Genomic DNA, 90,608 nt, shown 5'->3' on the forward strand with positions numbered 1-90,608 from the left:
GATATAAATAGATTAACATCATTAAATAAATCATAATTATTTTTCCCGATTAATATAACATTTTCATAATCATTCATATTATACATTCTTATAAACTTTATTTTATCAGCAAGCATATAATCTATTTCAAAAATTCTATCAAAAATTTGATTAAAATAAGTTGGACTAACATAATTAGTATAAAAATCAATAAAATAATCTTTATTAACTATTTCATAATTATCTAATAATTCTTTAAGAATATCATCGTATTTTTCGCCAACTTTTTTACTTTTAGCTAAAAACCTTGTTATCTCAATTTTTATATTTATTATATAGTCAGTTTTAACGTCTTTAGAATATTTACTAATAACTTTTTCGAGATAGGAAGAAGCTGTATTATTTTGGCTAAGAGTGCTTAAAAAACTGAGGAAATATGCAGATTTCACTTCTTTTTTAGATTCATTGGCCAAATAGAATTCAAACCATTTTATTAATTTTTCTGTGTTTTCATTGTTCATATATAATTTTATATATAAATTAGCGATTATTAATTTATTTAAAGAATGTTCTCGTAAAATAGTTTCTAAAAATTCTTCAGCTTGAGTATATTTTTTTAATGAAATTAAAACTTGTACTTTCCATTGAAATAAATCCTCTTTATTAAACGAACTTTCACCGGTTTTAATAAGTCTTTCTATAATCTTCAATTGCTCATTTGGATAAATATAATTTTCAATTTCAAATTGCATTGTTAACAAAATAGGAAAATTCTTATCTTTATTATAGAGATTATTAAGTGACTTTATTTCTATTAAAAAATTATTAAGGTCTAAATTAGTACTAGAATTTCTATTTTTCATTGCTAATGTATGCTGAAATTTATAAATAAGGTTTTTAATTTTAAAATCTAGTATATCGCTTTTCTCCAATAATTTTTCATAAATAATATTAATGTCGCTTGTCAATGATTGCTTTTCTTTGTAGAGGCTATATAAATATAACCATTCAAAAACTTCTTCCCAATTTTCAGGTAATATCTTATAAAAATCGACTAATTGACCATTTTGAATATAATAAAATGCAATTAACAGTGTTTTATGATTTTCCTCTGGTATATGTTGATTTAATAAATTGTTAAACTCATCGAAAGAAAGGAGGCTGGCATTTATAATTAAAAATATTTCATAGAATTTAATTAATCTGTATTCTATTTCGATAGAATCAAGTATTTCCCTAGCTTCATCATACTTATACATATTATAATTGTGAACTGCTAAAACCAAATTAATTTTTGTTCTTGTAAGAGGATTTAATTTAGGACTGCTTGCTAAAGCTTTATCATATTGTAAAACTTTTAAAATTTCACGCATATCAATTATGAAAAAGCGTGCTAATATTTTATCTAATTCCTCATTAAGTAAAATATTTAAGGGGCTATCTATATTATTTAAACTCACTTCATTTACTTTATCATTCATACCCTTAATAATTTTATCATCTAAAATATTACTGACTGAGGAAATTGAATTATTTTTATTGATTAATTTGGTCATTCCATAACTATTAATTTTTCTTTCAATGGCAATATTTTCAAAAATTGCATAGAGATCCATATCTTCATTAAGAAAATTTAGTTCAATCTTTCTTGTAGACTTAATATCAACGAGTAACGTTTCGTTCATAGTTTGTTTTTTATTTTCATTTTCTATAATATATTTCTTTATATCTTCCAATTCATTAGTATCTAAATATTTATAATAAATTCTTGCTAGTTTAAGTTTTTCAGGATTAATCTCAACTACAAATAGAACTGCACCATCTTCTATTTGGAAGTTATCAAAAGTATGATAATCAATATTGTAATATGTCATTTTTTCATTACTATATTTTTGTACACTTTGACCTTTAACTTGTACAGGAATCGATGATAGGTATGATTTTTTTGAGTCATCACCATTACTATTTAGTATGAGTTTCCCGTCAAAAGATACACTTCTATCATTATCGGGGATTTCTGGCGTTATTCTATCACAATTGAATAAAAATAAATTTTTCACAATATTGACTGCCAATTCTTCAATTCTCTTTGAACTTATACTGATTTTAAACACCTTCTTCATCTTAGTATAACTACGTAACTAAACAATGTAAGGTATTACTATTTCTTCGATTATATATGTTAAGTGTATAAATAGCTATATAAGGAGATGTACGGTAATCTTATTTTTGATAATTTGAAAGTTTCGAATACATATTCTAAATTATCATTAATTTTATATACGGAACACACTGTAATTCAGCTTAATTACGTTTCTTAAACAACTGACTAAAAACTCCGGTATTATCTTATAATGTACTTTTTGTAACGCTTACACGTGTGCCATTATATAATTAAATCCTATCTCTTTTTTAATGATGAGAGAATTACATTAAAAATGGCTGTACTTAATCAAGTGCAGCCTAGAAACTAGTTTTTAATTTTTTAAGTGTCTGGTTGACAGAGTTATGTCCATTACGTCGAGGCTGTTTTCTTTTCTTCCAAACCCAGCGCTTCCTCATACTCCGCAACAATCTCCTCTAGGACCTCCGATATATGCTTCATGATTTCTCCTTTATGCTATATATCGAAGGGAAGAACTATATTAGGCATGTTATGAATGTACTATATATTTCCATTACGTTATAATGACTTCAACACTCACCACCGAAAGGAGTTTTTCCATGCCGATGATTGCAGGTATTGATTTCATGTCGACGTCGCTGTCACCTTTCGTGCAGGTTGATGCGGCACATAGTATGAGGTTTAGTCTTGGACGGTTGTCTTCGGCCGGGTTCAAAGTGCTGCTTGCAGCGCTTCAGGCAGACCGGCTGGATATGGCGGTTGTCAGGCGAGCGGAACATAGCGGGCGGGTTCGTCGGTTTCAGCTTTTCCGTGTGCTGCGGATCACGAACTGGCGGGAGGTCACTGGTGCTGATGGCTTGAGGTTCATCATTGTGTCACATGTGTCTGCACAGGATATGCTGAATTATTACCGCGTGTATCGCAGGAAGTCGAGTATGCCGATATGCACTTATTTCTACAACGATAAGCTGTTCATCAGAATCAGCCCGTTATATGTCGACGTTGTTGCTGATGACGCTGAATTGATCACGCGGCTGAAGGATGTGTTTGCAGGTGATTACCGGACGGACTTCGATGCGCTGCTGCCGATTAGTGAGGGAGAGTGGGGGTAAGCGCGGTGAACTTCAGAAAGATTGTCTTTATTTAATAAACCCGCCGTGCTGCGCAGTCCGGCGGGTTTCTGTGATATGTGAGTGTCAGCTTTCGTTGATGCCTGCTGCTGCACGGAGGCCGCTGAAAATACAGCCGCCGAGAAATGTACCTTCCAGTGCGCCGTAGCCGTGCACACCGCCGCCGCCGAACCCTGCGACTTCTCCTGCTGCATAGAGGCCGTTGATGAGCCGGCCGTCTTTGTGGAAGACCTGGCTGTTCAGATCCGTCTGTATGCCGCCCAGTGTCTTTCGGCTGATGATGTTCAGTCTGACGGCGATCAGCGGCCGGCCGTCAAGCAGCTTGTGCGGCTTCGCAGTGCGCACAAGCTTGTCGCCTAAAAAGTGCCGCGTGTCATGGATCGCTGTGATCTGCGGATCTTTGCTGAACGGATTGTCGAGCTGGCTGTCCCGCGCTTCAATCTGGCGTCTCAGCTTATCGTAGTTGATGAGCTCACTGCCGGCTAACTTGTTCATCCCCCGCACGAGTGCAGACAGGTTGGCAGCACGGACGAAGTCCTCGCCGTCTGTCTTAAACTTGTTGACCGGCCCTGTGCCGTCACTGAACAGCCGCTCCCGGATGATCTGCCTGATATCTTTGTTCGTGAGGTCAGGGTTCTGCTCCGACCCTGAGAGCGCGAACTCCTTGTTCATGATGTCTTCTGTCAGCACGAACCACGAGTAATCATAGCCGGTCTTCATGATGGATTCGAGTGTATGCAGCGTGTCAAACCCCGGGTAATCCGGCGCATCGAAACGATTGCCTTCAGCATCGAACCACATGGATGACGGCCCCGGGATGATGCGGATGCCGTGATTGTTCCAGATCGGCGTATGGTTTTTCAGCCCTTCTGTGTAATGCCACATTCTGTCCTTGTTGACGAGACGGACGCCGGCATCCTCGCTGATCTGCAGCATCCTGCCGTCCGTTGAATCAGGTACCCCTTGAACCATGTGTTCGGGTGCTCGGCCGAGACGAGCGGGCCAGTTCTGCTTGATCAGCTCATGGTTAGCACCGATGCCGCCGGTCGTGATAATCAGTGTGTCGACGTCAAACGCAAACTGGCCGATGACTTCCCGCGAGGATGGAGCGCCGCGTTCCACGTCGCTCGGCACGAGAATGTTGCCGGAGACCGCGGTGATCTGATGACCGACAATCTTGATGTCTGTCACTTGATGACGTTCCAGCAGCTGGAAACGCTTATGGTTGAGCACAAAATCTGCGAACGGCTGGACAAGTCCTGGGCCGGTCCCCCAAGTGATATGGAATCTCGGCACGGAGTTGCCGTGACCGTCCGCACGAGTGCCGCCGCGTTCAGCCCAGCCGAGCACAGGTGACAGCTTGATGCCCATCGATTTCAAATAGTCTTCTTTGTCGAACGCCGCAAACCGGACGTACGCTTCAGCCCATGCGCTTGCCCAATGGTCCTCGTCGTCCAGCCGGTCGAAGCGTGCAGTGCCCAGCCAGTCGTTCAGCGCAAGTTCGTAGGAATCCTTGACTTTATATTTTCGCTGCACTGTGGAATCGACGAGAAACAGCCCGCCGAATGACCAGAACGCCTGACCGCCGACTGCCTGACGCGGTTCCTGGTCGAGCATGACGACTTCATGCCCCGCCTTTAATAACTCTGCTGCTGCTGTCAGTCCGCTGAGTCCTGCCCCGATAATAAACACTTTTTTCATGTTACCAGCTCCTCTTATTTTGTTGACAGCCTCTACTTCAAAACTATTGTAACCTATTAAGAAGATGAGATAAAATATTCACTGATCCCGGCCTCAACTCTTTATTTCAAGAGTCTGCGATGTGTTATAATATAATCACTGGAGACTATGGCAGAAGGGAGATAACGATGAAATATTTACATTATTTGATAGCCTGTCAGGAACAGGATCTCGAAGCGATGAAAATCATTCTTGCTAGCGACGCGAAGCTGACCATCATTTCAAAAGATGGTTCAGAGTTTAAAGGAGATTATCATCATCTGATACATTCTTTAGGTGATTATTTCAGTACTGAATGTGTATGGGATTTTGATGTGCTCCACCGGGCAGAGCGTCGGCACGAGGAACTCGTGGTAATTAAGGCGACACGGGAAAATGTCACGACGCAGAAGAGCGGGGCGTATCTCTGGCTGCTGACGTTTGACACAAACAAGATAGATCATTATTTGAAGCGTGTGTATGTTGAGGTCATCAATCCTTTAAAAGCTGAATGATAGCGCGTATCTGGTTGCTGCATTGCTGTAGCAGGAGCGGAGCTTTCCAGAAATAGCTGTTATATCAAAAAATCTTGATGAAAGAGCAGAGGTTTAATTATGACATACTTGCATATGCTTATGGCATGCCAGCATCAGAATATTGACGAAATAATGAGTATGATGGATGAAGAGACCCGGGTGCACATCATCCGGCAGGACGGCTCTGAACTGAAATTGTCTTATCATGAGATCAGTAGATGGCTAGAGCCGATATTCGAAGACAATCATACATGGGACTTTGATCTGATCCATAAGACAGAGCGCAGCGATGAAGATATCATTATCGTCCATGCGAGCCGCGAGAAGGAAGCGGGTCAGGAGACGAGTGAGTCATTATGGATAATGACGTTCACTGAAGAGGACGGCCATCATTTGCTGAAGCGCGTCTATGTGGAGAAATTGAAAAGTTTTGATTGATGAACATGCGCCCGAGGCTGTCCAAAGGAATATCACCGGACTATTCGCGGGAAACATGGTGTATACAAAACAACCTCCGATTTCGCTCTGAAATCGGAGGTTGTTATTATTGTATGCTTTCTGCTTGTTTCACTGCATCCGGGATATCCAGTTTTTTCAGTTCGTTGATCTTGTCGAATGTCGTGACGGCGTTGTTAGACACAGTTGTGTTGTCGTTTTTCAGCGTCAGCTTATTCGTGATATCTTCGATCTGCTTGTCTTTATTGAACATCACGATGATGGAGCCTTGAATCCCGGGGTATTTTTTTTCGAGTGCGTTGATGGCTTTTCGGTTCTCTGTCGTGTTGCCAAACAATGCTTTATATTTCTTGTAGTCACTGAATGTCTCAGTTAACGTATAGCCGTTGTTTTTCTCATACTTCGCACCTTTCAGCTGGTCGATCAGCTTGAACTGAGAATTGTAGAGCAGCGGTTCTGTCTGTGAGACCATCTGAGAGCCGACGTAAGTCGAAGCATCGATCCATTGGTTGTTCTGTTTCAGCACTGTCTTCTTGTCATAGACGTAAAAGACGGTGCTTTCTTTGTTATCTTTTATTGTTACTTTCTGGTTATGCTGCTCATCAATCATCAGGCCGAAATCAATGACTGACTGGTTGCTGCCGTCGTTAATGTTGTTTTTATAAGTGGACGCATAAGAATTGACGTTTTTAGCAGCTGCTTTGGCGGCTTTGATCAGTGATGTCGTATTAGTCACTTTGTTCGTATGGTCTGTTTTATTCGTTGTTTCTTTGTCATGGCCGCACGCAGTCATGACAACAGTAGAAGCGAGCAGTGTCGCAAGTAGTTGTTTTTTCATGTGTTCCTCCTAGTGATTGGCTGCGGGTTTCCTTCTGCGTTTCAAAGGATCCAGCAGGCGTTCGATAAAGCCGAGGATGATATCAGCAAGGACGGCCATAAGAGCCGTCGGAATAGCACCTGCCAGTATGATAGCCTGGCCGCTTGTCGCGTTAGTTCCGCGGATGATAATATCACCGAGGCTTGGTGCACCGATGAATGAACCGATAGCAGTGACACCGATTGCGATGACCAGTGCAATGCGGATGCCGGCGATGATAACAGATAAGCTCAGCGGCAGCTCAATCATAGTCAGCTGCTGGCGTTTTGTCATCCCCATTCCGCGGCCCGCATCAATGATATGGGCTTCCACCGAACGGATGCCGGTGTACGTGTTTTTGATGATCGGCAGCAGTGAATACAGAAATACTGCTGTGATCACTGTCGTCCTGCCAAGTCCGAGCGCCAGCATCAGTATCGCGAGCAGCGCAATTGCGGGCACTGTCTGAATGATGTTCGCGATGGCGATGACCGGCCCGACAAGTCTTGAATGCCGGGCAATCCATATACCGACCGGGATACCGACAATCGCGCCGAGTATAACGCCGTAAATACTGATCAGAAAGTGGTCGAGGAACAGCTGGAAGACGTAATGATAGTTGTCACGGAAATAAGCAAAGAACTGCTCGAATGTGTTAAGTTTCTCCATCAGTTTTGTCCTCCATCGAAGTAATGATGCTGCTTCAAATATTCCTCGGCAACGACTGCAGGCTCTTTAAGGTCGTTATCCACTTCATAGTTCAGCTTCTGCATCTGTTCAGTCGTGATTGTGTTCTTCATGCGCTGCAGCAGCTTTTTCACTTCTGGATTCTTCTTCAGCAGCATGTTGTCAGCGACAGGGTTGGCATCATAAGGCGGGAAGAAATGCAGGTCATCCTTTAACACAACGAGGTCATAGCTCTGAATTCTGCCGTCTGTCGTATAGCCGAGCACGATGTCCATCTTGCCGGCCTTGACCGCTTCATAGACGAGACCAATCTGCATCGGCTTCGTATCAGCAAAAGCGAAACCATATTTCTTTGTGAACGCTTCATAGCCGTCGCCTTTACGTTTCATCCATGAAGAATCGACGCCTGCTTTCAATTTCGGCGCATATTTTTTTAAATCACTGACATTTTTCAGATGATATTTCGCAGCTGTTTCTTTTGTCACCATAAAGGCATAAGTGTTTTCAAAACCATAGGAATCAAAATAAGTCTCGTTGAATCGTTGCTTGAACGCTTTCGTCACAACTTTCCGTGCTTTCTTAGGGTCAGTGATGGGGTCCATACCAAGTGGTCCCGTCAGATCGGTCCCTGTATAACGGGCGCTTGAGATGTTGGCATCACCATTCAGCATCGCCTGATGGACGACTGTTCCTGAACCTAGATTGTTGATGATTTCGACAGGATCGTCTGTCTCATGTTCAATCAGCAGGCGGATCATGTGCGCCAGTATTTGACTCTCTGTCGTGTAGACAGAGGCAATCTTGATCGTCTCCTTCTGCTGATTACCGCAGCCGGATAGTAGAACGAGGCAGGCGAGCAGAGTGATTATATATTTCTTCATCTTATCGCTCTCCTTTATTGATAGTCAGGCCGGTCGGCGTCACCCAGCGTTCAACAAGTGCCAGTATACCGTCTATAATGAGTGCCAGTAACGTGACGATCACAGCGCCGGCAATAATCAGTTCGGGCTGATATAAGTTCAGACCGTTGAAAATAAAATCGCCGAGTCCGCCGGCACCGATATAGGAAGCGAGTGTCGCCCAGCTGATGGCATAAACGGCTGACAGTCTGATACCGCTCATAATGACAGGTATCGCGAGCGGGAACTCGACTAGACGTAGCAGCTGGTCTGATGTCATGCCCATGGCACGACCTGCCTGAATCGCTGTCGGGTCAACGGCTTTCACACCGAGATAAGTATTGTTCAGTATCGGCAGCAAGACATATAAAAACAACGCGATGACCGCAGGCAGTGTACCGATGCCGAAGAACGGAATCATCATCGCTAAAATGGCAAGCGAAGGCACGGTCTGCAGCACGCTGGTCAGTGATAATACAATTTTTGCCGTTCTCTTTGTATGGGTCAGCAGTATGCCGAGCGGAACTGCGATAATGACTGCTGCTAGAAGAGAGAGCAGCGAGATGGACAAGTGTTCCATCGTCTTTGTGAGCAGCTCTTCTTTATTGTGCTGGATAAAGTCAATCATCGTTATTCCTCCTCAGTACCCCAGATCGTGTCATAGACGATGTCCACTAAGTTGGCACGTGTAATAACGCCGACGATACGCTTCTTGTTGTCAATGACAGGAATGATGCGGATGTTACGCTTGAGAATCGTCCGCACTGTATCCTGCAGCATGACACCACTTCTAACGGAATATGTATCCGTGCGCATGATCTGTGACAGGCTCTGGAATTTCGTATGGGAGACGAGCAGGTCTTCAATGTCGACATAGCCGAGCAGGACATTCTGGTTGTCTGTGACAAACAATGTATCGACGCGGCGTTCGCGCATCACCTCAATCGCCTCGTTGATGGATTTCTCGGCAGTGATTGTAATCGCGCGGACCATCGCTTCATCAACTGTACGGACGTTAGGACGGTCCTGAATCAGACGGTTCTCACCGATGAAGTCACGGACGAAGTCGCTGGCCGGATGACTCAGTATATTGTTCGGTGTATCCAGCTGGATGACTTCACCGTGACTCATGATGACGATGCGGTCCGCTAGTTTGATCGCTTCGTCCATGTCGTGTGTGACCATGATGAATGTCTTATTGAATTTGACCTGCAGCTCTTTCACTAAGTCCTGCAGCGTGTCACGTGTAATCGGATCAAGTGCACCGAACGGCTCATCCATCAAGATGATTTCCTGGTCGGCAGCAAGCGCACGGATGACACCGATACGCTGCTGCTGGCCGCCTGATAGCTGCGCCGGGTACATATCAAGGTAGGACACTGGCAGGTCAACAAGTTGGATTAATTCCTCAGCTTTTTTGTTCTTATCTTCTTCAGACCATTTAAGTAGTTTAGGGACGAGCGTGATATTGTCTCTGATTGTCATGTGAGGAAGTAATCCAATCTGTTGAATGACGTAGCCGATGCTTCTGCGGAGCGTCACCGGATTCATCTGCTGGATGTTTCTGCCGTTCAGCAGTATTTCACCGTTTGTCGGTTCAATCATGCGGTTGAGCATTCTCATAGCGGTCGTTTTACCTGAGCCGCTTGTCCCGATAAAAGCGATGAATTCCCCTTTATTGATTGTCAGATCTAGATCGGAAACGGCTTTTTTACCACCCCGGTATACTTTGGAAACATGTTTGATTTCTAGCATAAAATCCTCCATTATCGCTTTGAAATTTATTGGTGATTCATAACTATATATCTTATCATAAGAATAGGGTAATAGATACGTACGAGCAACTAAGAAGATATGAAGGAGCGCGCTATGAAAATCGCAGTCATCGGTGGCGGCATTGCAGGCTACCACGTGATCAACTATTTAATGAAAAGCAAGCAGCAAAAGCGGATAACAGTGACATTATTCGACGACAAAACTCATCTTGGCCGCGGCCGCGCATTCCAGGAAGATGACCCGGAGCTGCTGCTCAATTATCCATCCAATTTGATATCACTTAAAAAGAATAAGCCGGATGACTTCTATCAATGGGTCAAAACGCAGTCACTCGAAGACATCCGTGAGGAAGGGGATAATAGAGATGAAGAAGGAAATATCTACTTTTCGCGGCGGCTGTTCGGTGATTACGTCCAGCACAAAATGCAGCAGCTTACCGCTAATAGCAATGTAACTGTCATTACAGAGCGCGTCTCAACTGTTAAAAGAACAGGGCGGCGCTGGACGCTGACGGCAGGAGATAAGGCTGAGCAGTTTGACTATGTCTTTTTAGTGCCTGGTCAGCTGCCGGCGCTGGACCCGTACAGATTGACAGGAACGGCGGGTTATATCGGCTGGCTGTATCCTCTTGACCAGCTCGCAGTACATCCCGATAAAACATATGCTGTCATCGGCAGCGGGCTGTCCGGGCTCGACTGCATCCGCTATTTGACGGACAAAGGCGTGAACACGGTCACAGTGGCTTCACGGAGCGGTCAAGTACAGGCGGTCCGCGGTCAGATGAAGACGTACCGGTTTAAATACTTTACGACAAAGACGTTTGATAAAATCAAGCGGAAACATGACGATCAGCTGCCGCTCGAGGAACTGATTCATGTCTTCAAAAAGGAATGTGACTACCAGGGCGTGGACTATGCGCGCTGGTTTAACGTGAACCGCAGCCGACCTAAAGAGGCATTGAAGCATGATATTAGCAGCCATAAGGAAATCGGCGGGATTCACAGCATCCTTTACCAGATGCAGCACCACGGCTTTGAACTGTGGCCGTACATGACGCGCCGGGATAAAGCGATATTTTTAGCGGAATATGAGCCGCTGCTGAAAGAAAACATGAATCCAATGCCGGAGTCGAGCGGTGAGGAACTGCTCGCACTGCTTGAGGACAACCGGACAGTGATTAAGGGCGGTCTGCATCACGTCGAATACAAGTACCGGAAATACCGGCTGCAGTATGAAGACGGTACAGAAGACCGAGTGCATTACGTCATCAATGCGACCGGACCGGCGAAGCATATTCACGAGACGGACGCCGGTGAGCTCGTTGAAACACTGCTTGATGACAGTCTGATCGCTGAAAATCCATACGGCGGCATCCAGGTCATGCCGCATGATAACCGCGTCATCAGTCCGAAGTACGGAGTCATGGATAATTTGATGGTGCTCGGTCAGATGACAGGCGGCGTTAACTACGGCAATAACGGTGTCTATGAACTGCTGCTTGAGGCGAAGCGGGTCGTTAAATACTTTTACAGTAGGCTGTAATCGTGATAAAAAAGAGTTATGACCGATAAATGTCATTTATGCATCATAACTTGACTAATAGAGGAGGCAATCTTATGCATCGACAACCTATCAAGGCATTATGGACAGGACGGCTGGATAGTGAAAGTGATGAGCGTCACTTCAGATATTTTCAGACGATTGATTTAAGCGGAGAGAATACGGGCGCACAAGTCGCGCTATTAGGCTACGCAGTGGACGAAGGGGTCCGGCTGAACAAAGGACGGCAGGGTGCTGTAGAAGGTCCGGATGCGATTAAAACAGCATTTGCCGGACTGCCGGTCATCGCAGGTGCAATGGTCAGTGATTACGGCAATATCACTCATGACCATGACACCCTCCTTGAAACTCAGCAGGAACTGGCAGCTGAAGCCGCAGAACTGCTGCAACGTCATCAGCTGACTTTCCTGCTCGGCGGCGGCCATGACATCGCTTATGCGCAGTATTTAGCTGTCAGACAGGCGTATCCCGGCAAGACAGTCGGTGTCATCAACATTGATGCCCACTTTGATACGCGCCATGAAGCGCAGTCGACGTCAGGTAACAGTTTCAGTCAGATCATCGAGCAGGATGATGAGGCCGGCTACTTAGTGCTCGGTATTCAGCCGAGCGGCAATACGCAGGCGTTGTTTGATTATGCGGAACGTCACGATATCAGCTATGTGCTCGCAGAACGCTTTAATAGCGGTGTGCCGGATGAGGTCGTGTCACAAATACAGCAGTTCATCGATAGTTATGACGTCATTTTGTTCACTATATGCATGGACGTCATCGACAGTGCCTTCGCACCGGGCGTCAGTGCACCTGCTGTCCTCGGTTTGTCGTCCCACGTCGTAGCAGAGCTCGCCGCTACTATCGCATCATGTGACAAAGTCAGCTCAGTCAGCATCGCTGAGATGAACCCGGTATATGACATTGACAATAGAACGGCGAAACTCATCGCCTATTTGATGAATCACATGATCGGGAAAAAGTTTTCGTGACAGCAGGTTATTCAAACATCCAGTAATGCTGGCATAATTCAATGAGAGAAAGGACGCGTGCTACGTGCTTTCTCTTTTTTAAGTAGTTGAGGTGGATTGTCCGGCTGATCTTCGGTCGTATTCTCAGGGCGTCAAGATGTGCTGTGCTGTAAGACTGGTAGTAAAACCTCGGGATGACCGCAAACCCCATGCCGCGGTGGACGAAGTTCGTCGCCGCTTCGAAGCGGTCCACTTCCATGACGATATTCGGTCTGACGTCAAGCCGCACGAAATAATCATCCAGATGTTTTCTCACTTGATAGTGCTGGTTCGGCAGAATGAGCGGCAAGTCCTTGATGGAAATAGATTTTGTATTGAACTGTCCCATCGGCGCCAGCAGAAAGTATTCTTCTTCGTAAAGCGGGATAGACGTCACATCTTCATGTCTGATTTCTTCGTTTGTAATGGCGATATGAGCATCATAGTTCAGCAGCATGTTCACCGCGTCCTGCAGACCGAGCACTTCATTCACCTTATAGTGCTGCTCGTCATACTGCTGCCGGTGCTGCTGGATGACAGTGGACATCCACTGGCTCGTCGACTCAAGGAGCGAGATGGTAATCTTCGGTGTCTGGCTGAAGCTCAGGTCGTACATTTTTTCGACCGTCTGATGATACTGCTGGACGAGCTCCGTCGCATAATGATAGAAGAGCGTCCCTTTTTCTGTGATTTTCACTGCTTTCGTCGTGCGGGTCAGCAGCTGGTAGCCGAGCTCATCTTCCAGCTTCTTGATGGAGGCAGTCAAGGATGGCTGGCTGATATGCAGCAAGTCGGCCGCTTTCGTGAAACTATTTTGTTTGACGACTGTTATAAAGTACTCCAATTGCAGAATTTTCAATCAACTACGCGCCTTTCATAGTTTTTAGTTATTAATAAATAGATTATTGATATTAGTTATCTATAGATTAGCATAATATAATGAGACGTGTAAGGGTGATGATAAAAGGAGCGGATGTCAATGAGAAACATTAGAGCGAAAAAAGGTCTTGAAATCGAATGTAAGGGCTGGGAGCAGGAAGCGGTGCTTCGTATGCTGTACAATAACTTGGATCCTGAAGTGGCGGAGCATCCTGAGACGCTTGTCGTCTATGGCGGTATCGGCCGTGCGGCGAGGAACTGGGAGAGTTTTGATGCGATTGTTGAGACGCTGAGAAACCTCGAGAAAGACGAAACGCTATTAATTCAGTCCGGAAAACCGGTGGCTGTCTTCAAAACACATGACGAAGCACCGCGTGTATTGTTAGCCAACTCAGTGCTCGTACCGAACTGGGCAAACTGGGAGCATTTCCATGAGCTCGACAAGAAAGGGCTGATGATGTACGGCCAGATGACTGCAGGCAGCTGGATCTACATCGGCTCGCAAGGGATTGTCCAGGGGACATATGAGACATTCGGGGAACTTGCGAACCAGCATTTCGGCGGGCAGCTGAACGGTACAGTGACACTCACAGCAGGACTCGGCGGAATGGGCGGCGCGCAGCCGCTCGCGGTCACAATGAACGGCGGTGTGGTCATCGGTGTTGACGTCGATGAATCACGGATCGACAAACGGATTGAAACGCGTTATACAGACGTCAAGACACATGACCTGGACGAGGCGCTGCGCATGGCGGAAGAAGCACGTCAGGCAGGCACGCCGTTATCCATCGGGTTAGTCGGTAACGCGGTCGATACACACAAAGCTATTTTAGACAAAGGCTTCAAGATTGATATCATCACTGACCAGACAAGTGCCCATGACCCGCTGAACGGCTACATTCCACAAGGCTATTCGCTGGAAGAGGCAAAGGCGCTGCGCGACGCAGATCCTGCGAACTATGTGAAGTTAGCTAAAGCGTCGATGGCGAAACACGTTGAATATATGCTCGAGTTCCAGAAGAACGGTGCAGTTGCCTTTGACTACGGCAACAACATCCGGCAGGTGGCTTTTGACGAAGGCGTGAGTGATGCGTTCAACTTCCCGGGATTTGTACCGGCGTACATCCGACCGCTGTTCTGTGAAGGTAAAGGACCGTTCCGTTTCGTCGCATTAAGTGGTGACCCGAAAGACATTGCACGTGCAGACGAAGAGATGAGAAAGCTGTTCCCGGATAACGAGAAGTTATTGCGCTGGCTCGATCTCGCTGAGGAGAAGATCGCTTTCCAAGGACTGCCTGCTCGTATCGCATGGCTCGGTTACGGCGAACGGGTGAAGATGGGTCTTGCGCTGAACCGCCTCGTGCGTGACGGCGAAATCTCTGCACCGATTGTCATCGGCCGGGATCACCTTGATTCAGGTTCGGTGGCAAGCCCTAACCGCGAGACAGAAGCGATGCAGGACGGGAGTGATGCGGTCGGTGACTGGGCGGTGTTGAATGCGCTCGTCAATACAGCGGCAGGCGGCTCATGGATTTCATTCCATCACGGCGGCGGTGTCGGTATGGGTTATTCACTGCACGCCGGCATGGTTGTTGTAGCAGACGGTACCGAGAATGCAGAACGACGATTGGAGCGCGTGCTGACGACTGACCCGGGCATGGGGGTTGTGCGTCATGCAGATGCAGGTTACGATATTGCTGTTAAGGTCGCCGTGGAACGCGGCGTTCATATTCCGATGATTACAGGGAAAGGTGATCACAATGAATGATTTAATCATCCAGAACATTCAGGAGCTTATTCTGCCGAAATCGACAGACCGACCGCTGAAAGGTCGTGAACTCGATGAGCTGACAATCGTGGAGAACGGCACCGTTGTCGTGAAAGACGGAAAAATCGTTTATTCAGGGCCGCATACAGAAGAATACGAAGCCCATGAGACAATTGATGCGACGGGCAAAGTAGTCTCTCCTGCATTGATTGATGCACATACCCACCTCGTTCACGGCGGCTCCCGCGAACATGAGATGGCGCTGAAACGTCAAGGCGTGTCATACCTTGAAATATTGAAGCAGGGCGGCGGTATTCTCTCGACGGTCAAAGCGACGCGCGAGGCGTCAGCAGAAGAGCTGTTCAAGAAAGCAGAGTACAACTTGCTGACGATGATTCATCACGGTGTGCTCGGCGTGGAAAGTAAGAGCGGCTATGGTCTTGACCGTGAGACGGAGCTGAAGCAGCTGCGTGTATCCCACAGACTTGCTGATAAATATCAGCTTGATATGAAGCATACGTTCCTCGGGCCGCATGCCGTGCCGGCAGGAAGAGGCGGAGAGGAATTCATGCAGGAGATGATTGATTTCCTGCCGGAAGTGAAGGACTATGCAGATTTCGCGGATGTCTTCTGTGAGACAGGAGTCTTCACCATTGAAGAATCCCGCCGATACATGCAGGCAGCCAATGACCTCGGCATGCGGGTGAAAATCCACGCAGACGAAATCGACCCGCTCGGCGGACTTGAGCTGGCCATTGAACAGCATGCCATCTCAGCCGATCATCTTGTAGCAGCGAGCGAAGAAGGCAAGCGGCAGCTGCACGACAGTGATACAGTCGCAGTACTGCTGCCGGGGACGACGTTCTACTTGAACAAGGACAGCTATGCCGATGCGCGCGGCATGATTGATAATAACGGTGCTATCGCTATTGCGACCGACTTCAATCCGGGCAGCTGCGTGACGAACAACCTGCAGATGGTCATGGCGATCGCAGCACTCAAACTGAAACTGTCACCGAACGAAATATGGAACGCAGTGACAGTCAACGCCGCTAAAGCCATCGGGCTGGACGCCGGCACCATCAATACAGGTGACAGAGCGAACATCGTCATCTGGCATGCACCGAACCATCAGTACATCCCGTACCATTACGGCGTGAATCATGCCGAGAAAGTCATTAAGGACGGTCAAGTGATTGTGGATCACGACTTGGCACTTAAATAATCAATAAAGCCATGTCTCCTGAGCTGGAGACATGGCTTTTAAATTTGGGGCGGGTCATCGGTTGCATTCGCGGCATGATTCCGGTACCATTGACTTGTCAGTCTATGATTGACAGACAAGTTAATAACATTCTTTCGGGGCAGGGTGAAATTCCCAACCGGCGGTAAATCTTTGATGAGCCCGCGACCCTTTATCGTTGATAAAGGCTGATTCAGTGCAAAGCTGAAGCCGACAGTTACAGTCTGGATGGGAGAAAGAATAAGACACCATTATCGTATGGTTTATTTGTGCTTGAAAACTATAACTGAATGGTCTTATTTGTGATACCAAAATTTAAGCGCCCGCTGCTGCGGGCGCTTTTGTTGTTAAGGAGGAGCAGATGTATATTAACGAAGCATTCAAACTCGCTCAGATGACGGACGGTCAGACGGGCAGAAATCCCGCGGTCGGCTGCATCATTGTGCGGGACGGCGCCATCATTGGTATCGGCGCGCATCTGAAGGAAGGTTCCAGTCATGCGGAAGTGCAGGCACTCGCTATGGCAGGTGACGCACGCGGTGCCACGCTCTACTGTACGCTTGAGCCGTGCAGTCACTACGGTCAGACGCCGCCGTGCACTGAGGCCGTTGTCGAGGCCGGCATCAGCCGCGTCGTCTTTGCCGCACGGGATACATCGCTTGATAACACCGGGATCGCTTACATGGAAGCGCACGGCATAGAAGTCAGTCATGAACCACATGATGACATCACGGAATTTTACGCGCCGTTCTTTCAGGCGAAAAAGGATTCTGCCTGCTACGTCACGGTGAAGCTTGCGGCGACTCTTGACGGCAAGCTTGCCGATGACAGCGATTCGAGCAAGTGGCTGACGAACGCAGACTCCCGGACTGACGTGCACAAGCTGCGGCATACGATGGACGGTGTGCTGGTCGGCAGGCGGACTTATGAGCTGGACCAGCCGAAACTCGATGCCCGTCACGTCAGCGGGAAAAAGCCTGCGAAGATTATCATCTCGAGGTCAGGTGATGTCAAGCTGCACGCGGCAGACATCGACTCAGAACAGCGCATCATTATCATCACAAGCCGCGAGCTCGAGACGACGGCTGAAGTCATTGTGACTGATGATCTGTCACCTGGTCATATTACGAAGCTGTTGTATAAGCACGGCATACGCCGGCTGCTCGTCGAAGGCGGCAGCAGCGTTATCACAGCATTTATTGAACACGATTGTTTCGATGAAGTCGTCCTCTATTATGCCCCGAAATTGCTGGGCGGCACTGAACGCAATCGTTTTTATCATACAGAAGAAAAAGAGCTGTCAGCGCTCAAGCAGCTGGAACTTAAAAGTGTCGATGTGTTCCAGCATGATGTCAAGCTGACTTACAGAAAGGGGCAGAACGATGTTCACAGGAATTATTGAAGCAACAGGGACCATCAGACGCATCACCGGCGGACGAAGCCTGAAGATGACGATTGAATGTCCCGCTATTCTCGGTGACGTCAAACTCGGCGACTCGATCGCTGTTGACGGCACGTGTCTGACAGTGACGCACTTCACGGCCGAGACCTTTGATGTTGATATCATCACCGGCACTTCAGACCGCACGAAATTCTCCGCGGCGCAGGCCGGGTTCACAGTGAATCTTGAACGCGCATTGATGCCTTCAAGCAGAATGGGCGGTCATTTTGTCACGGGCCACATTGATAAGGTGGCCAAAGTGATGAGGACATTCCGGCAGGACAATGCGACCGTATGTCATATCAGTCTGGCGCCGGATGATCAGCCTTATATTATCGATAAAGGCTCCATCGCTGTCGACGGGACATCGCTCACTGTCTTCAAGCTTGCGCCGAATTATTTTGAAGTGCAGCTGATTCCTGAGACGCAGCGGCAGACGAAACTGATGCAGTTGAAGCCGGGCGATGCTGTGCACCTTGAGTTCGACATGCTCGGTAAATATGTGCTGAAGCAGAAGGAGAGAGTCTGATGTTTGATTCCATTGATGAAGCACTGAGCGCGTTAACAGCAGGCCGGCCGATTATCGTCGTGGATTCTGAAGACCGCGAAAATGAAGGTGATCTGCTCGCTGTCACCGAGTTCATGCAGCCGGATGTGCTGAACTTCATGATCAAAGAAGCACGCGGTCTCGTCTGTGCGCCGGTTTCCCGCGCGATTGCTGAAAAGTTCAGTTTACTGCCGATGACCGTGACGAATGACGACCCTCACGGCACGGCGTTTACAGCGAGCATCGATCACGTGATGAGTACGACCGGCATCAGCGTTGCTGAACGCTATGACACTGTGCGTGCACTGCTCGGCGACGGTGCAGAGAAGACATTTAATTCACCAGGTCATATTTTCCCGCTCATCGCAAAAGATGACGGCGTGCTGGAGCGCCAGGGCCATACTGAGGCATGTGTCGACCTCGCCCGGCTGTGCGGCGCGACACAGACAGGCGTCATCTGCGAGATCATTAAAGAGGACGGCACGATGGCACGGCGCGATGACCTCGTTGACTTCAAGCATAAGCATGATTTGAAGATGATCACGATTGATGCGCTGGTGCATTACCGCAAAGTGACAGAGCCGCTTGTGACAAGAGAAGCGGTCGTCGATATGCCGACCAAGTACGGTCATTTCAAACTGTACGGCTTCCAGGAGCTTTATTCAGACAAAGAGCACGTCGTCTACATGAAGCCTTACACCGGCATACCGGACGTCCGCATTCATTCGGAATGTCTGACGGGTGATGTCTTTCATAGTGAGCGCTGTGACTGCGGCATTCAGCTTGAGCAGGCGCTGCATCACATCGAGACGCACGGCGGCCTCGTCATCTATCTCCGCCAGGAAGGGCGCGGCATCGGTCTGATCAACAAGTTAAAAGCATACGAGAAGATCGAGCAGGGGATGGACACGGTGGAAGCGAATCTCGCACTCGGGTTCGAGAGCGACATGCGTGACTACGCAGTGGCGGCGTCTATACTGCGGGACCTTGACATCTTGTCAGTCAATATCATCACCAACAACCCCCGGAAGATCTCAGGACTGAAGGCATACGGCATTGATGTCAGAGTGCGTGTGCCGCATCAGTTTGTCAGCAACGTGAACAACAGAAACTATTTAACGACGAAGAAAGAAAAATTAGGCCATTTACTGGAGGAGAAATTAATATGAAGTTTGATGCGAAGTTAACAGGTGAAGGACTTAAAATAGCAGTGGTCACGGCAAGATTCAATCATTTCATCACAGACCGGCTGACGGAAGGGGCAACCGATACGTTGATCCGTCATGGTGTCCGTGAAGAGCATATCGATCACGTGCTTGTGCCCGGTGCGTTTGAAATTCCGTTCGCTGCCCAGAAACTCGTCAAGAAGGATTATGATGCAGTTATCACGCTCGGCTGTGTCATCCGCGGCGCTACAACACATTATGATTACGTCTGCAGCGAAGTGGCAAAAGGGGTTGCTAAAGCGAATGAGTCGGGCACACCGGTCATCTTCGGGGTGCTGACGACAGAAACGATAGAGCAGGCGATTGAACGTGCCGGCACGAAAGCAGGCAACAAAGGCGGTGAGGCAGCAGTAGCCGCGATTGAAATGGCGAACTTGAATCAACTGCTGAGCTGATGCGTAAAAACCAATAAAAAAAGCAGCCGAGGCTGCTTTTTATTTGCTGTTTTTAGCTGCGGCGATCAGCGTGATGGCTGCCGCAATTCCTGCGCCTGCTGCGATTCTTTTATTGACAGCCGGCGTGAAGATGGATTTCGTCACCAGCTGCAGGTTCTGCGGTCGTTCTGCCAGGCGGCGCATGAAGTAGCCGTACCAGTCCTGGCCGAACGGCACATAGACACAGAACTGATAGCCTTCATTAGCAATCTGCTCCTGCAGCTCTGTACGGAAACCATAAAGCATCTGGAATTCAATCAGCTCTTTGTTCAAGTTGTGCTGGGCGATGAACCGCTTCGCATGGTCGATGATATCATGGTCATGTGTTGCGATAGATGTCATCGCTTTTGCATTCAGCAGGCGCTGCTCAATCAGCTTGATGTAGTTCTCGTCGATATCTTCCTTGGACTGATAAGCGATCTCTGCCGGTTCTTTGTAAGCACCTTTAACTAAGCGGAGACGCACGTCCTGATATTGATCGATATCTTCAGTCGCGCGGTAAAGATAAGCCTGGATAACTGTGCCGACGTTCTTGAACTCACCTTTCAGACGGTCAAGAATAGCGAACGTCTGCATTGTATGTTTGTAATCTTCAGTGTCCATATTGATATGCATATTGCCGCATGCATGGGCTTTCAGTAGAATTTCACGCACGTTCTCGTAGCAGAACTCTTCATCGACATCGAGGCCGATCTGCGTCAGTTTGATTGACATATGTGCTTTCACGCCTGATTCATGAATCGCTTCAATCATCGCAAGAATTTCATTTTTAGCTTTTGTCGCTTCTTCTTTCGAGAAGACAAATTCGCCGAGATTATCGACTGTCGCCGTAATCCCTTTAGCGTTCAGCACGCGGATTGCCTTGATTGTTGAAGGGATGTCCACACCTGCAACGACTTTGTTTGCACCAAGTGCCAGACCATAGCGTTTGGCTGCGGCATTTAATGCCTGGTTCTCACTCAGCTTAATAAAAAAATCTCTTGTCAAACCCATCAGTAAAGCCTCCTTAAATATCTTGCATATCAATTATAGTACTACAAATTTGAAGAAAGTTAAGCGTTTTCTTATCATATTGCAGAAAGATATTTTACATTTTTTGAATAATCATTCCCGGGGAATAAGGAGGCATACTGAAAAAGACAGAGGCTCATGTAAAATTAATGGTGCTCCGAACGGTAAGATGAAGGAGGTTCATTTATGAAGCAGCGGGCGCGGCGCTATTCATTGATTGTCAACGCGGGTAGTGATACCGAATAGAATCGTTTGTCTTCTGCTCACCGCATGACTCTGCAGTGTTGCATCTACCACAATAAGAACAGCTGAGAAGTGCCTAATCATCAGACTGGGCACTTTTTATAGCGATCGTTTCTTTGTTGATCGGTTCGGCGCTGATTTCTATCAGTTGAGGTAAAGCCATAATAACAGTTAATGTGATGATGATCTTCTTGATCAGCTTCATGACTGCCTCCTTGGTTTATAATCACTTTCATTGTAAAGGCGATATGTGAATCTGCTTTAAAGCATTTGTAAATAATTTATTTACTTTATTGATGTCTGCTATACTGCTATTAATAAAGTAAATCATGACAAGGAGTCAGCTGATGAAAAGCTTAGGAATTTATTTTGGGACATTTGCACCATGCCATGTCGGCCACTTTGAACAGATTGTCCGTGCCAAGCGCGAGAATGATAGAGCGTTTGTCATCGTCTCAGGTTACGACGGTGACCGGGGAGACCTTGCCGGCATGAGCCTGAAAAACCGCGTCAAGGCGATGCGGGAGCTGCTGAAAGATGATCCGACCGTCTCCGTGCTGATGCTCGATGAAACAGCTATCCCGAAATATCCTGCCGGCTGGGCACCGTGGCTGAATATGCTCCGGGAAAGTGTGGAGCAGTCGACAGATATAACGGAACGGGTGACTTTCTATGTCGGTGAAGATGAGTATATGAAGCCGCTTGATGACTACTTCTCCGACTGCTGGGAGGCAGACGTCGTCATTACACGTGTGGACCGCCGCGTGACTGGTATCAGCGGCACTTCCATAAGGGAGAATCCGCTCTTCAACTGGGATTATGTCACCCGGCCGTTCAGGCGTTTCTTCGTCAAAAATGTGCTGATCATCGGTGGCGCCGGAACAGGCAAGACAGCACTGACACGAGATTTAGCGCGGCGCTATTCAACGTCTTATTCACTGGAATATATGCCGGACTTTCTGACGGAGCGGCTGGTCCGGGAAGAAGAGCTCGACATCAAGGATTTTCACGAGATCGGTATCGGTCAGTATGAGCACAACCGCCGTCATATTCATTCACCAGGTACACGGAAAGTGTTCTTTGCAGACACAGATGTGATGATGACAAAGCTGTTCGCAAAATCTCATCTGAGCGAGCAGGACTTCAACCATGTCGCGCCGGTGTTCGATTTCTATATCTCACTGCAGACATGGGCACTCATCATTGTACTGCCGACTGCTGAAAGCGGTGATGAGATGTATGAGCTGATGCTCGCTGAACTTGACAGCCAGCAGCTCCGTGACCGTACGGTTATACTGGAAGGCATGGATTACTACGAAATGTATGAAGAAGCGCACCGGCTTGTCGATGAATTGCTGGCAGACGGGCGGGACAATTGAATATTAAGGAATTGTAAATCGGTGACCAAAATCTTTAAGGAAACTTTACATTATGGATGGGATAGTGGTGTTAAAATAGACGTATATTGATTAATTAAGAGGTGTGCTACTAATGTTCAAAGATATGGCATATTATATATTCGGTCATGAACTGGATCCATTCATGCAGTTGTTTGTATTTGAACCGATTGTTATTACAATCATTGCAGTCATCGTGGTAATACTTACAAAGAGAGCATGGACGATGGGACTTGTCATTATACTGCTTAACATCATCGATAATGCGATAGATGTCAACTTCCTGTTCGGCGGTCAAGGAATCGGTACGATAGTTGCGCAGAATATCTCCTTCTTCTTCTCGAACTTCTTCTCAATGTTCTATGAATTTGTCTTCAGCTTCCTGATCACAAGCACAGCATTTATGCACAAAAAATTCGGTGTCGCTTAAGCGGTACCGAATTTTTTTGTGTGGAATTATTCTGTATGAGCCGCTTTATACTGCTGACCTTTGTCGACATACGAGCGGTAAATGCGTTCCAGCTCACTGTAGTCATGGTCGTTCAGCTCGCGCACGACTTGAGCGGGCCGGCCGAAAGCAAGTGTTCTCGGTGGAATCTTCTTGCCGGGCGGCACGAGAGACCCTGCTCCGATAAAGGCATATTCACCGATTTCAGCGCCATCGAGTATGGTCGAATCCATACCGACAAGGGCGTTTTCTTTAATCGTGCACGAATGCAGCGTCACCCGGTGGCCGATTGTCACACAATCTTCAATGATGAGCGGCTTATCCGGTGACTGATGAAGACAGCACAGATCCTGGACGTTGCTCTGACTGCCGATAATGACAGGGCTGACATCTCCGCGGATGACTGTCCCATACCAGACGGAAGCGTGATCACCGACTGTGACATCACCTGTAATGACTGCGGTTGGCGCGATAAATGCAGTGTCTGAGATATTTGGCCTATGGCCGTTATATTTGAGTTCCATCTTGTGCCCCCTTTTTTGTTATACTTAATCATATCATTGATTGACAGAAGGAGCAGAAATTATGTGGAAGTGGGAAACAGAAAAGGCCGCTAAAGGCGTCGTCGTCATCGTTCATAATATGCTGGAGCACCACGGGCGTTATGCCTGGCTGATTACACAGCTGAGAAGAAGCGGTTATCATGTCGTTATGGGAGACCTGCCCGGCCAGGGACAGACATCCCGTGTCAACAAAGGACATATTGAATCATTTGGTGTATATCGTGAGGCTGTGCTCGAATGGATAGAAGTAGCAGAGGAATATCGTCTGCCGGTATTTCTTTTCGGCATCGGTCTCGGCGGCCTGATTGCTGTGAATTTACTGGAGCGCGTCACCCTCAATCTTGAAGGCCTGATTTTAATATCACCGCTCTTTGGTTTTCAAAATACATTGTCGACACGGAAGAACATTTTCGCCTCCAGTTTCGGCGGGACGTCAAAAGATGCCAAGTTCGATATGAATATTGCGATGAATCAGCTGACGCGCTCAGCAGATGCCGTGAAAGATGCTGAGTCCGATTCACTGATGATCAGTAAAGTGAGTTTCAACTGGTATCGCTCTATTATGGAGGCGATGAAAGACACGATGGAAAATATTCCGGCGCTCAGCAGCGTACCGCTTCTGCTGATGTATGCAGGAGAAGATAAGCTCGCTGATCTCGAGCAGACCCGGTTATTCAGCAAGGAATTTCAAACGGATGAGATGTATGTGAAGTGCTGGAACGGGCTCTATCATGAACTGCACCAGGAGCCGGAGAAAGAAAACATACTGCGCTATATAGAATCTTTTATGAACAATAGAATTTATTATGTTGGGTTAATTTCGGAATAGCAGGGTATAACAACTGTATCAACTTACAGAGGTGGGGATGTTATGTCTCATGATGTCAAAGACATGATGCTGCTCAATGAACTGCAGCATGAAATTGATGGGATATTCCAGAAGATTTCTGATGAATTCGGCTTGTCCAAAAATGAATATGTCGTGATGGTCGCCCTATGGAACAATGGTCCGATGGCCATGAGAGCTCTGGATAAATATATCGATATCAAACCTTATAAACGAACCCGTTTTTTTAACAACCTCGTAAGCAAAGGCTGGATTACTAAAGAGAGACCATCTGATGACGAACGGACTGTTATTATTCACTATAATGAAGATAAAGCACCGGAAAAAGAAAAGATTGTCAAAGCTGCCTGTAAGGCCATCAGTGACAATCTTGAAAATTTACGCAAGCATTTTAACGCTGTGCTGTCGATCTGCGAATCACAAAGGTAAGCTTCAGCTTACCTTTTTTCTATGGCGCAGATAAACGGTGGCTGATTGCGCTGGTTGATAAATTCGTATTTTAAAATATGGGCAGTCTCCTGGTCATAAGTCTGCAGAAAGTCGAGCACTGCTTCTTTCTCAATCTGTCCTTCTGCATGTCCCGGATAGATGACAAGTATAATGACTCCGCCGGATTTAAGACGCGCAAACAGCTTCTGGACGGCTGTGATCGTTGTCTCAGGGAGTGTGACGATAGATTTGTCGCCTTTTGGCAGGTAGCCGAGATTGAATATAGCGCAGCTGATGTCGCGGTCCGGTAAGTACTGGTCAACATGCTGATGGCCGTCGTGAATAAATGTGATATTCGCGTGATCGGCTGTTTGCTGTTTTGTATTCTGTATAGCAGTCTCCTGAATGTCAAACGCATAGACATGGCCATGCGGCACACGTTCTGCCAGATAAAGTGTATCGTTGCCGTTGCCGCATGTCGCATCAACGACAATGTCTGTGTCAGTGACGAACTGGTCAATCAGCAGCTTGGAGAACGGCAGAATTCCTTTAAGCTTCATTCGTGACTTCCTCTTTATAAAGTTTTCCCTGCCAGCTGTCACGGCGGATAAGCTCCTTATCAATCGCATTCAGCACTTCCCATTTATTGACGCTCCACATCGGGCCGATCATCAGTTCAATCGGGCCGTCGCCGGTAATGCGGTGGATGATCATTTCCGGCGGCAGAATTTCGAGCTGGTCTGCGACAAGAGAGACATAATCGTCTTTTGTCATGAATTCGAGCTTCCCTTTTTCGTACTGCTTGACCATCGGGGTCCCTTTAAGTAAATGCAGCAGGTGAATCTTGATGCCCTGGACATCCATAGCTGCGACAGCCTGAGCCGTCTCCATCATCATGTCGTAGTTCTCACCCGGTAGACCGTTGATGATGTGGGAGCAGATGTTGATGTTGTGCTTACGGAGTTTTTCGACGCCTTCATAATAGCACTGCATATCATGCGCGCGATTGATGAGGTCTGACGTCTCCTGGTGGACGGTCTGGAGGCCAAGCTCGACCCAGAGGTACGTGCGTTCGTTCAGTTCAGCGAGGTATTCAACGACATCTTCCGGCAGACAGTCGGGACGCGTCGCGATGGACAGGCCGACGACGCCTTCCTGTGCGAGTGCCGCCTCGTACTTCTCCTTCAGAACGTGCAGCGGTGCATGCGTGTTTGTATAAGCCTGGAAGTAGGCGATATACTGACCGTCCTTCCATTTTTCGTGCGTGCGGTTCTTGATCTTCTCGAACTGGACAGGAATCGGGTCGACCCGGTCACCCGCAAAGTCGCCTGATCCTGCAACAGAGCAGAATGTACAGCCGCCATGTGCCACAGTACCGTCACGGTTCGGGCAGTCGAATCCGCCTTCCAGTGCCACTTTGAAGATTTTCTGGCCGAACTTCTGACGGAGATGGTAGTTCCATGTATGATAGCGTTTATTGTCTAATGCATATTTAAATTGGTCCATTATTCTCACCTTTCTTATTGTAGGATTTTAACATAAAACGTTGTACTGCGGTGAAAAAAAAGATAGGCTGTAAAGAGGAAGTAATGAGGAGCAGTGTTTATGCCACAAATAATATGGTTGTTAATTATAGGAATGGCGGTCAATGTCACAGGAGCAAGCTTCATCTGGCCGCTTAACACAATATACATACATGATGAACTGGGAAAAAGCCTCAGCACGGCAGGATTTGTGCTGATGTTGAATTCCGGTGCATCGGTTGTCGGGAATTTAATCGGTGGCTCACTGTTCGATAGAATCGGCGGTTACTTATCGACGCTTACCGGCATCATCATTGCACTGCTTAGTCTGGTCGGCATTGTTTTTCTTCATGGCTGGCCGTGGTATGCAGTCTGGCTTGTTGTGCTCGGATTCGGTTCCGGTATGATTTTTCCGTCCATCTATGCGATGGCAGGAGCTGCATGGCCGGAAGGCGGTCGGAAAACATTCAATGCAATCTATTTAGCGCAGAATATCGGGGTGGCAGTCGGTGCCTCTGCCGGTGGATTTGTCGCTGATTTAAAGTTCGAGTATATATTTCTCGCGAACCTGGCGCTCTATGTCGTCTTCCTGCTCATAGCGGCGCTGGGCTATAGAGGTGTGCACGGCGGCAGTACAGCCGGCAGCCAGCTGAAAAGTGTCGGTGATGTGCGGGATAAGACGAGGTTCAATGCATTGCTTCTTATATGTGTCATGTATTGTCTCTGCTGGATCGGCTATGTCCAGTGGCAGACAACAATCTCAAGTTACACGCAGGACATCGGCATCAGTCTGAAGCAGTACAGCTTCCTTTGGGCGCTGAACGGCATACTGATCATTGTCGGTCAGCCGTTCATTAATCCGGTTGTCAAACGCATGGCAGGCAGAATCAAGCAGCAGATAGCAGTCGGTATAGTAATATTTATTGTCTCATATATAGTGAGCAGTTTTGCTGAGTCGTTCTCATTGTTTATCATCGGCATGGCGATATTGACACTTGGAGAGATGTTTGTCTGGCCGGCCGTGCCGACGATTGCCAATCAGCTGGCACCGGAAGGCAGGCTCGGTGTCTATCAGGGCATCGTCAATTCAACAGCGACTTTAGGCCGGGCGATCGGACCACTGTTCGGTGGGATTATCGTTGATGCCTTTAATATGCAGACGATGTTCTATGTCATCATTGGTCTGCTGCTGATCGGGTTTTTCTTTCTAGCCGTGTATGATAAAAAACTGACTGACTGATAATGAACCACACCATAACAGAGGTGTGGTTTTTTGTGATGATTGATAAGGACAAATCTAAGGTTAGCAGGGGAGATTTGTCCGTATCCAGGAAAGATAAGGACAAATCCGAAAAAGCGGGAGTACATTTGTCCTTATTCCCATCAATCCTCTTAAATCTATTATTTGCTGTTCGCAGGTTGATATGTTGTTGCGCGTTTATTACCGTGGGGTACGTAATAGTTCATTAAATAGCGTCTAATAGTTCGTTCAGAGACAAGTTTTAAACACCAGTCATGGATGGCCGGCACGGAAATAGGTAACTCAGGGAATAAAGTCCTAAAGTCATATAGAGCGATGTCCAGAAATTCTCTCGTAGTGAATGTTTTGCCGCAGCGGCAGCGGAAGTTCTTGTTGGTGGCTTTTGAAATGAGCTGGCTGCATGGACAGAAGACACCTCTTGCAGCCTGCTTATAGTCAAAAATAACGGTCTGTTCATATCTTGAATGAGTCAGTGCGTGTTTCATTAAAGTGCGGTGCAGAGCAGTATGGTCATAGGACATGGGGACGCGTGAACATTGTTGTAAAAACGGTGTGACGTCATGATACGTCAAGCAGCGATCATCCGGTGTAATGCCGTAAATCTTGCGGTCAGGGTTTGCGAAGACGTGGTAATAGTAAGTAGAATAGTGCAGGTTGTTTCTCTCAAGCAGCAGCCGGAAAAGTTGTTTCGTCCGTACAGCCTGCTGACTGTATGTGATGATCTCTACATTTGAATCGAGGAAATAATAAGTGCAATTGCGGCAGATGATATCATGGTTCGTCCATTTAACCTCAAAAATATAAAGCTCGTCATGCATGATGATGAGACAGTCAATCTGAAATTCTTTGCCCATCAGAGTGAGGACAAGATCGAAATAAATAATGGCTTCATCACAATTTTCAGCGACTGCACGAGCAAACCATGTTTCTCCGCGGCTGCCATCCTGGTGTTTTCTGAGTTCCTTTGTTTCATGTTCAGTCAGTCCATGGCGCAGTAATTTCTGCTGCAGCAGGTAAGCAGTACTATTTTGGGTAAACGGCTTGATGATGTCCAATAATGTCCTCCTTCGTCTTCTCTCTTATATTAAAATGGAACGCGGCAACTAAACAGATGATAAATTTTTTAACTGCCAAAAATAACTTGCACATTTTGCACCGGCATTTTATAGTAGAGAGTAACTGGAGTAGTAACTGAGACGTCATTCTAGAAGAGAGTCAGTGGTGGTGCGAACTGATAATGATGCCAGCGAACTTGCCGGAGTCTACATAACTGAATCACATTGAGCTGCACTGATAATGACAGTGAATTGCGGGTGGTACCGCGGTTGTCTATATGACAGTCGTCCCTCTTCCAGGGATGACTGTCTTTATTTATTTTAAGGAGGAAAACAGATGAACTTTAACCATAATGAAATCGAGAAGAAATGGCAGCAATACTGGGCTGAGAATAAGACATTCAAAACAGAAGATGATTCAACGAAGAAGAAATTCTACGCCCTGGATATGTTTCCATATCCATCAGGCGCGGGTCTGCACGTCGGACATCCGGAAGGTTATACAGCGACGGATATTATTTCCCGCTTCAAACGCATGCAGGGCTACAATGTCCTTCATCCGATGGGCTGGGATGCTTTCGGTCTGCCTGCTGAACAGTACGCGATTGATACAGGGAATGACCCTGCTGAATTCACGCTGAAAAATATTCAGACATTCAAACGTCAGATTCAGGAGCTCGGCTTCAGCTATGACTGGGACCGTGAAGTCAACACGACGGACCCTGCTTATTATAAATGGACGCAGTGGATCTTCATTCAGCTCTACAACAAAGGGCTTGCTTATGTTGATGAAGTCCCGGTCAACTGGTGTCCGGCACTTGGTACTGTGCTGTCCAATGAAGAAGTCATTGACGGTGTCTCAGAGCGGGGCGGCCATCCGGTAGTCCGTAAGCCGATGCGTCAATGGGTGCTGAAAATCACAGAATACGCTGACCGTCTGCTGGAAGACTTAGAGGACCTTGACTGGCCGGAATCACTGAAAGACATGCAGCGTAACTGGATCGGCCGTTCAGAAGGTGCGGAAGTGACGTTCGCCATCCATGGCACTGACCAAACATTTGATGTCTTTACGACTCGTCCTGATACGATCTACGGTGCGACGTACGCAGTCCTTTCACCGGAGCACGCGCTTGTTGAGGCGATCACGACTGATGAACAGCATGACGCTATCAAAGCCTATCAGGAGCAGGCCGCGCGTAAGTCCGACCTTGAACGGACGGACCTTGCTAAAGATAAATCAGGTGTCTTCACAGGTGCTTATGCTATCAATCCGTTTACGCAGCAGGAGATGCCGATCTGGATTTCAGATTACGTTCTTGCTTCTTACGGTACAGGCGCTATTATGGCGGTGCCGGCTCACGACGAACGCGATTATGACTTCGCCAAGCAGTTCGGTCTTGACATCATTCCAGTGCTTGAAGGCGGCGATATCACACAGGAAGCCTTCACAGGTGACAGCCCGCACATCAACTCAGGTGAACTGGACGGGCTGAACAAGGAAGACGGCATCTCTAAAGCAATCGAGATGCTGGAAGCTAAAAACATCGGCACGAAAAAAGTCAGCTATAAACTGCGCGACTGGCTGTTCTCACGTCAGCGTTACTGGGGTGAACCGATTCCAGTCATCACATGGGAAGATGGCACGATGACGACTGTACCGGAAGACGAGCTGCCGCTCATGCTGCCGAAAACAGATAAAATCAAGCCATCAGGTACAGGAGAATCACCGCTTGCGGTCATTGAAGACTTTGTCAATGTCACTGACCCTGTAACAGGCATGACAGGCCGCCGCGAAACGAATACTATGCCGCAATGGGCAGGCAGCTGCTGGTATTACATCCGCTATATCGACCCGCATAATGATGAGATGATCGCAGATCCGAAGAAACTTGAGGAATGGCTGCCGGTCGACTTGTACATCGGCGGGGCGGAGCACGCGGTGCTGCATTTACTGTACGCACGTTTCTGGCATAAAGTACTGTATGACATCGGTGTTGTGACAACGAAAGAACCGTTCCAGAAGCTTGTCAATCAGGGAATGATCCTCGGTGAGGGGAACGAGAAGATGAGCAAGTCAAAAGGCAACGTCGTCAATCCTGATGATATCGTCAACTCACATGGTGCTGATACGCTGCGTCTTTATGAGATGTTCATGGGACCGCTTGAAGCATCCATTGCCTGGAATACGACAGGCGTCGACGGTGCCCGTCGATTCCTTGACCGTGTTTACCGTCTGTTGATCACTGAGCAGGGCACGGTGTCCGCTAAAGTGACGGCAGACGCTGCACCGGCGCTTGATAAAGTCTATAATCAGACTGTTAAAAAAGTGACGGAAGACTACGAGACACTCGGCTTCAATACTGCGATTTCTCAGCTGATGGTGTTCATCAATGAATGCTATAAGCAGGAGCAGCTCAACGTCCGTTATGTCGAAGGATTCGTGAAGATGCTGGCACCGATTGCGCCGCACATCGCAGAAGAGCTGTGGCAGAAGCTGGGTCATACAGAGACGATCACTTATGCAGAGTGGCCGACTTATGATGAAAGCAAGCTCGTGGATGATGAAGTGGAGATTGTCATTCAAGTGAACGGCAAAATGAAACTTAAAAAACTGATCGCCAAAGACACGGCGAAAGAAACGATGGAAGCACTGGCGCTAGAAGAGCAGGAGATTAAAGCAGCGATTGACGGTAAGACAGTGCGCAAAGTCATTGCAGTACCTAATAAATTAGTCAATATCGTGGCGAACTAGGAGGATTTATGACTTACGAAATTACAGCCGGTGAACTCATAAGGAAACTGGAACAAGGCGAGATTCCTAATATCATTGACATTCGTGAAGATTTTGAAGTGCAGATGGGGATGCTGGATGCAGCTGTCCACATTCCAATGAATGAAATTCCGGATAATATGCATACGCTGAAAGTGAATGAACCTTATTATATTTTATGCGCGCATGGTATTAGAAGCGAGAAAGTCACCGAGTATTTAAGAGAGCATGATTTCAACGCTTATAATGTCATCGGCGGCATGGCAGCGATTACGCGATAAAAACAAAGCGATGAGTGGGGACTGTCCTCACTCATCGCTTTGTTTATCATTATAGTTGAGTCGCTGTCCGGCAGTTAAAACCTGCCACGTAGCCGGTGACGAGTGCACTTGTAATATTATAGCCGCCGGTATAGCCATGAATATCGAGCACTTCCCCGCAGAAGTACAAGTTATCATGGAGCTTTGACTGCATCATCGACGGGACAATTTCTTTGACCGACACACCGCCTCCTGTGACGAATGCTTTATCAATCGACAATGTGCCGTTCACGGTAAAGGTGAAGTTTTTGAGCAGTTCAATGAACCGGGCGAGCGCTTCTTTCTTCACATGATGCGCTGTTAAGTCAAGGTTGACGCCGGCCTGCTCCAGTAGAAAGAGCAGCCAGCGTTCCTGCATCAGTCCTTTCAGGCTGTTCTTCAGCGCTTTGTCCGGCATGCTGGTTAAGAGCTGGTCGATACGCTGCGTTAATTCATGCAGTGACACAGCCGGGAAGCTGTCGATGGTCATGTTGATCTCCTGCTTCTTCTGACGCTCTTGTTCTTTGTAGACAAACTGTGAGCAGCGCAGTGCAGCCGGACCGGATATACCGAAATGGGTGAACAGCATATCCATCTGATGTGTCACAGCCGGCCTGCCGTTTTTCTTCAGCACACTTAAGGCGACATTCTGCAGGCTCAGTCCCTGCAGCACCTTAGATTTAATAAAAGGTTCCCGCGAAGTGATCGGTACTTCAGTCGGGAACAAGTCCGTGATCGTATGCCCGGCCTGCTGAGCAAAAATATAGCCGTCACCGGTCGAGCCGGTCTGCGGCACACTTTTACCGCCTGTTGCGATGATGACTTGTGCCGCCTTGATATCTTCTCCAGCTGCTTTAACGCCGATGATCCGGCCGTCGTCAAACAGCAGTGACTCTACTTTGACATCGGTTCTGATGTCGACTTTATTGTCTTTCAAGTGAGTGAGCAGTGTATTCACTACGTCTTTCGCATTGTTCGATACCGGGAACATACGGCCGTGGTCTTCTTCTTTCAGTTTGACACTGCGTGATTCGAAGTACTGGATAATACTTTCGTTGTCAAATGTATTGAAGGCGCTGTAAAGAAAGCGGCCGTTGCCCGGAATATGTTTGATGATCTCTTCATAAGGCAGCCGGTTGGTGACGTTGCAGCGGCCGCCGCCGGAGATCTGGAGTTTGCGGCCGAGCTGATTCTTCTTGTCGATCAGCAGCACCCGGTCGCCGGATTCACTTGCACTGATGGCAGCCATCAGCCCGCTTGGACCGCCGCCGATTACAATTGTCTGATACATAAAGTTCTCCTTTTCATTATGTTATTGATATAAAAGTAGTGTATCGCAACTAAAGATGATAAGATATCTTTAGTTTAAATCTAGAAAGTTAGGGATGAAAATATGTCACAAAGTAGTTCGCTGGTCCGCAGTACATTCATACTGACCGCCAGTATATTCATTACAAAGATCCTCGGGATATTGTACGTTATCCCATTCTACGCCATCATCGGCGGAGAAAGAAATCTTGCCCCGTACAACTATGCCTATAATCCTTATACGGTTATGCTCGTTGTTGCCGGTGCAGGTGTTCCGCTTGCTGTCGCCAAATATGTCTCGAAGTACAATGCGATAGGTGCTTATAAAGTCAGCCAGAAGCTGTACAAATCAAGCCTTATCGTCATGTCGCTGACCGGCCTTCTTGGTTTTATCATTTTATATTTACTGGCGCCGACCATTGCAGAAGCAACACTTGCTAAGCATAGTACAGCGGCCGGCAGCAATTCATGGAATACAGGAGATATCACTGAGATCATCCGCGTCATTTCTGTCGCTGTTATTTTCATACCGTTTCTTGCAACATTCAGAGGGATTTTCCAGGGCTATGATTCAATGGGCCCGACTGCTGTCTCTACAGTCATCGAACAAGTTGCCCGTATCGTCTTTCTTCTCGGCGGTGCGTTAATCGTCATCAAATACATGGGGAAAAATATTCTGCTGGCAAACGAAGTCGCAACATTCGCGGCTGCTATCGGTGCAGTTTTTGCATTGTTGACGCTGTGGTACTACTGGCGTAAAAGAAAGCCGCATATTGAGCGGATGATTGAGAATGATCATACTCATACGACGGTCAGCTACCGCGCAATGTATAAAGAGATACTGCTTTACAGTGTGCCGTTCGTCATTGTCAGTCTTTGTTTCCCGCTTTACTTGATTATCGATCAGTTCACACACAACAAAGGTCTTGATATAGCGGGCGTACCTGCAGAAATGCACGATCCGCTGCTGACCATGCTGAACTTAACGACAAATAAACTCGTCATGATCCCGACATCACTTGCTTCTGGTTTTGCGATCAGCCTTGTACCGGCGATTACCCGCGCTCATGCTTCCGGGCAGATCCGGGCGATGCATCATCAGATCAGAACGTCTCTTGGCCTGCTCATGTTTCTGACGGTACCAGCGTCACTAGGTATCATGGTACTTGCGGCACCGCTTTATACGTCATTCTATAGCTTCGACGCAGCAGCCAACCATATTCTCTACTTCTATGCACCAGTCGGCATTTTAATTGCATTACTATCAGTGACCTCTGCCATGCTGCAAGGTATTGATAAACAGGCGATGACCGTCTGGATTGTTATCGGTTCACTGGTGATTAAGGCGTTGATCAATCTGCCGCTGATTGTGATGTTCCATACAGTGGGCGCTGTGTTCGGCACAGCAATCGCTCTGACCGCTGCAATTATTTGCAATCTTTTAGTCATCAAAAAGTATGCCCGTTTCAAATTCAGCTCGACTTTCACAGAGATGTCTCAAATACTGCTCTACAGTCTGCTGATGGTCTTTGCAGTGGAACTCGTCTACCTTGTCCTGATTCATTTTATGAGCGTCGCGAATAAATTCGAAGCGCTGCTGATTGTCATCATCTGTGCCGTGATCGGCGCACTGGTCTACGGTTATATTTCCTTGAGATCAGGACTGGCAGAAAGATATCTCGGTGCCCGTGTTGCGAAACTCAGCCGCAAAGTAGGACGTGCATGAGATTAGACAAGTTTCTGGCCAATGCCGGCTGCGGCACCCGCACGGAAGTAAAACAGCTCATCAAAAAAGGGCGGGTCACAGTAAACGGTGAGACAGTTAAGAAAGCTGATATGAAGATAGACCATGCTGCCGGCACTGTGGCTGTTAACGGTGAGGTCGTGCTCTATGAGCCTGTTGTCTATTTAATGCTGAATAAACCACAGGGCGTCATCAGCGCGACCGAAGATGCGCGGCATGATACAGTCGTTGACTTGCTGCCCGATTACCGGCACTATGACCTGCACCCGGTCGGCAGGCTGGACAAAGATACGGAAGGGCTGCTTATACTGACAAATGACGGGCAGTTCAGCCACGAAGTGCTCAGTCCGAGGAAACACGTCGACAAAACGTATTACGCGAGAATTGACGGACGTGTCACAGCCGAGACAATCACACAGTTCAATGAAGGTCTTATACTGGATGACGGCTATAAAACGATGCCTGCCCGGTTGAAGATAGTGACGTCCGGTGGTATAAGTGAAGTCGAAGTGACGATTCAGGAAGGTAAGTTTCATCAAGTAAAGCGTATGTTCAGTGCAGTCGGTATGACCGTCAGCTACTTACAACGTATCCAGATGGGCGGCCTGCCGCTTGACCGCTCGCTTCAGCCCGGCCAGTACAAATTGCTGACGGCTGAGGATATAAATCGGGTGAAAAATAAATAAGAGCGTTTAGCAGTTCGATGTAAGGGTATATTTAATTTATAAATCTTACAGACGAGGTGTTTGACTATGGCAAAACAGGCAGGTTTATTAAGAGCGGCATTAGTTATCGGAGGTACTGCAGCGGCAGCTTACTTCTCTAAAAAAGAAAATTTAGACCGTTTACTGAACAAATCAGAGAAAGCAAACGGTGATTCACCCGGCGTTAAACCGACATTGACAGAAAAAGTTAAAGCAGCGGCAGCGAATGCTGTTAAAAGCGATAACAATGTCAACAACGACCGTTTCCCGAAAACTCAGCGCGACACACATGAACAAGTTGCAACTTTCGACGATGAAGGTGGCGGCGGTGTCAACAATGTTCATACAGTGCACGACCGCAGTCGTTTATAATTAATTTCTTTGCTGCCTGTTACAGGCAGCTTTTTTTATTGTGCTTTTCAAATCACTGATCGTTGCTGTAAGATAGAAGTATTGAAGATAGGGGGATTTATATGATGTGGAGAGAGAAAGTAGCAGAATATGAACAGGCAATTATAGAAGACTTAAAAGGGCTTCTTGCCATCAACAGTGTCAGAGATGACAGCCTGATGACAACAGCAGCACCGGTCGGTCCGGGGCCCCGGGAAGCGCTGGAATATATGTACAAGCTTGCTGAACGTGACGGCTTCAAATCAGTCGATGTCGATCATATCGCAGGGCGCATTGAAATGGGGAAAGGCAGCGAACTGTTCGGTATTTTATGCCATGTGGACGTTGTACCGCCGGGAAGCGGCTGGGACACAGATCCATTTGACCCTGTAGAGACAGAAGACCGGATTATTGCACGCGGCACACTCGACGATAAAGGGCCGACCATTGCGGCTTACTATGCGGTGAAGATTCTGACGGACATGAATGCAGACTTCAAGAAGCGGATTCATCTGATCGTCGGTACGGATGAGGAGTCGGGATGGATGTGTACCGACCGTTACTTCCAGACTGAAGAGATGCCTGACCTCGGGATCGCACCGGATGCGGACTTCCCGCTCATTCACGGCGAGAAAGGGATTACAACGTTCGATATCATTCAGAACAGCGCTAAAGAAGATGTGACTGCACCTGAAGTCGAACTGAAGGCGTTGAATGCCGGTGAACGTTACAACATGGTGCCTGACTTCGCTGAAGCAAAACTTCTTGTCAGAGAAAAGATGGATTATGTGCTGCAATCGTTCAATAATTATTTGAATGACCATCAGCTGACAGGGAAGACGACTGTCGACAACGGCAGCCTGCTGGTTCAGATTGAAGGGAAATCAGTGCACGGCATGGATCCGTCTATCGGTGTCAACGCGGGACTGTTCCTTGTGAATTTCCTGAATACGTTAGCGCTTGACGAGAAAGCGAAAGCGTTTGTTGCACTCGGCGACCGCTATTTATTTGATTCTCATTTCGGTGAGAAGATGGGCATGGCATTTGAAGATGCTGAAATGGGTAAAGTGACGACTAATATCGGTGTCATCAGCTATACGGATATTGACGGCGGTCATTACGGCATTAACCTGCGCTATCCGACAGGGTTTGACTTTACATCAGAAATTGCCGGCTTCACTGATAAAATTAAAGGTGACGGCTTTGATATTGTTGTCAACACGCACCAGCAACCTCATTACGTCGATAAAAACGATCCGTTCATCCAGAAACTGCTGACAGCCTACCGCAATCAGACAGGTGATATGACGGAGCCATACACAATCGGCGGCGGAACTTATGCACGTAACCTCGAAAAAGGGGTGGCATTCGGTGCCATGTTCAAAGACTCAGTCGATTTAATGCATCAGAAAAATGAATATATGACGAAAAAACAGCTCTTTGATGCGACCGCTATTTATCTGGAAGCGATTCATGCGGTCTGTGTGGAGGAGTGACAATGACAATCATTTATTACAACGGTGAGTTCCGTGATGATCAAGTGACCCTTGACTATAACGACCGCGGCTATCAGTTCGGCGATGGAATTTATGAAGTGGTCAGAGTGTATGACGGCAGACTGTTCACGGCGCGCGAGCACTTTGAACGGTTAGTCCGCAGTGCCGGTGAGATTTTGATCACTGCACCGAAAACTGTTGATGAATACATTGAAATCTGCGAGCAGCTGATCGAGAAGAATCAGCTGGCTGACGGCAATATCTATATTCAAGTGACGCGCGGTGTCGCTGTACGTAACCATGCATTTCCAGAACATGCTGAACCGGTCACTTTAATGTATACGTACGAAGCAGGACGGCCGCTCAAGGGGATGCAGGACGGTGTCAAAGTCATCACGGCTGAAGATATCCGCTGGCTGCGCTGTGACATTAAAAGCTTGAATCTGCTCGGTAATGTGCTGAACAAGGAGAAAGCTGTCCGGGCCGGGGCAGTGGAAGCTGTGCAGATTAGAGATGGCGTTGTCACTGAAGGTGCTTCAAGCAATGTCTACATCATTAAAGACGGCACGATTTACACGCATCCAGCAAACAACTTGATTTTGAATGGTATCACCCGCCAAGTGATCAAAGAATGTGCAGAGGAACTACTCATCCCGTTCCACGAAGAGACGTTCGGACCGGATGAACTGCTGGCAGCTGATGAAGTGTTCATCTCGAGTACGACACTTGAAGTGACACCGGTAGTCCAGGTGGATGAGAAAGTCATCGGCGGACCGGGTCCCGTTGCCCGGAAACTGCAGCAGGCGTTTGATGAGAAAATTCAGACAGGAAGATAAGACTTCCACTGGACCGGGGCTGGAAGGGTCTTCTCAAAATGTCAATACATTTTGAGTAACTTTTCCGCTTGAATTACAGCCGTGAAGGGTATAAAATTTAAACAAGTTACTAATGAACGTGAAGATTTAAAGTTATGGATAAGGCTCTTGATTATATCTAGAGCCTTTTCTTTTTTCTGAATGGAGGTGAACACGTTGGAGCATTTCTATCAATTAGGCTGGACGCTGGATTCAGCAGGCGGTGCCTCAGGTGAAGCGTATATGGCTGAGCAGGACGGCAGGAAGCTGTTTCTGAAACGAAATTCCAGTCCTTTCCTTGCGGCCCTGTCTGCTGAAGGGATCGTACCGAAGCTTGTATGGACGAAACGGATTGAGACAGGTGAAGTCGTGACAGCACAGCACTGGAAAAACGGCAGGTCTTTAATGCATGATGAAATGAAATCCAATCGTGTCGCCCTGATGCTGAGAAAGATTCATAAATCGACGCAGCTTCTTAATATGCTGAAAAGGCTTGAGATGGAGCCGATGTATCCATCGATGCTGCTCAAGAAAATCAACTCTTCCCTGTCGAGGAATGTGCTGACACATCACGTGATCAGAAAGTCGCTGCTTTATCTGGAAGAGCACATGCCGAACTTGAACTCAGCGTTCTATACAGTCTGTCATGGTGATGTCAATCATAATAACTGGCTGCTGTCAGAGCAGGATGAGCTGTTCCTTGTAGACTGGGAAGGGGCCATGATTGCGGACCCGGCCATCGATATCGGTATGATTCTCTATACGTATATTGAACCCGCAGAGTGGTGTGACTGGCTGAGTAAGTACGGTATCCAGGATACACTTGATTTAAGAAAACGCATGAAGTGGTATACGATTATTCAGGCGATTGCGATGGTAGAATGGTATGAAGAGAAGAATCGCTTTCAGGATATGAATGAATGGCTGCAGTTTTTGAATGATGTACTGATGATGAATCGTTTTATATAAGGAGAACAATGAAATGAGAATGCGCAACAAACCATGGGCGGAAGAGTATTTGCTGGAACACAGCGATATTGTAAGTATCGGTGATGAAAGGAAGACGAAGATCACCGACTGGTTCGGTAACGACCAGCCGATTCATATTGAAGTGGGCAGCGGCATGGGTCGCTTTATTACAGAGATGGCGAAGCAGCACCCTCACATCAACTATATCGGGATCGAACGGGACAAGAACGTGATGATCCGTATCGTTGAAAAAGCGGTGGAACAAAACATTACGAACTTAAGATTGCTGACGCTCGATGCTGAGAATCTGCCTGAGTTTTTCATGGCTGGCGAAGTCGCAAGAGTGTACTTGAACTTCTCAGATCCATGGCCGAAGACGCGGCATGCGAAGCGCCGTCTGACACACGCGAACTTTCTGAAGCTGTACAAGCAGGTGCTGGCAGAAGACGGTGAGATTCATTTTAAGACGGACAATCAGCAGTTATTTGAGTTCTCGCTGGAAAGCATGAGCCAGTTCGGCATGAAGCTGAAAAACATCAATCTGGATTTACATGCAAATGAACCGGAAGATAACATCAAGACAGAATATGAAGAGAAGTTCTCTAACAGAGGCTTCCGTATTAACCGCCTGGAAGCGACGTTTAACTAATGTCCGACCTCCCGAATCATCGGGAGGTTTTTTTGTGTTTTAACAAACTGCGCGTTTCATGTAGAATGAAAGAGAACGGAGGGATTGTATGCTTCATATAGGCAAGTTCAAGTTGACGCCGTTAAACGGTGGTATCACTCATATGGACGGCGGGGCGATGTTCGGTGTCGTACCGAAGCCGTTATGGCAGGATAAATATCCGAATAATGCACAAAACCAAGTGCCTCTTGTGACCCATCCGATTCTTATCCAGTCACAATACGGCAATATGCTGATTGACAGCGGAGTGGGTAATGGGAAGCTCGATGAGAAGCAGAGAAGAAATTACGGGGTGACTTACGACAGTGATGTGACAGCTGCGCTTAATCAGCTCGGGCTGACGCCTTCACATATTGACATCGTCCTGATGAGTCATCTGCACTTTGACCATGCGCTGGGCTTGACGACGGCAGACGGGCAGTCAGTCTTCAATAACGCACGGATTATTACATCGCGTACAGAATGGCATGAGATGCGGCATCCTAACGTCCGCAGCAGGGCGACCTACTGGGAGATGAATTATCGCGGCATCGAGCACCAGGTGGAACCGTTTGACGACAAAATAGAAATCTGCCCGGGCATTACAATGATACATACCGGCGGCCATAGTGAAGGGCACAGTATCATTGAAATTAAGGACGACGGCATGCGGGCGGTCCACATGGCTGACCTGCTGCCGACGACAGCTCATCGCAATCCACTGTGGGTGACCGCTTATGATGATTATCCATTGGACTCTATTTTTCAGAAAGAAGAGTTATTTGAGAAGTTTGACGATGCCTGGTTTATTTTTTATCATGACGTCCGTTATTTTGCAGCGAAGTTTGACGGCAGAGAAATAATCGATGAAGTGAGAAGAAAGCCGGCCCATGTATAATTTCGACGATGAGGGGCGTCCCGCGAAAATAGCGGCGTGGATATTCGTCTGAGAGGTGCCCGGCGCCCGCGCCAAATAAAAACACCCCAAACGTTAGATTTTAGGTCTGACGTTTGGGATGCAGTATATCCGCCTGGTTTTTTTAGTTGTTATGAGTGACTTCAATACAGTCAATCAGCTGTCCAGTATAAGCATCAGCGATAAATTCATACTCTTCTTTGTAATCGTCAAAGTTAGTAGTGATGCCGCCGCGATAAATTTGTGTCTCAACTCCGAATCTTTTGTAGCGTTCCGGGGTATAGACGATAAAAGATGATTCAACGCCATTAAATTTCTGTTTGATATCTTCAAGCAGCTGATGGGGATTCAGCAGGCGATATCTTCTGCTGAATGCATAGCCGATCACCAGTGCAGCAACGACGATTGAGGAACCAATCCACCATTTTTTATTCATGGGAAACCTCCTTTTCCTTATCTTCATTATCTTAGATTACAGAAAAAATTCAAGTTTTCTCTGCCGCCAGAATCTTTTTGTTGACTAAACGATGGATTCCGATACAATTAGTAGTATTCCGAGTGAAACGATAAGAATAGGAGAGGTAAAAAGATGAAAAAGTTTTTATGGGTTTTAGCGGCGATGCTGTTTGTTCTTGCTGCATGTGGGCAGAATAATGATTCAAAGAAGGGATCTTCCGCTGATAAAGAAAAAGTGCTGACAGTTGGTACGGAAGGAACATACGCACCTTTCACTTATCATGATAAGTCTGGTAACCTGACTGGTTATGATGTGGATGTGGTCAAGGCAGTAGCAAAAGAAGCAGGTTATAAAGCTAAATTTGTTGAAACACAATGGGACTCTATGTTCTCAGGTCTGAATGCCGGCCGCTTTACCACTGTAGCGAACCAGGTGGGTATTAACGATGAACGAAAAGCAAAGTACAAATTCTCTGAGCCATACACTTATACAAGTGCAGTACTTGTCACACGTAAAGAAAACAATGATATTAAATCTTTCGATGATGTAAAAGGTAAAAAGTTAGCGCAGACGTTAACATCAAACTACGGTAAGCTGGCAAAAGACCACGGTGCACAAATTACACAGGTCGAAGGATTCAACCAGTCGATGGAACTTATCCAGTCTAACCGTGTAGAAGGTACTTTCAACGAAAAATTATCAGTTCTTGATTACTTGAAACAGAAGAAAAGTGCGGATGTCAAAATTATCGAAGGCGATGCAGAGAAGAGCGAGTCAGCATTTGTATTCACAAAGAAAACTGATCAATCAGTTATCGATGACGTCAACAAAGCTTTAAAAACATTAAAAGATAACGGTGAATTAGCTAAGATCAGTAAGAAATGGTTTGGTGAAGATGTTTCTAAACCTTAATGAAGAACAGCAGCATGCTCTGGATGCCGCGCAGCAGGCTTTTCTGCCGATGCTGGAGGCACTATTTAAATACTCCATACCTTTGGCGATCATAACGTTCATCATTGGGTTTATTATCGCATTGATTACTGCGCTGGCAAGGGTATCACGTATTAAAATCTTCCAAATCATTGCACGGGTTTATGTTTCGATTTTCCGAGGAACGCCGATGATCGTTCAGTTATTTATTATCTTTTATGGAATACCGGAAATTGCGAGGCTAGCAACTGGTAACTCAAACGACTTACTTACGTTGTCATCTATTACTGCAGCAATTATTGGATTAAGTTTGAATGTTGGCGCATATACTTCTGAGATTATTCGTGGAGGTATCCTTACTCTTCCTAAAGGACAAAGAGAAGCAGCATATTCTATCGGCATGAGTGAATGGCAGACGATGCGACGTATTATTCTGCCGCAAGCCATTCGTAACTCAATCCCGACACTTGGTAATACATTTTTAAGTCTTATCAAAGATACATCGTTATTAGGATTTATTCTCGTTGCAGAAATGTTCCGTAAGGCACAGGAAGTAGCAGCCTCTACATTCGAGTTCCTCTCAATTTATCTTTTGGTTGGAGCGATGTACTGGGTCGTCTGCTTTATCATCTCGCTCATACAAGGGATGTACGAGCGGCGCCTTGAAAGGAAGTATACGATATGATTGAGCTGAACAATATTTACAAAAGCTTTGGCGATAAAGATGTGATTAAAGGCGTCAATTTGACGGTTGACGACGGTGAAGTAGTTGTATTGATTGGTCGTAGTGGATCTGGTAAAACAACGCTGCTGCGCATGATCAATGCACTTGAACTCCCGACGTCTGGTCAGGTCATTGTAGACGGGACCAGTTATTCTAATAACAATCGACGCAGCCAGATTGCAGTGCGTAAAAAGTCAGGGATGGTGTTCCAGAACTATCAGCTCTTTCCTCATATGACGGCGCTTGAAAATGTCATTGAAGGACTAGTGACCGTCAAGAACATGCCTAAAGCTGAAGCAGAAAAAATTGGTCTCGACTTGCTGCATAAAGTAGGTCTTGAGCAGGTGAGCAACCAGTATCCCTCAGGGTTATCCGGCGGGATGCAGCAGCGTGTCGGCATCGCCCGCGCGCTCGCGATGAACCCGAAAGTCATGCTGTTTGATGAGCCGACGTCAGCGCTTGATCCCGAGCTTGTCATGGATGTACTGAACGTTATGAAAGACCTCGCTGCTGAAGGGATGACCATGGTCATTGTGACGCATGAGATGAACTTTGCGAAGAACGTCGCGAGCAAAATAGCATTTATTCATGAAGGACGCATTAAAGAGATAGGTACACCCGATCAAATATTCAATCATCCAAAAAGCGATGCATTGAAACGTTTCTTAAATATCATCGATCAGAAGTAGGCCAGGCGGATGCCTGGTTTTTTTCTTACAAAATTCCATATAAGTATCTTAAAAAATTGTAAATTGTTAATGTCGCTCTCACTTTTTTTCGCTATACTGATTATGAGGTGAAGGGGATGAAAGCTTATTTAAAGCGCTGGTTCATTGATGGGATGAGCTTTATGGCGCTCGGTCTGTTCAGTTCTTTGATTATCGGTCTTATTATTGAAACCGCAGGAACAGAACTAAAACCATTCTTTGATACGAGTCTGCTGCTTGAAATCGGTAAGCTCGCGAAGCAATATACCGGCGCTGCAGTAGGTGTCAGTGTCGCTTACGGACTCGGTGCTTCACCGCTTGTGATTTTCTCAAGCGCGGTGACCGGGATGTATGGCTATGAGCAGGGCGGTGCTGCCGGAACATATATTGTGGCACTTGTGACGACGGAGCTCGGACGACTATACAGTGGCAGAACAAAAGTCGATATACTGCTCACACCGCTGCTGACTTTGCTGCTCGGCGGCACTATCGCCAAACTGATCGGTCCGTTTATTGCAGCATTTATGGCACGTATTGGTGAGTTCATTACATTCTCGACGACACAGCAGCCGCTGTTGATGGGAATACTCATTGCACTGGTTTTTGGTCTCACATTATCGAGTCCGATATCCAGCGCCGCGCTTGCATTGATGCTGAATATCGAAGGGACTGCCGCTGCTGCAGCGACAATCGGCTGCTGCTGCCACATGATTGGTTTTGCGGTGACGAGTTACGGGGATAATGGAATACAGGGGCTCATCGCGCACGGCATAGGGACGAGTAAAATCCAGATTCCGAACTATATGAGAAATCCGTTTATTCTCGTGCCGCCTATTATCGCAAGTATGATGACAGCACCGCTCATGACGATGTTCTGGCCGATGAAGAACGTCGCAGCCGGTGCCGGTATGGGGACGAGCGGCTTCGTCGGCCAGATCATGACGGTGAAGACGATGGGAGCATCGGTGACGACCTGGCTGCAGATTGGTCTGTTCCATTTTCTGCTGCCGGGGCTCATCAGTTATTTCGTCTACCGGATGATGAAAAATGCACAGATCATCAAGCCTGGTGACCAGCAAATTATGACAGGAGAGAGAACATGATTAACTTAACAAATGAACAGGACTTTAATGAACTGATCAACAAACCGACAATCGTCATGTTTACAGCAGGATGGTGTCCGGACTGCCATTTCATCCAGCCCGCACTGCCGGAGATTGAAGCAGTGCATGATGACTATCAATTTGTTTCCGTGGACCGTGATGCCTTTATGGATCTTGCGGTGCAGTATGACGTCATGGGGATTCCAAGCTTTGTGGCATTTAATGAGGGCCGCGAAACGGGGCGTTTTGTCTCCAGAGACAGAAAAACAAAAGAAGAGATCAATCAATTCATTGAATCATTGTAATAGCTGACCACGATGGGATACTATCACTCATCGTGGTTTTATTGTACAATAAATAATACAAGAATTGAGGAGTGTTACCTATGAATGTGTTTGAAATAAGAGATGCCATTACCGCTGAATTAGCTGCCGAAGTAATGACATGGAATTTCGACCGCAAGGAAGAAACATTGAGAGTTGAACGCCGGGACAATCATAAAGGACTGACGATTAAGCTTGCGCCGCTCGTGGCGAAATATAAGCAGCAGGAGCGCAAAATCATCGATGAAGTTCTTTACTATATCAATGAGACAATTACAGCGATGGCGGATGAGACAAATAAGAAAATTACTGAAATGAAAATCATGCCGGTCATCCGGTCGACAAGTTTTCCAAAAGAAACAAACGGCGTGCCTTTTGTCATTTCGGAACATACGGCTGAGACTAATATTTATTACGCGCTTGATCTTGGTTCCACTTACCGCCTGATTGATGACAATGTATTAAGTGAGATGGCGATATCAAAGGAACATGTCAAAGAACAGGCGCTGTTTAACGTCAAAAAGCTGGCAGCACAGTACAAAGAGGACCATGTAGCCGGCAGTACCTTTTATTTCTTCAACTCCAACGACGGCTACGATGCCTCCAGAATATTAAATGATACGCTGCTGCAGCAGTTTGATAAGAACAAAAAAGGTGAGCTGCTCGTCGCAACACCACATGCCGATGTATTGATCATCGCGGATATCGAGAATGAGACAGGTTATGACATTATGGCCCAGATGATGATGCAGTTCTTCAGCAACGGCCTTGTACCGATTACGTCATTATCATTCCAGTACGAAAATGGCAAGCTGACGCCGGTCTTTATTCTCGGCAAGAACAATATGAAGCGGAATCAGGAGGCTATTGCCCGCCTGGAGAAAAACCGTAAAAAATTTGAAAATAATAAGGAGCAATGACATGAATATCTTCTACAATGACAAAATTGGTGACGTTCTACTGATCACGTTGAAGCATGCTGACGGCCCATTTGACTATGAGCAGAATGGAGACGTGGTCACTATTAAGAAAGACGGTGCAGTCGTCGGCTATAATGTTTTCAATATAAGCGGCCAGCTGTCGTTTGACGGTAATGGTCAAGTGGAACTGGACGAAGCAAAAGTGGACGCCATCAATCAAGTGCTGACGAGTAAAGGCATGCAGCCGCTGACAGTCGACCTGTCTCCTAAGTTCGTTACAGGCCATGTCGACAGCATGGAAAAACATCCGGATGCTGATAAGCTGAACATCTGCCAGGTGAATGTCGGAGACGAAGTGCTGCAGATTGTCTGCGGCGCTAACAATGTCGCTGCCGGACAAAATGTCGTCGTCGCTAAAGTAGGCGCTGTCATGCCGAGCGGAATGCTGATTAAAGCTGCTGAACTGCGCGGTGTGCCGTCAAACGGTATGATCTGTTCTGAACGTGAACTCGGACTCACTGATTCCGAAGAGAAAAAAGGCATATTAGTACTGGGTGAAGAAGTGGTTCCTGGTACCGACTTCTTTAAACAAGTTTAAAAGGTGTGAGTAGATGAGCTGGTTTGACAAATTATTCGGAGAACAATCAAATGACACACATCAGCAGCGTGAAGATGAAGTAATGATAAAACCTAGGGAAGAAGATAATCACGACGAAATATACAGAAGACCGAAAGGAAGATTTAGATTTCCTATCGATGTTGAGACTGGAACAGAAAAAGAGGCAGAGGCAAAACCGGAATCAGCACATCCTGTTCAAAGTGACTTCGTCAATGATGATTACTTCAACAGTCGGCGGGAACGTCGTAAACGTCACCATCAGCAGCATGATGAGCCGCCTCATCCGTTGACAGAGCGCTATCATCCGGCTTATACACCACCTCCGAGCAAGACAGACATACATAAGCCGAAGTTCGTCGCAAGTGAAGTGCCGTCTGCGATTTACGGCACACGTAAAAATTTGAAGCCGGGTGAAAGCAAGGTGGTCATCACCCCGCTGACTGGCAGAAAGCCGGAAATGGTAAAACCCGTGACGCCGCCTCACCGCAGGCAGGATAACATGGTTAACGTCGAGAATGTCTATGCATCACAAATTGTCGCGGAAATCAGGCGGGAACGTGAAAAGAAAGCACAGGCCAAAAAAGCATTCGAAGAGAAACGTCAGCAGCTGAAACTTCAGAAGGAACTTGAGGAAAAGCTGATGACTGCACCAGAACAAGAAACGCCTGATACAGAGACTGTCTATTCCTCTGCACCGGAACAAGAAACGCCTGACACAGAGACTGTCTATTCTTCTGCACCGGAACAAGAAATGCCTGATACAGAGACTGTCTATTCCTCTGCACCGGAACAAGAAACGCCTGATACAGAGACTGTCTATTCCTCTGCACCGGAACAAGAAACGCCTGACACAGGGACTGTCTATTCTTCTGCACCGGAACAAGAAACGCCTGATACAGAGACTGTCTATTCCTCTGCACCAGAACAAGAAACGCCTGATACAGGGACTGTCTATTCTTCTGAACTGGAAACAGAATCATTGGTGCTTCAGCCGGTTCATGAGCTGATGCCTGAACTTGAAACAGTAGAAGTCATCCTGCCACCTGCTGAAAATTCGGCAGTCGAAGCACTTGTCCGTGAAACATCAGCGGTCTCTCACGTTAACGACTCCATTGATGAAGCAGTCGACGAAATGAAAGAACCGATACTCCGTCCGGTGGTCACTAAGACGAGACCATTTAATGTTGTCATGACACCGTCAGATAAAAAAAGGCTGATGGATAAAAAACAGGCTGTCACTGAGCCGTCAATAGTAGAAAAAATAATCGATAAAATAACACCTGATTCTGCCGATGGATCTTCAGCAGAACCATCACTGCTTGAAAAAGCCATCGACTTCGTCACACCTGGTCACATAGAGCAGGAAGCGCCTGCTGTTATGGAGAAAGTGAAAGAGGTGGTGACTGGAAAAGATAAGAAACGTAAAGGGCCGAATTACCTGCTGCCTCCTGTCAGTCTGCTGGCACATCCTGAAGCGCCTGCAGCGTCTCATGAATGGGTGGAAGAGCAGCGTGCACAGCTGGATGAAGCATTATATCACTTCAACGTTCCCGCTAAAGTGGAGCATGTCGTCGTCGGTCCTTCTGTCACCCGTTATGAACTCTCAGTAGAAAAAGGAGTCAAAGTCAGCAGAATCACCAATCTGCAGGATGACATCAAAATGGCGCTGGCAGCTAAGGATATTCGTATTGAAGCACCAATTCCCGGCACATCCCGTGTGGGCGTGGAAGTTCCGAACCTTGAAACACGGCCGGTCAATTTAAGCGAAGTCATCTTCTCCAAACGGTTTAAATTTGCAGAATCCAAGCTTATGGTCGCACTGGGTGTAAAGATCAATAATGAACCGATGCTGATGGACATCGCTAAAATGCCGCATGCATTAATCGCAGGCGCAACCGGCTCAGGTAAATCAGTGAGCATCAATGCGATTTTACTGTCGCTGCTGTACCGTAACAATCCGAGTGAGCTTAAACTGCTGCTGATTGACCCGAAAATGGTGGAGCTTGCGCCTTATAACGATCTGCCGCATTTACTCGCACCGGTCATCACTGATGTCAAGGCCGCGACTGAAAGCTTGAAGTGGATTGTTGAAGAGATGGAACGGCGCTATAAGACATTTGCCGATGTTCATGTCAGAAATATTACCGCATATAACCAGAAGTCAACTTATGACAAGCGGCTGCCGAAGATTGTCATTATTATCGATGAGCTCGCTGATTTAATGATGATGGCACCGCAGGAAGTGGAGCACTCGATTGCCCGCATTGCACAGAAAGCTCGTGCTGCAGGTATTCATATGATACTTGCGACGCAGCGTCCATCTGTCAATGTCATCACCGGCCTGATTAAAGCGAATGTGCCGACTCGTATCGCCTTCATGGTATCTTCTGCTGTCGATTCACGTACAGTGATGGATAGCGGAGGTGCTGAGAAACTGCTCGGTAACGGTGATATGCTGTACCAAGGTAACGGCATGAACCGGCCGATTCGTATTCAAGGCTGCTATGTATCTGATGAGGAAATCGATGAAGTCGCTGCTTATATCAGGGAACAGGGGCCGCCGAACTACATGTTCAAGCAGGAAGAACTGCTCAGTAAAGTCAACGAACTCCCGCAGGATGAACTGATTGATGATGTGATCGACTACATGCAGGAAGAAGGCCAGATTTCAACTTCACAGCTGCAGCGTAGATTCCAGATCGGCTATAACAGAGCAGCACGCATCGTCGATAGCCTGGAAGACGCAGGTTATATCAGCGGGGCCAATGGTTCAAAACCAAGAACAGTGTTAATCGCAGAAAAACAACAATAGGAGTGTAAACAATGACGTTATATCATTTTATAGGAATTAAAGGGTCAGGTATGAGTGCGCTCGCACATATCCTTTTTGATATGGGACATGAAGTTCAAGGGTCGGATATCGAGAAAGAATTTTTCACGGAAATTGCACTGCGCGATAAAGGCATTACGATTGTGCCGTTCGCTGCTGACAATATTAAAGAAGGGATGACGATCATAGCCGGTAATGCTTTCGGTGATGACCACCCTGAAATTGTGCGGGCGAAGATGATGAATCTTGAGTTCTATCGTTACCATGACTTTTTAGGGTCATTCATGCATCAGTACACTTCTATTGCGGTCACAGGCTCTCACGGCAAGACATCAACGACCGGTCTGTTATCTCATGTGATGAACGGAGATAAGAAGACGTCTTATTTAATCGGTGATGGTACAGGCATGGGACTTCCGGACAGTGAGTACTTTGCATTTGAAGCATGCGAATACCGCCGGCACTTCCTGAGTTATTCACCGGACTACGCCATTATTACGAACGTTGATTTTGACCATCCGGATTATTTCGCCAGCATGAGCGATGTGTTCAATGCGTTCCAGGAGATGAGCCGTAAAGTCAAAAAAGGCATCATTGCTTGCGGCGACGACAAAAATCTGCGCGACCTGCAGGTGACGATTCCGATTTATTACTATGGTACAGAAGAGCATAATGATGTCAGAGCCGAAAATATCATCTCTACAGCGTCCGGAACGACATTCGATGTTATAATTGACGGCAAGTTTATTGGCAGCTTTAAGACACCGATGTTCGGTGACCATCAAGTGTTAAACGCCCTGGCAGTGATTACGGTCTGCCATCTTGAGCAGCTCGATGTTCAGAACATTAAAGACGCGCTTGAAACTTTCGGTGGCGTTAAACGCCGCTTCACCGAGAAGAAGAAAGACAATCAAGTATTGATCGATGACTATGCGCATCATCCAAAAGAAATTAGTGCGACTATTGACTCAGCTCGCAAAAAATATGACGGCAGAACAATTGTTGCAGTGTTCCAGCCGCATACATTCTCGCGTACTGAAACGTTTCTAGAAGATTTCGCTGACAGCCTGAAAGCAGCGGACAAAGTATTCCTCTGTGATATATTCGGTTCGGCACGCGAAACGGCCGGGAACTTGACAATCAATGATCTTGCCGTACTGATTCCAGGAGCAGAGCTGATCAGTGAAGATAATGTTGACGTTTTAAAGCGCTATATTAATGACGTTGTTATCTTTATGGGTGCCGGAGATATTCAAAAAATCCAGAAAGCCTACGAAAATCTGTTGCAATAGTTCAAATATGTTTTAAACTATAATTGCAGGGTAAAATGAGGTAGTAAAATATAGATAGGAAATAGGAGGGGTTATATATGGAATGGATACTTCCAATCGCCGGTATCATCGCGGCACTGGCATTCTTAATTCTATGTATCGGTATCGTAGTCGTATTATTATCAGTTAAGAAAAACCTTGATCATGTCGCTAGAACTTTAGACGGCGTTGAAGGTCAGATTCAAGGGATTACACGCGAGACTACGGACTTATTACATAAGACGAACCGTCTTGCTGAAGATGTCCAGGACAAATCAGCACGCTTAAATACGGTAGTAGATGCAGTCAAAGGAGTCGGTGGTTCTGTACAGAACTTGAACAGCTCTGTAGACCGGGTAACAAACTCTGTGACTCATAACATCGCTAACAACCAGGAAAACATCGCACAAGTTGTTAAATGGTCAAATGTAGTGATGGAAGTGCTGGATAAATGGCAGATGAGAAAACAGCGTCGTAACAGCGTCAACTTTGCTGACCAGCCAGTCTACAAAGAAGCAGCAAGTACGGCATACAATGAAGATACTGCTCATAATGGAAATGTCGACATTGTAAAAGTTAAAGCAGGATTAGATAAAAATTCTGACTTAAAATAATATTTGACGTTTAACCGTCGTATAAGTGGGAATATACTAAACTATAACAAGTTAAGTATATTCCCATTTTAATTAGGAGGTCATTATAATGACAAACACAAATAACAAAGACTTAACAAGTACTAACTTCGGTAAAGACAACGAGAACAAATTCGACACAGCATCAAACGTAAACACTTTTGACAAAAACAACAATTTTGACAAAAACAACACATTAGACACAAACACAAAAACGACGTTTGACAAAGACAACAATTTCAATTCTTACGACAAAGTCAACACTTATGACAACGGTGTCAATGAATATCCGAACAACACTTACAACCGTTCATTAAGTGCCAACACTTTAAAAGAATATGAAGTGAAAAATACGAATTACTCTACACGTGACTTTGCTTTAGGTTTCACTGTAGGTGTTTCTCTTGGAACATTACTCGGTCTGTTATTTGCGCCTAAGAAAGATGACAAACGCGGCTATGACAATGCAGACTACAAAGGTTCTTACTTAAAAGGCAATCAGTACAAAGAAGACAACAAGCCTTCTGCAGTTGATCAGTTAAAAGACAAAGCAGCTGAAATCAAAGACAAAGCAGCGGACAAAGTTGCTGAAGTTAAAGACAAAGCACAGGATACTCAAAACAAAACAAACACAAAAAATGACAACCAGGCGACAGGCTACAATGAAGCGACAAGTCATGTGACAACTAAAGTTGAAACAGATACTGACGCTTTAGCAGCACAGCGCCGCGCAATCAAAGATGAAGTTAACGATAATTCTTTGAAAGAACCCATTGCAGTTGTTGATAAAGATTTAAACACAAACAAAACAACTTCTAAGTCAAACAATTCAACTAAAGTTAATCCAAACACTAAAGTGGATACAACTAAAACAGATTTCAAACCTGGTAACACAAACAACAAAAATAACAAAAAATAAGCGTATCTTTCAAAAGATGCATATACTTGTGATATTATAGTAGGGTGAATTCTCACCCTGCTTTTTTTTATGGGAAGAATAATTTGAAGTTAATGAGGTGTATCGAATGTCTGAATTGAACCAGTTAAGAGAACGCATCGAAGAGATCAATGTGGCTATATTAGAACTGCTGTCTGAACGCGGAGAAATTGCGAAACAGATTGGTCAGGAGAAACGTAAAGCCGGTACGATGATTTATGATCCTATGCGTGAAAAAGAAATGATCAATAAATTACAGGACTTAAATCAAGGGCCTTACGATGATAATGTCATTAAACAGCTATTCAAAGAAATCTTTAAAGCATCGACTGAGCTGCAGAAATCTGAAAATGAGAAGCATCTCTATGTGTCTAGAAAGCTGAAAGCTGAAGATACGGTCGTGAAAACTGCTAATGGCGGTGTCATCGGCGGAGATGAGAAAATCTTCGTCTTCGGACCATGTTCTGTTGAATCTTATGACCAAGTAGAGCAGGTAGCAAAAAGTCTGGTTGAAAAAGGACAGAAATTTATTCGGGGAGGCGCATTTAAGCCTCGTACATCTCCATATGATTTCCAGGGACTCGGTGTTGAAGGTCTTAAAATATTGAAAGAGATCAATCAAAAATATGACCTTGCAGTAATATCGGAAGTCGTCGATCCCCATCACTTTGAACTGGCTGACCAATACATCGATGTATTCCAGATCGGTGCCCGCAATATGCATAATTTTGAGCTGCTGAAAGAGGCAGGCCGCGCCAACAAGCCTGTACTGCTGAAACGTGGTCTGTCAGCGTCGATTGAAGAGCTGATTTATGCAGCGGAATACATTCATGCCAGTGGTAACAGCAATATCATCATCTGTGAGCGCGGCATCCGTACATACGAAAAAGCGACAAGAAATACACTGGACATCTCTGCCGTGCCGATCTTAAAGCAAGGTACCCATTTACCGGTGCTGGTCGATGTGACGCATTCTACAGGGCGGAAAGATATTATGCTGCCGGTCGCTAAAGCTGCACTTGCCGTCGGAGCAGACGGTGTCATGGCAGAAGTGCATCCGGATCCATCGGTTGCGCTGAGCGATGCAGGACAGCAGATGGACTTAAACGAGTTCGATGCATTCTATGATGAAATTGAACGGACAAGAAAACAATATCGCTAGAAATTATTATGAAAACTTCATGAAAACGTGTTAGAATAGTATGGAAAACGATTACAGGAGGAAACTATGACAGTCACCATTTATGACGTTGCAAGAGAAGCTAAAGTTTCAATGGCAACTGTATCACGTGTAGTGAACGGTAATCCTAATGTGAAGCCTGCTACACGCGACCGCGTCAATGAAGTCATCAAACGATTGAACTATCGTCCGAATGCTGTCGCAAGGGGACTTGCCAGCAAAAAAACGACAACAGTCGGTGTGATTATTCCTGATATTTCGAACATCTACTATTCTGAGCTTGCCCGCGGGCTTGAAGATATTGCAACGATGTATAAATATCAGACCATTATTTCAAATTCGGATAACGATCCGTTCAAAGAGCGGGAAATATTCAACAATCTGCTGAGCAAGCAGGTGGATGGTATTATCTTCCTTGGAGGTACGTTATCCAATGAAACAGCTGAACTGATTCAGACTTCTTCAGTTCCAGTTGTTGTATCAGGAACACAGGATAATGACAGTGCACTGCCGGCAGTCAATATCGACTATCATTCAGCAAGCCGTGAAATTACGGAAAAACTGCTGAAAGACGGTGCGCGTCAGTTCGCATTCGTCGGCGGCGGATATTCTGAGAAAGCACGGCATGACGTATTGTCAGGAATGACGGAAGGGCTGAAGGACAACGGGATTACGTTCAATGATGATGCTGTCTATGTCGGCAGCGAACAATATTTAGACGGTGAAAAAGCATTTGCACAGCTGCAAGGATTAAAACCGGATGCTATTCTTTGTATCAGTGATGAACAGGCGATCGGACTTGTCCATGCCGCTCAGGATGCCGGTCTGAATATACCGGATGACCTGCAGATCGTCAGCTTCAACAATACGAGACTGGTGCAGATGGTACGTCCCAAGCTATCAAGCGTTATGCAGCCGTTATATGATATCGGTGCAGTAGGGATGAGACTGCTGACGAAATTCATGAATGATGAAGAAATAGAAGATAAACAGGTCGTTCTGCCGTATCACATCGATTATCGCGGCACGACAAAATAACACCTCAAAAAGCACACTTCAACAAACAAGTGTGCTTTTTTATTATGCGCTGGTTTTATTCATAATGCTGGATGACACGTTCAAGCGTCCGCCTGTTCTTCTCTGTAATCTCCACCCGGCGTGGAATGACTGTATAGTTTTCGCTGTCTGCATCCCACTTTGCCGGCAGAGTGACTTCAGTTTTCTTCTGCCATTTCTCGAGCCAGCTCTTTGGAAGATTACCTGAAGGCGCCGGGATGCCTTTCATGGCGAGCCAGATCTGACTCCAGGCGAGCGGGGCGACTTGAAAGATGTTGTAACCCCCGCCGCCGACTGCAATCCATTTACCGCCGCAGTAGTCATCAGCAAGCTGCTTGACGATTCTCGGGATCGCTTCGAACACGTGATGCGTGCAATGAAGATGAGTCAGGGGGTCAAGATAATGGGCGTCAGCACCATTCTGACTGATAATCACGTCAGGTTTAAAAAAACGGCAGGCGACTTCCACGCTTTCTTTAAAGCATTCAAGGAACGAGTCATCTTCAGTATAAGCATCTATCGGCAGGTTCATGCTGTATAAGTAGCCGTCTCCTTCGCCTTTCTCGTTAATACCGCCTGTACCGGGGAACAAGTATCTACCAGTCTCATGGATGGAATAAGTGAAGGCATCGTCGTCATTATAGAACGCCCACTGCACGCCGTCACCATGATGAGCATCCGTGTCGATATAAAGGACGCGGGCACCGTATTTCTGCTTCATGTATTCAATGGCCACAGCACTGTCGTTATAGATGCAGAAGCCTGACGCTCTGCCGCGGAAGCCGTGATGCAGACCGCCGCCTAGGTTGCAGGCAGTCGTGTCAGCCCCGGTCATGACAATATCACAGGCGGTCAGTGTGCCGCCGACGAGCCATGCACTGCTGTCATGCATACCGCTGAAGTTGGGCGTGTCGTTTGTATTAAGGCCGTAGCTGTCGCATTTCGCCTGGCTGAGCGTACCAAGCCCTGCCTGCTTGACGGCCTCCACGTAGTCGGCAGTATGAACCAGCTTCAGTTCATCGTCTGTTGCCTTTCTTGCCGGGACCATTTCGCTGTCATCAAGAAATTCAAGTGCCTGCAGCAGCTCAGTCGTCAGCACAAGCCGCATCTGATTAAACGGATGACTGTCTGAAAAGCGGTAGTTCAATAATTCCTCTGAATAAATGTATTTGCTCATAGGCCGCTGTTCTGCGGTGTTCTGACCGTGAACCCCGAGTTTTCCAGGTCGTTAATAATTTTTGTCGGATTTATCGACTGCATTCTGATCAGTACAAGCTTATAGCCTGGATTGGCCCGGTCCCGGTATACAAGAATACTTTCGATGCTGACTTTGTTTGTATTGAACACGCGTGTGACTTCGTGCATGATGCCTGCCTGATCCGGCACGGCGACTTCAATGGCAGAGCCGGGTATAGTGACACCGGTCAGTTCAAGGAATGTATTCAGCATGTCCTTCTGTGTGACGATGCCGATGCACTGCTTGTTTCTGATGACCGGGATGCTGCCGAGCTTCAGCTCATAGAAATCGACGGCAATGTCTTCCACGAAGTCAAGCGGGTGACATGTCGTGACATTTTTGTGCATGATGCGCGTGACGGGCATGGCGAGATGGGCGGCCGGATCTTCAGTGCCGAGAATCGACGGAAGTGCCAGGTTGATGTCGCGGTCTGTGACGATACCGAGCAGCTTCATATCATTATCGACGACAGGAAGATGTCTGATGTCTTGTGACGCCATCAGTTCCAGCGCCTGTTCAATAGTTCGCTCTTCATTGATTGTAAGGCATGGGCTTGTCATAATACGTTCTACCAGCATGTTGTTCCTCCTACATAAAGAATCGGTTCGTGAATCTGATCTTATCAAACTGGTCAATCTGTTCGTTCGTGATCCTGCTGCCGATACGCGCCATGAGGCAGTTGGCCGGATGGCTCGTGATTTCCGGGTCGTTTGTGGAGAAGACTTCAAGGCCGCCTGCTGCCATCATCTTCTGCATGATTTTCTTATAATCAAAGACATTGAGCTTCGTATTCTTTAAATCCCAGTGCCAGTAATACTCAGTCGTGATAATAATATAGTCCTCAACCTGGTCATCCCGCATGGACAGCTTCAGCATCTCCTTGCCGAGGCCGAGACTGCGGTAATGGAGTGACACTTCGATAGCACCGAGCTCCAGCAGAAAGGGCAGATTACCTTCACTCCAGCGTTCCAGTGGATCCGGATATAGATAGGTGGTATAGCCGATGATGTTATCCTTATCCCGGCAGATAATGATTCTTCCTTCAGGCAGGTCAGCGATTTCCCTGATGGCTTCAAACTGTTCCGGTGGTCTTCTGAAAGCGACAAGACCATCGTCAAACGTATAGCGGCTGAGTGTGTCGCCGGAGACGGGACCTTCTACAATGATATGCCTGTCGTGCCGATAGTGGTCATGCCGGTAATAAGTTTTAAGATGTTCCATGCATGGCTCCTTTTAAAATTCTAATTTTTTTGAAAAGTTTGTTTAATCTATTATATAATAATATTGTAGCATTGAAAACGTATACAAAGGGGATGTCATAATGAAGACAGAGATATATGAAGTAGAACCAGGGGATTATAATTTACAGGATTATGATGAGCACTATAAAAACTTTGACTGGAAAGAAGTTGAAAAGGCATTCTCCTGGCACGAAACAGGGAAAGTCAATATGGGTTATGAATGTATTGACCGTCATGTAGACAGCGGCAGAGGTGATAAAGTCGCCCTTTACTATAAAGATGCTGAACGTAATGAATCATATACATTTGAAGAGATGAAGAGAAACTCCAACAAAGCAGCGAACGTCCTGAAAAATACGACGGATGTCGCTAAAGGAGACAGACTGTTCATCTTTATGCCGCGGTCACCTGAACTTTACTTTGTACTGCTTGGCGCCTTGAAGATCGGAGCCATTGTCGGGCCGTTATTTGAAGCATTCATGGAGAAAGCAGTCAAAGATAGACTGGAAAACAGTGAAGCGTCTGTCATTGTCACGACAAACAGTTTAGTCGGACGTATTCCGGTCGATGAGCTGCCGAATTTAAAGCATATTGTCATTGTCGATGATGAGGTGGCTGATCAGCATATTGACTTCAACAAAGCGTTTAAAGAGGCAGCGGACACTTTTGACATCGAGTGGCTCGATAAAGAAGACGGCTTGATTCTGCACTATACATCAGGTTCGACAGGGCAGCCCAAAGGCGTGCTGCACGTGCAGTATGCTATGGTGCAGCATTACATATCCGGGCAGTACGTTCTCGACTTGACAGAAGATGATATTTACTGGTGTACAGCTGACCCGGGCTGGGTGACAGGTACGAGCTACGGAATATTTGCACCTTGGCTGAACGGTGCGACGAATGTTATTGCGGGCGGCAGATTCTCGCCTGAAGGCTGGTACAGCACCATCGAAGAATTCAAAGTGACCGTCTGGTACTCGGCGCCGACTGCCTTCCGCATGCTGATGGGTGCCGGGGATGAACTGAGCAAGAACTATGATCTGTCCAGCCTGCGTCACGTCCTGTCAGTCGGTGAACCATTGAATCCGGAAGTCATCAAATGGGGCTACAAAGTATTCGGCAAAAGAATTCATGACACATGGTGGATGACTGAGACAGGTGCCCATATGATCGTCAATTATCCAAGTATGGACATTAAATCCGGCTCCATGGGTAAACCGATTCCCGGTGTCGAAGCGGCCATCGTTGATAACGACGGCAACGTGCTGCCGCCGAACCGTATGGGTAACCTGGCGCTTAAAGAAGGATGGCCGTCTATGATGAGAGACGTCTGGAACAACCGTCCGAAATATGAATCGTACTTCCTGCCGGGCGGCTGGTATATTTCCGGTGACTCTGCCTACATGGATGAAGACGGCTACTTCTGGTTCCAGGGCCGTGTAGATGACGTCATCATGACAGCAGGCGAACGTGTCGGGCCGTTTGAAGTTGAATCCAAGCTTGTAGAGCATCCAGCTGTCGCTGAAGCAGGGGTCATCGGCAAGCCGGACCCGGTGCGCGGAGAAATCATCAAAGCATTTATTGCGCTCCGTGAAGGCTTTGCTGCGACGGATGAACTGAAAGAGGAGATTCGTGTCTTCGTCAAAAATGGTCTGGCAGCACATGCAGCACCGCGAGAAATTGAATTCAAGGATAAGCTGCCGAAGACACGATCAGGTAAAATCATGAGACGTGTGCTGAAGGCATGGGAGCTTGACCTGCCGACAGGTGATTTAAGCACGCTGGAAGATTGACAGCATAGAGCCTCTTGCTAGTCAGGGGGTTCTTGTGTATAAGAAGTGAGCACTGTTATTGTTTTTATGTACAGGTAGACAGTTCCTTCTTATTCAACTAAGATGAACTGGAAGACTTATACAAAGGGGAATGAAAATGACTGACTATTTATCTGATCTTGAAATTGCAAAGCGCTCGAAAATTCGTCCGATCAGCTCTATTGCTGAAGAAGCAGGAATTCCAGTCGGAGCGGTCGAACCTTACGGCTTCTACAAAGCGAAGATTGATACGACAAAAATTAAATCACAGCCGACAGGCAAAGTCGTGCTGGTCACTGCGATGAGCCCGACGCCTGCAGGTGAAGGTAAGTCCACGGTGACAGTAGGCTTAAGTGATGCCTTCAGACAGCTCGGTGATAATGTGATGGTCGCGCTGCGTGAGCCGTCTTTAGGACCTGTCTTCGGTATGAAGGGCGGGGCAACTGGGGGTGGTTACGCGCAGGTACTGCCGATGGAGGAAATCAACCTCCATTTCAATGGTGACCTGCATGCGATTACGACTGCTAACAATGCTTTAGCGGCATTCATCGACAATCATATTTATCAGGGTAATGCGCTGAACATTGATCCGCGCCGTATTTCGTGGAAACGCGTTCTTGATATGAACGACCGGGCGCTGCGGGAAGTAGTGATCGGTCTCGGCGGCCCGTTCAAAGGGGTGCCGCGTGAAGATGGCTTTGACATTACAGTGGCCAGCGAAATTATGGCGGTCTTCTGTCTGTCACGTGATATTCATGACTTAAAAGAAAACATCGCCAAAATGACAATCGGCTATACTTATGACAAGCAGCCGGTCACTGTCAAAGATTTAGGAGTGGAAGGCGCCCTGGCACTTATTTTGAAGGATGCCATCAAACCGAACTTAGTACAGACGATCGAAGGGACACCGGCACTCATTCACGGCGGCCCGTTTGCCAACATTGCCCACGGCTGCAATTCTATTATTGCGACGAACACAGCCCGGCGTCTGGCAGATGTAGTCGTCACTGAGAGCGGCTTCGGTTCTGACCTCGGTGCCGAGAAGTTTATGGACATTAAAGCGCGGCGAGCCGGTCTTGAGCCTGCAGCTATCGTTGTCGTAGCGACTATCCGCGCGCTGAAGATGCACGGCGGTGTCCTGAAGGAGCAGCTGAAAGCAGAAGATGTTGAAGCGGTGAAACGCGGTATCGTCAATCTTGAGAAGCATCTGCAGAACTTACAGCAGTTCGGTGTGGAGCCCGTCGTTGCCCTGAATGCCTTTGTGACAGATACGGCAGAAGAAGTGCAGGCAGTCAAAGACTGGTGTGCTGACCGCAGCATTAAGATTGCGCTGACTGAAGTATGGGAAAAAGGCGGCGCGGGCGGCGTCGAGCTTGCACGGCTCGTCAAAGAAGTGATGGCTGACAAGCAGGATTTCCGGCCGCTCTATGAACTGGAACTGCCGGTGGAAGAGAAAATCCGCACAGTCGTCCAGAAGATTTACGGCGGAGATAACGTAGTGTTCTCTGACAGCGCGAAGAAGCAGCTGAAGACGATTATAGATAACGGCTGGGATCATTATCCCGTCTGTATGGCGAAAACCCAGTATTCATTCACGGATGACCCAAAAAAACTCGGCCGTCCGACCGGCTTTGAAATCACGATCCGCGAGCTGATCCCGAAAACAGGTGCAGGCTTTATTGTTGCATTGACCGGTGATATTATGACGATGCCGGGACTGCCGAAGCAGCCGGCTGCGCTCAATATGGATATCGATGCTGACGGCCATGCAGTAGGGCTGTTCTAAATCCAGCCAAAAAAACGGAAATCCTTTTAAAGGATTTCCGTTTTTTATCGGCTGACATTAGTGATGGTCGCCGGTGTCTCTTGCTTAGTATTGCTGCCTGCTGAGGTGCTGACACCTCTCAGTTCAAAGAATGTATTCGCGACAGCCCTCTTGGCAGAGACTTTGTCACCCGTCTTAGAGTCGAGGTAAATACCGAGCCTTGACAGTACAGCATGTGATTTCAATGTTTTCTTTGATAGATCTGTGTTAGTCCATACTAAAGTTGGTTTAACTGGTTCGCTGCCGTCACATGACCCTTGCAGACTGTTCGTCAGCTGACATATTTTTTTAGTCTGCACAGAGGACGGCTGTTTGAAGTGCTGACCGACACCCATCTGTGTCGGACTAACAGCTGTCACCGCATTGACGATATCGCGCCACAATGTCAGCTGATAATGGTTCTCCTCGTCAAATGATGTCGGTTTGTCGTAGCCCATCCAGATACCCATAGTGACGCTTGGGTTGTAACCGATGAACAGACTATCTGTGGCATTTTGTGCAGTACCTGTTTTACCTGCCCAGTCCTGCTTATAGGCGAATGTGCCTTTCAGCTGATAAGCACTACCGGTATCGAGCACGCCTTTTAATATGTCCGTCATAATATAAGAGGTGGCATCACTGAACACGCGTTCCGGCCGTGCTTTATGCTGGTAGATGACCTTGCCATCTTTTGAACGGATGCTGTCGATCAAATAGCTTTCCTGATAATTACCATTGTTGGCCAATGTGGAGAAGCCGTTGACATCATCTTCAAGTGTGATATCCGTTGCACCGAGCGGTAATGATAAGTTAGGCTTTTCGCTGTCCGGAATATCGATATGCATCTTCTCAAGGAAGTTCCACGGTTGTCTGTTTTGTATGCCGGAATATAAGCGCAGTGTACTTAAGTTGAATGAGTTTTCCAGAGCAATTCTTGCGGTTACTTCGCCGAACTCCTTTTTAGCATAGTTTTCCGGTGAATAGCCGTTAATATCAAACTTTTTATCGAGCAGCACGGTCTCCGGTGTGATGACACCGTATTCGACTGCCGGCGCATAGTCGAGCAGCGGCTTCATAGTCGAGCCTGGCGAACGTTTCGTCTGAGTGGCATGGTTGTTCTGAGATTTCTCATGGTTACGCCCGCCGACGAACGCCAGAATTTTACCTGTCTTATTCTCTTTCAGCATAACGCCGACTTCATGCTGCAGCGTCTCGGTTTTGCCGTTCACGTCGACTTGACGGTCGACTGAATAATAGTTCGGATTATTTTTAATGTCATTCATGACATCGTAAATCTTTTTATTGATTGTCGTATCGACCGTGTAGCCTTCATTTCTTAGTGACTGATCAGCTTTCACTCTGTATTTATCAGCAAGTACTGGCGTGTCATCGATCTCCTGCTTTGAAATACCATCCTGCTCAGCAAGCACGTATTTCATAATATCGACAGCGCGGCGTTCTACTTCTTCGACAAGAAACGGATATTGGTCAGCAGGATTTTCCACCCGGTCTTTGAATGATTGTTTCAGATTGAAATTTTTAGCCTCATCGTATTGCTGCTGCGTGATTTTTTTCTTCTGCAGCATTCTTGCCAGCACGTACTGCTGACGGTGCATACCGTAGCTGAGTTCATCATCGCTCTTCAGACTGCCGTTCGTCAGAAATGGTGTATATGTATAAGGGTTCTGAGGCAGACCGGCAAGAAAAGCACTTTGTGCGATGTTCAAGTCTTTGGCATGTTTACCGAAAATACCGCGGGCTGCCGCTTCAATGCCGGCCACGTTCTGACCATTTGTATTACGGCCGAAGCTGACGACGTTCAAATAAGCAGACATAATTTCCTGTTTGGATAATGATTTTTCGACGCGGAATGATAGCAGCATTTCCTTAGCTTTTCGTTCGAATGAAGTCTCGTTGGACAGCAGCTGGTTTTTTATGAGCTGCTGAGTCAGCGTACTGCCGCCGGAGCTGGTGCTGGACCCGAGAATCTCCTGTGCTGAAGCCCGGATAAATGCTTTCGGCACAATGCCGTTATGCTTATAGAAATATTCATCTTCTGTCGCCACGAGTGCATCGACAACATGCGGATTAATCTGTTGATAATTGACGACTTGCCGCTGGGTATCGGCATTCAAGCTGCCGAGTGACTGTCCAGTGCCGAAATAAACAGTAGTGCTCTCAGCCATCTGGTTCAGTGCTTTCTTGAGTGCGGCATCGCTCTCAACAGGCTGATCTTTGACGAGCGCTGCGAAGTAGCCGGTACCGAATCCTGCCAGCAGAGCAATCAGCAGAATGGACACAATGAGAAAGAAGAACAAGATATTTGAAAAAGTATGATAGATCGTATGAAAAACTACATAAGGCGTCCATTCGATGGAACTCAGCCTTTTCTTAGCGTGAGCATATGTATTCTTGCTATAAGAAGAGAAGCGATTGTTTTTTGCCATTATTAACCTCCCGGAATATTTCCAGTATATCATAACAAGTAACTTGACGTAGCTGAAATGAAACATTAAACTGTTATCATAATTATATAATGTTCAGACTAAAGGACAAGTAATAAATGAAGATTATCCGAAGAGAGTCAGTGGTGCTGTGAACTGATGAAATCTCATTTATGAATACACCTGGCATAAAGTCTGACGGACGATGACCGTCTCATCGAATAAGTGATGAGCAATCATAAGTATGGTGGTACCGTGCAGTCAAGCACCCTTACGTTTCGGCGTAGGGGTGCTTTTTATTTTTATCATAACAAGGAGGATTATATATGAACGCATTATTAGAAGATTTACGCTGGAGAGGGTTAATTTATCAGGAGACACATCCAGAAGCCATGGAAGAACTGTTGAACAAGGAATCTGTTAGTCTATACTGCGGGGCTGACCCGACAGCGGACAGCCTGCATATCGGTCATCTACTGCCCTTTTTAACGTTAAAGAGATTTCAGCAGCACGGACACCGTCCGGTTGTACTGATCGGCGGCGGTACAGGGATGATCGGTGATCCGTCCGGCCGTTCAGACGAACGTGTGCTGCAGACACCTGAAATGGTGCAGCAGAACGTTGACGGCATTAACAGACAGATGGAGCAGCTGTTTGATTTTACTGGAGGGAACAGTGCGGTCCGCGTGAACAATAAAGACTGGCTCGGTCAGATTGACCTGCTGACATTTCTCCGCGACTACGGTAAACATGTCGGTGTCAACTACATGCTTGCTAAAGACAGTATTCAGTCACGTCTTGAAGGGGGTATTTCCTATACTGAATTCACTTATACCATTCTTCAGGCAATCGACTTCGGTCATCTGAACAAAGAGCATAACGTGAAGCTGCAGATCGGCGGCTCTGACCAGTGGGGTAATATTACATCTGGAATTGAACTGATGCGCCGCATGTACGGCGAAGTTGAAGCATACGGGATGACCATTCCGCTCGTCACAAAATCTGACGGCAAAAAGTTCGGGAAATCTGAAAGCGGTGCAGTATGGCTTGATAGAACAAAGACATCTCCTTATGAGTTCTACCAGTTCTGGATCAACACACCGGATGCGGATGTCATTAAATACTTGAAGTACTTCACATTCTTATCTCACGACGAAATTGATGCACTTGAGCAATCAGTCGAACAGGAACCGCATCTACGTCTTGCCCAAAGAAAACTTGCTGAAGAAGTGACGAAGCTTGTCCACGATGAAGCAGCGCTCTCGGACGCTGTGCGTATTACAGAGGCGTTATTCAAAGGAGACTTAGCTGCACTGTCTGCTGCGGAAATCCGTGAAGGGTTCAAAGATGTGCCGCAGTCGACGGTTACAGCAGCGGCAGACTTAGTTGAGCTGCTTGTAGAAGCAGGCATCTCACCGAGTAAACGTCAGGCGCGGGAAGACATTACAAACGGTGCCATTTCAATCAACGGCGAGAAGCAGACAGATGTCAGCTATGAAGTCGGCGACAGTGATAAGATTGATGACGAGTTCATGATTATCCGCCGCGGTAAGAAGAAATATTTCATGGTGACTTTTAATTAGTGAGAAGACTGGTTACTGCCAGTCTTTTTTGGGTAGTGAGTATTAATGTAGAACATTAAATATAAAGGAGTAACAATATGAGAAAACTTTTATTACCTATTATTGCGATTGCTGCAGTCCTGCTTGTGCTCGGCAGTATGCTGATCGGGCCTTATAACAGACTGGTGGATTTAAACCAGGATGTGGATAAGGCAGAATCGGATATCGATGTTAACTTGCAGCGCCGTCTGGATCTGATTCCTAACCTTGTAGAAACAGTGAAAGGTTACGCGAAGCATGAAGAAGATGTCTTCAAATCAGTGGCAGATGCCCGCTCTAAATTAGCAGGAGCTACTCAAAATGGTACGATTAAAGAAAAATCTGAAGCCAATGCTGAGATGACTTCTGCATTAGGCCGTCTGATTGCTATCAGTGAAGCTTATCCTGAACTGAAAGCTGATACACAGTTCACAGGACTGCGTGATGAACTTGCAGGTACTGAGAACCGTATCGCTGTTTCACGTCGTGACTACAATGATAAGGCGACAGAATACAACAAAGTCGTCAAACGTTTCCCGGGAAGTATTGTCGCTGGTCTGACAGGTTTCAGAGAACGAGATCTCTTTAAATCAGACAGTGCTGCACAAAATGCACCGGACGTTAATTTTGATACAAACAGTAAGGATAGCAATTAATGAACAAAATCGCGTTAATCTTCGCGATTATCGTCAGTGCTTTGTTACCGCTGAATGAGGCGAGTGCAGCTGAACCTCTGCCTAAGCTTAAGCAGCCTGTGTACACTCAGGACAATGCCTCATTGTTGTCCGGTACACAAGTTTCAGAAATCAATGAGCTGGGTAATCGGCTGGAACAAGGGACGACTGCAGAAATACTTTTAATGACAATGCCGTCCATCGGTCAGGAAAACCGTGCTGACTACGCACTAAGAGCAGGGCGTGAATACGGTGTCGGACAGAAGGACAAAAACAACGGAATTGTCATTCTGCTGAATCTGGACAATGGCAATGAATTTAGAAACCGTGGTATCGAAGTGCAGGTAGGTTATGGGCTTGAAGGTGTGCTGAATGATGCTAAAGTCGGGGCGCTGATTGACAAGTACGCGATGCCTGATCTGCGCCAGGCGGTGGCACTCGACCCAAAAGGTGAAAGTGCTGAAGCTAAACAGCTGTATGGTCAGGCAATGACTAAGCTGTACAAAGCTGTATGGCAGGAAATTGCTGATTCATACGGCTATGATGGCAGTAAGTTTACGCGGGAACAACCGATGCAGACAACAAGTTCCGGCCATTCATTCAGTGTCTTTCAGATTTTGATTACATTGTTCTTTCTTTACTTGATCTTCTCCATTTTCTTTAGAGGAGGCGGCGGCGGCGGTCGAGGCGGCCGTAGACGAGGCGGTATCGGACCAGTTATTTTCTTCCCGACAGGCGGCGGCTTTGGCGGTGGATTCTCGTCAGGAGGATTCGGCGATGGCGGCTTCGGCGGTGGAGGCTTTGGCGGTGGCGGCTTCGGCGGCGGCGGCGCAGGACGCGGCTTCTAATCACAACACAAAAACGGAAATCCAACATGGATTTCCGTTTTTGTGTTGTGATTAGTTTGTCTGATCTTTTGTGCTGCGGAGCATCAGTTCCACATCTTTAGTATGGCCGCCTCTCACAATCGTGAACTTCACTGTATCTCCTGACTTCTTATTCTGATAAATATAGGATTTAAGTTCACTGTCAGAAGCAACAGCTTGATTATCCACTTTTGTGATTAAATCGCCTTCATTGAATACTTTTCCTGCGTAGTCATCTGTCTGAGCGACGATGACGCCTTTATTGGAGCTGATACCCATCTCCTGCAAGTACTGCGTCGGAATAGAGTCAGCACTCGTTAAGGCAAGACCCATGTATGGTCTGATGACTTTACCGTTTTTGACGATTTGTTTGATGATGGTTTTGACATCGTTCGCTGGAATGGCGAAGCCGATACCTTCTACTTCTGTGGAAGAAATTTTCATTGAATTGATGCCGATTAATTGCCCTTTTGTATTAAGCAGAGCGCCCCCTGAATTACCGGGATTAATGGCTGCGTCTGTCTGAATCGCTTTAACAGATGACGTTCCGGCAGAAGTCGAGACGTCCATTGTCCGTTCCTTAGCGCTGACAATCCCTTCGGTCACACTATTCGCGAAATCAAGACCGAGCGGATTACCGATGGCATACACTGTATCTCCGGTTCTAATACTGGATGAGTCGCCGAACGGAACAGGCGTTATATGAAGATTGCCTTTCACTTTCAGCACGGCAATATCTGTCAGGGCATCTGTACCGATCAGCTCTGCATCATACTGTTTTCCCGTTGACAGCTGGACTTTAATGTCAGAAGCGCCTTCTACAACGTGATTATTTGTCACAATATAGGACACATTGTCAGCGGCCTGATAAATGACACCTGACCCTGTCCCAGTCTCTTCTTCTGTGCTCTGTGAAGGACTGAACGGGTTACTGCTTGCTTTTTGCATATTGATGACCCCGACAATTGCCGGTGAGATCTTATCGATGGTATCAGCGAAACTGCTGTTCGCTGATGTTTTTGATAAATTATAATCTTTACTGTTAGTAGTCGTGACAGTGCCGCCATTATTTGACGTATGATTGATAAAAGGCAGCTGCATCGCACCTATCGTCAGAGCAGAGCCGAGGACGCCGCCGAGCAGTGCCTGTGGAAAGGCGCTTTTACGTTTTACGGGCTGCTGTGCATAGGGCGCTGTATACTGCTGTTCATGCTCTTCAAAGTTTGACATAAAAAAGACCTCCTGCATTACTGTTTTTATAATGAGTGTTATTATTATTTTTATCATTTAATTATGAAAATAAAATGAAAATTATCTAAAAGTATCAGTTGACTTACTTGCTGCTATGGTAAAATAGAGTCGTAGCTATAGATTTCTAAAATAGAGGTGTCAATCATGTATAAACCGATAGCAACGCTCTTATATTTAGTCCTGAAAGTACTGCTTCGCAAAGTGAAAATCATTGACAAGAAAAATCTGCCGGCGGATTCCCGCTATGTAGTGACGTGCACACATACGAGCATGGTGGAAATCGTTATTCTTGCTATAGCCGTTTATCCAAATGAGATCAATTATATGGCGAAGCAGGAGCTGTTCAAGAATAAGTTTCTGAAATGGTTTTTCACGAATACGAATGCCTTTCCTGTGAACCGTGACAACCCGGGGCCGTCAACGTTGAAAATCCCTGTGAAACTGCTGAATCAAGGAAAGACTATCGGGATGTTTCCAGCAGGATCACGACAAGCCGGCGCACCAGTGAAACGCGGCGCCGCTACTATTGCTGTACTCGGCAAAGCACCAATCGTTCCGGCGAGCTATAAAGGTGTGTCCACATTCAAAGAATTATTTAAGCGGGGGACTAAAACATTTATCAAGTTTGGTCAGCCTATCCATCCGCAAGATTATTTAGCGGACTATAAAAAAAGTGAAGCCATTGATATGATCACTGCTGAACTTGAGATGAGAATGAACCAGCTGAGCCTTGATCTTGAAAATAAGAACTAACGAATAACAGCACCGGATTGATCAATCCGGTGCTGTTATTTAATGTGCCTTCATTACGATTGTCTCTGTGTACTCATCCGGATAAATAAATTCTAACTTGATGACGTGTTGTCTATTCGTTTTCTTTGCTACAGCTTTTGACTGGTCTCTGTATAAATTCAAACAACTGCTTTTTTCTTTTTCATCTATCAGCTGGAATCTTGTGTCGTTAACATATGAAGTCGGATGAGATGCTTTTAGTAAGATAGTTGGCATCATGCCCACCCCTTTTGTATTTGGTTTAAGTATCTTTTTTATACTAGTACCTTTTTTTCGGAGAAGTTAAACATCAGAGGGCATAAAGATTTATTTTTTTAGCTTAATGTCAGACAAAAATGACATCATATATATTAAATATTCTGAATATATAGTATAATTCATCAAAAAGGGGAAAATGAATGAGTGATGGCCTGAATCAGCAGAGACATACAGATGTAAACCATTTCATCTCTCAAATGACAGATGTCAAAAGAAAAAAAGATGCCTATCAACTGCTTAAAATATTTGAACAGGCGTCTGGTTTTGAACCGAGAATGTGGGGTCCGTCAATGGTAGGTTTCGGTAAATACCACTATATGATTGAAGAAAAGTTTGAAGGGGATGCTCCTCTTGTAGCCTTCGCATTAAAAAAAACGAAAATCAATCTTTATTTGGCCGCTGTGAACAGTAAAGGTGGAAAACAGCTGAAACAGCTCGGTAAATATAGAAGGGGAAAATCATGCCTTTATATAAAGGAAGTCAATGATATTGATGAAGAAGTGCTGCATGACCTCATTCTCGCGTCCATTCAATATTTAACTACTGCCTACGAGCCGAAAAAATGAGACAAGTGCTTAAGCACTTGTCTCATTTGTTGACTGTTCCTGGTCAGCTTCTGAAGTAAAAAGACTGGTTTCAAGATCGAGCAGTTTATTATAAGCCGCTTGATCGATATTTTCTAAACTCAGCTTTTTTGCTGCCAGATCAGTAATAGTATCTATTTCGATACCTGTGGCTGTCGCGATTTGATATGCAGTAAGTTTGCCACTAAATAAATGTTTGAGGCATCTCAATATTATCACCCTTAATTTTATAATAATGTGAATTATAGAGCAATAACCTACGAAAGCATATTTATGGTTAAATTGATATAATTGATTAATTAAAGTGTATCATGACTGATAGTCAATTACAAGATAGTAAAAATATTTATATGCATTTTCCAATTACATGTATATATGAATAGAAAATATTCTATTATCGGCTGCAACTCTTGACGCATTCCGCTGCCGGTTTCTTCATTCGATATTCACGGTGCTAATACAATACCTCATTAAAGAAAGCGCTTTCTTCATTGAAACTGTCTGTGTCAGTGCGTATAATCTGTGTTGTAGTGACCAATCAGCAAAGGGGAATTTTATGATGGAATTATTATTGACTGGAGAGCATTTAACTATTGATCAGGTGCGTCAGTTTATTGCAGATAAGGGGTCTGTAATTGTTGCTGATGAAGCTGTCGAGCGCGTCAAAGTGAGCCGGAAAATCGTCGAACGGATTATCAATGAACGTGAAACCATTTATGGTATTACAACAGGATTTGGTTTATTTAGTGATGTATTGATCGAGGAGACACAGTATAATCAGCTGCAAGTGAATCTGATCCGGTCGCATGCCTGTGGTGTCGGTAAACCATTCTCGCAGGATGTAGCCCTTGTGATGATGATACTGCGTCTGAACACGATGCTGAAAGGCCATTCCGGTGTGACTGCAGAACTTGTCGAGCAGCTGGTATTCTTTATTAACCAACGCATTATTCCGGTCATTCCGGGCCAGGGCTCACTCGGTGCGTCCGGTGACCTGGCACCATTATCTCACTTGGCACTGGCACTGATCGGTGAAGGACGTGTCTATTATCAAGGTGAAGAAACAGACAGTGCAGCTGTCCTCGTGCAGCTGGAGCGTCCGGCACTGAAGCTGCAGGCGAAAGAAGGGCTCGCCTTGATCAACGGCACGCAGGCGATGACAGCTCAGGGCGTTATCAGTTACATAGAAGCAGAAAGCATCGGTTACCAGGCAGAATGGATTGCGGCACTGACTCATCAGGCACTGAACGGTATTACGGATGCGTATCATGAGAATGTCCACATCGTGCGTAATTCTCAAGAGCAGACAGCAGTAGCGGCAAGAATGCTTGACTGGCTGGAAGGCTCAAAACTTACAACAAGACAAGGTGAAGTACGTGTCCAGGATGCTTATTCACTGCGCTGCATCCCGCAGATTCATGGGGCGAGCTTCCAAGTGTTCCGCCATGTTAAAGAAGTCCTTGAAAAAGAGATGAATGCGGCAAATGATAATCCACTGATTTTTGATCAGAATGATGAGACATTAGTGATCTCAGGCGGCAACTTCCACGGTCAGCCGGTCGCATTTGCGCTTGATTATTTGAAGCTCGGTATCAGCGAACTGGCCAGCGTCTCTGAACGGCGGATTGAACGGTTAGTCAATCCGCAGCTGAACGGTGGTCTGCCGGCATTTTTAAGCCCGGAACCCGGACTTCAGAGCGGTATGATGATTATGCAGTATGCGGCAGCAAGCCTTGTCTCTGAGAACAAGACACTCGCGCATCCGGCAAGCGTTGATTCTATTCCATCTTCAGCCAACCAGGAAGACCACGTATCAATGGGCACTATTGCATCACGTCATGGTTATATGATGCTTGAGAATACGCGTAACGTTCTTGCGATTGAATGTATCATCGCGCTGCAGGCAGCCGAACTGAAAGGTGCAGACCGACTGTCGCTGAAGACGAAGAAGAAGTTTGACGAATATAGAGCATTTATTCCGTCTGTCACAGAAGATAGACAGTTTCATAAAGATATAGCAGAAGCGGCAGCTTACTTAAGACAGGACGCTTACAAGGCATAAGTCATCCGGCAGGAACTAACTTTTAGTTCCTGCTTTTATTGTGTAGGATTCATTCTTAATCACTGATATAATCAATATACACTTAATTAAGGGAGGTTTTTTTATGTTTTCATTTTTACAGCGTATCGGCCGCAGTCTGATGCTGCCGGTAGCGGTGCTGCCAGCTGCTGCCTTGCTGCTCGGAATTGGTTACTGGATCGATCCGACCGGTTGGGGCGCGAATAATCCTGTCGCTGGATTCCTGATTAAAGCAGGTTCAGCGATTCTTGATCATTTAGGCATGCTGTTTGCTATCGGGGTTGCACTCGGGATGAGTAAGTCAAAAGACGGTGCAGCCGCCCTTGCCGCAGTCGTCGGCTTTATGGTTGTGACGACCGTGTTGTCCACTGCATCAGTTGCGAACTTGATGGGAATAGCACCTGAGCAAGTAAACAAGGGGTTTGAGAAAATTGACAATGTCTTTGTCGGTATTCTTGTCGGATTAATTGCAGCATGGACATTTAACAAGTTCCATCAGACAGAGCTGCCCGCTGCTCTTGCATTCTTCAGCGGCAGACGACTTGTCCCTATTTTAGTATCGTTTTTTGCGATGCTGCTATCATTAGTGCTGCTATTTGTATGGCCGTTTGTATTCGGTGCGTTAGTCAGTTTCGGTGAATGGATGTTAGGACTCGGGGCAGTAGGTGCCGGATTATTCGGTTTCTTCAATCGGCTGCTCATTCCAGTCGGTCTTCACCATGCTTTGAACACAGTGTTCTGGTTTGACGTCGCCGGGATTGATGATATTAAGAAATTCCAGAGCAAAGATGCTGTTAAAGGTGTTACCGGCATGTATCAGGCTGGTTTCTTCCCAGTCATGATGTTCGGGGTGCCAGGTGCAGCTCTTGCGATGTATCATTCAGCGAAGTCAGCACGCAAAAAAGCGGTTGCCGGTATTTTTCTTGCAGGTGCAGTATCCGCGTTCCTGACAGGTGTGACTGAGCCGGTTGAGTTCGCCTTTATGTTTGTTGCCCCCGCACTGTACTTCGTTCATGCCGTGCTGACAGGGCTGTCAATGTTCATTGCAGCGTCGTTCCACTGGACAGCGGGCTTCGGATTCAGCGCAGGATTCATTGACTATCTGTTATCTTTAAAAAATCCTAATGCGAACCATCCATTGATGTTACTAGTGCTCGGCGTCATCTACTTTGCGCTGTACTATATTATTTTCCGCTTTGCTATTAAAGTGCTTGATATTAAGACACCTGGCCGCGAAAGTGACGAAGAGATTGCCGCTATGGCGTTAAGTGAAGGTGACGAAGTAGGGCCAGCTGATGAAGTGACCGCTGATAACTTATCTTCCAATAAATACGATGCTTTAGCGCAGCGTGTTATTCAAGGCGTAGGCGGCCCGTCAAACATCGAGCATATGACGAACTGTGCGACGCGTCTTAGGTTTGAACTGAAGAATAATCGACTGGTTGATGAGCAGCTGCTGAAGCAGGCTGGATCAGCCGGTGTCATTAAAACTGGACAGAAGAATGCTCAAGTAATTATTGGCACTCATGTTCAGCAGGTGGCCGATGCTGTCGAGCATCATTTAAAATAAAAAATAAAAAAGCTGGAATCTAATGATTCCAGCCTTTTTATTTTTTAGCGAAGCTTTCGTAATATTTGCGTCCTTTTTCGTAATCCAGACGGTTCTCCCAGCGCGCGATGACTAATGTTGATAATGAGTTACCGACCACGTTGACGACGGTACGCATCATATCAAGTATTCTGTCGATCCCGATGATAAGCGCGAGTCCTTCTGGATGGATATTCATCGCTGTCAGTGTCGTGATCAGGACGACGATGGATGTTCCTGGTACAGCAGCCATCCCTTTAGATGTCAGCATCAATGTGAATAACAGTACTAACTGCTGTGTGATGGACAAGTGGACACCATACATCTGCGCAATGAACAGTGCTGCGATTGACTGGTACAGCGCTGAGCCGTCCAGGTTGAATGTATATCCCGTCGGCACGACGAAAGAAACGATTTCTTTCGGTGCCCCGAATTTCTCCATCTTATCCATAATAACAGGCAGTACCGTCTCTGAACTTGAAGTAGAGAAGGCCAGCAGTAATTCATCCTTCAGAATTCTCAGCAAGTGGAAGATGTTGATCTTACATATCGCTGCCACACCGCCCAGCACGACGATGATGAAGAAGACCATCGAGCCTCCGACGACAAGTGCCAGCTTCATCAATGGAATTAATGCGCCGAGGCCGAAGTTGATGACCGTGACACAGATAAAAGCGAATACACCGATCGGCGCGTATTTCATGATTTGATTGGTCATCCAGAAGATGATGTCAAGAAATCCTTCAAAGAAAGCTTTGACAGGTTCTCCTTTTTTGCCGATCGCTGCTAAGCCGAGACCGAAAAATACTGAAAAGAAAATAACCGGCAGTAACTGTCCTTCAGCCATTGACTGCATGATGTTCGTCGGGATAATGCCGACAATTGTATCAATGATATGGTTACCATAAGTGGAGTGTGCAGCCGCTTCCGCATTCGTCGTATATTTTGATACGTCGCCTTTAGGCAGCTTTGAAGCATCGATGCCGGCACCTGGTTTAAAGATGTTGGCAAAAATAATACCAAGTCCGATGGCAATCGTTGTGATCACTTCAAAGTACAGCAGTGTCTTCCAGCCATAGCGACCGACAGTTTTCATATCGCCCGCACCTGCAATAGAAATTACAAGTGAAGCAAAGACGATAGGTACAACAATCATTTTGATCAGGTGAAGGAAAATATCACCAAACGGCTGTATATAGTTGACTAAATCTGTGCGTCCGTGTAATAGTGCACCCACTACTACCCCAAGTATCAGTGCAATTAAAATTTGAGTAGGGAGGCTGATACCTCTTCTACGTTTTGGTTTTTGAATTTGTGTTACTGAACTCATTTCATCCCTCTTTTCTCCGTATTTTTTCATAATATTGCTTTTATTCTTTAAAGTCAATCAGATTTTAATGCCGACGAATTGACTGCAGAGAATAGCTGACATAAATTTGATATGAGTATGATACAAAACAGCGGACTGCATAGACGCAGTCCGCTGTTCTCATGATTCTTCGATAAAGTTAATTGTAATATCATCTATGATGACATCGACATTGCCGGCCAGTGCCCGGGTGATCATGCAGCTGGCTTCTGACTTGTGAACGAATCTTGTGATTAAGCTCCGCCTGTCTTCTGGCGCAGTCGTATCGATAGTGACGTCATAATGAATCGCTTCATAAGTGAATACACCGTCTGTGACATCGACGACTGCTGTCGACTTGACATTCAGATCAGCAAGCGTTAAGCCATGCCGTTTAAACATGACAGAAAGCGTAATGATGAAGCATGTGGTGGCAGCACCGAGCAGCAGTTCATCAGGATTAGTCCCGACATCAGCACCGCCCATCGCACCTGGAATCGATATTTGAGTGTTTAAGTTATCAGTCGTCAGCCGGCCGGCTGCTTCGTAGCCGCCGGTAAACTGTGCATGACCGTTAAATCTATGTTTCATGTCCGTCTCCTTCAAGTGTTTTTAATCAGCATGAAGCAAATAAGCCAGAATTTCAACTCATTAAATCTTCTATCTTCTAAATAGGAAGAAAACACTTTTAATGTCATCAGTGCAAACAAAAAAACCTCCAGAATATTCTGGAGGTTTAATTTTATTAACGTGAGTAGTACTCGACGATTAACTGTTCGTTGATTTCAGCAGATAATTCAGAACGTTCTGGTGTACGTACGAATGTACCTTCTAAAGTATCAGCGTTGAAAGTTAAGTAGTCAGGTACGTGGTTAGATAACTCGACTGATTCAGCGATAATATCTAATTTTTGTGATTTTTCACGGACTGTGATTACTTGACCAGCTTTTAATGTGTAAGATGGAATATCTACACGTTTGCCGTCTACTAAGATGTGACCGTGGTTAACTAACTGACGGGCTTGACGACGTGTACGCGCTAAACCTAGCTGATAAACAACTGCGTCTAAACGGGAAGCTAACAATGCCATGAAGTTAGCACCGTGAATACCTTTCATTTTGCCGGCACGATCAAAGATTGTGCGGAATTGACGTTCGTTGATACCGTACATGTAACGAAGTTTTTGTTTCTCCTGTAATTGAAGACCGTACTCAGATAATTTTTTACGTTGGTTAGGACCGTGTTGTCCTGGTGCGTAAGGGCGTCTTTCGAGTTCCTTGCCAGTGCCGCTTAATGAGATACCTAAACGACGAGATTTTTTCCAAGTTGAACCTGTAAAACGAGCCATAAGTTGACTCCTCCTTTTGTTTTTTTCGCGAAAAACAAAAATAATGATAAATGCTCGAGGCCGATATAGTGTCTTTCCGTGCCTTCGCCTGTTAGCTTTGGTTACGCAGCACGCCAGCTATGGGGACACCATAGAGCGTCTCAATATTTATCCGCTACTCTCGTTTATTCACATTCGTCTATTATATAGAGGATAGTTATGAATGTCAATAAGTATATAGTGAGTGAGTTATGAGCGATAAAACACAAATATCGGTCGTAACTTCCCGAACCCACTCCTCACGGTACCGGCACTTGTTATGCGGCTGTCTTGAGATGCTGCTCAAGGACACTTACAAATTCAAGCAGCCCTGCCTCATCTTCTGCTGTAAATCTGTCTGCTATCGGTGCATCAATGTCCAGTACACCGAACACTTCGCCGTCCACGTGAACTGGAATGACGATCTCTGATTTTGAGTTGGCATCGCATGCAATGTGTCCAGGGAATGTATGGACATCAGCTACGCGCATCACTTTGTCCTCACTGACGGCAGTACCACAGACACCGCGGCCGAGTGGTATAGTAACGCAGGCAGGAAGTCCCTGGAACGGTCCGAGCTGCAGCTGACCGTTTTTCATCGTATAAAATCCCACCCAGTTAACGTTGTCGAGAAAGTAGTTAAGCAGACTGCTGGCATTAGCTAAGTGGCTGATAATGTCATCTTCACCTGCAAGCAGATGATCAAGCGCTGTATTTAGAGCTTTATAATCTTGAAGCTGACCTGGCTGAAACATATATAAACACCTCTTCTATGTTGGATAGTCCTATTTTAATCATTTGCTATATTTTTCACAAGAAAATGTTTTTTGAGGCCCTTTTTTAAGTTATAATATAATTTAACAGGTTGGAGGGAAGATTATTTATGACATTATATATCATCGTGCTGGTTGTTATACTGCTGCTTATTGCTGTCGGTATTTTATTTTATAAACGTAATCAGAAACGCGCTGCTCTCGAACAAGTGGAAGCGCGTAAAGAGGAAGTAAAGGCGCTGCCTTTTCAGGATCAGCTGGTGAAAGTGAAACAACTGACTGTTAAAGGTGAAGCAGGCATGCGCTTTGAAAAATGGAAACGTGAATGGCAGACCGTTCTGACTGAAGATATTAAAGCTGTAGAATTGACAATCAATGATGCAGATGAAGCACTTGATAAATTTAAATTTTCTCTGAGCGAGGACAAAGTAAACGAAAGTCATCAAATTCTTGATCAGATTGAGAAGAAATATAGCAATGTGACCACTGATATTTCGAGCTATGTAGGCGGCGCGAAAGCAGATCAGATGAAATATGAGGACTGCCGGACGATTTACCGCGAAGCTAAGCGGGATGTCCTTGCTAACCGTCATCAATACGGCGAAGCTGCAAAACCACTGGAAGATAATATCGAATTATTTGCGCCGCGCATTGAAGAGTATGTGCAGTACGCTAATGAAGGAAACTACGACACAGCGCATCTGCAGATTACAGAACTTCACGAGCAGATGACGCGTCTGAAAGAAGATATGGATGAGATTCCGCTGCTGATCCGTGATGTCCAGAAAGAACTGCCGGGCCAGTTCCAGGATGTCCGGTACGGCTGCCGCGACTTAAAAGTTGAAGGTTACAACCTTGATCACGTCAAAGTAGACAGCAGTCTGCAGACATTAAAAGGTAAACTTAATCTCGTAGAACCATTGATTGCAAGACTGCAGCTGGATGAAGCTGAGGAACTGATCGGTGAAATCAATACGGCACTTGATGAAATGCTGGAACTCGTTGAAATAGAAGTGAAAGCGAAAAATAACGTTGAAAAATCGCGGGAAATCATCACTGATGAGTTGTTCTATGCAAAAGATATGAACTATACACTGCGCACTGAAATAGAGTACGTGAAAGAAAACTATCATATTAATGAAGAAGATATCCAGAAAGTCAGACAGTACGATAATGAAATCCAAAGTCTGATCGGCATTTATGACGAAATACTCAGTGAGATGGCGAAGTCTGCCGTCCGCTATTCTGAAGTGGAAGATAATCTTCAGTACATTAAAGATCATGTCGCTGTCATCAACGACAATCAGGAGAAGATTCAGCATCACTTGACGGCGCTGCGCGAATACGAGCGTGAAGCACAGCAGCATACGCTGAAGATCCAGAGCCGGAAAGAAGAAGTGTTCCGTCGCTTGCTGGCATCCAACCTTTCAAGTGTGCCGGAACGGTTCATTATCATGAAGAATGAAATTGATGTGGAGACACGTGAAGTGCACGGCTTGTTCAATAAACGTCCGATGAACGTCGAGTACGTTCGTGACAAAGTGAACAAAGTGCTGGTGGCGATGAATACGTTTGAACAGGAAGCGTTTGATGTACTGGATAATGCAAGATATGCAGAAGCGTTGATACAATACGGCAACCGCTACAGAAAAGACCGTTCTGATGTCAACAAAGACCTCAATGAAGCCGAGCGTCTGTTCAGCAACAACCGCTATAAACGTGCGGTAGAAATCGCAGAAGCCGCCATTGAACGTGTGGAACCCGGTGCTACTGAAAAAATTGAGCAGCGTGTCCATCAACTGAATGACTGACCTATCAAAAGAACTTCGGATGAGTACTTCATCCGGAGTTTTTCCGTTGAAGTCGTAAGAGTTTTCGGAGTATGACTAAATATATCCGGGGTTCTATTTTTATGGTATAGTATTACAATATTGAAGAGGTGACGTATGATATATTTCGATAATTGTGCGACGACAAAGCCCGACGCGGCGGTTTTGTCCGCATTCATAAAGATTAATGAAACATTTTATTTCAATGCGGCAAGTCCGCATGAGAAAGGGCTCGAGACGAATCAGCTGCAGGAGGAAGCGCGCAGCCAGATCAAAAATATTTTGAAGCTCGATCAGCAGAGCATCGTTTTTACGAGCGGTGCGACTGAATCCAATAACATGGCATTGACGGGTATGGCACGGGCGAAGAAAGCATTCGGCCGGACGATCATTACGACGGAAATTGAGCATCCATCTGTACTGGAGACCATTCGGGGACTTGAACAGGAAGGGTTTGCGGTGAAGTATGTGAAGTTCAAAGAAGATGGTGCCTTTGATATGGACCACTTCAGAGGACTGCTGTCGCCGGACGTCATATTGGTATCTGTCATGCATGTCAATAACGTGATGGGAGCTGTATTGCCGGTCGCTGAAATCGCTGAAGTATTGAAGCGTTATCCGAAGGTCCATTTCCATGTGGACTGCGTGCAGTCATTCGGGAAAGTGCCGCTTGTCATCGACGGCGTGCACAGCTTCAGTCTGAGCGGCCATAAGTTTCATGGCCTGAAAGGACAGGGGCTGCTTGTTGTCAATCAGCTGCGTAATCTGGCGCAGACGGTGTACGGCGGCGGCCAGGAGTACGGTTTCCGGTCAGGGACGTCGAATGTGGCTGCTAACGTCACATTGAGCAAAGCGATGCGGCTGGCGATGGAAGAGATGGAGATGCAGCGTGCAAGGCTCTATCAGTTCAAGCAGGAGATTGAAAGCTTCGTCAAGCAGTATCCCGGCATTCAGCTGAACTCTCAGGCAGGCGGCGCACCGCACATTGTCAATTTCTCATTCGTCGGCATTAAAGGTGAAGTGATTGTCAATGCCTTCAGCAGGCGCGGCATTATGATCTCGACGACAAGTGCCTGCTCATCGAAACGGGCGAAGCTGAACGAGACGTTGACAGCGCTTCATGTGGATGAAGCGACGATTACCGGCAGTGTCAGACTGTCACTGTCAAAATATAATACAGTAGAAGAAATTGAGGCGTTCAAAGAGGCGTTCAAAGAAATATACAGTGAAGTAGAGGAGTTATTAAATAAATGAATTATAACAGAGTATTAGTGCGTTACGGTGAACTGACATTGAAAACAGGGAACCGTCATCAGTTCATCAGCCAGCTGAAAGGCAACGTGAAGTATGCGTTAATCCCGCTGACCGGTTACCATGTAATTGCTGAACGCGACCGCATGTTCATCGACCTTGAACCCGGTACAGACATTGAAGAAGTCATGAGCCGGACCGCTCAAGTATTCGGCATTCAGTCGCTCAGCCCGGTTGTGCGCACGACAAAGAATATCACGGATATCATTGAATCAGCGGTCGGCGCAGCGAAAGAGATCGATGAAGCAGGTGCGACATTTAAAGTCGACGTGAAACGTTCAGATAAGCAGTTCCCGTATGATACATTTGAACTGCAGAGCATGCTCGGCGGTGAGATTCTGAAAAACACCGAGCATTTGACAGTGCAGGTGAAAAAACCGGATTACACGGTTCACGTGGAAGTCAGAGCAGAAGGTGTCTACATTTATTCCCGGGTTATTAAAGGGGCAGGCGGACTGCCAGTCGGAACCGGCGGCAAAACACTGCTCATGCTGTCCGGCGGCATTGATTCACCGGTCGCAGGGATTGAAGTGATGAAACGCGGCGTGACGATTGAAGCGATTCATTTCCATTCACCGCCGTTCACCAGTGAAGAAGCGAAGCAGAAAGTCATTGAACTGACCCGTATTATGGCTCAGACGACAGGCGTCATCAAGCTTCACCTTGTACCGTTCACTGACATCCAGAAGACGATCCATAAAGTGATTCCGGAAAACATGACGATGACTTCAACGCGCCGCATGATGCTGAAAATAGCGGAGCAGGTGGCGCATCAGATTGACGCTAAAGCAATAGTCAACGGTGAGAACTTAGGACAGGTCGCGAGCCAGACACTCGGCAGCATGTATGCCATTAACGCCGTCACATCGATGCCGATTCTCCGCCCGCTGCTGACGCTTGATAAAGAGGACATCATCATCAAGGCGCAAGAAATCGGTACATTTGAAACTTCCATCCAGCCGTTTGAAGACTGCTGCACTATCTTTACACCGAAAAATCCGAAGACGAATCCACGGCTCGATAAAATGGAGAAATTCGAAGGGTACTTTGACTTTGAGCCGCTGCTTGCTGAAGCGATTGACAATATTGAAGTCATGACAATCACGAAAGAAAAAGCAGCCGCTGTCTTTAACGACTTGTTATAAGGAGTGAATATAATGCTGACTAACAATGTGGTCATTGCGCATCGCGGTGCATCAGGCTATGCGCCGGAGCACACATTTTCATCGTATGACATGAGTCAGTTCGATATGAAAGCTGATTACATTGAGCTGGACGTTCAAATGACACTGGACGGTGAGATCATCATTATGCATGACGAAACTGTTGAACGGACAAGTGGACTGCCCGGTGTCATCAAAGAAATGACGCTGAAAGAAATCAAGCAGCTGGACGTCGGCAGCTGGTACAACAAGCAGTTCCCTGAGTTGCAGCGCGACTACTTTATAGGCCAGACTATCCCGACGCTTGAAGACGTCATCGGTCGTTACGGTGCAGTCAACTATTATATTGAGACGAAAGCGCCGGAAGTTTATCCGGGCATGGAAGAGCGGCTTGTCGAAGTGCTGGATAAACATGGCCTGCTGTCACTTGAGCGGCTGCAGAACAATCAGACGGTCATCCAGTCGTTCAGCCTGGAGAGTCTGATTAAAGTGCATCATCTTGTACCGGCGATGCCGCTGCTGCTGCTGACTAAAAAAGGGGTGCTGCGTCAGATGACAGACGACGCGCTGCTGAAGATCCATGAGTTCGTCTATGCGGTCGGACCAAGCATTAAAGACCTTGATGCGCCGCTGATCAAACGGATGCACCAGCTGGGATTCCTTGTCTTTCCTTATACATTGAATGAACCGGAAGATATGAAGCAGCTTATTGCTGCCGGTATAGACGGTGCGTTCACTAATTACGCCGACCGGCTGCGGACCGCTTTTAACATGGACAACAGTGAAATATTTGAAGGAAATCAGCCGGAATTATAAAGCGAGCATTTTAATAGAGAGAAATGAGGGACAACTTTGGATTTACACATATTACTCATTGTGATTTTCTTTGGATTTCTAGCCGCGTTTATAGATGCTGTAGTCGGCGGCGGCGGGCTTATCTCGATTCCGGCACTGCTTGCCACGGGAATGAATCCGGCGGTGGCGCTCGGCACGAATAAGCTTGCAAGCTCATTTGGTTCACTGACATCGACTGTCTCTTTCATCCGTTCCGGGAAAGTGGACTTCCATATCGTCGGCAGGCTCTTTCCGGTGTCGTTCATTTTGTCGATCCTTGGTGCATTGACGGCTACTTATCTGCCGCCTGCACTATTGAAACCGATTGTTATCATTATGCTGACTCTCGTCCTGATCTATACGCTGTTCAATAAAGACTGGGGCTCTACGACAACTTATAAGAAGCTCTCACCGGTTAAGTCGGTGCTGTTTATCGTAGTCGTCGCCTTTATCGGCTTTTACGACGGTTTTTTAGGAGGCGGGACAGGGAGTTTTCTGCTGTTCAGTCTGCTGTTGATCGGCTTTGATTTTTTAAGGGCGGCGGGCAATGCCAAATTCCTGAACTTTGCTTCCAACTTAGGTGCAGTTCTGCTTTTCATCTATCTTGGGAAAGTGGATTATGTAGTAGGGCTTGCGATGGGACTGTCGATGGTGGCCGGCAGTTTTGCGGGCAGTCAGTTTGCATTGAACAAAGGCGTCTCCTATGTCAAACTGCTGTTCATCATTGTGACAGTGCTGCTCATCAGTAAAAATGCATGGGACTATATCACCGCTCATTTTTTCCATTAAGCAGAAAACGATTAATCCGGCGGATTAATCGTTTTTTTGTGCTACAGGAAGTTACGCTGTACTTTATGCCAGAACGAATTTTCTTTGATCTTCAATGTTTTAACGACTTTCTCGCTGATCTTAATAGAGATGAAATCTGTATACTGGATAGACAATGCCTCATTATCAAGTCCCATGATCGGGTAGAAGTTGCCTGACTTATCAAGGCTGAGCGTCAGCTCACGGCTGTCACTTAAGACGACCGGGCTGCCGAGTGTCCGGTAGTTATTGTTGTTCAGTGATGCGATTTCAGTCATCTGCATGCTTTTCATCATCGGATCGACGACGGCACCGCCGAGTGACTTGTTGTAGCCCGTCGAACCGGTCGGTGTTGATATCAGCAGACCATCACCACGGAACGTCTCGAAGGGCACGGCATCGATGGAGACATCCATCGTCATTGATTTGATGATGGACGATTTAATGTAGAAGTCGTTCAGACAGTAGTAAGTCATCTCGTTGTTCAAGTTCACTTCAAGCACCGGGTAACGTCTCACTTCAGTGGTCTCGTTTTTCACTGCTGCACGGAGGTTCGATGTATCGTCAATATGGAAGTCAGAATACAAGTATTTCTGGTCGCTTGTCGCGATGCCGACATAGATAGCATCCTGACGGAAATTCGTTTTTCGTACAGCCTGCAGAAACGCACCGTCCCCGCCGATTGATGCGATGATATCAGCGTCATCCGGATGTTCAACCACTTCAAAACCATGTTCAACTGCCAGTTCTGCCACGCTATCTTTCTGTGCGATGACCAGTGGGTCACGTGATGTGAAAAAATAAAACTTATTTCTAGCATTCATGGAAAATTCCCCCTAATGGTTATGATAACGTTTTTCTTTCTGTTATTATTATAGATGTAAATAAAACCATTTGAAAGGAAGATAAGATGAATAAGCGTATCATTGCCCTGCTGATCGCAGCGGCACTCTTTATTTTTGCTGTAGCCTCTTCATTGTTTACGAGCAGCTTTACCTCGAACTTCTCTGATGAACTGAAACAGCTCGGCAGTTCTGATTCACTCGAGGAGACAACGATTTCCGGCACGGATACAGCTCATAAAATTGCACGGGTCGAAGTGAACGGGGTCATCCAGGATACTGGTGAACAGTCATTGTTTTCAGCTGCCTCCTACAATCATCAGCTGATGATGAAAGAACTGGAGAAGATTAAGAACGATTCATCGATTAAAGGGCTGCTGTTAGTGGTCAATTCTCCTGGCGGCGGTGTTTACGAAAGTGCTGAAATACACGATAAGCTGGAACAGATTAAAGCGAAAAATAAGAAAATCTATGTCTCTATGAAAAATGTGGCAGCGTCCGGTGGTTACTATATTTCAACGCCGGCAGACAAAATCTTTGCGTCAAGAGAGACGCTGACAGGCTCGCTTGGCGTCATCATGGAGTCGATGAACTACAAGGAGCTTGCCGATAAATACGGCGTGAAATTCAATGTAATCAAGAGCGGTGCACATAAAGATATCATGAGCCCGACTAAAGAGATGGACGCCTCAGAACGTCAGATTCTGCAGTCGCTTGTCGATGAAAGTTACAGCCAGTTTGTCAAAGTGATCTCAGACGGCAGAAAGATGAGTGCAGCTGACGTTAAGAAACTGGCGGACGGACGGGTTTATTCAGGGCTGCAGGCAGAGAAGAACGGCTTAGTTGATCAGCTCGGTCTGGAAGAAGATGCACTTGCTGCGTTGAAGCAGGAGATGAAGGCAGACAAAGCAGAAGTCATTGAATTTAATCAGCAGGATTCTATTTTCGGGGCTAATCCATTCGCAGCGAAATCATGGCTCTCTAAGTTAACAGGCCAGAGTGAAGTGGATACGATTAAAGAGCTGCTGACAAAACGTCAAGGCGCAGCGCCGATGTATCTTTACGGGGAGTAGGTGATGACGATGAATGAAAAAATGGTTTATGCGTCGCCCCTTGCCGGATTTGAGCAGGACATTATGTACAGCACACATGCCGGCTTCGGCCGAAGATTCATTGCCTATTTAATTGACGGGCTTGTCATCTGGTGCATCAAGCAGATTGTCGTCGACCCGCTCATGACGCTGCTGCATGTGTCCAGTGATTACTGGCTCGTTCCGATATTCAATGCGGGGAACGTTGCTAGTGCTCTCGTCTATTTTTTGTACTTTTTACTGATGACATGGTTTTTCAGAGCGACGATCGGCAAGATGATTCTCGGGCTGAAAGTCATCTCCTACCGTCAGACACCGCTGACGTTCACGCAGGTGGTCGTGCGGGAAGTGTTCGGCAGATACATCAGCAATTTCTTTGTAAATCTGCTCTATCTCGTCGTGCTGTTCAATCCGAGCAGGCAGGGGATCCATGATATGCTGAGCGATACGATTGTCGTCAAAGAAGAGCAGGAGCGGCTGCGCGACCGGCTGACACAGGCACAGCGGGCGGAGAACTGACAGCACTACAGCCGTTATTATTCCGGCGCATCAGTCAAAATAGTTCGCTTTCAACACATTTCATGTTAAATTAAAGACGACTAATATTTCAGGAGGAACTTGTAATGACTCAAATCACATTTAAAGATTCACCGATCACATTGCTTGGAGAACAAGTAACCGAAGGAACAACAGCACCTGACTTTTCAGTGCTCGCAAACGATTTATCGGTGCGCACGTTAGCTGACTTTGAAGGCAAGAAGAAATTAATCAACGTCGTCCCTTCTCTTGATACAGGCGTATGTGACCAGCAGACAAGACGTTTCAACGAAGAAGCGTCCGGCATCGATAATGCAGTGGTCATCACAATTTCTGCAGACTTACCATTTGCACAGAAAAGATGGTGTGCAGCACACGGTCTTGATAATGTCGTGACATTGAGCGATCACAAAGATTTGGCGTTCGGTACTGCTTATGGTGTCGTCATGGAAGAGCTGCGCTTACTTGCGCGTTCAGTATTTGTTCTTGATACAGACAACAAAGTGGTCTATACAGAAGTCGTCTCTGAAGGAACGAACCATCCGGACTACGATAAAGCACTGGACGCTTTGAAATCAATTTAATCATGCTGCCCTTACTGAGGGCAGTTTTTATTTGAAAGGAAATATGACTTTATGATTGAGAAATTGTTTGAAAGACTTGATAAGAAAGCAAAAGAACTACAGCTCGAAAATGGGCACAGCTTTATTGAAAATCTCGGCTTAAGTATGGAAGAGCTCTATATGAATGACCGGGCCCTCCTCGAACAGAGCACAACAGTGGAACGTCGTAAAGCATTCCAGTTCGCTTATTTAAGTATGCTGAAAGAAGAGATGATCCAGCCGAATCATCAGATGACGCCTGACAGCATCGGTTACTTGGTGAGTTATCTCGTCCGCATGTTCATGGGTGATGATGAACAGGCGGAACTTCTGGATATGACCAGTGGAACCGGCCATTTATCAGCGACAGTGCATGAGCAGAATCCGGACAAGAAATTCACGCATTATCTTGTAGAAGTGGACCCGGTGCTCGCGAGGCTCAGCGTCCACTTGTCGAACTTCCTGGAGATTCCGTTCAATGTCTACCCGCAGGACGCCATCATGCCGCTTGCTGTCAGTGACATGGATCTCATTATCGGCGATCTGCCGGTCGGATATTATCCGGTGGACGAGCGCAGCCATCAGATGACACTCGGATTTGAAGAGGGCCACAGCTTCTCCCATCATCTGCTGATAGAGCAGGCAGTCCATGCACTGAAGCCGGGCGGACTGGCATTTCTCGTTGTACCGAGTCAGCTGTTTGAGCATGATAATGTGCAACAGCTTCAAAAATTTATTGCAACAGAGACCATTATGCAGGCATTTCTTAACTTTCCGTCAAGTTTATTCAAAACAGAGTCCACACGTAAATCACTGCTGATACTCGAGCGCAAAAGCGGTAAGAAAACGCCGCCCGTTGAAGTGCTGTTAGCCAATATCCCGGATTTTAAAGATGAATTTCAGATGAGGTCATTTCTTGATGAAATGACAGAATGGTTTAAATCCAATAGAAATAAAAAGTAGCTGTTATAATGATTGATAATCTTCTGTATTAATGATTTAATATTAAAGTAGAACTTTTGAGGAGGATAATCATGAAGAAAATTATGGCGATTAATGCCGGCAGTTCATCACTGAAATTTCAGCTGTTTGAAATGCCTGAAGAAAAAGTAGTGACGAAAGGTCTTGTGGAAAGAATCGGCATGAAAGATTCTATTTTCACGATTACAGTGAACGGTGAAAAAATTAAGCAGGTTCTTGATATTAAAGATCATGAACAGGCGGTCAACATGATGCTTGAAGAGATGAAGAAACACGGCATCATCAACGATATCAACGACCTTGACGGCACAGGCCACCGCGTCGTGCACGGCGGAGAGTTATTCCCGACTTCAGCACTTGTCACGGATGAAGTAGAGAAGCAGATTGAATCATTGAGCGATCTTGCACCGCTGCACAATCCTGCCAACTTGATGGGTATTCGCGCATTCAGAAAAATGCTGCCGAATATTCCTCACGTTGCTGTGTTCGATACATCATTCCATCAGACAATGCCTGAAGAATCATATCTTTACAGCTTGCCGTACCAATACTATAAAGACTTCGGTATCCGTAAATACGGCTTCCACGGTACGAGCCACAAATATGTATCAGAACGTGCTGCTGAACTGCTGGAACGTCCGATTGAACAGCTGCGTGTCATTTCCTGCCACATTGGTAACGGTGCCTCTATTGCGGCGATAGACGGCGGTAAATCTGTCGATACGTCTATGGGCTTTACACCGCTTGCAGGTGTCACGATGGGAACACGTTCAGGTAACCTTGACCCGGCGCTGATTCCATATATTATGGAGAAGACAGGAAAGACTGCAGAAGAAGTGCTGGACGTACTGAACAAAGAGTCAGGACTATTAGGTATTTCAGGCACTTCAAGTGACCTTCGTGATATCGAGCAGGGCGCACAAGAAGGCGATGAAAGAGCAACATTAGCACTGGAAGTATTCGCGAGCCGGATCCATAAATATATGGGTTCATATGCAACACGTATGCATGGTCTGGATGCTATCATCTTCACAGCAGGTGTCGGTGAGAACTCTGACGTCGTCCGCGCGAAAGTACTGGAAGGACTTGAATTTATGGGCGTCTACTGGGACCCAAGATTGAATACAGGTCTCCGCGGCGAAGAAGCATTCATCAACTATCCACATTCACCGGTTAAAGTTATGGTCATTCCGACTGACGAAGAAGTCATGATTGCTCGTGACGTCATGGAATTCGGTCACTTAGAAGCTTAAAAGACCGCTTCAAATCAACGTTGAAACAAAAATCAATATTTATATGAGAATGCAATCATTACTATATAAGTAGTGTTAACCATTATAGTAGTGATCGCATGTTTCATAATATTAGACACGACTTTATTGAATTTACACAAATAAATTTAATAAGGAAGTGTCTTTTTATGTCGAGAAAATTGATAAAGCAAAGAAGTCTTAATGATTCATACACAGAAGCTGAAGAGATTGTTATTAGTGCTAAAAGTGTAATGAACTTATCAGAAGCAACTATGACAAGCTATCACAAAGCATTTGTCAGCATGAGAAAATATTTTAACGATAAGGACATATTTACAATAACTAAAAGTGACGCTGAAGATTATGTACGTTATTTACTATATGACTATAAACATTACACTGACAGGAAGAATAAAAAAGGCTCTAAGATCGGTTTAGCACCTTCTTCAGTGAATACTTATATCAGATTAAGCAAAGCAATATTTAATACGTTAGTTGAATGCGAGTATATTGATAATAACCCTTTTAAGCATATATCTTTAGTTAAGAAACAGAATGAACGTGTAAAAACTGTAAGTAAAGAAGATATTAATAAGTTACTCAATGGACTTGAAAAGAATTATTACACAGAATTTAGAGCTTATGTTATTATTCATGTGTTATTAGACACAATGGGAAGAATAGGCGAGGTATTAGAACTTACTAAAGATGATATTGATTTTGATAATCAAATAATATATTTTAGCAAGACTAAGAATAACAATTATAGATATGTGAATTTTAGCGTTAAAACTAAACGACTGCTTAAAGAGTATATTGATATTACTTCAGAATTTGATAATGAATATGTTTTTTTAAACTCATACGGGAAAAAACTAAGACCTGATTCTTTTAGAAAAACATTGAAAGAGTTTAGTAGAAAGTTGGAAATAAATAAAGAGTTTAGTTGTCATACATTTAGACATACCGCAGCAACTGAATTTCTTGCGAATGGTGGTAGTGTAAGAGTATTGCAGAAAATATTAGGACATTCAAGAATAACAACAACTGAAATATATACTCATGTGAATGAAGAACTAATCAAAAAACAGCATAATCAATATAATGCAGTTGATAGTCTGATTTATAGTAAAAAATCTATATCAAGTATGAGAAGAAATAAAAGAAAATAATAAATTATAGAAGCTATTCACCATTATTCAGTGAGTAGCTTCTATTGTATAACTTAATATGATATTAAAAGATAGACATGTCTTAAAAAGTAAATCTGCTATTAGTAATATTTGATTCATATTAAGCATTGAAGAACCGACAGCATATAGTAATAGTTTTTAATACACATAAATAGCTGTAACGTTGCTGTGCGGCTTAATTAGAGCGTTATAACATTCAAATAGGACTATGATTCTATTAAGATTAAAAGAACGATTTTATCACAATATTAGAAGCGGATTTTACCTTATACTTAAGTATATTATGATATTCAATATTTTAAAAAGTACTGATCTCATTTTATTAAACTGAAATGAAAGCCCATTTTCATAGAGAAATCAACAGTTGAGTGAATTTTAGTTGTTATAGAATTATTACAAATTTAACTAAAATCAGCCATTTTCTAATTCATAAAGCCCTTGTAAATTAGTACTTTTATGAACAAGATAAAATGCCGACTAGCGGAGATTTCCCTTGTAATTTTTAAATAATCACTTAAATATATATACTAATATAATGTGGAAATTTTTCAGAAATAAGATTTTAAAAATTAATCTGACAGCAGACCGCTTCTTTTTCTGCGTATATACCAGCGTTTTCTGATGATTTGATAATAGCCTTTAAACAGCTTTAAAAGTTCATTTTAACTCGATTCTACAAGTGTTAAATGCACATATTTTAAGCACTCTATGTAATATATATACCGCCCTCTGACTTGTCTACTGATCCAGCAGAATAAATATGAGTTCCCTTTTTGATTAAGCTATTTATATTGAAGTAGGGAGGGGGTGGTTTTAGATTTTTCTAATACCTACATTCAGCAGATAGTATATTCAGTTAAGTGATTACGCATGGTTATATTTCAGCTAATCTCTTTTTTTCTTCGAACCATTCTTCAATTTTATATAAAGGTACACCAATAGATATCTTCTTAATACCTACTATTTTCTCTGGATTTAAGTTTTGAGGATTAGTAGTTAAAAACTCTCTTTCAAATGATCTTTTATCTAAGGTCACTCCATAGTAATGACCATTTTCTTCCCACAAGTATGAACGGTAAAATTCATTTTTTGATTTATTACCTAAATATCTTAATTTTTGAACTTTTGGATTTTTATTGCCTTCATATTCCCATTTTAATAAAGCTTCTTCAATTGCTAGAGTAATAAACTTTGTTTTAAAACTTTTAGTTAAATCTCTAAAATTATTTTTTTCAATTTCTGATAAGTAATCAGGATTATAAGTCGTATTTGGTGAAGTGGTAGCTTCAATATAAGAACTTAAAGAGTCTAATTTTTCAAACGTATCTAAATTCATATATATAGATGTAGCTTTAGTACTTTGATTGCCATCTGCTAACTCTTCTAAGTATTGTAAAGTGATTTTAGTATCAATAATGTTTTCTTTATTTTCATCGTATAAAGCAAATCCCTCAAGAAAATCAGGTTCACTATTAATACTCTTCTCAATTAAACTCAATTCATTTCTTATTTTATTTATAGTTTTTATATAGTCATTTCTTTTCATATGATAAACCTCCTAGT

General features: G+C 45.7%; 87 protein-coding genes, 1 pseudogene and 1 riboswitch. Of the genes and pseudogenes, 59 read left to right on the plus strand and 29 right to left on the minus strand.

Features of this window, described 5'->3' with window-relative positions; all coding sequences use genetic code 11:
* Nucleotides 1-2,102: pseudogene (locus ERX35_RS08420) on the minus strand (hypothetical protein); the annotation flags it as partial.
* Nucleotides 2,103-2,703: 601 nt separating this feature from the next.
* Between ERX35_RS08420 and ERX35_RS08425 the strand changes: the two are divergent.
* On the plus strand, nt 2,704-3,216 hold the full coding sequence (locus ERX35_RS08425; protein WP_149459458.1) for a hypothetical protein: 513 nt from the start codon (nt 2,704-2,706) through the stop codon (nt 3,214-3,216).
* Nucleotides 3,217-3,300: 84 nt separating this feature from the next.
* On the opposite strand, the gene ERX35_RS08430 is transcribed toward ERX35_RS08425, so the two are convergent.
* Nucleotides 3,301-4,935, minus strand: a complete 1,635-nt coding sequence (locus tag ERX35_RS08430; RefSeq protein ID WP_149459459.1) for an FAD-binding dehydrogenase — start codon at nt 4,933-4,935, stop codon at nt 3,301-3,303.
* A 167-nt stretch (nt 4,936-5,102) separates the two neighbouring features.
* Here ERX35_RS08430 and ERX35_RS08435 point away from each other — a divergent pair, with 167 nt between their 5' ends.
* On the plus strand, nt 5,103-5,468 hold the full coding sequence (locus ERX35_RS08435; protein WP_149459460.1) for a hypothetical protein: 366 nt from the start codon (nt 5,103-5,105) through the stop codon (nt 5,466-5,468).
* A 99-nt stretch (nt 5,469-5,567) separates the two neighbouring features.
* A complete protein-coding gene (locus ERX35_RS08440; RefSeq protein ID WP_149459461.1) occupies nt 5,568-5,927 on the plus strand; it encodes a nuclear transport factor 2 family protein in 360 nt (119 codons plus the stop codon).
* A 106-nt stretch (nt 5,928-6,033) separates the two neighbouring features.
* Here the strand turns inward: ERX35_RS08440 and ERX35_RS08445 are convergent, their stop codons facing one another.
* From ERX35_RS08445 to ERX35_RS08465, 5 genes are read right to left on the minus strand one after another with little or no spacing between them, the layout of a single operon-like run.
* Nucleotides 6,034-6,783 carry a hypothetical protein gene (locus tag ERX35_RS08445; protein WP_149459462.1) on the minus strand — a complete coding sequence of 250 codons (750 nt, stop codon included), beginning with the start codon at nt 6,781-6,783 and terminating at the stop codon, nt 6,034-6,036.
* A gap of 9 nt (nt 6,784-6,792) precedes the next feature.
* Complete coding sequence (locus tag ERX35_RS08450) at nt 6,793-7,470, minus strand: ABC transporter permease (protein WP_149459463.1); 678 nt, start codon at nt 7,468-7,470, stop codon at nt 6,793-6,795.
* Nucleotides 7,470-8,369, minus strand: a complete 900-nt coding sequence (locus ERX35_RS08455; protein WP_149459464.1) for an osmoprotectant ABC transporter substrate-binding protein — start codon at nt 8,367-8,369, stop codon at nt 7,470-7,472. The genes ERX35_RS08450 and ERX35_RS08455 overlap by 1 nt, the downstream gene beginning before the upstream one ends.
* Nucleotide 8,370: 1 nt before the next feature.
* The gene (locus ERX35_RS08460) at nt 8,371-9,015 is read right to left on the minus strand and encodes an ABC transporter permease (protein ID WP_149459465.1); all 645 of its coding nucleotides are present in this window, start codon (nt 9,013-9,015) and stop codon (nt 8,371-8,373) included.
* Nucleotides 9,016-9,017: 2 nt separating this feature from the next.
* On the minus strand, nt 9,018-10,142 hold the full coding sequence (locus ERX35_RS08465; protein ID WP_149459466.1) for a betaine/proline/choline family ABC transporter ATP-binding protein: 1,125 nt from the start codon (nt 10,140-10,142) through the stop codon (nt 9,018-9,020).
* A gap of 114 nt (nt 10,143-10,256) precedes the next feature.
* On the opposite strand from ERX35_RS08465, the gene ERX35_RS08470 reads away from it, so the two are divergent.
* Nucleotides 10,257-11,705 carry an FAD/NAD(P)-binding protein gene (locus ERX35_RS08470; RefSeq protein ID WP_170234591.1) on the plus strand — a complete coding sequence of 483 codons (1,449 nt, stop codon included), beginning with the start codon at nt 10,257-10,259 and terminating at the stop codon, nt 11,703-11,705.
* Nucleotides 11,706-11,779: 74 nt separating this feature from the next.
* The gene (gene hutG, locus ERX35_RS08475; RefSeq protein WP_149459468.1) at nt 11,780-12,706 is read left to right on the plus strand and encodes a formimidoylglutamase; all 927 of its coding nucleotides are present in this window, start codon (nt 11,780-11,782) and stop codon (nt 12,704-12,706) included.
* 7 nt (nt 12,707-12,713) lie between these two features.
* On the opposite strand, the gene ERX35_RS08480 is transcribed toward hutG, so the two are convergent.
* Nucleotides 12,714-13,583 carry a LysR family transcriptional regulator gene (locus ERX35_RS08480; RefSeq protein WP_149459469.1) on the minus strand — a complete coding sequence of 290 codons (870 nt, stop codon included), beginning with the start codon at nt 13,581-13,583 and terminating at the stop codon, nt 12,714-12,716.
* 120 nt (nt 13,584-13,703) lie between these two features.
* Here ERX35_RS08480 and hutU point away from each other — a divergent pair, with 120 nt between their 5' ends.
* The 6 genes from hutU to ribH all read left to right on the plus strand — a co-directional run bounded on the left by hutU (nt 13,704) and on the right by ribH (nt 20,223).
* Nucleotides 13,704-15,371: a urocanate hydratase gene (gene hutU / locus ERX35_RS08485; RefSeq protein WP_149459470.1), complete on the plus strand. Its 1,668-nt coding sequence runs from the start codon at nt 13,704-13,706 to the stop codon at nt 15,369-15,371.
* Nucleotides 15,364-16,596: an imidazolonepropionase gene (gene hutI, locus ERX35_RS08490; RefSeq protein WP_149459471.1), complete on the plus strand. Its 1,233-nt coding sequence runs from the start codon at nt 15,364-15,366 to the stop codon at nt 16,594-16,596. The genes hutU and hutI overlap by 8 nt, the downstream gene beginning before the upstream one ends.
* 126 nt (nt 16,597-16,722) lie before the next feature.
* Nucleotides 16,723-16,858, plus strand: a riboswitch (FMN riboswitch).
* A gap of 117 nt (nt 16,859-16,975) precedes the next feature.
* On the plus strand, nt 16,976-18,016 hold the full coding sequence (gene ribD, locus ERX35_RS08495) for a bifunctional diaminohydroxyphosphoribosylaminopyrimidine deaminase/5-amino-6-(5-phosphoribosylamino)uracil reductase RibD (protein WP_149459472.1): 1,041 nt from the start codon (nt 16,976-16,978) through the stop codon (nt 18,014-18,016).
* Nucleotides 17,997-18,584, plus strand: a complete 588-nt coding sequence (locus ERX35_RS08500) for a riboflavin synthase (RefSeq protein ID WP_149459473.1) — start codon at nt 17,997-17,999, stop codon at nt 18,582-18,584. Before ribD ends, ERX35_RS08500 begins: the two co-directional genes overlap by 20 nt.
* Nucleotides 18,581-19,771: a GTP cyclohydrolase II gene (gene ribA / locus ERX35_RS08505; RefSeq protein ID WP_281290599.1), complete on the plus strand. Its 1,191-nt coding sequence runs from the start codon at nt 18,581-18,583 to the stop codon at nt 19,769-19,771. The genes ERX35_RS08500 and ribA overlap by 4 nt, the downstream gene beginning before the upstream one ends.
* Entirely contained in the window at nt 19,768-20,223 is a 456-nt protein-coding gene (gene ribH, locus ERX35_RS08510) for a 6,7-dimethyl-8-ribityllumazine synthase (RefSeq protein WP_149459475.1), read from the plus strand. The genes ribA and ribH overlap by 4 nt, the downstream gene beginning before the upstream one ends.
* A 39-nt stretch (nt 20,224-20,262) precedes the next feature.
* On the opposite strand, the gene ERX35_RS08515 is transcribed toward ribH, so the two are convergent.
* Nucleotides 20,263-21,255 (minus strand): proline dehydrogenase family protein, encoded by a 993-nt coding sequence (locus ERX35_RS08515; RefSeq protein ID WP_149459476.1) that lies wholly within the window; start codon nt 21,253-21,255, stop codon nt 20,263-20,265.
* A gap of 337 nt (nt 21,256-21,592) precedes the next feature.
* Complete coding sequence (locus tag ERX35_RS11665) at nt 21,593-21,721, minus strand: hypothetical protein (protein ID WP_281290596.1); 129 nt, start codon at nt 21,719-21,721, stop codon at nt 21,593-21,595.
* Between the two features lie 142 nt (nt 21,722-21,863).
* On the opposite strand from ERX35_RS11665, the gene ERX35_RS08520 reads away from it, so the two are divergent.
* On the plus strand, nt 21,864-22,895 hold the full coding sequence (locus ERX35_RS08520) for an AAA family ATPase (protein WP_149459477.1): 1,032 nt from the start codon (nt 21,864-21,866) through the stop codon (nt 22,893-22,895).
* A 112-nt stretch (nt 22,896-23,007) separates the two neighbouring features.
* Entirely contained in the window at nt 23,008-23,343 is a 336-nt protein-coding gene (locus tag ERX35_RS08525; protein ID WP_149459478.1) for a hypothetical protein, read from the plus strand.
* Between the two features lie 26 nt (nt 23,344-23,369).
* On the opposite strand, the gene ERX35_RS08530 is transcribed toward ERX35_RS08525, so the two are convergent.
* Nucleotides 23,370-23,885, minus strand: coding sequence for a gamma carbonic anhydrase (locus ERX35_RS08530; RefSeq protein ID WP_149459479.1), 516 nt, complete (start codon nt 23,883-23,885; stop codon nt 23,370-23,372).
* A 61-nt stretch (nt 23,886-23,946) separates the two neighbouring features.
* On the opposite strand from ERX35_RS08530, the gene ERX35_RS08535 reads away from it, so the two are divergent.
* Together ERX35_RS08535 and ERX35_RS08540 are read left to right on the plus strand one after the other, a co-directional pair.
* Nucleotides 23,947-24,753: an alpha/beta fold hydrolase gene (locus tag ERX35_RS08535; protein WP_149459480.1), complete on the plus strand. Its 807-nt coding sequence runs from the start codon at nt 23,947-23,949 to the stop codon at nt 24,751-24,753.
* Nucleotides 24,754-24,795: 42 nt separating this feature from the next.
* A complete protein-coding gene (locus tag ERX35_RS08540) occupies nt 24,796-25,200 on the plus strand; it encodes a transcriptional regulator, SarA/Rot family (protein ID WP_149459481.1) in 405 nt (134 codons plus the stop codon).
* 8 nt (nt 25,201-25,208) lie between these two features.
* Here ERX35_RS08540 and mnmM read toward each other — a convergent pair whose 3' ends face one another.
* Both mnmM and mnmL read right to left on the minus strand, forming a co-directional pair.
* A complete protein-coding gene (mnmM, locus tag ERX35_RS08545) occupies nt 25,209-25,760 on the minus strand; it encodes a tRNA 5-(aminomethyl)-2-thiouridylate-methyltransferase MnmM (protein WP_149459482.1) in 552 nt (183 codons plus the stop codon).
* Complete coding sequence (gene mnmL / locus ERX35_RS08550; RefSeq protein WP_170234592.1) at nt 25,750-26,706, minus strand: tRNA modification radical SAM protein MnmL/YtqA; 957 nt, start codon at nt 26,704-26,706, stop codon at nt 25,750-25,752. The genes mnmM and mnmL overlap by 11 nt, the downstream gene beginning before the upstream one ends.
* Before the next feature lie 93 nt (nt 26,707-26,799).
* Here mnmL and ERX35_RS08555 point away from each other — a divergent pair, with 93 nt between their 5' ends.
* Entirely contained in the window at nt 26,800-27,963 is a 1,164-nt protein-coding gene (locus tag ERX35_RS08555) for an MDR family MFS transporter (protein ID WP_149459483.1), read from the plus strand.
* A gap of 161 nt (nt 27,964-28,124) precedes the next feature.
* Here the strand turns inward: ERX35_RS08555 and ERX35_RS08560 are convergent, their stop codons facing one another.
* Nucleotides 28,125-29,039, minus strand: a complete 915-nt coding sequence (locus tag ERX35_RS08560; protein ID WP_149459484.1) for a nuclease-related domain-containing protein — start codon at nt 29,037-29,039, stop codon at nt 28,125-28,127.
* 337 nt (nt 29,040-29,376) lie between these two features.
* Here ERX35_RS08560 and leuS point away from each other — a divergent pair, with 337 nt between their 5' ends.
* Complete coding sequence (gene leuS, locus ERX35_RS08565; RefSeq protein WP_149459485.1) at nt 29,377-31,791, plus strand: leucine--tRNA ligase; 2,415 nt, start codon at nt 29,377-29,379, stop codon at nt 31,789-31,791.
* A gap of 8 nt (nt 31,792-31,799) precedes the next feature.
* Nucleotides 31,800-32,090 carry a rhodanese-like domain-containing protein gene (locus ERX35_RS08570; RefSeq protein WP_149459486.1) on the plus strand — a complete coding sequence of 97 codons (291 nt, stop codon included), beginning with the start codon at nt 31,800-31,802 and terminating at the stop codon, nt 32,088-32,090.
* Between the two features lie 49 nt (nt 32,091-32,139).
* On the opposite strand, the gene ERX35_RS08575 is transcribed toward ERX35_RS08570, so the two are convergent.
* Nucleotides 32,140-33,399 carry a BaiN/RdsA family NAD(P)/FAD-dependent oxidoreductase gene (locus ERX35_RS08575; RefSeq protein WP_149459487.1) on the minus strand — a complete coding sequence of 420 codons (1,260 nt, stop codon included), beginning with the start codon at nt 33,397-33,399 and terminating at the stop codon, nt 32,140-32,142.
* A gap of 102 nt (nt 33,400-33,501) precedes the next feature.
* On the opposite strand from ERX35_RS08575, the gene ERX35_RS08580 reads away from it, so the two are divergent.
* From ERX35_RS08580 to ERX35_RS08615, 8 genes are all read left to right on the plus strand, one after another.
* Nucleotides 33,502-35,142 (plus strand): putative polysaccharide biosynthesis protein, encoded by a 1,641-nt coding sequence (locus ERX35_RS08580; protein ID WP_149459488.1) that lies wholly within the window; start codon nt 33,502-33,504, stop codon nt 35,140-35,142.
* Complete coding sequence (locus ERX35_RS08585) at nt 35,139-35,846, plus strand: pseudouridine synthase (protein WP_149459489.1); 708 nt, start codon at nt 35,139-35,141, stop codon at nt 35,844-35,846. The genes ERX35_RS08580 and ERX35_RS08585 overlap by 4 nt, the downstream gene beginning before the upstream one ends.
* Before the next feature lie 66 nt (nt 35,847-35,912).
* Nucleotides 35,913-36,236, plus strand: coding sequence for a hypothetical protein (locus tag ERX35_RS08590; protein ID WP_149459490.1), 324 nt, complete (start codon nt 35,913-35,915; stop codon nt 36,234-36,236).
* A gap of 104 nt (nt 36,237-36,340) precedes the next feature.
* Nucleotides 36,341-37,750, plus strand: a complete 1,410-nt coding sequence (pepV, locus tag ERX35_RS08595) for a dipeptidase PepV (RefSeq protein WP_149459491.1) — start codon at nt 36,341-36,343, stop codon at nt 37,748-37,750.
* Between the two features lie 2 nt (nt 37,751-37,752).
* Entirely contained in the window at nt 37,753-38,586 is an 834-nt protein-coding gene (gene dat / locus ERX35_RS08600; RefSeq protein ID WP_149459492.1) for a D-amino-acid transaminase, read from the plus strand.
* A 195-nt stretch (nt 38,587-38,781) separates the two neighbouring features.
* The gene (locus ERX35_RS08605; RefSeq protein WP_149459493.1) at nt 38,782-39,573 is read left to right on the plus strand and encodes a phosphotransferase family protein; all 792 of its coding nucleotides are present in this window, start codon (nt 38,782-38,784) and stop codon (nt 39,571-39,573) included.
* 13 nt (nt 39,574-39,586) lie between these two features.
* The gene (gene trmB, locus ERX35_RS08610; RefSeq protein WP_149459494.1) at nt 39,587-40,222 is read left to right on the plus strand and encodes a tRNA (guanosine(46)-N7)-methyltransferase TrmB; all 636 of its coding nucleotides are present in this window, start codon (nt 39,587-39,589) and stop codon (nt 40,220-40,222) included.
* Nucleotides 40,223-40,310: 88 nt separating this feature from the next.
* The gene (locus tag ERX35_RS08615; protein ID WP_149459495.1) at nt 40,311-41,138 is read left to right on the plus strand and encodes an MBL fold metallo-hydrolase; all 828 of its coding nucleotides are present in this window, start codon (nt 40,311-40,313) and stop codon (nt 41,136-41,138) included.
* Between the two features lie 142 nt (nt 41,139-41,280).
* Here ERX35_RS08615 and ERX35_RS08620 read toward each other — a convergent pair whose 3' ends face one another.
* Nucleotides 41,281-41,592, minus strand: coding sequence for a hypothetical protein (locus tag ERX35_RS08620; RefSeq protein ID WP_149459496.1), 312 nt, complete (start codon nt 41,590-41,592; stop codon nt 41,281-41,283).
* Nucleotides 41,593-41,745: 153 nt separating this feature from the next.
* On the opposite strand from ERX35_RS08620, the gene ERX35_RS08625 reads away from it, so the two are divergent.
* The 13 genes from ERX35_RS08625 (at nt 41,746) to ccpA (ending at nt 54,866) form a co-directional block, all read left to right on the plus strand.
* Nucleotides 41,746-42,525 (plus strand): amino acid ABC transporter substrate-binding protein, encoded by a 780-nt coding sequence (locus tag ERX35_RS08625; protein ID WP_149459497.1) that lies wholly within the window; start codon nt 41,746-41,748, stop codon nt 42,523-42,525.
* Entirely contained in the window at nt 42,509-43,228 is a 720-nt protein-coding gene (locus ERX35_RS08630) for an amino acid ABC transporter permease (protein WP_149459542.1), read from the plus strand. Before ERX35_RS08625 ends, ERX35_RS08630 begins: the two co-directional genes overlap by 17 nt.
* Entirely contained in the window at nt 43,225-43,956 is a 732-nt protein-coding gene (locus tag ERX35_RS08635) for an amino acid ABC transporter ATP-binding protein (RefSeq protein ID WP_149459498.1), read from the plus strand. Before ERX35_RS08630 ends, ERX35_RS08635 begins: the two co-directional genes overlap by 4 nt.
* A gap of 116 nt (nt 43,957-44,072) precedes the next feature.
* Entirely contained in the window at nt 44,073-45,077 is a 1,005-nt protein-coding gene (locus ERX35_RS08640) for a PTS sugar transporter subunit IIC (RefSeq protein ID WP_149459499.1), read from the plus strand.
* Nucleotides 45,074-45,382 (plus strand): thioredoxin family protein, encoded by a 309-nt coding sequence (locus ERX35_RS08645; RefSeq protein ID WP_149459500.1) that lies wholly within the window; start codon nt 45,074-45,076, stop codon nt 45,380-45,382. Before ERX35_RS08640 ends, ERX35_RS08645 begins: the two co-directional genes overlap by 4 nt.
* A gap of 80 nt (nt 45,383-45,462) precedes the next feature.
* Nucleotides 45,463-46,320, plus strand: a complete 858-nt coding sequence (locus ERX35_RS08650; protein ID WP_149459501.1) for a DUF1444 family protein — start codon at nt 45,463-45,465, stop codon at nt 46,318-46,320.
* Nucleotide 46,321: 1 nt separating this feature from the next.
* Nucleotides 46,322-46,918 carry a YtpR family tRNA-binding protein gene (gene ytpR, locus ERX35_RS08655; protein ID WP_149459502.1) on the plus strand — a complete coding sequence of 199 codons (597 nt, stop codon included), beginning with the start codon at nt 46,322-46,324 and terminating at the stop codon, nt 46,916-46,918.
* A gap of 13 nt (nt 46,919-46,931) precedes the next feature.
* Complete coding sequence (locus tag ERX35_RS08660) at nt 46,932-49,751, plus strand: DNA translocase FtsK (RefSeq protein ID WP_149459503.1); 2,820 nt, start codon at nt 46,932-46,934, stop codon at nt 49,749-49,751.
* 11 nt (nt 49,752-49,762) lie between these two features.
* Entirely contained in the window at nt 49,763-51,061 is a 1,299-nt protein-coding gene (gene murC, locus ERX35_RS08665; protein ID WP_149459504.1) for a UDP-N-acetylmuramate--L-alanine ligase, read from the plus strand.
* 77 nt (nt 51,062-51,138) lie between these two features.
* Nucleotides 51,139-51,693, plus strand: a complete 555-nt coding sequence (locus ERX35_RS08670) for a DUF948 domain-containing protein (protein WP_149459505.1) — start codon at nt 51,139-51,141, stop codon at nt 51,691-51,693.
* Nucleotides 51,694-51,781: 88 nt separating this feature from the next.
* Complete coding sequence (locus tag ERX35_RS08675) at nt 51,782-52,630, plus strand: YtxH domain-containing protein (RefSeq protein ID WP_149459506.1); 849 nt, start codon at nt 51,782-51,784, stop codon at nt 52,628-52,630.
* Nucleotides 52,631-52,736: 106 nt separating this feature from the next.
* On the plus strand, nt 52,737-53,810 hold the full coding sequence (locus ERX35_RS08680; RefSeq protein WP_149459507.1) for a bifunctional 3-deoxy-7-phosphoheptulonate synthase/chorismate mutase: 1,074 nt from the start codon (nt 52,737-52,739) through the stop codon (nt 53,808-53,810).
* Nucleotides 53,811-53,876: 66 nt separating this feature from the next.
* Nucleotides 53,877-54,866 carry a catabolite control protein A gene (gene ccpA / locus ERX35_RS08685; protein WP_149459508.1) on the plus strand — a complete coding sequence of 330 codons (990 nt, stop codon included), beginning with the start codon at nt 53,877-53,879 and terminating at the stop codon, nt 54,864-54,866.
* Nucleotides 54,867-54,921: 55 nt separating this feature from the next.
* On the opposite strand, the gene ERX35_RS08690 is transcribed toward ccpA, so the two are convergent.
* From ERX35_RS08690 to ERX35_RS08700, 3 genes are read right to left on the minus strand one after another with little or no spacing between them, the layout of a single operon-like run.
* Nucleotides 54,922-56,061 carry an acetoin utilization protein AcuC gene (locus tag ERX35_RS08690; protein WP_149459509.1) on the minus strand — a complete coding sequence of 380 codons (1,140 nt, stop codon included), beginning with the start codon at nt 56,059-56,061 and terminating at the stop codon, nt 54,922-54,924.
* Nucleotides 56,058-56,699 carry a CBS and ACT domain-containing protein gene (locus ERX35_RS08695; protein ID WP_149459510.1) on the minus strand — a complete coding sequence of 214 codons (642 nt, stop codon included), beginning with the start codon at nt 56,697-56,699 and terminating at the stop codon, nt 56,058-56,060. Before ERX35_RS08695 ends, ERX35_RS08690 begins: the two co-directional genes overlap by 4 nt.
* 10 nt (nt 56,700-56,709) lie before the next feature.
* Nucleotides 56,710-57,342: a GNAT family N-acetyltransferase gene (locus tag ERX35_RS08700; protein ID WP_149459511.1), complete on the minus strand. Its 633-nt coding sequence runs from the start codon at nt 57,340-57,342 to the stop codon at nt 56,710-56,712.
* A 100-nt stretch (nt 57,343-57,442) separates the two neighbouring features.
* Here ERX35_RS08700 and acsA point away from each other — a divergent pair, with 100 nt between their 5' ends.
* Nucleotides 57,443-59,155 carry an acetate--CoA ligase gene (gene acsA / locus ERX35_RS08705; RefSeq protein WP_149459512.1) on the plus strand — a complete coding sequence of 571 codons (1,713 nt, stop codon included), beginning with the start codon at nt 57,443-57,445 and terminating at the stop codon, nt 59,153-59,155.
* 136 nt (nt 59,156-59,291) lie between these two features.
* The gene (locus ERX35_RS08710) at nt 59,292-60,959 is read left to right on the plus strand and encodes a formate--tetrahydrofolate ligase (protein ID WP_149459513.1); all 1,668 of its coding nucleotides are present in this window, start codon (nt 59,292-59,294) and stop codon (nt 60,957-60,959) included.
* A 44-nt stretch (nt 60,960-61,003) separates the two neighbouring features.
* Here ERX35_RS08710 and ERX35_RS08715 read toward each other — a convergent pair whose 3' ends face one another.
* The gene (locus ERX35_RS08715) at nt 61,004-63,424 is read right to left on the minus strand and encodes a transglycosylase domain-containing protein (protein ID WP_149459514.1); all 2,421 of its coding nucleotides are present in this window, start codon (nt 63,422-63,424) and stop codon (nt 61,004-61,006) included.
* A gap of 323 nt (nt 63,425-63,747) precedes the next feature.
* Between ERX35_RS08715 and tyrS the strand changes: the two genes are divergently transcribed.
* The 3 genes from tyrS (at nt 63,748) to ERX35_RS08730 (ending at nt 66,544) form a co-directional block, all read left to right on the plus strand.
* On the plus strand, nt 63,748-65,004 hold the full coding sequence (gene tyrS / locus ERX35_RS08720) for a tyrosine--tRNA ligase (RefSeq protein WP_149459515.1): 1,257 nt from the start codon (nt 63,748-63,750) through the stop codon (nt 65,002-65,004).
* 77 nt (nt 65,005-65,081) lie between these two features.
* Nucleotides 65,082-65,678: a LemA family protein gene (locus ERX35_RS08725; protein ID WP_149459516.1), complete on the plus strand. Its 597-nt coding sequence runs from the start codon at nt 65,082-65,084 to the stop codon at nt 65,676-65,678.
* On the plus strand, nt 65,678-66,544 hold the full coding sequence (locus tag ERX35_RS08730; protein WP_149459517.1) for a TPM domain-containing protein: 867 nt from the start codon (nt 65,678-65,680) through the stop codon (nt 66,542-66,544). Before ERX35_RS08725 ends, ERX35_RS08730 begins: the two co-directional genes overlap by 1 nt.
* A 51-nt stretch (nt 66,545-66,595) precedes the next feature.
* On the opposite strand, the gene ERX35_RS08735 is transcribed toward ERX35_RS08730, so the two are convergent.
* Nucleotides 66,596-67,792, minus strand: coding sequence for a S1C family serine protease (locus ERX35_RS08735; RefSeq protein ID WP_149459518.1), 1,197 nt, complete (start codon nt 67,790-67,792; stop codon nt 66,596-66,598).
* Between the two features lie 165 nt (nt 67,793-67,957).
* Between ERX35_RS08735 and ERX35_RS08740 the strand changes: the two genes are divergently transcribed.
* On the plus strand, nt 67,958-68,566 hold the full coding sequence (locus ERX35_RS08740; RefSeq protein ID WP_149459519.1) for a lysophospholipid acyltransferase family protein: 609 nt from the start codon (nt 67,958-67,960) through the stop codon (nt 68,564-68,566).
* Nucleotides 68,567-68,605: 39 nt separating this feature from the next.
* On the opposite strand, the gene ERX35_RS08745 is transcribed toward ERX35_RS08740, so the two are convergent.
* Nucleotides 68,606-68,821 carry a hypothetical protein gene (locus ERX35_RS08745; protein WP_149459520.1) on the minus strand — a complete coding sequence of 72 codons (216 nt, stop codon included), beginning with the start codon at nt 68,819-68,821 and terminating at the stop codon, nt 68,606-68,608.
* Nucleotides 68,822-69,003: 182 nt separating this feature from the next.
* Here ERX35_RS08745 and ERX35_RS08750 point away from each other — a divergent pair, with 182 nt between their 5' ends.
* Entirely contained in the window at nt 69,004-69,429 is a 426-nt protein-coding gene (locus ERX35_RS08750) for a DUF1801 domain-containing protein (protein WP_149459521.1), read from the plus strand.
* Nucleotides 69,430-69,438: 9 nt separating this feature from the next.
* On the opposite strand, the gene ERX35_RS08755 is transcribed toward ERX35_RS08750, so the two are convergent.
* Complete coding sequence (locus tag ERX35_RS08755) at nt 69,439-69,657, minus strand: hypothetical protein (RefSeq protein ID WP_149459522.1); 219 nt, start codon at nt 69,655-69,657, stop codon at nt 69,439-69,441.
* 349 nt (nt 69,658-70,006) lie between these two features.
* Between ERX35_RS08755 and hutH the strand changes: the two genes are divergently transcribed.
* Nucleotides 70,007-71,509 (plus strand): histidine ammonia-lyase, encoded by a 1,503-nt coding sequence (gene hutH, locus ERX35_RS08760; RefSeq protein WP_149459523.1) that lies wholly within the window; start codon nt 70,007-70,009, stop codon nt 71,507-71,509.
* A 103-nt stretch (nt 71,510-71,612) separates the two neighbouring features.
* Nucleotides 71,613-73,097, plus strand: a complete 1,485-nt coding sequence (gene nagE, locus ERX35_RS08765) for an N-acetylglucosamine-specific PTS transporter subunit IIBC (RefSeq protein WP_149459524.1) — start codon at nt 71,613-71,615, stop codon at nt 73,095-73,097.
* A gap of 37 nt (nt 73,098-73,134) precedes the next feature.
* Here the strand turns inward: nagE and ERX35_RS08770 are convergent, their stop codons facing one another.
* The 4 genes from ERX35_RS08770 to ERX35_RS08785 form a co-directional block, all read right to left on the minus strand.
* On the minus strand, nt 73,135-74,445 hold the full coding sequence (locus tag ERX35_RS08770; protein ID WP_149459525.1) for a cation:dicarboxylate symporter family transporter: 1,311 nt from the start codon (nt 74,443-74,445) through the stop codon (nt 73,135-73,137).
* 159 nt (nt 74,446-74,604) lie between these two features.
* The gene (locus tag ERX35_RS08775) at nt 74,605-75,054 is read right to left on the minus strand and encodes an OsmC family protein (RefSeq protein ID WP_149459526.1); all 450 of its coding nucleotides are present in this window, start codon (nt 75,052-75,054) and stop codon (nt 74,605-74,607) included.
* A gap of 154 nt (nt 75,055-75,208) precedes the next feature.
* The gene (gene rpsD / locus ERX35_RS08780; protein WP_149459527.1) at nt 75,209-75,811 is read right to left on the minus strand and encodes a 30S ribosomal protein S4; all 603 of its coding nucleotides are present in this window, start codon (nt 75,809-75,811) and stop codon (nt 75,209-75,211) included.
* A 296-nt stretch (nt 75,812-76,107) separates the two neighbouring features.
* A complete protein-coding gene (locus ERX35_RS08785) occupies nt 76,108-76,584 on the minus strand; it encodes a GAF domain-containing protein (RefSeq protein WP_149459528.1) in 477 nt (158 codons plus the stop codon).
* A gap of 128 nt (nt 76,585-76,712) precedes the next feature.
* On the opposite strand from ERX35_RS08785, the gene ezrA reads away from it, so the two are divergent.
* The 5 genes from ezrA (at nt 76,713) to ERX35_RS08810 (ending at nt 82,528) form a co-directional block, all read left to right on the plus strand.
* Nucleotides 76,713-78,413: a septation ring formation regulator EzrA gene (gene ezrA, locus ERX35_RS08790; RefSeq protein WP_149459529.1), complete on the plus strand. Its 1,701-nt coding sequence runs from the start codon at nt 76,713-76,715 to the stop codon at nt 78,411-78,413.
* Between the two features lie 135 nt (nt 78,414-78,548).
* The gene (locus tag ERX35_RS08795) at nt 78,549-79,685 is read left to right on the plus strand and encodes a cysteine desulfurase family protein (RefSeq protein ID WP_149459530.1); all 1,137 of its coding nucleotides are present in this window, start codon (nt 78,549-78,551) and stop codon (nt 79,683-79,685) included.
* The gene (thiI, locus tag ERX35_RS08800; RefSeq protein ID WP_149459531.1) at nt 79,682-80,887 is read left to right on the plus strand and encodes a tRNA uracil 4-sulfurtransferase ThiI; all 1,206 of its coding nucleotides are present in this window, start codon (nt 79,682-79,684) and stop codon (nt 80,885-80,887) included. Before ERX35_RS08795 ends, thiI begins: the two co-directional genes overlap by 4 nt.
* Before the next feature lie 12 nt (nt 80,888-80,899).
* A complete protein-coding gene (locus tag ERX35_RS08805) occupies nt 80,900-81,721 on the plus strand; it encodes a glycerophosphodiester phosphodiesterase (RefSeq protein ID WP_149459532.1) in 822 nt (273 codons plus the stop codon).
* 36 nt (nt 81,722-81,757) lie between these two features.
* Nucleotides 81,758-82,528 (plus strand): sulfite exporter TauE/SafE family protein, encoded by a 771-nt coding sequence (locus ERX35_RS08810; RefSeq protein ID WP_149459533.1) that lies wholly within the window; start codon nt 81,758-81,760, stop codon nt 82,526-82,528.
* Between the two features lie 41 nt (nt 82,529-82,569).
* On the opposite strand, the gene ERX35_RS08815 is transcribed toward ERX35_RS08810, so the two are convergent.
* Nucleotides 82,570-83,370 carry an NAD kinase gene (locus ERX35_RS08815; RefSeq protein ID WP_149459534.1) on the minus strand — a complete coding sequence of 267 codons (801 nt, stop codon included), beginning with the start codon at nt 83,368-83,370 and terminating at the stop codon, nt 82,570-82,572.
* Nucleotides 83,371-83,456: 86 nt separating this feature from the next.
* Here ERX35_RS08815 and sppA point away from each other — a divergent pair, with 86 nt between their 5' ends.
* From sppA to ERX35_RS08845, 6 genes are all read left to right on the plus strand, one after another.
* Nucleotides 83,457-84,461: a signal peptide peptidase SppA gene (gene sppA / locus ERX35_RS08820; RefSeq protein ID WP_149459535.1), complete on the plus strand. Its 1,005-nt coding sequence runs from the start codon at nt 83,457-83,459 to the stop codon at nt 84,459-84,461.
* A gap of 9 nt (nt 84,462-84,470) precedes the next feature.
* Entirely contained in the window at nt 84,471-84,998 is a 528-nt protein-coding gene (locus ERX35_RS08825) for an RDD family protein (RefSeq protein ID WP_170234593.1), read from the plus strand.
* 104 nt (nt 84,999-85,102) lie between these two features.
* The gene (gene tpx / locus ERX35_RS08830; protein ID WP_149459537.1) at nt 85,103-85,600 is read left to right on the plus strand and encodes a thiol peroxidase; all 498 of its coding nucleotides are present in this window, start codon (nt 85,103-85,105) and stop codon (nt 85,598-85,600) included.
* Nucleotides 85,601-85,651: 51 nt separating this feature from the next.
* Nucleotides 85,652-86,581 (plus strand): class I SAM-dependent methyltransferase, encoded by a 930-nt coding sequence (locus tag ERX35_RS08835; RefSeq protein WP_149459538.1) that lies wholly within the window; start codon nt 85,652-85,654, stop codon nt 86,579-86,581.
* A gap of 71 nt (nt 86,582-86,652) precedes the next feature.
* Nucleotides 86,653-87,852, plus strand: coding sequence for an acetate kinase (locus ERX35_RS08840; protein WP_425463267.1), 1,200 nt, complete (start codon nt 86,653-86,655; stop codon nt 87,850-87,852).
* Nucleotides 87,853-88,019: 167 nt separating this feature from the next.
* Nucleotides 88,020-89,024, plus strand: a complete 1,005-nt coding sequence (locus ERX35_RS08845) for a tyrosine-type recombinase/integrase (protein WP_170234594.1) — start codon at nt 88,020-88,022, stop codon at nt 89,022-89,024.
* Nucleotides 89,025-89,919: 895 nt separating this feature from the next.
* On the opposite strand, the gene ERX35_RS08850 is transcribed toward ERX35_RS08845, so the two are convergent.
* Nucleotides 89,920-90,591 (minus strand): hypothetical protein, encoded by a 672-nt coding sequence (locus tag ERX35_RS08850; protein ID WP_149459540.1) that lies wholly within the window; start codon nt 90,589-90,591, stop codon nt 89,920-89,922.
* Nucleotides 90,592-90,608 lie beyond the last annotated feature (17 nt).

The sequence above is a fragment of the Macrococcus equipercicus genome (assembly GCF_004359525.2).
Classification (GTDB): domain Bacteria; phylum Bacillota; class Bacilli; order Staphylococcales; family Staphylococcaceae; genus Macrococcus; species Macrococcus equipercicus.

Bases quoted from the DNA above. Each gene is read 5' to 3' on its own strand.
- ERX35_RS08425 (WP_149459458.1), top strand. From the start codon at position 2,704: ATGCCGATGATTGCAGGTATTGATTTCATGTCGACGTCGCTGTCACCT.
- ERX35_RS08430 (WP_149459459.1), bottom strand. From the start codon at position 4,935: ATGAAAAAAGTGTTTATTATCGGGGCAGGACTCAGCGGACTGACAGCA.
- ERX35_RS08435 (WP_149459460.1), top strand. From the start codon at position 5,103: ATGAAATATTTACATTATTTGATAGCCTGTCAGGAACAGGATCTCGAA.
- ERX35_RS08440 (WP_149459461.1), top strand. From the start codon at position 5,568: ATGACATACTTGCATATGCTTATGGCATGCCAGCATCAGAATATTGAC.
- ERX35_RS08445 (WP_149459462.1), bottom strand. From the start codon at position 6,783: ATGAAAAAACAACTACTTGCGACACTGCTCGCTTCTACTGTTGTCATG.
- ERX35_RS08450 (WP_149459463.1), bottom strand. From the start codon at position 7,470: ATGGAGAAACTTAACACATTCGAGCAGTTCTTTGCTTATTTCCGTGAC.
- ERX35_RS08455 (WP_149459464.1), bottom strand. From the start codon at position 8,369: ATGAAGAAATATATAATCACTCTGCTCGCCTGCCTCGTTCTACTATCC.
- ERX35_RS08460 (WP_149459465.1), bottom strand. From the start codon at position 9,015: ATGATTGACTTTATCCAGCACAATAAAGAAGAGCTGCTCACAAAGACG.
- ERX35_RS08465 (WP_149459466.1), bottom strand. From the start codon at position 10,142: ATGCTAGAAATCAAACATGTTTCCAAAGTATACCGGGGTGGTAAAAAA.
- ERX35_RS08470 (WP_170234591.1), top strand. From the start codon at position 10,257: ATGAAAATCGCAGTCATCGGTGGCGGCATTGCAGGCTACCACGTGATC.
- hutG (WP_149459468.1), top strand. From the start codon at position 11,780: ATGCATCGACAACCTATCAAGGCATTATGGACAGGACGGCTGGATAGT.
- hutU (WP_149459470.1), top strand. From the start codon at position 13,704: ATGAGAAACATTAGAGCGAAAAAAGGTCTTGAAATCGAATGTAAGGGC.
- hutI (WP_149459471.1), top strand. From the start codon at position 15,364: ATGAATGATTTAATCATCCAGAACATTCAGGAGCTTATTCTGCCGAAA.
- ribD (WP_149459472.1), top strand. From the start codon at position 16,976: ATGTATATTAACGAAGCATTCAAACTCGCTCAGATGACGGACGGTCAG.
- ERX35_RS08500 (WP_149459473.1), top strand. From the start codon at position 17,997: ATGTTCACAGGAATTATTGAAGCAACAGGGACCATCAGACGCATCACC.
- ribH (WP_149459475.1), top strand. From the start codon at position 19,768: ATGAAGTTTGATGCGAAGTTAACAGGTGAAGGACTTAAAATAGCAGTG.
- ERX35_RS08515 (WP_149459476.1), bottom strand. From the start codon at position 21,255: ATGGGTTTGACAAGAGATTTTTTTATTAAGCTGAGTGAGAACCAGGCA.
- ERX35_RS11665 (WP_281290596.1), bottom strand. From the start codon at position 21,721: ATGAAGCTGATCAAGAAGATCATCATCACATTAACTGTTATTATGGCT.
- ERX35_RS08520 (WP_149459477.1), top strand. From the start codon at position 21,864: ATGAAAAGCTTAGGAATTTATTTTGGGACATTTGCACCATGCCATGTC.
- ERX35_RS08525 (WP_149459478.1), top strand. From the start codon at position 23,008: ATGTTCAAAGATATGGCATATTATATATTCGGTCATGAACTGGATCCA.
- ERX35_RS08530 (WP_149459479.1), bottom strand. From the start codon at position 23,885: ATGGAACTCAAATATAACGGCCATAGGCCAAATATCTCAGACACTGCA.
- ERX35_RS08535 (WP_149459480.1), top strand. From the start codon at position 23,947: ATGTGGAAGTGGGAAACAGAAAAGGCCGCTAAAGGCGTCGTCGTCATC.
- ERX35_RS08540 (WP_149459481.1), top strand. From the start codon at position 24,796: ATGTCTCATGATGTCAAAGACATGATGCTGCTCAATGAACTGCAGCAT.
- mnmM (WP_149459482.1), bottom strand. From the start codon at position 25,760: ATGAAGCTTAAAGGAATTCTGCCGTTCTCCAAGCTGCTGATTGACCAG.
- mnmL (WP_170234592.1), bottom strand. From the start codon at position 26,706: ATGGACCAATTTAAATATGCATTAGACAATAAACGCTATCATACATGG.
- leuS (WP_149459485.1), top strand. From the start codon at position 29,377: ATGAACTTTAACCATAATGAAATCGAGAAGAAATGGCAGCAATACTGG.
- ERX35_RS08570 (WP_149459486.1), top strand. From the start codon at position 31,800: ATGACTTACGAAATTACAGCCGGTGAACTCATAAGGAAACTGGAACAA.
- ERX35_RS08575 (WP_149459487.1), bottom strand. From the start codon at position 33,399: ATGTATCAGACAATTGTAATCGGCGGCGGTCCAAGCGGGCTGATGGCT.
- ERX35_RS08580 (WP_149459488.1), top strand. From the start codon at position 33,502: ATGTCACAAAGTAGTTCGCTGGTCCGCAGTACATTCATACTGACCGCC.
- ERX35_RS08585 (WP_149459489.1), top strand. From the start codon at position 35,139: ATGAGATTAGACAAGTTTCTGGCCAATGCCGGCTGCGGCACCCGCACG.
- ERX35_RS08590 (WP_149459490.1), top strand. From the start codon at position 35,913: ATGGCAAAACAGGCAGGTTTATTAAGAGCGGCATTAGTTATCGGAGGT.
- pepV (WP_149459491.1), top strand. From the start codon at position 36,341: ATGTGGAGAGAGAAAGTAGCAGAATATGAACAGGCAATTATAGAAGAC.
- dat (WP_149459492.1), top strand. From the start codon at position 37,753: ATGACAATCATTTATTACAACGGTGAGTTCCGTGATGATCAAGTGACC.
- trmB (WP_149459494.1), top strand. From the start codon at position 39,587: ATGAGAATGCGCAACAAACCATGGGCGGAAGAGTATTTGCTGGAACAC.
- ERX35_RS08615 (WP_149459495.1), top strand. From the start codon at position 40,311: ATGCTTCATATAGGCAAGTTCAAGTTGACGCCGTTAAACGGTGGTATC.
- ERX35_RS08620 (WP_149459496.1), bottom strand. From the start codon at position 41,592: ATGAATAAAAAATGGTGGATTGGTTCCTCAATCGTCGTTGCTGCACTG.
- ERX35_RS08625 (WP_149459497.1), top strand. From the start codon at position 41,746: ATGAAAAAGTTTTTATGGGTTTTAGCGGCGATGCTGTTTGTTCTTGCT.
- ERX35_RS08630 (WP_149459542.1), top strand. From the start codon at position 42,509: ATGTTTCTAAACCTTAATGAAGAACAGCAGCATGCTCTGGATGCCGCG.
- ERX35_RS08635 (WP_149459498.1), top strand. From the start codon at position 43,225: ATGATTGAGCTGAACAATATTTACAAAAGCTTTGGCGATAAAGATGTG.
- ERX35_RS08640 (WP_149459499.1), top strand. From the start codon at position 44,073: ATGAAAGCTTATTTAAAGCGCTGGTTCATTGATGGGATGAGCTTTATG.
- ERX35_RS08645 (WP_149459500.1), top strand. From the start codon at position 45,074: ATGATTAACTTAACAAATGAACAGGACTTTAATGAACTGATCAACAAA.
- ERX35_RS08650 (WP_149459501.1), top strand. From the start codon at position 45,463: ATGAATGTGTTTGAAATAAGAGATGCCATTACCGCTGAATTAGCTGCC.
- ytpR (WP_149459502.1), top strand. From the start codon at position 46,322: ATGAATATCTTCTACAATGACAAAATTGGTGACGTTCTACTGATCACG.
- ERX35_RS08660 (WP_149459503.1), top strand. From the start codon at position 46,932: ATGAGCTGGTTTGACAAATTATTCGGAGAACAATCAAATGACACACAT.
- murC (WP_149459504.1), top strand. From the start codon at position 49,763: ATGACGTTATATCATTTTATAGGAATTAAAGGGTCAGGTATGAGTGCG.
- ERX35_RS08670 (WP_149459505.1), top strand. From the start codon at position 51,139: ATGGAATGGATACTTCCAATCGCCGGTATCATCGCGGCACTGGCATTC.
- ERX35_RS08675 (WP_149459506.1), top strand. From the start codon at position 51,782: ATGACAAACACAAATAACAAAGACTTAACAAGTACTAACTTCGGTAAA.
- ERX35_RS08680 (WP_149459507.1), top strand. From the start codon at position 52,737: ATGTCTGAATTGAACCAGTTAAGAGAACGCATCGAAGAGATCAATGTG.
- ccpA (WP_149459508.1), top strand. From the start codon at position 53,877: ATGACAGTCACCATTTATGACGTTGCAAGAGAAGCTAAAGTTTCAATG.
- ERX35_RS08690 (WP_149459509.1), bottom strand. From the start codon at position 56,061: ATGAGCAAATACATTTATTCAGAGGAATTATTGAACTACCGCTTTTCA.
- ERX35_RS08695 (WP_149459510.1), bottom strand. From the start codon at position 56,699: ATGCTGGTAGAACGTATTATGACAAGCCCATGCCTTACAATCAATGAA.
- ERX35_RS08700 (WP_149459511.1), bottom strand. From the start codon at position 57,342: ATGGAACATCTTAAAACTTATTACCGGCATGACCACTATCGGCACGAC.
- acsA (WP_149459512.1), top strand. From the start codon at position 57,443: ATGAAGACAGAGATATATGAAGTAGAACCAGGGGATTATAATTTACAG.
- ERX35_RS08710 (WP_149459513.1), top strand. From the start codon at position 59,292: ATGACTGACTATTTATCTGATCTTGAAATTGCAAAGCGCTCGAAAATT.
- ERX35_RS08715 (WP_149459514.1), bottom strand. From the start codon at position 63,424: ATGGCAAAAAACAATCGCTTCTCTTCTTATAGCAAGAATACATATGCT.
- tyrS (WP_149459515.1), top strand. From the start codon at position 63,748: ATGAACGCATTATTAGAAGATTTACGCTGGAGAGGGTTAATTTATCAG.
- ERX35_RS08725 (WP_149459516.1), top strand. From the start codon at position 65,082: ATGAGAAAACTTTTATTACCTATTATTGCGATTGCTGCAGTCCTGCTT.
- ERX35_RS08730 (WP_149459517.1), top strand. From the start codon at position 65,678: ATGAACAAAATCGCGTTAATCTTCGCGATTATCGTCAGTGCTTTGTTA.
- ERX35_RS08735 (WP_149459518.1), bottom strand. From the start codon at position 67,792: ATGTCAAACTTTGAAGAGCATGAACAGCAGTATACAGCGCCCTATGCA.
- ERX35_RS08740 (WP_149459519.1), top strand. From the start codon at position 67,958: ATGTATAAACCGATAGCAACGCTCTTATATTTAGTCCTGAAAGTACTG.
- ERX35_RS08745 (WP_149459520.1), bottom strand. From the start codon at position 68,821: ATGCCAACTATCTTACTAAAAGCATCTCATCCGACTTCATATGTTAAC.
- ERX35_RS08750 (WP_149459521.1), top strand. From the start codon at position 69,004: ATGAGTGATGGCCTGAATCAGCAGAGACATACAGATGTAAACCATTTC.
- hutH (WP_149459523.1), top strand. From the start codon at position 70,007: ATGGAATTATTATTGACTGGAGAGCATTTAACTATTGATCAGGTGCGT.
- nagE (WP_149459524.1), top strand. From the start codon at position 71,613: ATGTTTTCATTTTTACAGCGTATCGGCCGCAGTCTGATGCTGCCGGTA.
- ERX35_RS08770 (WP_149459525.1), bottom strand. From the start codon at position 74,445: ATGAGTTCAGTAACACAAATTCAAAAACCAAAACGTAGAAGAGGTATC.
- ERX35_RS08775 (WP_149459526.1), bottom strand. From the start codon at position 75,054: ATGAAACATAGATTTAACGGTCATGCACAGTTTACCGGCGGCTACGAA.
- rpsD (WP_149459527.1), bottom strand. From the start codon at position 75,811: ATGGCTCGTTTTACAGGTTCAACTTGGAAAAAATCTCGTCGTTTAGGT.
- ERX35_RS08785 (WP_149459528.1), bottom strand. From the start codon at position 76,584: ATGTTTCAGCCAGGTCAGCTTCAAGATTATAAAGCTCTAAATACAGCG.
- ezrA (WP_149459529.1), top strand. From the start codon at position 76,713: ATGACATTATATATCATCGTGCTGGTTGTTATACTGCTGCTTATTGCT.
- ERX35_RS08795 (WP_149459530.1), top strand. From the start codon at position 78,549: ATGATATATTTCGATAATTGTGCGACGACAAAGCCCGACGCGGCGGTT.
- thiI (WP_149459531.1), top strand. From the start codon at position 79,682: ATGAATTATAACAGAGTATTAGTGCGTTACGGTGAACTGACATTGAAA.
- ERX35_RS08805 (WP_149459532.1), top strand. From the start codon at position 80,900: ATGCTGACTAACAATGTGGTCATTGCGCATCGCGGTGCATCAGGCTAT.
- ERX35_RS08815 (WP_149459534.1), bottom strand. From the start codon at position 83,370: ATGAATGCTAGAAATAAGTTTTATTTTTTCACATCACGTGACCCACTG.
- sppA (WP_149459535.1), top strand. From the start codon at position 83,457: ATGAATAAGCGTATCATTGCCCTGCTGATCGCAGCGGCACTCTTTATT.
- ERX35_RS08825 (WP_170234593.1), top strand. From the start codon at position 84,471: ATGAATGAAAAAATGGTTTATGCGTCGCCCCTTGCCGGATTTGAGCAG.
- tpx (WP_149459537.1), top strand. From the start codon at position 85,103: ATGACTCAAATCACATTTAAAGATTCACCGATCACATTGCTTGGAGAA.
- ERX35_RS08835 (WP_149459538.1), top strand. From the start codon at position 85,652: ATGATTGAGAAATTGTTTGAAAGACTTGATAAGAAAGCAAAAGAACTA.
- ERX35_RS08840 (WP_425463267.1), top strand. From the start codon at position 86,653: ATGAAGAAAATTATGGCGATTAATGCCGGCAGTTCATCACTGAAATTT.
- ERX35_RS08845 (WP_170234594.1), top strand. From the start codon at position 88,020: ATGTCGAGAAAATTGATAAAGCAAAGAAGTCTTAATGATTCATACACA.
- ERX35_RS08850 (WP_149459540.1), bottom strand. From the start codon at position 90,591: ATGAAAAGAAATGACTATATAAAAACTATAAATAAAATAAGAAATGAA.